At 69.0% G+C, this 115,343-nt stretch carries 93 protein-coding genes, 2 tRNA genes, 1 other RNA gene, 4 pseudogenes, 1 riboswitch and 1 other annotated feature (2 of these 102 only partly in view); of the genes and pseudogenes, 67 read left to right on the top strand and 33 right to left on the bottom strand.

Annotated features, from left to right (window positions below; genetic code table 11):
- A protein-coding gene (locus BN1187_RS13570; RefSeq protein ID WP_040162475.1) for an IS30 family transposase crosses the window boundary here: on the bottom strand, positions 1-321 show its start. 1,077 nt of this gene lie to the left of the window's left edge; 321 of the gene's 1,398 nt are visible here — the first part of the coding sequence; it begins with the start codon at positions 319-321; its stop codon lies beyond the left edge, outside the window.
- 303 nt (positions 322-624) lie between these two features.
- Here BN1187_RS13570 and dcuC point away from each other — a divergent pair, with 303 nt between their 5' ends.
- Together dcuC and BN1187_RS13560 are read left to right on the top strand one after the other, a co-directional pair.
- A complete protein-coding gene (dcuC, locus tag BN1187_RS13565; RefSeq protein WP_040162473.1) occupies positions 625-1,992 on the top strand; it encodes a C4-dicarboxylate transporter DcuC in 1,368 nt (455 codons plus the stop codon).
- Between the two features lie 56 nt (positions 1,993-2,048).
- Positions 2,049-3,368, top strand: a complete 1,320-nt coding sequence (locus BN1187_RS13560; protein ID WP_235750679.1) for a lyase family protein — start codon at positions 2,049-2,051, stop codon at positions 3,366-3,368.
- A gap of 80 nt (positions 3,369-3,448) precedes the next feature.
- Here the strand turns inward: BN1187_RS13560 and BN1187_RS13555 are convergent, their stop codons facing one another.
- The 4 genes from BN1187_RS13555 to BN1187_RS13540 form a co-directional block, all read right to left on the bottom strand.
- Positions 3,449-4,306 (bottom strand): MurR/RpiR family transcriptional regulator, encoded by an 858-nt coding sequence (locus tag BN1187_RS13555; protein ID WP_040162470.1) that lies wholly within the window; start codon positions 4,304-4,306, stop codon positions 3,449-3,451.
- Between the two features lie 1,660 nt (positions 4,307-5,966).
- Positions 5,967-6,728, bottom strand: coding sequence for a polyphosphate--glucose phosphotransferase (ppgK, locus tag BN1187_RS13550; RefSeq protein WP_040162468.1), 762 nt, complete (start codon positions 6,726-6,728; stop codon positions 5,967-5,969).
- Positions 6,725-8,110 carry an MFS transporter gene (locus tag BN1187_RS13545; protein WP_040162466.1) on the bottom strand — a complete coding sequence of 462 codons (1,386 nt, stop codon included), beginning with the start codon at positions 8,108-8,110 and terminating at the stop codon, positions 6,725-6,727. The genes ppgK and BN1187_RS13545 overlap by 4 nt, the downstream gene beginning before the upstream one ends.
- A gap of 32 nt (positions 8,111-8,142) precedes the next feature.
- Positions 8,143-11,217: a glycoside hydrolase family 2 TIM barrel-domain containing protein gene (locus BN1187_RS13540; protein WP_040162465.1), complete on the bottom strand. Its 3,075-nt coding sequence runs from the start codon at positions 11,215-11,217 to the stop codon at positions 8,143-8,145.
- A 193-nt stretch (positions 11,218-11,410) separates the two neighbouring features.
- On the opposite strand from BN1187_RS13540, the gene galK reads away from it, so the two are divergent.
- The 3 genes from galK to BN1187_RS13525 are packed head-to-tail and all read left to right on the top strand — an operon-like array spanning position 11,411 to position 15,074.
- Positions 11,411-12,631: a galactokinase gene (gene galK / locus BN1187_RS13535; RefSeq protein WP_040162464.1), complete on the top strand. Its 1,221-nt coding sequence runs from the start codon at positions 11,411-11,413 to the stop codon at positions 12,629-12,631.
- Positions 12,628-13,704: a LacI family DNA-binding transcriptional regulator gene (locus BN1187_RS13530; protein WP_082034714.1), complete on the top strand. Its 1,077-nt coding sequence runs from the start codon at positions 12,628-12,630 to the stop codon at positions 13,702-13,704. Before galK ends, BN1187_RS13530 begins: the two co-directional genes overlap by 4 nt.
- Positions 13,701-15,074 (top strand): UTP--glucose-1-phosphate uridylyltransferase, encoded by a 1,374-nt coding sequence (locus BN1187_RS13525; RefSeq protein ID WP_040162463.1) that lies wholly within the window; start codon positions 13,701-13,703, stop codon positions 15,072-15,074. Before BN1187_RS13530 ends, BN1187_RS13525 begins: the two co-directional genes overlap by 4 nt.
- Before the next feature lie 82 nt (positions 15,075-15,156).
- Here BN1187_RS13525 and BN1187_RS13520 read toward each other — a convergent pair whose 3' ends face one another.
- Positions 15,157-16,248: a LacI family DNA-binding transcriptional regulator gene (locus tag BN1187_RS13520; protein ID WP_052462803.1), complete on the bottom strand. Its 1,092-nt coding sequence runs from the start codon at positions 16,246-16,248 to the stop codon at positions 15,157-15,159.
- Between the two features lie 166 nt (positions 16,249-16,414).
- On the opposite strand from BN1187_RS13520, the gene BN1187_RS13515 reads away from it, so the two are divergent.
- Both BN1187_RS13515 and BN1187_RS13505 read left to right on the top strand, forming a co-directional pair.
- A complete protein-coding gene (locus BN1187_RS13515; protein WP_052462729.1) occupies positions 16,415-17,353 on the top strand; it encodes an aldose 1-epimerase family protein in 939 nt (312 codons plus the stop codon).
- Between the two features lie 370 nt (positions 17,354-17,723).
- A pseudogene (locus BN1187_RS13505) lies at positions 17,724-18,927 on the top strand (IS3 family transposase).
- 155 nt (positions 18,928-19,082) lie between these two features.
- Here the strand turns inward: BN1187_RS13505 and BN1187_RS13500 are convergent.
- A pseudogene (locus BN1187_RS13500) lies at positions 19,083-19,388 on the bottom strand (transposase); the annotation flags it as partial.
- Positions 19,389-19,798: 410 nt separating this feature from the next.
- Here BN1187_RS13500 and BN1187_RS13495 point away from each other — a divergent pair.
- Positions 19,799-20,929 (top strand): glycoside hydrolase 5 family protein, encoded by a 1,131-nt coding sequence (locus BN1187_RS13495; protein WP_040162461.1) that lies wholly within the window; start codon positions 19,799-19,801, stop codon positions 20,927-20,929.
- Positions 20,930-21,638: 709 nt separating this feature from the next.
- Positions 21,639-22,526, top strand: coding sequence for an alpha/beta fold hydrolase (locus BN1187_RS13490; protein WP_040162459.1), 888 nt, complete (start codon positions 21,639-21,641; stop codon positions 22,524-22,526).
- A gap of 494 nt (positions 22,527-23,020) precedes the next feature.
- Here BN1187_RS13490 and BN1187_RS13485 read toward each other — a convergent pair whose 3' ends face one another.
- The gene (locus BN1187_RS13485) at positions 23,021-24,133 is read right to left on the bottom strand and encodes a LacI family DNA-binding transcriptional regulator (RefSeq protein WP_052462726.1); all 1,113 of its coding nucleotides are present in this window, start codon (positions 24,131-24,133) and stop codon (positions 23,021-23,023) included.
- 173 nt (positions 24,134-24,306) lie between these two features.
- Here BN1187_RS13485 and BN1187_RS13480 point away from each other — a divergent pair, with 173 nt between their 5' ends.
- The 13 genes and pseudogenes from BN1187_RS13480 to BN1187_RS13410 all read left to right on the top strand — a co-directional run bounded on the left by BN1187_RS13480 (position 24,307) and on the right by BN1187_RS13410 (position 38,709).
- Positions 24,307-25,461 (top strand): substrate-binding domain-containing protein, encoded by a 1,155-nt coding sequence (locus tag BN1187_RS13480; RefSeq protein ID WP_040162457.1) that lies wholly within the window; start codon positions 24,307-24,309, stop codon positions 25,459-25,461.
- A gap of 83 nt (positions 25,462-25,544) precedes the next feature.
- Positions 25,545-26,993 (top strand): sugar ABC transporter ATP-binding protein, encoded by a 1,449-nt coding sequence (locus tag BN1187_RS13475; protein ID WP_235750678.1) that lies wholly within the window; start codon positions 25,545-25,547, stop codon positions 26,991-26,993.
- On the top strand, positions 26,986-27,948 hold the full coding sequence (locus BN1187_RS13470) for an ABC transporter permease (protein ID WP_040162455.1): 963 nt from the start codon (positions 26,986-26,988) through the stop codon (positions 27,946-27,948). Before BN1187_RS13475 ends, BN1187_RS13470 begins: the two co-directional genes overlap by 8 nt.
- Positions 27,949-28,004: 56 nt before the next feature.
- Positions 28,005-30,056, top strand: coding sequence for a beta-galactosidase (locus BN1187_RS13465; protein ID WP_040162453.1), 2,052 nt, complete (start codon positions 28,005-28,007; stop codon positions 30,054-30,056).
- A gap of 32 nt (positions 30,057-30,088) precedes the next feature.
- Positions 30,089-30,847, top strand: coding sequence for a hypothetical protein (locus BN1187_RS13460; RefSeq protein WP_235750677.1), 759 nt, complete (start codon positions 30,089-30,091; stop codon positions 30,845-30,847).
- A 1,790-nt stretch (positions 30,848-32,637) separates the two neighbouring features.
- Entirely contained in the window at positions 32,638-33,564 is a 927-nt protein-coding gene (locus BN1187_RS13450; RefSeq protein ID WP_040162447.1) for an alpha/beta fold hydrolase, read from the top strand.
- 472 nt (positions 33,565-34,036) lie between these two features.
- Entirely contained in the window at positions 34,037-34,351 is a 315-nt protein-coding gene (locus BN1187_RS13445; RefSeq protein WP_040162445.1) for a transposase, read from the top strand.
- Positions 34,309-34,405, top strand: a sequence feature (AL1L pseudoknot). It overlaps the preceding gene by 43 nt.
- Positions 34,348-34,968 carry an IS3 family transposase gene (locus BN1187_RS13440; RefSeq protein ID WP_040163475.1) on the top strand — a complete coding sequence of 207 codons (621 nt, stop codon included), beginning with the start codon at positions 34,348-34,350 and terminating at the stop codon, positions 34,966-34,968. (Overlaps the previous feature by 58 nt.) The genes BN1187_RS13445 and BN1187_RS13440 overlap by 4 nt, the downstream gene beginning before the upstream one ends.
- A 68-nt stretch (positions 34,969-35,036) precedes the next feature.
- A pseudogene (locus BN1187_RS13435) lies at positions 35,037-35,455 on the top strand (transposase); the annotation flags it as partial.
- 114 nt (positions 35,456-35,569) lie between these two features.
- Positions 35,570-35,962, top strand: a complete 393-nt coding sequence (locus BN1187_RS15260) for a DDE-type integrase/transposase/recombinase (protein WP_407667739.1) — start codon at positions 35,570-35,572, stop codon at positions 35,960-35,962.
- A gap of 64 nt (positions 35,963-36,026) precedes the next feature.
- Positions 36,027-37,288 (top strand): IS3 family transposase gene (locus tag BN1187_RS13420; RefSeq protein ID WP_097677344.1). Its coding sequence is split into 2 segments (ribosomal slippage): positions 36,027-36,369 and positions 36,369-37,288, totalling 1,263 coding nucleotides; the frame shifts between segments, so codons are not numbered across the junction.
- A 26-nt stretch (positions 37,289-37,314) separates the two neighbouring features.
- Positions 37,315-37,626, top strand: a pseudogene (locus BN1187_RS13415) (IS3 family transposase); the annotation flags it as partial.
- A 627-nt stretch (positions 37,627-38,253) separates the two neighbouring features.
- Positions 38,254-38,709, top strand: coding sequence for a hypothetical protein (locus tag BN1187_RS13410; protein ID WP_040162439.1), 456 nt, complete (start codon positions 38,254-38,256; stop codon positions 38,707-38,709).
- A gap of 180 nt (positions 38,710-38,889) precedes the next feature.
- Here BN1187_RS13410 and BN1187_RS13960 read toward each other — a convergent pair whose 3' ends face one another.
- Positions 38,890-40,776 carry a DEAD/DEAH box helicase gene (locus BN1187_RS13960; RefSeq protein WP_173424979.1) on the bottom strand — a complete coding sequence of 629 codons (1,887 nt, stop codon included), beginning with the start codon at positions 40,774-40,776 and terminating at the stop codon, positions 38,890-38,892.
- A 152-nt stretch (positions 40,777-40,928) separates the two neighbouring features.
- Complete coding sequence (locus BN1187_RS14955; protein ID WP_040162437.1) at positions 40,929-41,525, bottom strand: PepSY domain-containing protein; 597 nt, start codon at positions 41,523-41,525, stop codon at positions 40,929-40,931.
- Between the two features lie 296 nt (positions 41,526-41,821).
- On the opposite strand from BN1187_RS14955, the gene BN1187_RS13395 reads away from it, so the two are divergent.
- The gene (locus BN1187_RS13395; RefSeq protein WP_261795323.1) at positions 41,822-43,339 is read left to right on the top strand and encodes a potassium/proton antiporter; all 1,518 of its coding nucleotides are present in this window, start codon (positions 41,822-41,824) and stop codon (positions 43,337-43,339) included.
- 42 nt (positions 43,340-43,381) lie between these two features.
- On the opposite strand, the gene BN1187_RS13390 is transcribed toward BN1187_RS13395, so the two are convergent.
- On the bottom strand, positions 43,382-43,909 hold the full coding sequence (locus BN1187_RS13390) for a LytR C-terminal domain-containing protein (RefSeq protein WP_052462723.1): 528 nt from the start codon (positions 43,907-43,909) through the stop codon (positions 43,382-43,384).
- 41 nt (positions 43,910-43,950) lie between these two features.
- Positions 43,951-44,259 carry a type II toxin-antitoxin system VapB family antitoxin gene (locus tag BN1187_RS13385; protein ID WP_040162435.1) on the bottom strand — a complete coding sequence of 103 codons (309 nt, stop codon included), beginning with the start codon at positions 44,257-44,259 and terminating at the stop codon, positions 43,951-43,953.
- Between the two features lie 127 nt (positions 44,260-44,386).
- On the opposite strand from BN1187_RS13385, the gene BN1187_RS13380 reads away from it, so the two are divergent.
- The 5 genes from BN1187_RS13380 (at position 44,387) to BN1187_RS13360 (ending at position 51,786) form a co-directional block, all read left to right on the top strand.
- Positions 44,387-46,000 (top strand): helicase HerA-like domain-containing protein, encoded by a 1,614-nt coding sequence (locus BN1187_RS13380; RefSeq protein ID WP_040162433.1) that lies wholly within the window; start codon positions 44,387-44,389, stop codon positions 45,998-46,000.
- Positions 46,001-46,050: 50 nt separating this feature from the next.
- Positions 46,051-47,940 carry an ABC transporter transmembrane domain-containing protein gene (locus BN1187_RS13375; protein WP_040162432.1) on the top strand — a complete coding sequence of 630 codons (1,890 nt, stop codon included), beginning with the start codon at positions 46,051-46,053 and terminating at the stop codon, positions 47,938-47,940.
- A complete protein-coding gene (locus tag BN1187_RS13370) occupies positions 47,933-49,858 on the top strand; it encodes an ABC transporter ATP-binding protein (protein ID WP_040162430.1) in 1,926 nt (641 codons plus the stop codon). The genes BN1187_RS13375 and BN1187_RS13370 overlap by 8 nt, the downstream gene beginning before the upstream one ends.
- Positions 49,859-49,973: 115 nt before the next feature.
- On the top strand, positions 49,974-50,243 hold the full coding sequence (locus BN1187_RS13365; protein ID WP_052462722.1) for a CsbD family protein: 270 nt from the start codon (positions 49,974-49,976) through the stop codon (positions 50,241-50,243).
- Positions 50,244-50,400: 157 nt separating this feature from the next.
- Positions 50,401-51,786: an O-antigen ligase family protein gene (locus BN1187_RS13360; RefSeq protein WP_040162428.1), complete on the top strand. Its 1,386-nt coding sequence runs from the start codon at positions 50,401-50,403 to the stop codon at positions 51,784-51,786.
- Between the two features lie 26 nt (positions 51,787-51,812).
- Here BN1187_RS13360 and BN1187_RS13355 read toward each other — a convergent pair whose 3' ends face one another.
- Together BN1187_RS13355 and BN1187_RS13350 are read right to left on the bottom strand one after the other, a co-directional pair.
- On the bottom strand, positions 51,813-53,552 hold the full coding sequence (locus tag BN1187_RS13355) for an outer membrane protein assembly factor BamB family protein (protein WP_052462721.1): 1,740 nt from the start codon (positions 53,550-53,552) through the stop codon (positions 51,813-51,815).
- Positions 53,553-53,817: 265 nt separating this feature from the next.
- Entirely contained in the window at positions 53,818-54,576 is a 759-nt protein-coding gene (locus BN1187_RS13350; RefSeq protein ID WP_040162426.1) for a 2,3-bisphosphoglycerate-dependent phosphoglycerate mutase, read from the bottom strand.
- A gap of 170 nt (positions 54,577-54,746) precedes the next feature.
- On the opposite strand from BN1187_RS13350, the gene BN1187_RS13345 reads away from it, so the two are divergent.
- Both BN1187_RS13345 and BN1187_RS13340 read left to right on the top strand, forming a co-directional pair.
- On the top strand, positions 54,747-55,454 hold the full coding sequence (locus BN1187_RS13345; RefSeq protein WP_235750676.1) for an AzlC family ABC transporter permease: 708 nt from the start codon (positions 54,747-54,749) through the stop codon (positions 55,452-55,454).
- 70 nt (positions 55,455-55,524) lie between these two features.
- Positions 55,525-55,836: an AzlD domain-containing protein gene (locus tag BN1187_RS13340; RefSeq protein WP_040162424.1), complete on the top strand. Its 312-nt coding sequence runs from the start codon at positions 55,525-55,527 to the stop codon at positions 55,834-55,836.
- Between the two features lie 19 nt (positions 55,837-55,855).
- Here BN1187_RS13340 and BN1187_RS13335 read toward each other — a convergent pair whose 3' ends face one another.
- A complete protein-coding gene (locus BN1187_RS13335; RefSeq protein ID WP_147675127.1) occupies positions 55,856-58,093 on the bottom strand; it encodes a DUF4185 domain-containing protein in 2,238 nt (745 codons plus the stop codon).
- Positions 58,094-58,156: 63 nt separating this feature from the next.
- On the opposite strand from BN1187_RS13335, the gene BN1187_RS13330 reads away from it, so the two are divergent.
- Entirely contained in the window at positions 58,157-59,188 is a 1,032-nt protein-coding gene (locus BN1187_RS13330; RefSeq protein WP_235750675.1) for an LLM class flavin-dependent oxidoreductase, read from the top strand.
- A 131-nt stretch (positions 59,189-59,319) separates the two neighbouring features.
- On the opposite strand, the gene BN1187_RS14110 is transcribed toward BN1187_RS13330, so the two are convergent.
- Together BN1187_RS14110 and BN1187_RS13320 are read right to left on the bottom strand one after the other, a co-directional pair.
- A complete protein-coding gene (locus BN1187_RS14110) occupies positions 59,320-59,652 on the bottom strand; it encodes a hypothetical protein (protein WP_157754784.1) in 333 nt (110 codons plus the stop codon).
- Positions 59,653-59,820: 168 nt separating this feature from the next.
- Positions 59,821-63,195, bottom strand: a complete 3,375-nt coding sequence (locus BN1187_RS13320) for a PPi-type phosphoenolpyruvate carboxykinase family protein (protein WP_040162419.1) — start codon at positions 63,193-63,195, stop codon at positions 59,821-59,823.
- A 1,093-nt stretch (positions 63,196-64,288) separates the two neighbouring features.
- Between BN1187_RS13320 and BN1187_RS14435 the strand changes: the two genes are divergently transcribed.
- From BN1187_RS14435 to BN1187_RS13295, 5 genes are all read left to right on the top strand, one after another.
- Positions 64,289-64,651, top strand: a complete 363-nt coding sequence (locus BN1187_RS14435) for an endonuclease domain-containing protein (protein ID WP_072042079.1) — start codon at positions 64,289-64,291, stop codon at positions 64,649-64,651.
- Positions 64,652-64,660: 9 nt separating this feature from the next.
- Complete coding sequence (locus BN1187_RS13310; protein ID WP_082034711.1) at positions 64,661-64,960, top strand: cell division protein SepF; 300 nt, start codon at positions 64,661-64,663, stop codon at positions 64,958-64,960.
- A gap of 356 nt (positions 64,961-65,316) precedes the next feature.
- Complete coding sequence (locus BN1187_RS13305; protein ID WP_218184663.1) at positions 65,317-65,814, top strand: DUF4870 domain-containing protein; 498 nt, start codon at positions 65,317-65,319, stop codon at positions 65,812-65,814.
- A 269-nt stretch (positions 65,815-66,083) separates the two neighbouring features.
- Complete coding sequence (locus BN1187_RS13300; protein WP_082034709.1) at positions 66,084-67,481, top strand: ammonium transporter; 1,398 nt, start codon at positions 66,084-66,086, stop codon at positions 67,479-67,481.
- Positions 67,478-67,816, top strand: coding sequence for a P-II family nitrogen regulator (locus BN1187_RS13295; RefSeq protein WP_040162413.1), 339 nt, complete (start codon positions 67,478-67,480; stop codon positions 67,814-67,816). The genes BN1187_RS13300 and BN1187_RS13295 overlap by 4 nt, the downstream gene beginning before the upstream one ends.
- Before the next feature lie 70 nt (positions 67,817-67,886).
- Here the strand turns inward: BN1187_RS13295 and BN1187_RS13290 are convergent.
- Together BN1187_RS13290 and BN1187_RS13285 are read right to left on the bottom strand one after the other, a co-directional pair.
- Positions 67,887-67,974: transfer RNA gene (locus tag BN1187_RS13290), tRNA-Ser, on the bottom strand.
- An 88-nt stretch (positions 67,975-68,062) separates the two neighbouring features.
- Positions 68,063-68,497 (bottom strand): VOC family protein, encoded by a 435-nt coding sequence (locus BN1187_RS13285; RefSeq protein ID WP_040162411.1) that lies wholly within the window; start codon positions 68,495-68,497, stop codon positions 68,063-68,065.
- Positions 68,498-68,587: 90 nt separating this feature from the next.
- Here BN1187_RS13285 and BN1187_RS13280 point away from each other — a divergent pair, with 90 nt between their 5' ends.
- Together BN1187_RS13280 and fumC are read left to right on the top strand one after the other, a co-directional pair.
- On the top strand, positions 68,588-69,424 hold the full coding sequence (locus tag BN1187_RS13280) for a carbon-nitrogen hydrolase family protein (protein WP_052462719.1): 837 nt from the start codon (positions 68,588-68,590) through the stop codon (positions 69,422-69,424).
- A 108-nt stretch (positions 69,425-69,532) separates the two neighbouring features.
- Positions 69,533-70,933: a class II fumarate hydratase gene (fumC, locus tag BN1187_RS13275; RefSeq protein WP_040162409.1), complete on the top strand. Its 1,401-nt coding sequence runs from the start codon at positions 69,533-69,535 to the stop codon at positions 70,931-70,933.
- Positions 70,934-71,149: 216 nt separating this feature from the next.
- Here fumC and BN1187_RS13270 read toward each other — a convergent pair whose 3' ends face one another.
- Both BN1187_RS13270 and BN1187_RS13265 read right to left on the bottom strand, forming a co-directional pair.
- The gene (locus BN1187_RS13270; RefSeq protein WP_052462718.1) at positions 71,150-71,821 is read right to left on the bottom strand and encodes a DedA family protein; all 672 of its coding nucleotides are present in this window, start codon (positions 71,819-71,821) and stop codon (positions 71,150-71,152) included.
- A gap of 27 nt (positions 71,822-71,848) precedes the next feature.
- Positions 71,849-73,222, bottom strand: coding sequence for a hemolysin family protein (locus BN1187_RS13265; RefSeq protein ID WP_052462717.1), 1,374 nt, complete (start codon positions 73,220-73,222; stop codon positions 71,849-71,851).
- 178 nt (positions 73,223-73,400) lie between these two features.
- On the opposite strand from BN1187_RS13265, the gene ffs reads away from it, so the two are divergent.
- From ffs to BN1187_RS13240, 5 genes are all read left to right on the top strand, one after another.
- An RNA gene (ffs, locus tag BN1187_RS13260) (signal recognition particle sRNA small type) lies at positions 73,401-73,497 on the top strand.
- 32 nt (positions 73,498-73,529) lie between these two features.
- Entirely contained in the window at positions 73,530-76,295 is a 2,766-nt protein-coding gene (locus tag BN1187_RS13255; protein WP_052462716.1) for a DNA polymerase III subunit gamma and tau, read from the top strand.
- Between the two features lie 53 nt (positions 76,296-76,348).
- Entirely contained in the window at positions 76,349-76,669 is a 321-nt protein-coding gene (locus BN1187_RS13250; RefSeq protein WP_040162407.1) for a YbaB/EbfC family nucleoid-associated protein, read from the top strand.
- A gap of 64 nt (positions 76,670-76,733) precedes the next feature.
- Entirely contained in the window at positions 76,734-77,339 is a 606-nt protein-coding gene (gene recR / locus BN1187_RS13245) for a recombination mediator RecR (RefSeq protein WP_040162405.1), read from the top strand.
- A 1-nt stretch (position 77,340) separates the two neighbouring features.
- A complete protein-coding gene (locus BN1187_RS13240) occupies positions 77,341-78,162 on the top strand; it encodes an HAD hydrolase family protein (RefSeq protein ID WP_040162404.1) in 822 nt (273 codons plus the stop codon).
- Positions 78,163-78,202: 40 nt separating this feature from the next.
- On the opposite strand, the gene BN1187_RS13235 is transcribed toward BN1187_RS13240, so the two are convergent.
- Entirely contained in the window at positions 78,203-79,222 is a 1,020-nt protein-coding gene (locus tag BN1187_RS13235) for a zinc-binding dehydrogenase (RefSeq protein ID WP_052462800.1), read from the bottom strand.
- Positions 79,223-79,596: 374 nt separating this feature from the next.
- On the opposite strand from BN1187_RS13235, the gene BN1187_RS13230 reads away from it, so the two are divergent.
- From BN1187_RS13230 to BN1187_RS13210, 5 genes are all read left to right on the top strand, one after another.
- On the top strand, positions 79,597-80,562 hold the full coding sequence (locus BN1187_RS13230; protein ID WP_040162401.1) for a zinc-binding dehydrogenase: 966 nt from the start codon (positions 79,597-79,599) through the stop codon (positions 80,560-80,562).
- A 98-nt stretch (positions 80,563-80,660) separates the two neighbouring features.
- On the top strand, positions 80,661-81,887 hold the full coding sequence (locus BN1187_RS13225) for a metal-dependent hydrolase family protein (protein WP_040162400.1): 1,227 nt from the start codon (positions 80,661-80,663) through the stop codon (positions 81,885-81,887).
- A gap of 136 nt (positions 81,888-82,023) precedes the next feature.
- Complete coding sequence (locus tag BN1187_RS13220; protein ID WP_147675126.1) at positions 82,024-82,932, top strand: LCP family protein; 909 nt, start codon at positions 82,024-82,026, stop codon at positions 82,930-82,932.
- A 232-nt stretch (positions 82,933-83,164) separates the two neighbouring features.
- Positions 83,165-86,326, top strand: a complete 3,162-nt coding sequence (gene ileS / locus BN1187_RS13215) for an isoleucine--tRNA ligase (RefSeq protein ID WP_040162399.1) — start codon at positions 83,165-83,167, stop codon at positions 86,324-86,326.
- Between the two features lie 328 nt (positions 86,327-86,654).
- Positions 86,655-87,581 carry a PRC and DUF2382 domain-containing protein gene (locus BN1187_RS13210; protein WP_052462714.1) on the top strand — a complete coding sequence of 309 codons (927 nt, stop codon included), beginning with the start codon at positions 86,655-86,657 and terminating at the stop codon, positions 87,579-87,581.
- 168 nt (positions 87,582-87,749) lie between these two features.
- On the opposite strand, the gene BN1187_RS13205 is transcribed toward BN1187_RS13210, so the two are convergent.
- Complete coding sequence (locus BN1187_RS13205) at positions 87,750-88,214, bottom strand: DUF1707 SHOCT-like domain-containing protein (RefSeq protein ID WP_052462713.1); 465 nt, start codon at positions 88,212-88,214, stop codon at positions 87,750-87,752.
- A 91-nt stretch (positions 88,215-88,305) separates the two neighbouring features.
- On the opposite strand from BN1187_RS13205, the gene BN1187_RS13200 reads away from it, so the two are divergent.
- The 4 genes from BN1187_RS13200 to BN1187_RS13185 all read left to right on the top strand — a co-directional run bounded on the left by BN1187_RS13200 (position 88,306) and on the right by BN1187_RS13185 (position 93,600).
- Positions 88,306-89,577, top strand: a complete 1,272-nt coding sequence (locus BN1187_RS13200; protein WP_040162398.1) for an aspartate kinase — start codon at positions 88,306-88,308, stop codon at positions 89,575-89,577.
- Between the two features lie 53 nt (positions 89,578-89,630).
- Positions 89,631-89,735: riboswitch (TPP riboswitch) on the top strand.
- A 41-nt stretch (positions 89,736-89,776) separates the two neighbouring features.
- The gene (locus BN1187_RS13195) at positions 89,777-90,856 is read left to right on the top strand and encodes a thiamine ABC transporter substrate-binding protein (protein ID WP_040162397.1); all 1,080 of its coding nucleotides are present in this window, start codon (positions 89,777-89,779) and stop codon (positions 90,854-90,856) included.
- 17 nt (positions 90,857-90,873) lie between these two features.
- Positions 90,874-92,562 carry an ABC transporter permease gene (locus BN1187_RS13190; protein ID WP_052462712.1) on the top strand — a complete coding sequence of 563 codons (1,689 nt, stop codon included), beginning with the start codon at positions 90,874-90,876 and terminating at the stop codon, positions 92,560-92,562.
- Between the two features lie 27 nt (positions 92,563-92,589).
- On the top strand, positions 92,590-93,600 hold the full coding sequence (locus BN1187_RS13185) for an ABC transporter ATP-binding protein (RefSeq protein ID WP_040162395.1): 1,011 nt from the start codon (positions 92,590-92,592) through the stop codon (positions 93,598-93,600).
- 50 nt (positions 93,601-93,650) lie between these two features.
- Here the strand turns inward: BN1187_RS13185 and BN1187_RS13180 are convergent, their stop codons facing one another.
- The 4 genes from BN1187_RS13180 to BN1187_RS13165 all read right to left on the bottom strand — a co-directional run bounded on the left by BN1187_RS13180 (position 93,651) and on the right by BN1187_RS13165 (position 97,545).
- Positions 93,651-93,992: a hypothetical protein gene (locus BN1187_RS13180; protein ID WP_040162394.1), complete on the bottom strand. Its 342-nt coding sequence runs from the start codon at positions 93,990-93,992 to the stop codon at positions 93,651-93,653.
- A gap of 143 nt (positions 93,993-94,135) precedes the next feature.
- Positions 94,136-94,209: transfer RNA gene (locus tag BN1187_RS13175), tRNA-Pro, on the bottom strand.
- Positions 94,210-94,255: 46 nt separating this feature from the next.
- Positions 94,256-95,215 carry a metallophosphoesterase gene (locus tag BN1187_RS13170; RefSeq protein WP_082034708.1) on the bottom strand — a complete coding sequence of 320 codons (960 nt, stop codon included), beginning with the start codon at positions 95,213-95,215 and terminating at the stop codon, positions 94,256-94,258.
- Positions 95,212-97,545: a penicillin-binding protein gene (locus tag BN1187_RS13165; RefSeq protein ID WP_082034707.1), complete on the bottom strand. Its 2,334-nt coding sequence runs from the start codon at positions 97,543-97,545 to the stop codon at positions 95,212-95,214. Before BN1187_RS13165 ends, BN1187_RS13170 begins: the two co-directional genes overlap by 4 nt.
- Positions 97,546-97,675: 130 nt before the next feature.
- On the opposite strand from BN1187_RS13165, the gene BN1187_RS13160 reads away from it, so the two are divergent.
- The 7 genes from BN1187_RS13160 to BN1187_RS13130 are packed head-to-tail and all read left to right on the top strand — an operon-like array spanning position 97,676 to position 102,485.
- Positions 97,676-97,951, top strand: a complete 276-nt coding sequence (locus BN1187_RS13160; RefSeq protein ID WP_040162393.1) for a WhiB family transcriptional regulator — start codon at positions 97,676-97,678, stop codon at positions 97,949-97,951.
- Between the two features lie 59 nt (positions 97,952-98,010).
- Positions 98,011-98,175 carry a Sp36 family protein gene (locus BN1187_RS14105; protein ID WP_072042078.1) on the top strand — a complete coding sequence of 55 codons (165 nt, stop codon included), beginning with the start codon at positions 98,011-98,013 and terminating at the stop codon, positions 98,173-98,175.
- Between the two features lie 5 nt (positions 98,176-98,180).
- Complete coding sequence (locus BN1187_RS13150; RefSeq protein ID WP_097677358.1) at positions 98,181-98,642, top strand: RidA family protein; 462 nt, start codon at positions 98,181-98,183, stop codon at positions 98,640-98,642.
- Positions 98,642-99,364, top strand: coding sequence for an endonuclease III (gene nth, locus BN1187_RS13145; RefSeq protein WP_040162391.1), 723 nt, complete (start codon positions 98,642-98,644; stop codon positions 99,362-99,364). The genes BN1187_RS13150 and nth overlap by 1 nt, the downstream gene beginning before the upstream one ends.
- Positions 99,361-100,014 carry a TlpA family protein disulfide reductase gene (locus BN1187_RS13140; RefSeq protein ID WP_052462710.1) on the top strand — a complete coding sequence of 218 codons (654 nt, stop codon included), beginning with the start codon at positions 99,361-99,363 and terminating at the stop codon, positions 100,012-100,014. The genes nth and BN1187_RS13140 overlap by 4 nt, the downstream gene beginning before the upstream one ends.
- Positions 100,011-100,721 carry an NUDIX hydrolase gene (locus BN1187_RS13135; RefSeq protein WP_052462709.1) on the top strand — a complete coding sequence of 237 codons (711 nt, stop codon included), beginning with the start codon at positions 100,011-100,013 and terminating at the stop codon, positions 100,719-100,721. Before BN1187_RS13140 ends, BN1187_RS13135 begins: the two co-directional genes overlap by 4 nt.
- A gap of 57 nt (positions 100,722-100,778) precedes the next feature.
- Positions 100,779-102,485 carry an alpha-glucosidase gene (locus tag BN1187_RS13130; protein ID WP_040162390.1) on the top strand — a complete coding sequence of 569 codons (1,707 nt, stop codon included), beginning with the start codon at positions 100,779-100,781 and terminating at the stop codon, positions 102,483-102,485.
- 118 nt (positions 102,486-102,603) lie between these two features.
- Here the strand turns inward: BN1187_RS13130 and BN1187_RS13125 are convergent, their stop codons facing one another.
- The 3 genes from BN1187_RS13125 to BN1187_RS13115 all read right to left on the bottom strand — a co-directional run bounded on the left by BN1187_RS13125 (position 102,604) and on the right by BN1187_RS13115 (position 104,499).
- Complete coding sequence (locus tag BN1187_RS13125) at positions 102,604-102,903, bottom strand: mycothiol-dependent nitroreductase Rv2466c family protein (protein WP_390620222.1); 300 nt, start codon at positions 102,901-102,903, stop codon at positions 102,604-102,606.
- A 77-nt stretch (positions 102,904-102,980) separates the two neighbouring features.
- A complete protein-coding gene (locus tag BN1187_RS14505) occupies positions 102,981-103,664 on the bottom strand; it encodes a phage holin family protein (protein ID WP_052462708.1) in 684 nt (227 codons plus the stop codon).
- A gap of 82 nt (positions 103,665-103,746) precedes the next feature.
- On the bottom strand, positions 103,747-104,499 hold the full coding sequence (locus BN1187_RS13115) for a class I SAM-dependent methyltransferase (RefSeq protein WP_082034706.1): 753 nt from the start codon (positions 104,497-104,499) through the stop codon (positions 103,747-103,749).
- A 115-nt stretch (positions 104,500-104,614) separates the two neighbouring features.
- Here BN1187_RS13115 and ssd point away from each other — a divergent pair, with 115 nt between their 5' ends.
- From ssd to BN1187_RS13080, 7 genes are all read left to right on the top strand, one after another.
- Complete coding sequence (ssd, locus tag BN1187_RS13110; RefSeq protein ID WP_040162388.1) at positions 104,615-105,676, top strand: septum site-determining protein Ssd; 1,062 nt, start codon at positions 104,615-104,617, stop codon at positions 105,674-105,676.
- Positions 105,666-106,799 carry a TadA family conjugal transfer-associated ATPase gene (locus BN1187_RS13105; protein ID WP_040162387.1) on the top strand — a complete coding sequence of 378 codons (1,134 nt, stop codon included), beginning with the start codon at positions 105,666-105,668 and terminating at the stop codon, positions 106,797-106,799. Before ssd ends, BN1187_RS13105 begins: the two co-directional genes overlap by 11 nt.
- A 10-nt stretch (positions 106,800-106,809) precedes the next feature.
- Positions 106,810-107,643, top strand: coding sequence for a type II secretion system F family protein (locus tag BN1187_RS14100; protein WP_052462707.1), 834 nt, complete (start codon positions 106,810-106,812; stop codon positions 107,641-107,643).
- Positions 107,644-107,816: 173 nt separating this feature from the next.
- Entirely contained in the window at positions 107,817-108,263 is a 447-nt protein-coding gene (locus tag BN1187_RS14425) for a type II secretion system F family protein (protein WP_072042112.1), read from the top strand.
- Between the two features lie 110 nt (positions 108,264-108,373).
- Entirely contained in the window at positions 108,374-108,622 is a 249-nt protein-coding gene (locus tag BN1187_RS13090; RefSeq protein ID WP_040162386.1) for a DUF4244 domain-containing protein, read from the top strand.
- A gap of 62 nt (positions 108,623-108,684) precedes the next feature.
- Positions 108,685-109,032 (top strand): TadE family type IV pilus minor pilin, encoded by a 348-nt coding sequence (locus BN1187_RS13085; RefSeq protein ID WP_218184662.1) that lies wholly within the window; start codon positions 108,685-108,687, stop codon positions 109,030-109,032.
- On the top strand, positions 109,029-109,397 hold the full coding sequence (locus BN1187_RS13080; protein WP_040162384.1) for an Rv3654c family TadE-like protein: 369 nt from the start codon (positions 109,029-109,031) through the stop codon (positions 109,395-109,397). The genes BN1187_RS13085 and BN1187_RS13080 overlap by 4 nt, the downstream gene beginning before the upstream one ends.
- A gap of 23 nt (positions 109,398-109,420) precedes the next feature.
- On the opposite strand, the gene BN1187_RS13075 is transcribed toward BN1187_RS13080, so the two are convergent.
- Positions 109,421-111,700 (bottom strand): DEAD/DEAH box helicase, encoded by a 2,280-nt coding sequence (locus BN1187_RS13075; protein WP_040162382.1) that lies wholly within the window; start codon positions 111,698-111,700, stop codon positions 109,421-109,423.
- The gene (locus BN1187_RS13070) at positions 111,697-113,289 is read right to left on the bottom strand and encodes an amidohydrolase (protein WP_052462704.1); all 1,593 of its coding nucleotides are present in this window, start codon (positions 113,287-113,289) and stop codon (positions 111,697-111,699) included. The genes BN1187_RS13075 and BN1187_RS13070 overlap by 4 nt, the downstream gene beginning before the upstream one ends.
- Positions 113,290-113,356: 67 nt before the next feature.
- Between BN1187_RS13070 and BN1187_RS13065 the strand changes: the two genes are divergently transcribed.
- Entirely contained in the window at positions 113,357-114,859 is a 1,503-nt protein-coding gene (locus BN1187_RS13065) for a DUF7059 domain-containing protein (RefSeq protein ID WP_040162380.1), read from the top strand.
- A gap of 188 nt (positions 114,860-115,047) precedes the next feature.
- Here BN1187_RS13065 and BN1187_RS13060 read toward each other — a convergent pair whose 3' ends face one another.
- Positions 115,048-115,343: the end of a S1C family serine protease gene (locus BN1187_RS13060; protein WP_052462703.1), read on the bottom strand. It continues 868 nt past the right edge of the window; only the last 296 of its 1,164 coding nucleotides appear in the window; its start codon lies beyond the right edge, outside the window — the gene reads right to left on this strand; it ends in the stop codon at positions 115,048-115,050.

The raw sequence follows: 115,343 nt of genomic DNA, 5'->3' as shown, positions 1-115,343 counted from the left end.
CCGACCGATCTCTCGAGCGATCTGACGGACACCCTTGCCCTGTGCTTTCGCAATGGCGATCTCCTCACGTTCAGCCAAAGACAGGTAGCGCCCGCTGGGCTTGTGCTTGATGTCGAACGGCGGCATCCCCCCAGCGTTGCGGAACCACCGAGCGCCCACAGCTGGAGCCACCCCGGCGACCGCACTGGCCTGCTCCGGCAACAGCCCCGCGGCGATCCGCTCCCAGAACACCACCTCGACATGACGCTGAAACTTCGGATGCCCCGGCGAACGAAGCTTCGGCCGAACCGCCCGATCGGCAGCCTGGTGACGACGAACCATGCAACACCTCCCAGACCACGAGGTGTTGCGACGACCACTTGAATCCGCCTTGGCTGCCTCGGCCCGAATGATCCATCGCCCCGATCAGGTCGGGACCTTCGCGTTGATGAGTCCAGATCGCCTGCCCCAGTACGTCCAGAACGAGCGGCGGCTCGTGTTGCTTTGCATGACTCCAACCTTCCCAAGGTTCGGAGTCTCCGGGCATCCCGGAACGATTCACTGTGTTAGCCTAGCAACACTCGACCACCCATAGGGTTAGTTTACTGTCAAGGGCGACGTGGTCGGGCTAGAAAGTGGGTCTCCATGTCCATCGTGCTAGCCGGTGTGGCCGCGGCTGCCACCGTTGCGGCCGGGTATTTCTTGATCAAGGGCTACAAGCCCGCCATTGTGCTGCTCCTCGTGGGTCTCTTGCTCGCGCTCACCTCGACCGCGCTGCGGCCTGGGTTCGACATCTTGGGCAAGAAGGAGACGTCCGGCTCCAGGTGGCTTGACGTGATCACCATGTTTGAGAGCGTGGCTGGGTCCCAACTCACGGGCGTCGGGCTCATCATCATGGCCGCCGGCGGTTTCTCCGCCTATATGAATAAGATCGGGGCGTCACGAGCGCTGGTGGAGATGGTCGCAACGCCAATTGCGAAGATTAAATATCCCTACGTCCTTCTCGTCGCGACCTACCTGCTCGGTGCCGTCCTCTTCATGTTCATTCCTAGCGCGGCAGGCCTGGCCATTCTGCTCCTGGTGCTGGTGGTTCCCGTGCTCACGGCGGCTCGAGTGACCCCGGCAGCCGCTGGCGCGGTAATCGTGACCGCGTCAGCGCTTCCCATGGGACCGGCGTCAGGCACATCTGTCCTAGCCGCAAAGACGGTCGGGCTCTCTCCCGTGGTGTACTTCGTGCATAACCAGCTCATCGTTGCCATCCCGACCGCCATTGCCATCGCGCTGACACACCTTTTCGTTCAACGGCATTACGATCGCCGGAGTCTGGAAACCTACGGGCAGATCGAGGTTGCAGCAGATACAGCGACGACCCCCGGCCCACGGCTGTATGGCTTATTCCTAATCCTGCCCATTGCTCTGCTGATCACTTTCAGCCCGCTTGTCAACAAACAGATCGAGCTGTCGACCGTCGGCGCCTTCGTCGCCGTATGGCTCCTCGCGATGCTCTGCGAGGTGGTGCGGCACCGATCACTTCGCCAGGCGACGGATGCGGCCGCCACTCTTTTCACGGGCATGGGCAAGATGTTCGGAAGCGTCGTCGCGCTCGTCATTGCGGCACAGATCTTTGCGCAGGGACTTACCTCCACGGGAGTCATCGACCTGCTCGTGGATGCGGGCAAGCGGGTCGGTGCGGGGGCAGTGATCATGACGGTGCTCTTTACGGCGATCGTCGGGCTGGTGACCTTCCTCACCGGTTCTGGCGTCGGTGCTTTCTCTGCTTTCGCGGGGCTTGTGCCGGACCTGGCCAAGGGGCTCGGCGCATCAGCACCCGCGATCATCACGCCCATGGAATTCGCTAGCGGGTTACTGCGCTCCATGTCGCCGGTGAGTGGCGCTGTGATCGCGGTAGCCGCCGGAGTCGGGATTAATCCGCTCGATATTGTACGGCGGACAGCCCTACCGATGCTTGTTGGAGCTGTCGTCATGACCATTAGCAGCTTGGTCCTGCTGTAAAAGCGCAAACGAGAGACGAGATAAAGACAACCATGCCGGTTGGTAGCTTGAATTCAATGATCTACAAACGGGCCTACACCACGCCCACCATGGAAGCGCTGTGGGATGAGCGGGCGCTTCTCGAAGCTATCGTGGAGGTGGAACGCGCCCTTGCCGGGGTGGAAGCGGAGCTCGGACTTATCCCTCACAAGGCTGCAGATGAAATCGGCGCGGCCGCCTTGTCGGACGCTTTTATGCAACGGCTGGCACAGGGGCAGGTAGGAAATCCTCTTGTCGGAGTGCTCGACGCGCTGCGTGCTGAGGTCTCAGAAGGAGGCCGGGCATGGATTCACTACGGAGCGACGACCCAGGACATTTTAGACACCGCCCGCGCGCTCCAAATCCGGGGCGGAACAGAATTGCTCATCGCCGAAGCGGATGCCTTGGCAGATGCTGTCGCTGACCTTGCCGAGCGTTATGCGACCACCCCCGCCGTCGCCCGCACGAACGGGCAGCATGCCTTGCCCACGACCCTGGGGACACGCTTTGCCCGATGGCTGGCGGAAATTGAGCGCAACCGGGAACGCCTCGCCGGAATGCGCTTACGGACAGAACGGATCCAGTTCTCAGGTGCGGCAGGAACCTACGCGTCACTCGGTGAGGCGGGTCCGCGCGTCGCCGACCACCTCGCCGCTGCGTTAGGCCTTCGTTACGAATACCAGCCCTGGCATGCGTCCAACGACACTATGAGCGAGTTGGCGTGCACGGTGGCGATCTGGGGTCAGTCTCTGGCCAAACTTGCTGAGGACCTCTTTGACATGCAGCGTACGGACTTCGGCGAGGCCCGGGAGGATACGGACCGCCACAGCTCCGGGTCGTCGACGATGCCACAAAAGGTCAACCCGTTCGCCACGATGAAGATTGAGGTTGGGGGGCGTCTGGCTGCGGGAATGGCGGCCACGATTTTGATGCAGCCACCTGCCTCTCTCGAGCGAGACCACCGGCTCTCCGAGGTACAACGCGACCTGATTCCCCAACTCTTCGTGGCCGTGGAAGGGTCCTGCGCCCACATGCTCGAGTTGCTGCCCCGGGTCCGCTTCGACGAAGCCGCGCTTCAGCGGAATCTCAATGCGGAGGGGGTGCTCCTCCTCACGGAGAGCATCATGATGGAGCTTGCCCCCATCATCGGGCGCGATGTAGCGCATGACTTGCTCCAAGAATTCGCCCAGGTCCATCGGGAATCCGGTGTCACTTTGGAGGACTTTATCGCCACACGGCCCGAGGCAGCCCCCCTAAGCGGGGTAGATTTTCATGCTTTATCCGAGCCATCCTCGGCCTCCGGGCTTTCGGCAAAGCTTGCGCGCGACGCCGCACAGCACCAGAGGAACCAGTCATGACGCCAGGCGCATTCCGGATAGCAGTCACGACCCAATAGTCCTGCTCGGGGCGCGCTCCTGGGTGGTCGCCCTGCGCGGTGCTACTTCCGTGGCAGATTGAGGAGCCCCAGTTCCTGCACGATCTGTTCCAGTCGCTCTGTTCGTTCCAGCGTCCGCGCGGGAGCCTGCCTCTCCATGGCGATAAGGAGGGACTCGAGGACCAGCAGCATGGTGGCGCGGCTTTTGAACAGCGGGGTTGGGTCGGCATAGACCATCAGGACGTAGTCGCAGTAACGCCGGAGCGGACTGGCGGAGCGATTGGTGAGCAATATCGTGGTGGCGCCGATGGAGTGTGCGAGACGGAGGCTCGTATCAAGCGCCTTGGGGTGCCGGTCGAAGGCCGTGGCAAAAAGGACAGACTCCGAGGAAAGATCGACGAGCTCGTGCGCCATCATATCCGCCCCCGGCAGGAGGTGTACCCCAGTGCGCACGTAGCAAGAGAGCAGGTAAAAGTATTGAACCAGGCTCCGTCCCGTGGCAGTCGAGCCCAGAAAGAGCGGCCTGCTCTCGTCACCAAGCAGCGCGGCGACATCGGCGAACTGGTCTAAGGAAATCGTGCTCAACGTCCGCTCAATATCGTCAATGCTGCGACGCAGATGTCGGGTAACCTCGCCCCCAGCCTGCTGCGGGATGGGCTCAATCCCCCGCTGCAACGGTCGATCATAATTTGCGGCGACCTCTCGCCTCACAGCTGCGGAAAAGTCCTTGAAATCGGTATAGCCAAGCTTGCGCACGAACCGGGTGACGGAAGCGGCACTGAGTTGATTCGCCTCCGCAATGGTGGCCAGATTCTCGAGCGCGACGTCAGGAAACGACCCCTCCATATACGCAGCAAGTTTGCGATCGGCAGGGGTTTGCTCGGCCAGGGAGGAGATCCGTCCGAACAAGCTGTCGTCCATCCGTGGCCTCCCTCGGTTCGCCGCTCGAGTCGGACATCGTCGCTGTCTCGCCGCTAGCCCTGGAACCTTAGCGTCTGATCCGGGAGATGTCTCATCGATCTCGGCCTGACGGCCCCACCGGCGCACAGTCTCTGGGGTCGAAACCCCGACCAGCTCAGCAACCTTGACCACAGCCGGCCAGCCACCCCCATGGGCCGGGCGAGTCTCGTGAAACATCCGCGCCGCCCGTGTTCTCAACTCAGCCGGGTAGCGCCTACTCACGCTGCCCGGCATAACCCCAGCCGTCCCAAAGTTCGGAGCCTCCGGACATCCCGTGGCGATTCAACCAGTATCAGGCCCAAGGCTTTGCTCAGACGTTCCACGCTGATATCGCTCGCGTCGCGCGGTAGCGTGAGCCGGCTGCCAGTACTGGGCAGGGGCTGCGGCTTTCGGGGTCTCGGCGTCGTGTTCGCAGGCGGTGGCTGACCGCAGAGGCAAACAGCCCTCTTCCGCGGATCACGCGCGCACCCCGGGCTGGCCGCCGCCGGCATTCCCGCCGCAATGAAACCTCTAGCCCTGAAACTGGTCCGGGTTCAGCACTGATCACGTCACGCAGACGAACCGGCCCCGGACTGGCACAGTCTGGGGCCGTCGCTCATCCCTACGGGCTAGTGACACTCAGTCGCTTGGCTACTGCCGTACTTGCAGCGATCACCCGAGCCGGGCACGGTCGTCCAGTGCGATCCAGGAACGGCCGGGACCGGTGCGGGCGCCTGCACGGGCTGCGTGTACTGCGGCTGCGGCGCCGGCTGAACGGGCTGCTGAACCGGCGCCTGATGCTGCGACTGGGGTGCCGGCTGAACGGGTGCCTGATGTTGAGGCTGCTGCGGCACCGGCGCCTGATACTGCGGCGCTGCCGGCTGCTGCGCTGCCGGGGCAGCATCCTGCGGCTGCTCAACCGTGACGGCCGGCTGCCCAACCCGAGCTGCGGACTGCTCTACCGCCGCGGCTTGCGTTTCAGGGGCGGTGCGGGCCCGCTCGACGCCTCAACCGGGGCCGGGTTTCGCTCACGGTCGGCGTCGCAGCAGGGGTGGAGGTGGGCGTCTCAGACGGTGTCACGTCAGCGCTCACCTGCTGCGCCACCGGAGCCGGCGACGCCTCATTGCTGGCGCTACACCCGGCAAAACCGAACCTTCAGCAGTCCCTGGGCGCGGTTGGAGGAGCGAGGCGGGCGCTCGCCTGGTCTTGTCACTCGACCGTAGAATCCGGAGTGACGCTGGCGAGCCATTCGGGTAGTCCTGTGGTGACTACCTCTTCTCACGTGGTGGCGAAGGGACTACTCCTACGGCAGAGGACGAGGGTGCCAGGCAGTCTGCGTGGCGATCGGTCCGTTCTGAAGGAGAATGACCACGAAGGAGTTCATGGCCGACCGGTTGGAAACGACTGTCGGGCACGTGTCGGGTAAGGACTTCGCTGCGCAGTTGACTCCCTCGTGGTGGGGCTCTGAATGAGGCCTTCATACAGCTTGCCGGAACAGCAGGACGCAACTCCGGAGCCTTGGCGTACGCCGGAGCCAGCTCCCCGTCATGAGGCCGTTTGCTCTCAGAAACAGGTTCCGGCTACGCAGAGGGGCTGGCGCCTCCCAAAGGATGGCGCCAGCCCCTCCGTGCGCTTGCAGCGGTCAGCTGCTGACGACGGGAGCAGCCGTAACGGCAAAGGCGGCAGCACCGACGATTCCCGCCTTGTTGTGCAAGGTCGCGGGGACGATCGGGGCGTCGAGCCTCAGTAGAGGCAGAAAGTGGTCGGCGTTCGCGCTTACACCGCCACCGACGACGATGAGGTCCGGGTTGAACAACTTCTCGATCTCCGTGAGGAAGCGCTGGAGCCGCTCGGCGTACTGCACCCAGCCCAATTGCTCGCGGTCGCGCACAGACGCGGCGGCTCGGGTCTCTGCGTCGTGTCCGTCGATCTCCATGTGCCCGAACTCGATGTTCGGCACGAGCACACCGTCGACGAGCAGTGCCGTTCCGATGCCGGTTCCGAGAGTGACCACGAGGACCGTGCCGCCGACCCCGCGCGCCGCGCCGTACCGTTCCTCGCCGATGCCGGCGGCGTCTGCGTCGTTGAGCACCGTGACAGGACGTCCCACGCGGTCCTCCACGAGGGCGTGGATGTCGCATCCGACGAAGGATTCGTCGAGGTTGGCGGCCGTGCGCATGACACCGGCGCGGATGACACCGGGGAGGGTGACGCCGACGGGTGCGTCGCCGTGGCTGTCAGCGAACCCGTCGACGATCTTGACGACCGCCTCGGTGACGGCCTCGGGAGTGGCGGGTCGCGGGGTCGGGAACAGCAGGGTGGGGGAAGTCAACTCTCCGGTGGACAGGTCGACCGGAGCGCCCTTGACGCCGCTGCCGCCGACGTCGATGCCGAGGGTGATCATGCCGCGATGAGCTGCGCGCGGAGCTTGCGGTTCGCCTGCTCGACGTTCAACCGAGTGAGGATGAGCCAGATGAGAGCACTCGCGACCGCGGGGATCCACAGGTACATCAGGTACAGCATGGTGATCGCCGCAGGCGACTGCGTCGCGGCGCTGCCGTCGTAACCGCCGGCCGCGAGGAGCCATCCGGCGAGGGCCGTGCCGATGCCGCCACCGATCTTCACGCCGAGAGTGGTGCAGGAGAACATCATCCCGTCGATGCGCTTTCCGCTGCGGAGGAACGAGTAGTCCGAGGCCTCGGCGATGAGGGCGTTGAGCGTGCCCTGCAGGGGGCTCATACCCAGGGAGGCGAGGGCTGAGAAGGCCAGCATGAGCGGGATGCTGTGCATGTAGGCCGCGGCCACGACACCGAGGCGACCGATCGTCGCGATGACATATCCGACGGAGTTGATCTTGTACATCCCCGCGAATCGGGAAACGAGGATCGGGGTGAAGAGCAGACCGATGATCATCGGGATGTTGATCGCCCACGAGAACACGCCCAGCAGGTTCGCGTCGAGCAACACCCACGTCATGAAGTAGATGCCCATGTTGATGGTGGCCGTGTAGATCTGCTGGATCAGGTAGATGAGCAGGATCTCCATGTAGTACTTGTTGCCCAGCAGGATGCGGGCGCCTTCCTTGAAGGTGTAGTTGGCTGCAGCCGCAGCCTTCTCGTCGATGCCTTCGGCGAGCTCCTCCGCGGAGAGCTCCTTGACGGAGAAGACCGAGATCGTGTTTACGACGAGGCCGATGATCGCGTAGATGATCGCGATCCAGCGCCACCCTTCGGCGCCACCACCGAGGGCTTGGACGCCCCTCACTGTGAAGGTCTGGATGAGCATGCTCGTGGTGAAGGCGAACATGAACCGGATCGAGCCCATCTGAACGCGCTCGGCGGCGTTCTTCGTGATGAGCGCGGTGAGCGCGCCGTAGGCGATGTTGTTGGCCGTGAAGAACACCGAGTTGAGCAGCGAATAGGCGATGAAGAACCAGACGTACTGCATCGTCTCGGAGAGGGACGCGGGGATGGCGAAGCTCGCCACGAGGGTGACGGCGCAGCCGACGTAACCCCACAGCATCCACGGGCGTGCCTTGCCCATCCGGCTGCGCGTGCGGTCCAGCAGGGCGCCGAACGCGATGTCGGTGACGCCGTTGAACATCTGGGCGATCATCATCAGCGTGCCGATGACGCCCGCGTTGAGCCCCATCTGATCCGTCAGATAGATCATCAGGAAGGCAGACAGGAACGCGTAGACGACGTTTCCTGCGACGTCGCCCGATCCGTAGCCGATCTTGTTTCCCCAGTTCAGGTAGGTCTTCTGGGGTGCCGCTGTCACGGTCATGACGCTTGCCTCTCGGGGTGCCGCTGTCGCGGTCAGTGGGTGGTGGGGATGAAGGTGAAGTCCAGGAGGTAGGACTCGGCGTCGACGCGGTGGGCCGGGTCGAGGACGGGGCCGCAGCTGTTCGAGCCGACGCCGGCGTGGGCGTGGTCGATGCACAGGACGACGTCGTCGCTCTCAGCCAGGTCCACGTCGTGCGTGGTGGCGGTGAGCTCCTCCTGCGTGTAGCGGGAGGCGTTGAACGAGAACGGCGTGGCCGCCACGACGTTGAGCTCGGTGTGGCCATCGGAGAGGGTCACGAGGTCGCAGTCGTGACGGCTGCCGTTCTCCTGCGGCCGGATGTAGTCGGTGAAGAGACCGCGCACGTCGTCGACGAACCGTCCGTGCCAGGCAGATTGGTGCTTGTCGGAGTAGTTCTCGTGGGGGCCCATGCCGGTGTAGGTGACCTGGTCGAACGCCGCGTCGAGGAAGAGACGCAGGCCGAGCCGCGGCAGCGCCGGGAAGCCGGGGGTGCGCCGGGCGTCCATGGACATGTGCAGCCGCCCGAGCGCGTCGACGGACCACCGGGTCCGCATCCGCAGGATGGGCTGCACAGTGGGGGCGACGACCGCCATGTCGAAGGTCAGATCGACGCGAGCGGTTCCGTCGTTCGGCGGGATCTCGTGCGAGTAGGCGCGGGCGGCCGCTGCGTCGTAGTGCGCGCGGCGCCACGCGGGGGCGACGTACATGTCGTTGTCCGTGGGGGCTCGCCACACGTTGACCTCGGTGGGACGGGACAGCAGGTCTCGCCCGCCGACCTCCAGCGACTCCGGCAGGCCAGTGTCGACCGAGAACGCGTATCGGAATCCGTCGCCGGTGACGACAATCCGACGGTCGTCCTCGGATGCGGAGGGGGCGGCACCGGTGGCGGAAGCACCGACGAGGGCGACCGCCTCGCCGTTGCGCGGGTCGGGGGTCTCGAGTGAGATCTCGTCGAAGCCCAGGTCGTGCCCGGCCTCGAGCAGCCCGTCGCCGGCGTGGAGCCCGTACTGGAGACGCAGGTGGCAGCGTCCGTTCTCGGGCACGTCGACGTCCAGGGTGAGGTCGGCCACCTCGTGCGGGGCGACGGACCCGGGCAGGTCCAGCATGCCCGAGTCGACGACGACGCCGTCACGGGCGAGCTCCCACGTGACGTCGAGGTGACCGGCGAGGTCGGTGAAGTCGAGGTCGTTGCGCAGCCGCAGGGCGCCGGTGTCCTGGTCGTAGGAGACGACGCGGGCGGGACGCTGGACGTTCTTGAGCTCCAGCAGCCCGACGTGGGGGCGACGGTCGGGCGTGAGGAGACCGTCGACGCAGAAGTTGCCGTCGTGGATGCTCTCGCCGAAGTCGCCGCCGTAGAGGAACCGCGGGCGTCCGTCGGGGCCGGTGCCGGCCTGGACCGCGTGGTCCGCCCACTCCCACACGAACCCGCCGCACATGCGCGGATCGGCGTGGATGAGCTGCCAGTACGCCTCGAAGTCGCCGGGGCCGTTGCCCATCGCGTGGCAGTACTCGACGAGCAGGAACGGCTTGTCCGGGTTCTTGTCGAGGTAGGCGTGGATCTCGTCCAGGGCCGGGTACATGCGGCTGTAGAGGTCGATGTGCGAGTAGTCGTACGTGCGGTCCGAGCTGCGGTAGTAGGCGCTCTCGTACTGGCTCACGCGGCTGGGGTCGTAGCTCTTCATCCAGGCCAGGGCCGTCTCGAACGTGCACCCGTAGGCGCCCTCGTTGCCGGCCGACCAGGAGATGATCGACGGCCGGTTCTTCTCGCGACGCACGCAGAGTTCGACGCGGTCGACGATGGACTCCGTCCAGTCGGGGTTCTCCGCGATGGGCTTGTTCCAGTGCTCGACGACGTTGTCCCAGGACTCGTCCGCGAGCTGCTGGAGCTGGGTGCCGTGGCTCTCGTTGTCGGCCTCGGACATGACGAACAGGCCGTACCGGTCGCAGAGCTGGTAGAAGCGCGGGTCGTTGGGGTAGTGGGCGCTGCGGACCGCGTTGATGTTGTGCTGCTTCATGAGCATCAGGTCACGGCGCATGTGGTCGAGGTCGACCACGGGGCCGGTGACCGGGTCGGTGTCGTGACGGTTGACGCCGCGCAGGGTGACCGGCCGACCGTTGACCTTGAGCACGACGTCCTCGATCGTCACCTCACGGAGGCCGACCTCGTCGGTGACGACCTCGCCCGGGGTCTCGATGACGAGTCGGTAGAGGGTGGGCGTCTCGGCGGTCCACAGCAGCGGTTCCGCGACGGTGAGCGTGGCGCGGTGCGTGAACTCGCCCAGACCGTCGACGGGCTCCATCGCGGCGGTGGCGACATCCGTGCCGTCGGGGGCGGTGAGCGTGAGGGTGGTGGGCACCTCGCCACCGCGGAAGGCGCCTCGGACCTCGACCCGGGCCGAGCCGTCGGCCTCCAGGTGGGTGGTCGTGAAGTAGTCGTAGAGCACCGCGGCGGGACGGGAGAGCAGGTAGACGTCCCGGATGATGCCGCTGGTGCGGAACTTGTCCTGGTCCTCCAGGTACGTGCCGTCGCACCACTTGAAGACGAGGACGGCCAGGTGGTTGCGTCCACTGCGCAGGTGCGGCGTGACGTCGAACTCGCTCGTGGCGTGCGTCACCTGGCTGTAGCCGACGTACGCGCCGTTGAGCCACACGTAGAAGCAGGAGTCGACGCCGTCGAACGACAGGGTGTGGCTCGGCAGGCTCTCGTCCGCGCTGTGGTCGAAGTCGAGGGTGTACGCGGCGCACGGGTTCTCGGCGGGGATGTGCGGCGGGTCCAGCGGGATGGGGTAGCGGATGTTCGTGTACTGGTGGGCGTCGTGGCCGGCGGCCTGCCAGATGCCGGGGACCGGCGTGTCCTCGAAGCCGTCCAGCTCGCCGGCCTCGGTGACGAACGTCTCGTCGAGGTCGCGCACGTCGGCGGCGTAGCGCATGCGCCACGTCCCGGACAGCAGCTGCACGCGGTCGGACTCCTCGCGAGCGGTGACGACGTCGACCACCGGGGCACCGGCGGGGATGTAGTAGGACCGCGCCGGGAGCGTGTTCTCGTGGAGGACGGACAGGGTCCGGTGATGGCTCGGAAGCAGCGTCATTGGCGTTCCTTTATGGCTCGAATGTTTGCGTAACTATTTGGCGATGAGCCCGATCATGCTGGCGACCTTTACGCCTGTCAAGGGGTTGCGTCACATCAGTGTTAGCGCAATCATGGACGTGAGATGTTCGCGCTAACGCGTCGTCGCTCGGGGTCGGTCGACCCCGGGGCGTGCCCAGAGAGAGGAACGGTCAGTGACGACCACGAGTCAGCGGGTCACGGCTTGGACACCGCAGGAGGGGATCAGCTCCGCGGTGGAGCTGTTCACGCGCACGTTCGGAACGGACCCCGCGGGGGTGTGGGCGTCGCCCGGTCGCGTCAACCTCATCGGCGACCACGTCGACTACAACGGCGGGCTGTGCCTGCCCATCGCGCTGCCCCACCAGACGTACGTGGCGCTGAGCCCGGCCGAGGACGGCCGCATCCGGATCGTCTCGGACTTCGAGGGTGTCGAGGTCTGGGAGGGGCGGATCGAGGACATCGCCCCCGGCGGTGTCGAGGGGTGGGTCGCCTACGCCGCCGGTCCGGCGTGGGTGCTGCGGGAGGACGGCCTCGACGTCGGTGGTTTCGATGCCGCGATCACCTCGTGCGTCCCGGTCGGAGCAGGGTTGTCCTCCTCCGCGGCGGTGGAGTGCTCGATGGCGCTGGGGTTGGCCGAACTCGCGGGCCGACCGTTCTCGGGGGACGACGCCGACCGTGCCCGCCTCGCGGCGCTCTGCACGCGCGCGGAGAACCTCGTCGCCGGCGCCCCGACGGGCGGTCTCGACCAGGCCGCCTCCCTGCGGGCCGGTGACGCCCACGCCCTGCTCCTCGACTGTGCGGACGGTGCAGCGCACCAGGTGAAGCTCCCCTTCGACGAGCAGGGCCACGCGATCCTCGCGATCGACACCCACGCCTCCCACCAGTTGGGGGACGGGCAGTACGCCGACCGTCGTGCCTCGTGCGAGGAGGCGGCGTCGCTCCTCGGTGTGGGGTCCCTGCGAGAGGTGGCCGACACGACGTCGGTCGTCGACCTCGACGCGGTCCTCGACGGTCTCCCGGAGGGGACCCTCCGGTCCCGCACGCGGCACGTGCTCACGGAGATCTGGCGGGTGCAGGAGTTCGTCACGGCCCTGGAGGCCGGGGACATCGCCACGGCCGGGCGTCTGATGGTCGAGTCGCACGCGTCGCTCCGCGACGACTTCGAGGTGTCCGTCGCCGAGCTGGACACGGTCGTCGAGGCGGCCATGGCCGCCGGCGCGTCCGGCGCCCGGATGACCGGCGGCGGGTTCGGTGGCAGCGTCGTCGTGGTGGCGCCGGAGCGCCAGGTGGCCGCGATCGCCGAAGGCGTCCGTGAGCTCGCCCGGCGTCGCGGGCTGCCGGAACCCCAGGTCCACCAGGTGCGGGCGTCAGCTGCGGGGGGGCGTCTCCGGTGAGCGAGGTGTCCACCTCGGCTCCACGCGGCGACCTCGGGTGGGGACGACGCGCCACGGCCAAGGAGGTGGCCGCTCTGGCCGGGGTCTCCCCGCAGACGGTCTCACGCGTGGCCAACGGACTCGACAACGTGCTGCCCGAGACGCGCGAACGGGTCCTCGACGCCATGGCGCGGCTCGGCTACGCACCCAACGCCGCAGCCCGGGCCCTGCGGACCGGTCGGTCGACGAACCTGGGACTCATCGCTTTTCAGCTCTCCCGCACCGGTGAGGCGCACATCATCGACGCGATCTGCTCGACGGCTCGGGCACGCGGCTACGACGTGGTGCTCACGACCGCGGCCGACGGATCCGCGGAGAGCCTCAACCGGGCCATGGTCGGAGCCCGTGCCGGTGTCGCCGGGCTGGTGGTGCTCGGCCTGGAGACGGTCGCGGTCAACCACCTGCGGCTGCCCGCCAACCTGCCCGTCGTCATCGCCGACTCGCGAGGGCTGTCCGTCCCGACCGTCGGGTGCGATCAGGCCGAGGGGGCTCGCCTCGCCGTGGAGCACCTCCTCGCGGGAGGCGCCCGCACGGTGCACCTGGTCGCGGGACCCGAGACGTCGCTGCAGTCGCGTCAACGCCTCGACTCCTGGTGTCAGGTGCTGCTCGCGGCGGGTCGCGAGATCCCCACGCCGCTGCACGGGGACTGGAGCGCCGAGTCCGGGTACCTCGCCGGTCGGCAGCTGGCGGCCGACGCGGGCGTGGAGGCGATCTTCGTCGCCAACGACGAGATGGCCGGTGGCGTCCTGCGGGCGCTGCACGAGGCCGGCCGACGTATCCCCGAGGACGTGGCCGTCGTGGGGTTCGACGACGTCGACGCCGAGTACCTCTGGCCGCCTCTGACCAGCCTGCGGCAGGACTTCCGTGCCATCGGGGAGGGCCTCGTCGCCGCACTCCTCGAACAGGTGGCGACACCCGACGACCGCGTCGTCGGGCTTCGTGAACCTCGCCTCATCGCGCCCACGCTCGTCGTGCGCGCCAGCAGCACCCCCACCGTCGTGCCGGTGACGGCACGGGAAGGACGGAAGTCATGACGCAGCACGGACTGCAGGCAGCCCGACGCAAGATGCTCGACGCCGACGTGGGTCCGGGTGCCATCCGGGTGTTCGAGAGCAACTACGCTCAGCTCGAATCCGGTGCCGAGTGCTTCATCCGCGAGGCCGACATCGCCCCGCTCGAGGAGGTCGACCTGCTCGCGGAGCTCCCCGCCGACCCGGCGGCCGAGGAGGAGGCGATCCGGCACACCGCGATCCTCAAGCTCAACGGCGGACTCGGGACCTCGATGGGCCTGTCGGCCGCCAAGACCCTGCTGACGGTGCGCGACGGCCTGACCTTTCTCGACATCATCGTCCGGCAGGTGCTCGCCGCGCGGCGACGCCACGACGCCCGCCTGCCGCTCCTGCTCATGACGTCCTTCCGCACGCACGACGACACCGTCGCCTTCCTCGAGCGGTACCCGGAGGTCGCGGTCGGTGACCTGCCGATCTGCTTCGTGCAGAACCTCGAACCGAAGCTGCTGGTGGAGGACCTGACGCCTGCGACCTGGCCGGCCGACCCTTCGCTGGAGTGGTGCCCGCCGGGGCACGGCGACGTCTACACCGCGCTGACCGACAGCGGCCTCGTGGCCCGACTGCTCGCGGAGGGGTTCGAGTACCTGGCTCTCGGCAACGGCGACAACCTCGGCGGCGCCCCGGACGCGCGCATCGCGGGCTGGTTCGCTGCCTCGGGCGCGCCGTACGCCGCGGAGCTGTGCCGCCGTACCGTCAACGACCGCAAGGGCGGGCACCTCGCGATCCGCCGCCGTGACGGCCGCCTCATCCTGCGCGACACGGCGCAGACCACCGCCGATGAGATGCACTTCTTCACCGACACCGACCATCACCCGTACTTCCACACGAACAACCTGTGGGTGCGGCTGTCGTCACTGCAGTCGCTCATGGAGGAGCGTGACGGCGTGCTCGGTCTGCCGCTGATCCGCAACGAGAAGACGCTCGACCCCACCTGCAAGGACACTCCCCGTGTGGTCCAGATGGAGACCGCGATGGGTGCGGCGGTCGAGGCCTTCGAGGGGGCGACGGCGATCGGCGTCGGTCGAGAGCGGTTCGTGCCGGTCAAGACGACGGCCGACCTGCTGCTCCTGCGGTCGGACCTGTTCGAGCTCGACGAGGACTACCGGCTCAGGGCGCAGGGGGCCATGCCGTCGATCCAGCTCGGGGACGCCTTCAGGCTCATCGAGGACTTCGACCGGCGCGTCCCTGCACCGGTGTCGTTGCGCGACGCCCGTTCCCTGCGCGTCGACGGCGACGTCACCTTCGGGCGGGGCGTGCGCGTGGCCGGTGACGCCGTCATCGAGACGTCGACGCCCCTGCGCATCCCGGACGGGGCCGAGTTGGGTGGCGACTGACCTTCTCCGCGCCGACGCTCGGGTGGTACTCGTTCACCGCGTCACGGGCCGGCCCGGGGGCGGGGAGTCGAGCGCACTCGACTCAGCCTCGGCGCCCACCCACCGGAGCGGGGCCCGTGCTCGCGCGGACCATGAGCGTCGAGGGGAGGACCCGCTGACCGGTCAGGCGCGGACCCCTGCGGGGAGAGGCGATCTGCTCCATGAGCAACTCGATGAGGCTCTCGCCGAGGTGGGAGAAGTCCTGCTGCACGCTGGTCAGCGAGGGCCACAGGAACCGGCCGAGCAGGTCGTCGAACCCCACGACGGACACGTCGTCGGGGACGCGCAGTCCCGCCTCGAAGAGGGCACGGTACAGGCCCGCCGCCATCTCGTCGTTCGCGGCGAAGACGGCGGTCACACCGGGGTCGGCGGCGAGTTGCTGCCCGAGCCGGTAGCCCGACTCCGGCGACCAGTCGCCGTGCAGGATCTCCGGGGCCGGTCGTCCTGCACGGTCGAGGGCTGCCCGCCACCCGCTCGCTCGCAGCTGCGCCGAGGACGAGTCGGCGGGTCCACCGATGTGGTGCACCACCTCGTGCCCGAGCGACAGGAGATGCTCCGTCGCCGCGAGGCCACCGCTGAACTGGTCGTGGCCGGCCGCGGGGATCGCCAGCGGCCGCGAGTCGGCGAGCACGGTGGGCAGGCGGGGCGGGAGGCGCAGGTCGTCGACGTCGGTGGCGTCGATGCCGACCACGATGATGCCCGCGACGACCTGCTGCAGACGCGCGATCGCCTCGTTGAGGTCGGCCGCGGCGCCGCTGGCCGCGAGGGCGAGGGAGACGGAGTAGCCGCGCGCGTGGGCGGTCGCCGTCACGCCCTCGACCACGTGCGCCTCACCGGTGCGCGTGAGGTGGTGGACGACCAGACCGATGAGGTCCGAGCGTCCCGCACGGAGGTTGCGGGCCGCTGCGTTCGGGGCGTACCCCACCTTCTCCATCGCCGCCAGGACCCGTTCGCGCGTCTCGGGCCGAACGTTGGTGGCGCCGTTCGCGACGCGGGACACGGTCTGAGGCGAGACGCCGGCCAGAGCGGCCACGTCCTGCCCGGTCGCGCGGCTGCTCCAGCCGATACCGCCACGGCGGGGGGCGCGTCCGGCGGGGCGCGAGTCCTCCGAGGGGTCGGTGCGTGGGGTGTCCATGGTCACGTTGACATCATCGCAGCTCGTCATGCGCCGTCCCGACCAGGGGATGAGCATGTCGTCGTGTCTGGTACGAGGATCAGGGCTGTACTCATCCGAACGTGATTTCGCTATCACGACAACCGATGTCGTCGTTCCTGGCGACGCCCATCCATGAAGGAGAGTCATGACACGCCTAATCCCCGCCGAGGCCCAGCTGCCGGATTCCGTCGTGTCGGGACGGCAGGTTCGTCTTTCCCTCGGTGATGCCGTGGCGGTCGTCACCGAGGTCGGCGCGACCCTGCGTACCTACAGCGTCGGGGACCGTGACGTGATCGTGCCATTCGGCGCCGACGAACTCGCTCCCGGCTGCCATGGAGCCGTCCTCGCGCCGTGGCCCAACCGCCTCGGCGATGGTGTCTACGACTTCGACGGTGAACATCACCGCCTGCCGTTGTCGGAGCCCGAACGGGACAACGCGATCCACGGACTCGTCCGGCACGAGCGGTGGACGATCGTATTCGCCTCACCGACCGCCGCGGAGTTCCTCCTGGACCTCGTGCCTCGGCCGGGCTATCCGTTCCCCCTGCGGATGCGGATGCGCTACGAACTGACCGCCAACGCCCTCACGGTCACCCTGACCACGACGAACACCGGACGCACGCGCGCACCCTTCGGAGCCGGGTTCCACCCGTGGCTGTCCCCGGGCGGATTCGCCCTCGACGACTGCGAACTCGAGATCGACGCCGCCGGGTGGCTCCGCACGGACGCGCGACTCCTTCCGATCGCATACGAGGCCGTGCCCACAGTGAAGGACTTCAGCAGCGCGCGCCGCGTCGGCTACGCCCGGCTCGACGACGGCTTCACCGCTCCCGAGGGAGCGTCACGTATCCGGCTCATCGCGCCTGACGGGTCCGTCGCCGAGGTCCGGGCGCTGCAGGGCTTCGGCTACTGGCAGGTCTTCACCGGCGACGGACTCCCCGGGCGATGGCTGCGCAGCGGCCTCGCCGCCGAGCCCATGACCTGCCCGGCCGACGCCTTCCGCAGCGGCGACGGACTAGTCGTGCTCGAACCCGGCACGTTCCACACGTGCAGTTTCGCTCTGGCATTGGGGCGTCCGAACTGACCGCATGGAGACGGGGATTCATCAGCAAGACTCTGCCCAAGGGGAGTGAAAGACCATGAGGAGGAGTGAGTGGCAATCTCGGAGCATCAGGGGGCGGAACTCAAGCGGGGTGGGATGGCTGGCGTGACGAGCCGATCACATCGTCATCCCAGGACAGTCTCGGCCGTGCGCCTTTAGCCAGGCGGGCAGCGGAACTCGTCGATTGGAACCACAGCTCAGAAGCAAGCGTCGTCTGTGCCCTCGTGGGCACGTGGGGCCGTGGGGCCGTGGGGAAGTAGGAAGTCCTCCGCACTCGCGCTCCTGACCTGCTCCACCGTTTGGGTTCCAGTTTCTCTGGCTAACAGTGGTCTTCACAGGAAGGCTGTCTGTCATGCCTCGTCCCTACCCGGCTGAGTTCCGGGCCCGCGCGATCGCGCTCGTCCGCGCCGGCAAACCCGCGAAGGATGTCGCCTTCGAGCTGCGCCGCAGTGCCTCCGAGAACGGCGGTGAGGGCCCCGGCTCGGCATCCACCCCGTGACCCTCTCGAAGTGGATGCGTCAGGCCGCCATCGACTCCGGCGAACGTCCGGGCGTCCCGTCGCAGGAGTCTGTGGAACTGCGCCTGGCGCGTCGCCGGATCCGTGAACTCGAGCAGGAGCTCACGATCGTGCGCACGGCGGCGAAGTTCCTCAACGGTGAGGAACCGCCGGCCCCAAAAGGATCTACCCGGTGATCGATGCGTTGGCGGCCACCGGGATCCCCATCCGACGCGCCTGCAACGTCCTCGGGGTCAGCTCCCAGTGCTACTACAAGCGCAAACGCACCCCCACCACGGCCACGCAGCTACGCCGACAGTGGCTCACCGGGTTGATCCGTGAAGTCCATACCGCCTCCCGCGGTACCTACGGCTACCGGCGTGTTCACGCCGAACTCACCCTCGGCATGGGCGTCACCGTCTGCTCCCGCACCATCTACTCCCTCATGAGCGGCGCCGGGATGTACGGGCTACCAGGACCGACGCGGATCAAGAGACTTCGGGGCGTGGCGACCGCCGATGACCTGGTGAACCGTAAGTTCCACCGGCTCCGGCCCAACGAACTGTGGGTCACCGACATCACACAACACCGAACGCGTGAAGGGTGGCTGTACTGCGTGGCGGTCCTGGACGCCTACAGCCGCAAGATCGTCGGATGGTCCATCGACTCCCGCGCTGATGCGACCCTGGTCGTGAACGCTCTGGACATGGCGATCCAGAACCGTCGCCCCGCACCGGACGGGATCGTGCACGCCGACCACGGAGCCCAGTTCACCCCGTGGGTCTTCGGACAAGGCATCCGAGAAGCTGGCCTGCAGCCCTCGTTCGGCAGCGTCGGCGACGGGCTGGACAACGCGATGATGGAATCGTTCTGGTCCTCAATGCAGATCGAGCTACTGAACCGCAAGACCTGGAAGACGCGTGTCGAGCTGGCGAACGCGATCTTCGAGTACATCGAGATCTTCCACAACCGCCGCCGACGCCACTCCGCCCTGGGGTACCTCAGCCCCATCGAGTTCGAACTACGCTCGGAAAACCACCCCATCCCGACCGCGAGTTAGCCACCAAGAGCGGAACCCAAACGGTGGGGCAGGTCATCTGGCCGCGCTGGCCTCAGGGGCTGGCTGGGAGGGTTGTCGGCGGTAGGTGGCAGGCTGAAGCCATGGTTCCTGCTGAAAAAGGGGTTGGCCCCACTTCAGAGGTTGCAGCCGCCCGGGCGCTTGGTGACCAACTGTGGCTCGAACGTGCCATTGCGATCCCGCGGCACCCGGATGTTGACGGCACAGACGTTGTCGGTGATCACTGTCTTCGAGCGGGTGCCGTTGCGGGAGTTGCCCGACCCGCGACCGACGGGATCATGCTTGTCATAGCCCAGGTGCTCGTTGAGTTCTTCGTCGAGGGCTGCTTCGACGATCTGCGCCGTGAGGGTCTTGAGGAGGCCGTCGGGGCCGGTCAGGGCGATACCGGCGTCCTTGGCCTGGCGCACCATCTGCGCGACGGCTTCACGCTGAGCCTTGTCCAGCTCGGCCGGCTCATCCTGCGGTGGTGGTGGGTTTGGGGTCACAGTCTCCAGTCTGGCCGACTCCACGGCCTCCGCACTGCTGCTGGTGGTGGTTGTCTCGGGTCATCATGACTCCTCCTGCCCTTGCGGGCGATGGAGCCACTTACACCGTTTCTCGGATACTCCCGTCCCGGGCATCGGCAGCGCTCTCGGGGTCGATGGCATCCCGAGAGAGATGCTCCACCGAGTCAAATTTTTCAGTGGAGGGGTTTCATAATCGGAGTTCTGGTGAGACAGTTGATCATCGGTATGATGAGGACCAGGGTCGTCCGGATGGGCGTCAGCGTCGACGTCACGTGTCATGAGGGGCGTCGTGACCGGGGCGATGTCGAGCAGCAAGAAATTATGGAATTTTCAAAGGAGAAAACACCATGATCCCCACTGAATCTAGCACAACCGACTTTTTCACCGTTCGGCAAAATGATTCCGGTGCTTGGAGTTTCGTCGACCCGCAGGGTGAACCCTTCGTGTCGCTGGCTCTGAATCATCTCGATGACAGTGACCTGCGTTATCCACACAATGTGGAGGTCTTTGAGAAGAAGTACGGATCGCGCAAGCGTTGGACTGAAGGCGTAGTTCGCGACCTCCGGGACCTCGAATTCAACACTATCGGCTGGACCTGCCAATACATCAGCGGTGGTTGGGGAGAGGCACTGGACTGGTTTGGTGACCCCGTCGATTTGGGTCACTCCGCCCCGTGGCCCGACGACTACCTACTCGATGCTGGCCTGCCCTACGTTGTGCAGTTACGAGTGCAGGAGATCGAGGACTGGAACGGGCATCCCGCGTTCCGTGACGTCTATGGCGAGGACTTCCAAAAATATGCAGACTGGGTCGCCCGAAGGATGGTCTCCGATCATAAGAACAGCCAGAACCTAATCGGGTACTTCCTGGTCGACATCCCCGCGTGGCTTCCCCATGCTTCTGGCCGGTTTTGGCCCGGATTCGATGGCCTTTCTGCCGAAGAGCACGAGACCAAGTTGTTCGAGATCGCCACACAGTATTATAAGACCGTCACCGAAGCGATTCGCCGCTACGATCCGAACCACCTCATCCTTGGGGACCGATACAACGGCAATAAGGGCATCCCAGAGGCGGTGCTGCGAGCGATGGTACCGTTCGTCGACGTGCTGTCTGTGCAATACTTCACCGGAAAGACAGACGCTGAGTACGTCACGATGATCTCCGACTTGCGCCACTGGCACGAATTGACAGGCAAGCCTGTCGTTATCGCCGACATCGGTAACTGGGTTCCCACTGAGTTGAACCCCCACCGCACAAGCGATATGCAGACCCAGGCGGAGCGTGGCGAGGATTACAAGAACGGACTCGCCACCGTCATGGCCGAACCGTGGATTATCGGCTGGCACTGGTGCGGCTACATCGAGAACCTCGGGCGCGGCTGGGGAATCAAGGATCCTCAGGATGAGTTTTACGCCGAGATGACCGACCGTATTCGGGAGGCCAACAAGGCTGCCAAGGAGACCGTCGCTGAACGTTGATCGAGACTCTGAAAAGAAATGGCGGGATCGACTTTGGTTTGGTGAGGCTCCGATTGTATATGTGGGATGGTTTGGCGTAACGGAAGCTAGGGATTGGCCAGAGGTGATCCAGGAAGAAGTCAAGAACGGCTATTTGGGATCGGTATGGGTGGCACGCGCGTGCGAATGCGTTTCGTCTCAAGTTCCGCGAGTTCGGTATTCATTCGGAGACGTTGTCGAGCTAAGCTCGGCCAGCCGAGCTAGTGGGCTGCGCAGCACTGCTCCGGGTAACGGTCTCGCCCCCGTCGCAACCTCGTCAAACGGGACTTCATGGCAACCGCTTCGACTGGTTGAACCACGACGGCTCCCCGGTGAGATCGTTGTGATGTGACCCCCGTCGATTTTGAGATCATTTGCCATGGCACCGAAATCGCGCCGTCTGCTGCCGACGTGGCACTTGCAGTCCGTTGACCAGTAGAGGTTATTCTGGGCGTCCAGTGATTCGCAGAGGCTGGCGCGGCCGTCAAGGTACGGCTTGGCGTCCAATCGTGACTGATTCGACTTTGCGATCTTGTCAGTGGCGGGGAAGGTCTTGCTAAAGGTGTGCTAGCAGCTCTATCATTAGAGAGTCTCAAGGCGTCTGGTTAAAATTTGCGTATCCAAAGATGGTGGCAAATGATCAGCTGACAGCTTGAGACCAGTAACCACTGGGATCGAAGGAGATGTCAACGTGGAAATAATCGCTGATCACAACGGAGTGCCCGCCAAGCATGGACGGGCCCTCGTTAATGGAGTTCGGCTCCACTACTCGATTGCAGGCGAGGGGGAGCCGCTCTTCCTGCTGCACGGTGTGCCGAAGACCTCGTATCATTGGCGTCGAGTCATTCCCCTGCTCACCCCGTTTTACACCGTCATCGCTCCCGACTTGCGCGGCCTCGGAGACTCTGAGCGTCCAGCGAGTGGATTCGACACCAAGAACATGGCCGAGGATATCGCCCAGTTGGCTACCCATTTGGGTTACGAGCAGTTCTATCTCGCTGGTGAAGATTGGGGAGCCGCGACCGCTTATCAGGTAACGGCGCAGTACCCCGAGCGAGTCAAGAAGCTAATCTACCAAGAGATGATCCTTCCAGGCTTCGGCCTCGAAGACTACTCGTTCCTTACCCGTGAGAACGTGAGCACCTACGTGTGGCTCTGGCACATCAACTTCTACAGCGTTCCCAACTTCCCAGAAATGCTGATCACGGGCCGAGAGAAGGAGTACTTCAACTACTTCATGAAGCATGAGACCCACAACCCCCAGGCGATCACTCCGGATGCGCTGGACGAGTATGTGCGCTGCTACTCCGCGCCGGGCGGGCTGCGCAGCATGTTCGAGATCTACCGAGCCACCCTCGATGACGCTGACCAGAACAAGGAGTCGGCGAAGACGAAGCTGACGATGCCGGTGCTCGCCGTTGGCAGCGAGTATTTCATTGGCGACGACAACGAGCGCCAGATGCGCGAAGTTGCTGAAGACGTGCGCGCCGTGATCCTACCCTGGGGACACCAGCTGGCCGAAGAAGACCCAGAGGCGCTGGCGTCCGCCTACCTTGACTTCCTTGGCCGGCGAGAATGAGCGGACAAAGGAACGTAGCCACGAGGCTGGGGAGGCCCGCCGATCGGTGCGGGAATTACTTGCCTCAAGGATATCTTCCTAGAGCCAGACGGTAGTGTGATCCCAATCTGGGACGAAGCTCTGGCAGCCCGGGGCCTCACCGCGCAACCATTCGTGAGAGGTCAGACAAACAGAGACTTTCTGGCTTCTCCGCGATATGCGGGAGGCCCCGGTCGTTTGCAGAACCTACGAGTGTTGGCGTGAACGTGCATATCCGTAGTGCCGCGATACATGCATGAATATGCATGGAGTCGCCCCGGGTGATCAGACCCTTCACTATTCCCGGGGCGACTGAATACGTCCTCAGGCTCGATGGCGAGCGGGTGTTTAGCAGTCTGCGCACCGACCTCGCCTTCGATGCACTGGAACAGGCGATCTCGTCCCGTCGTCAGCATGACCTCGCCGGCTTGGCGCATCACAGCGGCCAAGTTCCGTTCCTGCGCGATTGTCTACACCTATCGACTCGCCGAGGTTGGGATCGTAGCCCCAGTTGTGTCCGTGGACGGATCACGTGCTTGATCATCGTTATGGGATCCCGAAGGTGGGGGTGGCGCAGTGCTTTCCCGGATGATGAGGTCGGGTGAGATGGTTCGTAGAGAATCCCGCTCAGGATCTTGAAGGCCGAGCAAGCACTGGCGCCCGATCTGCACGAAGTCCTGTCGCACTGTGGTGAGGGGGGGGTTGAACTGGGATGCGAACTCGTGGTCGTCGAAACCGATGACACTGATGTCTTGTGGGATGCGTAGGCGGCGCTCTCTAAGCGCACGCATCACCCCGAGGGCCATGAGGTCGGAAGCTACGAAGACGGCCGTAGGGCGTGGCCTCAAGTCTGCGATATGGCGTCCAGCTTGGTAGCCACTCTCCCCGGACCAGTCACCGGTAATGATTTCTGGTACGGGTAGATGATGGGCCTGCAGAGCGTCTCGCCAGCCTTTGAGTCGAACTTGGCCCTCCAGCCACTCTTGGTTGCCTGCCACATGGGCGATGTTCTTGTGGCCGAGGCTGATCAGATGCTCCACGGCTCGTAGGGAGCCCTCGTACTGGTCCTCGGAGACGACTACGACGTGAGGGAGAGGAGCGAGGTCGGCGGCGAGGACAACGATGGGTAGTCCGCCAGCCCATCCGGTGCTTTCGATGGAGGCCAAGGCGAGTTCGGCCTCTCGTGCGAAGGGGGCAATGATGACCAGGCCGTCGACGTAGGCGTCACGGAAGGTGTCGAGGGCGGATTGGAGCGAGCCGAAGGAGTGGCGGTCGTGGACGGACAACATGACGTGCTTGCCTGCTTCCCGGGCTGCTGTCTCGACGCCGTGGAGGGCTCCCATGGGGCCGTAGCGCCATGATGAGTCAGTCACCACGCCGATGGCTCCGGCTCGCGCTGTCTTGAGCGCCACGGCAGCGCCGTTGCGGCGGTAGCCGAGCTCCGTGATGGCGGCCATCACGCGCTGGCGTGTGGTTTCGCTGACGGCGCCCTTGTTGTTCACCACTCGGGAGACGGTTTGGTAGGAGCAGCCGGCCAGCCTGGCGACGTCCTGCAGGCCCGGGCGGCGGGGCTGGGGCGTGGGTTCCATAAGGGCGACTCTAGGGCCCGGAACCGCGACGATCCGTATTTCGTTGCCTCCCAGAGAAAAGTGTGAACGTTCGCCCAACCTCTTGACGCGCTGATGGTGAACGTTCACACTGGCTGCAACGGACCCCCCCCGACACACCGCGGGGGATCGACACAGCTCAAAGGAGAGCCACCATGGAAAGAAGGACCTTTCTCTTCGTCGCCGGTATGGGTGTGCTGTGCACCGCGAGTGCGTGCACGGTGGAATCGAGCAGCGGTGGCACCACGGACAGCGGTCTTGGCAGCAAGGCGGATGCAGCCCTCAAGGAACTCCAGGGCAAGGTGCTGAGCAAGGGGCCGAATGGTGAGGCGCCGGCGCATGCCTCCGACGTGGAACTGACAGATGCTGAGATTGCACAGGTCAAGGCCAAGGGCGCGACCGCCGCGCTCGTGATGCACTACGCCGGCAATGACTGGGCCACCGCCCAGATTGCGGGGCTCAAGGCAGAGTTCGCGCGGCTTGGTATCAAGGTCATCGCGGTCACGGACGCCAACTTCAATCCAGGTCAGCAGGTGTCCAACATCGAGACGGTGCTGGCCAGACGTCCCGACATCGTCGTGTCCATTCCCACCGACCCGGTGGCCACGGCCAGCGCGTACCGCAAGGTCACTGCCAGTGGAGCGAAGCTCGTCTTCATGGACAACGTCCCCAAGGGATTCAAGGGCGGCGTGGACTACGAGTCGGTCGTGAGCGCGGACAACTTCGGCAATGGTGCTGTTTCGGCCCATCTGCTGGCCAAGGCCCTCGACGGCAAGGGTGACATCGGCGTCATCTACCACTCGGCGGACTTCTTCGTCACCCGGCAGCGGTACGACGGCTTCCGCCAGGTGGTCGAGGAGCAGTACCCGGAGATGAAGATCGTCAAGTCCCAGGGGATTGCCGGCCCAGACTTCGCCGGTGATGCGCAGAAGGTGGCTGACGCGATGATCAGCCAGAACCCCAAGCTGGCTGGAATCTGGGCGGTGTGGGACGTGCCCGCCGAGGGTGTGATGGCAGCGGCCCGCTCGGCCGGCCGCAATGACCTCAAGATTTCCACCGAGGACCTGGGTACCAATGTCGCCATTGCCCTTGCTCAGGATCAGCTGGTCGTCGGTCTTGGCGCCCAGCAGCCCTACCAGCAGGGTGTGACCGAAGCGCGTATCGGGGCTGGGGCGCTGATTGGCAAGAAGGCGCCGGTCTATGTCGCGCTCAATGCCCTGCCCGTCACCCACGACAACGTTCTGGAGTCGTGGAAGCAGGTCTACAACTCCGAGCCGCCGGCCGATCTGCAGAAGGCGATGAAGAAGTGACCGCCGCGTCCCAGGCCGTGCGGGGAGGGCCCAGCGCGGCACCCTTGGTGAGCATGAGGGGGATTACGAAGTCCTTCTCTGGCGTGAAGGTCCTCGACGGGGTGGATTTCGAGGTCGTGGCGGGGGAGGTTCATGCCCTGGCCGGTGGCAATGGTGCTGGCAAGTCGACGTTGATGAAGATCCTTCAGGGGGTCTACCAGCTCGATGGAGGCACTGTCGAGGTGTCCGGCAAGCCGCGCCGCTTTGGCAGTATCCACGACGCGAAGCGTGCCGGGCTGGGCATGGTTTTCCAGGAGTTCAGCCTCGTGCCCACGCTGACCGTCGCCCAGAACATCTTCCTCAACGACGAGCCGCGCACCGGGCGCATGATCGACGACCGCCAGATGGTGCGGCGGGCGCGGGAGATCTTCGAGCGGATGCAGGTCAGCGTGGACCCCACCGCGCCGATGGCCTCGCTGCCCACCGCCTACTGGCAGCTCACCGAGATCGCAAAGGCGCTCGCCGAGGATGCCCGCGTGCTGATCATGGATGAGCCAACCGCAGCTCTCGCGCAGCAGGAGGTCAGGGCGCTGTTTGACTTGGTCGAGCGGCTCACTGATGACGGTATCGCCGTGGTCTACATCTCCCACCGGATGGAGGAGGTCTACGAGATCGCGGACCGGATCACTATCCTGCGCAACGGCAAGCACCTGCTCACCTCGGCGCTAGCCGACATCACGCCCGAGCAGATCGTGGAGGGCATCGTGGGGCGGACCGTTGCGATGGCAGCGCCGCCGCGACGGGACTGCACTGATCGCCCCGTGGTGCTTTCGCTGGCGGGGCTGGCCGCTGGCAACGGGTTGCATGACGTGTCCTTGGAGGTCCGTGAGGGTGAGGTCGTGGGCCTGGCCGGTCTGATGGGTTCTGGCCGCACCGAACTGGCGCGTGCGCTGTTCGGCATCGACGCGATCACTGCTGGGACGGTGCGGATCGACGGACGTGAGGTGAAGATCGGCAAGCCCGGGGATGCCTTGGCGCACCGCTTGGTGTTGGTTCCCGAGGACCGTCGCCTCCAAGGGCTGGTGCTGAGCCATTCGGTCAACAGCAACCTGCAGTTGCCCCATCTGGGGGACCACAGTCGCGGTGGCTGGGTGGATGACCGTGCTCTCGGCTCCCTGGCCCGTCGGCTGGTGGACGAGTTCCGCATCAAGGTGGCCCGTCCTGAGGCGCCCGCATCACTGCTGTCCGGCGGCAACCAGCAGAAGATCGTCCTCGCCAAGTGGATCAGCCGCGACCCGCGGGTCCTGGTGATGGACGAGCCAACAGCTGGCGTCGACATCGGCACCAAGGCGGAGATCATCGAAGCCATTCGCGCCTTCGCCGCTGAAGGCCACGCGGTGGTTGTCATCTCCTCCGAGTACCCAGAACTGCTCGCCATGAGCGATCGCCTGCTGCTGATGCGCGAGTCCACCGTCGAGCGTGAGCTGGACCCGACCGAGACCACCGACGAGCAGGCACTCGAACTGGCAGTCCAAGGAGTGAACCATGAGTGAGTCAACCGCCACTGCTACTGCGTCACGCAGGCGCTTCAGCTTCGACTGGCGACGGGACATCATCTACGTAGGATTCGTGGCGGTCCTGGCCATCTTCTCGGTGCTGCTTCGTGACGAGGGATTCCTGTCCACCGCCAGCTTCTGGAACATCCTGCGCCAGGCAGCCATCGTCTCGGTGATCGCCGTAGGGATGACTCTGGTGATCGCAGCGGCGGAGATCGACCTGTCGGTCGGCTCGGTCGCCGGGCTCGCGAGTGTCGTGACCGCCATGGCGCTGTCCCACTACGGGCTGGTACCTGGCATCTTGGCAGGTTTGGCCCTCGGAGCAGTGATCGGCAGCATCAACGGCGCCTTGGTGGCCTTTGCCCGGATCCCGTCCTTCTTGGTCACGCTGGCCATGATGGGCATCGCCTTTGGTATCGCCCAGTGGGTGACGAAGTCGGCGCCGGTGCCGATCCTGGACCTCACCTACGTCGCCAACTTCGGTGGCGGAAACATCGGCCCCATCCCCGGGCTGATCATCTGGATGGTGCTGTTCGTCGCCGTCGGCACCGTGGTGCTCAAGAAGATGCGGTTCGGCCGCCAGATCCTGGCCACCGGCGCCAATCCGGTCGCGGCCGAATATTCGGGAATCCGGACCTCCTGGGTGCGTTTTCGTGTGATGTTGATCTGCTCCATGGGCGCGGCCATCGCAGGCATGCTCTACGCCGGTCGTCTCCAGTCCGGCCGGTTCCAGTGGGGTGCCGGCGACGAGATGAATGCCATCGCCGCGGTGATCCTGGGCGGCACCGCGCTGGCCGGAGGGCGCGGGTCGGTGATTGGCACCTTCTTCGGTGCGCTGCTCATGGCGACCATCAACTATGGGCTGATCCTCGCCGGACTGGACACCTCCCAGCAGCAGATCATCCGCGGCGTGATCATCATCCTCGCCGTCGCCCTGGCCCGCAAGAACTGACCATCCAACCAGCAGTAACCACAGACCTGTCCGCAGTAACGGAGAGAGGAAGAATGATGGAGAAGCAGACGGACAACCGGCCCGTGTCGGTTGGCGAGAGCGCCTTCAGTGTCAATGGCGAAACGGTCTCGCTCTACGGCGGTGCCGTGCACTACTGGAGGCTCGACCGAGACAAGTGGGACTCGATCCTTGAATCCGTCAAGGGCATGGGTTTCAACATGATCTCGATCTACATCCCGTGGGAGATCCACGAGGTGGAGCGGGGAGTCTTCGACTTCTCGGGCAACAAGGACATCGACGCCTTCCTGACCCTGTGCGAGGAGAAGGACTTCCGGGTCATCGTCCGCCCCGGCCCGCAGATCAACTCCGAGCTGACCTGGTTCGGATACCCCAAGCGAATCCTGGAGAACGAGAAGCTCCAGATGCGCAACGCCAAGGGTGGGCGCACGGTTCTCACCCAGGTGCCCAAGCCGATCCCGGCGGTCAACTACGCCGCGGACGAGTTCTTCGAGGAGACCGCGCTGTGGTATGACGCGATCTGCGAGATCCTGGCGCGTCATTGCTACCCCAAGGGCGGCATCGTTGCAGCGCAGGTCGACAACGAGATGGCCTACTTCTTCTGCATCAATGCCTATGCAGCCGACTACAGCGACGATTCGCTGGCCCTCTACCGCTCCTTCCTTCAGGACAAGCACGGTGGTCTGGACGGCATCAACAAGGCCTACGGAACCTCCTACGGCAGCGAGGGCGAGATCGAGCCTCCGCGTCGCTTCGAGGCCAAGGCGAAGAAGGACATCCCCCGTCTGGCTGACTGGGTGGAGTACCGCGAGGAATACCTGATCACGTCGATGGACCGGCTGGCGGGGATGATGCGCGAGCGTGGTCTGGACCAGATCGCCCTGTTCCACAACTACCCCCACCCGCTCGGCCCCGGTGGCGCTGCCTCTGGCTTCACCACGCCGTTCAACATCGCCAAGCTGGAGGAGAAGCTCGACTTCGTCGGCTTCGACATCTACTCCCGCAAGGAGCTCTACAGCCACGTCAAGACGGTCGGCTCCTACGTGGTGGGCACCAGCCGTTTCCCCTACATCCCTGAGTTCATCGCGGGTGTGTGGCCCTGGTACCTCAACCCGGGCGAGCTCTACGACGAGGAATTCGTCACCAAGGCCGCGCTGATGCAGGGCATCAAGGGATTCAGCCGCTACATGCTGGTGGAGCGTGACCGGTGGCTCGACTCCCCGATCCGTCGCGACGGCCGGGTTCGCGAGGACCACGCCGAGATGTTCGGCAATGCCAACCGGATGCAGTCCGAGGGCGGCTTCACGGGCCTGCGTCGTGACGCGCAGGTGCTCCTGCTGGCCAACCGCGAGTACGACCGGCTCGAGGCCGCCTCGGTGCTGGTCTCCTTCCCGGGCGACTTCCTGGAGACACCCTCGGGCTTCAGCGAGTACGCGAACCCGCTGACCATCAGCGAGGAGAAGCTGGGCTTCGACGCTCCTGTGCAGCTGGAGAAGAGCAAGGCCTTCGGCGCCTACTTCGAGGCACTTTCCGCCGGTGGTCACGACTTCGTGATCTCCGACACGGACCTGGCACCCGCCCGCTGGGGACAGCGACGCATCATCGTGCTGCCGACGCTGGACTACCTCGACGAGAAGACCCAGCAGGCGCTGGTGGACTTCGTCGCCGGTGGTGGCTGCGCCGTGATCGGCCCGAAGCTGCCCGAGCTCGATTCCCAGATGAACCCCTGCACCATCCTCAAGGACGCTGTCGAGTCCGGCCAGGGCAAGTGGTTCGTCGTCAAGGACGGCGAAGATGCCGGGGTAGTCCTCCAGCAGGCCTGCGCCGCGGCCGAAGTGCCGACCGTCGGCAAGAGCGATCCCCGCCTTGACGTGGTCGTCCACGTGGACCTGAACGACGAGAAGCGTCGAGTGGTCTTCATCGCCAATCCGACCGCCGAAGCCATCGAAGCCAGTGTCGAACTGCCCTTCGAGGCCGACAAGGGCACCGAGCTGTGGTCCGGCCAGCCGGGCACCGTCCAGGGCAGCCAGCTGCAGGCCTCCATGCCCGCTTACTCGATCAACGTCTACGACTGCTCGCTGAAGAGCTGAAAGGAACTCCAATGCTTCACGGTGATGTTTTGATGGCCGATCTGGACGTGGACCAGTGGCGCAATGCGCAGCACCTGCTGCTGCGTTCCGCCAAGGGCGCCCGCCGGGTCGTGTGCCTGCTCGAGAAGGGTGAGGTGGTCAAGTGCCGCCACACCCACGGCGCCGAGGTGGCTCAGGCCCCGGCGAAGGTCGACGACCTGCAGGCCGCGGCCGATGCCCTCTACGAAGCCAACCGCGAGACCGCGGACTTCGTGCTGGTCGCCGAGCGCGACGCGATGGACGAGTACTTCGCCGAGTACCAGAACGCCTGGCAGGCCGACGAAGACCTCGACGTCTTCGTCTCCCGCTCCTGGAGCCTGCTGCGCGACCGCTACTCGTCGTCGATCGTGACGGCCCCGGAACCGGCCGACCAGACCCTGGGCCTGCAGTGGAAGCTGGGCGCATCGCATGACGACGTGGTTGCGGCTGCGGAGGCATTCGTGGCGCCGGACAGCACAGCCGTGCTGGCCGTGCACGACGAGGGCGCCCTGTGGACGAGTCTCATCCTGCGTTTCGACGGTGACCGCAAGGTCATCTCGATCGGAACCGCGGACCCGAGCCTGGTCGACATCCATGGCGACCGTGCTGAGGTCACCCAGCGTCTGGTGACCTTCGCCAACGGACGCGAGGGCAAGGTTGGGCTCGTGGTGAGTGCCACCCGTGACGCAGCCGAGCGATTCCTGGCTGCTGACGACAAGGCCGCAGTCCTGGCCGAGCTCGGCGACGACTTCAAGGTCGAGCGCGTGGGCTGACCCACTCAGAGGCGACGTGGCCGGGACACCTTAGGGCGTCCCGGCCACGTCGCATCGCGGTTGGTGGCTGACAGGTTCTTGACGCTCTGGTGATAGAGATATCCCACACACTGCTGACCACATCCGTGCCTGCTCCGCGCACACGATATCGCAGGCAGACCCGGTTTTGGTGGGGCTCCCGGAGGTGCCGCGTGCGGTCCCCGGAGGGCAGATGACCTGGTTCGAGGGTAAGGGCCGCTTGCCGCCCGCACCCCTGTGGTGTCGTGGGGTAAGTGGGCTTAGGTTGGGCGTCGCCCCCGAGTGCGGGCCCATCCCCCAGATGGCCCCGGACTTGCTGCGGGAGTTCGACGCGTCAGCAAGAGCGTTCGTCGATCGCTTGGTCCCCACGGCCAGGGCACTGGCCCGGCTCCAGGACGAAGCGGCCGCCCGGCTCTACCTGCGGCCAACGCTGCTGGCCGACCACGGACTGTGCCTGGGGATCCAGCTCATGGCCCGCCTCCTCGACGAATCGCCCACGACCCTTGAGAGGGACAAGATTGAGATCCCCTCGGGCATGGCAACCACCAGCCCGATCACCGGCCGCAGCGGCGACCTCGTCCACGTGGAAGCGCGCGTGCCGCTCGGCATTGAACTCCCTGAGGCCACCGTGGACCTTGGAGTAATGACCGTGGCATTCGATGGTGAGCTCGTCGCCGAAGGATACCCCCGCGGGGCTGGCAGGGACCTCTGGGTCGTCCCGAGCGGACAGGTCACCGCACGACTCCACCAAGGCACCACCGAGTCGACGATGCGGACCTCGAGATCGGCGTCGGGCTCCTTGATCAGGAGGTTGCGGACCTTGGTCTGCAGACTGGCGGGGTCTTTGGCGCGGTGGGTGACCAAGGCCGGGATGCCCGCTGCGCGGAGTTGGTCGCGGATCTGGCTGGCCGCCAGCTCGGCCAGCGCCGCCCAGAAGTCATACTATTTGGGCTCGGTATGGTGGGCGCGTGCGTGCGGATGCTTTTCGTCTCGAGCTCGGTCAGCTCGGTCTTCATCCGGAGTCGTTGTCGAGCTAAGCTTGGCCAGCCGAACTGGTGGGCTGCGCAGGACTGCCGCGGGTAACGGTCATGGTACCCGTCGCAACCTCGCCAAACGGCGACTTCATGACAACTGCTTCGACTGGTTCAACCCTGACGGCTCCACGGCGAGAGTCGGTATTGAGCCCGAAACCCTGCCAATCACTTGACGCGGGACAGCATCACCCGCGGGTTCCGAGCTTCGAGCACTACCGCCTCCGAAAGCTCCTCATCACCGGAGGCCTCGACGGGTTACCCCACACTCAACTCTGAAGAGCCCATTGACTTTGGCCCGTCAGAAGCCCTACGCTATTTTACACGTCTCACCGAGGAGGCGAGCAGACGATGAGCTCGCGTATGGAGCGAACGCCAGGGGTGGAGCTCTGCGGGTGCAGGGCGCGGCGACCGGCATTTCGTTCGGTTTCTACCTCACCCCGGGAAGTCGACCCCACGCTTGAGGTGATCGCAGCCAGCGGTTTTATGAGGATGGAGCTATTCGCCGGCAATCTGCTACCCATGGGAAGTGAACTCTCGGTGTTCCAGTGGGCACTCGACGACCATGGGATCGAGTTGACCGGCATCCACCTGGCGGCACTTCATCGCGATGTACAGCTCACTCGAGGAGCATGTGCTCTTGAGGAGGAGGTGTACTTGGTTGGCTTAGAAAAGCAGCATTCTTGATACTCAGCAGGCGCCAACCCCACATCGTTCTACAGCCAATAGGAGTTGGATTTCATGTCAGATACCAGTTCGATTACCCTAGAATCAGGCACCGCCCTACTCAGCACCGGCGTCCGCATGCATTACTTCCACGCCGGCGAGGGCACAAACACGCTCGTTCTGCTTCACGGCTGGCCGGAGACGGCCTGGCAGTGGCGACACGTCATTCCGATGTTCGCCGAGGCGGGTTACCGTGTCATCGCCCCTGACTACCGCGGCGCGGGGAATACTTCCAGGCCGCGCCAGGACTACGGTTTGACCAGCGACCCGCGGGTTTCCGAGCTGCCCCGCGGTGGTTACGACAAGCGGTCGATGGCGGAGGACATCCATTGCCTCCTCTTCGACCACCTGGGGTTGACTGAGCCAGCCTTTGTGATGGGGCACGACCTCGGCGGCCAACTCGCCACCGCGTACGCGCTCCGCTATCGCGACGACACACGAGCTATGGGCTACGGCGAGGCGCCGCTTCCTGGGACGACGATCCACGAGAAGATGAAGAACGACCCCACGCTATTCCATTTCTCGTTTCACCGGATCTTCGACCTTCCGGAGGCGCTCACGGCCGGGCGCGAGCGCTGGTACCTGCAGCACTTCTACGACAAGCTCGGCTTCAAGCCGACCGCGGTAGACACGGAGTACTTCGCTCGGCAGTTCAACGAACCGGGCGCCATGCGCGCCGGCTTCGACCTCTACCGTGCGTTCGACCAGGATGCGCTCGACACTCAGGCCGCAATTGAGGAAGGCGGAAAGCTCACGGTCCCCACCCTCGGACTCTGCGGAGAAATGAGCCTGTTCAGCGAGGTGACGGAAGCTATGGGTCTCGAGGTGGCTGAAAACGTTCACTTCGAGGCGGTCCCGGCGTCGGGACACTGGATCGCCGAGGAGAATCCGGACGCGCTTGTCGAGATCGTGACGCGTTTCGACAAGTCGACGAGAGTTTAACCTACGTCTTCCCCGCTGCCCCGGGCGGGGCTGGGGCAGCGGGGGCGGACTGATTCGAGGGCCGGGTACGGGGCCAGGCATGCTGAAGGGCTGGCTTGTAGGGCCGTGGGCCGGCCCGCAATCGTTGACGGTTTATTCAAGTTGCTTGGGCCTGATCAGCGTGTTCTCCGGTCTCGCCCTCGACGGTCTCGATGGCTTTCTCGAACGCGACCGGGCTGGTGCTGTCGAGGCCCGAGTGCACGCGGCAACGGTTGTAGACGATCCCGATTCAGTAAGCGACCTCGCGGCGGGCTTTGGCCCGAACCGGTCATGGCCGGCAGCCGTAGAGCTCGGGCTTAAGGGCTTTTAGTGCCCTGAGATCTTCTCGATGACGTTGGCGGCTTCGGCGTCGATTTTTGGGTGGGCGGTGATGGTCTGTCCGGCGTGAAGCGCCCTGGGTTTCGTTCCGAGTCTCAGCAAGGAGAATCGGAGTATGCCCAAGAAGTTCAGTCCCGAGCTGCGTGACCGCGCCGTGCGGATGGTCTACGACCGCCAGGCGCGCGAGGGCGGCCCACGTGCAGAGTCGATACGTGCCATCGCCCCGCAGCTCGGTGTCGGCACGGAGACGCTGAGGATCTGGTGCAACCGCTACGGCCCCACCGAACCGTCCGCTGGCAGCAGCGAGTCGCTCGAGGAGGAGAACCGGCGTTTGCGCCGTGAACTGGCTGAAGCTCGCCGTGCCAACGAGATCCTCAAAGCGGCCTCGGCTTTTTTCGCCGCGGAACTCGACCGCCCCACGACGAGATGATCCGGTTCATCGACGAGCACCGTGATCGGTTCGGGGTCGAGGCCATCTGCCGCGTGCTTAGCGCGACAGAGTGTGGGTTCATCACCTCCCGCGGCTACCGGGCCGCCAAGGCACGCCCAACCTCGGCCAGAGCTCTGCGGGATGAGGTTCTCCTGCCGGAGCTCCGGCGCATCCACGCCGAGAACTACAGCGTCTACGGGGTGCGGAAGATGCACCATGCGATGCGGCGCGCTGGCTGGGATATGGGCCGTGACCAGGTCGCCCGCCTTATGCGAGGAGCTGGCCTTCAGGGGGTACGGCGTGGCCGGAAGCCGGTCACCACATACCCCACTCACGTGCCCGATGCCCGCCCGGATCTGGTCGAGCGGCGCTTTACTGCAGAGCAGCCGAACCGCCTGTGGGTCGCTGACATGACCTACGTGCGGATCCTCGCCGGATTCTGCTACGTCGCGTTCATCACCGACGTATGCACTCGCAAGATCGTCGGATGGGCGGTCGCTGCGACCCTCCATACCGACGGCCTGCCCCTGCTGGCGCTGGAGCACGCACTGCTGACCAGTGGCGCCGTGCGCTGCCAAAGCGGACTGATCCATCACAGCGACCGCGGGGCCCAATAGGGACTGCTGCACGGATAGGTGACATCTGATCTGGCTTGCCTGGCAGGGCGGCCTGGAAGGATGCTGTGATGCCCAAGCCCTATCCGAAAGAGTTCCGCGACGACGTGGTGCGCGTCGCGCGCGCCCGCGAAGCGGGCGTCACGTTGGCACAGGTCGCCAAGGACTTCGGGATCCACGAGATGACGTTGAACAAGTGGCTGCGCAAGGCCGACGTCGACGACGGGAACAAGCCCGGCACGACCGCGACGGATAATGCGGAGCTGCGCGAGCTGAAACGGCGAAACCGCCTGTTGGAGCAGGAGAACGAGGTGCTGCGTCGCGCCGCGGCCTATCTGTCGCAGGCGAATCTGCCCCCAAAATGATGTTCCCGCTCGTCCGCGAGTTGGCCGCGCATGAGCACCCGGTCCGGGTGCCTGTGACGGTGACGTGCCGGGTCCTGAGATTGTGTCGCCAGCAGTACTACCGGTGGCTGGCGTGCCCGGTCAGTGACGCCGAGTTGGCGTGGGCGTACCGGGCGAACGCGTTGTTCGACGCCCACCGTGACGACCCGGCGTTCGGATACCGGTACTGCCGCGACGAGGCCGGCGACGAGGGCCAGCAGATGAGCCCGCGAACGGCGTGGGCGATCTGCTCGGCCAATTCGTGGTGGTCGGTGTTCGCCAAGAAACGGGCTGGTCGACCGCGGCCCGGACCGCCGGTGCATGACGATCTGCTCGCGTTCGAGGATGACAAGGGCCGCACCCGGCACGACTTCACCGCCGCCGAACAGGTGAACACGGTGTGGTTGACCGACATCACCGAACACAAGACCAACGAAGGGAAGCTGTACTTGTGTGCGATCAAGGACGCCTGCTCCGGAAGGATCGTCGGATACTCAATCGATTCCCGGATGAAGTCCAAACTCGCTGTGGCAGCGTTGAATTCGGCCGTCTCACGCCGGACAGCCGATGATGTGGGCGTGGCCGGGTGCATCGTGCACAGCGATGGGGCCTGACCCCGGTTCTTGGACACGCTGAATCCAGCACGTGGTGCTGGGGAAGCGAGATGATCCGAGAACCATGGCCAGGAAGAACTACTCCGAGGAGTTTCGTCGTCAGGCCGTCGACTTGTACGAGTCCACCCCGGGCGCCACGGTCCGCGGCATCGCCGAGGACCTCGGCATCGTGCGCGGCACGCTGCGGGGCTGGCTCGAGGTCTACGGGACGGGCAAGAAGACCGCCGCCGACGGAACGCTGACCTCCAGCCCGTTGCAGTCCAAGCCTCCAGGGCCGAGCCCCGCGGTACCCGAGGGTGAGGCGCCCGAGCAGAGGATCGCCCGACTCGAGGCCGAGAACGCGGCGCTACGTGCCGAGACGACCAAGCTCACCACCGAGCGGGAGATTCTCCAGCGGGCGGCCAAGTGTTTCGCCGGGGAGACGCGCTGGTGAGTCGCTTCCAGTTCGTCGCCGACAACTCCGCCACCTTCGAGGTGAAGCGACTGTGCGCGCTCGTCGAGATCGAGCGCTCGTCCTGCTACGCCTGGCTCAACGCCGCCCCCGCTCGCGCAGAGCGCGCCCGGGCAGATGCTGAGCTCGCGACGCGGATCAGGGCCGTTCATGCCGAGGACGACACCCAGGGGGCGCCGCGGATCACCGCCGAGCTCAACGACAACGCCCCTGCCGGTGAGCGCGTGAACCACAAGCGCGTGGCCAGGGTGATGCGGCTCGAGGGCATCCGTGGCTACGCGAAGAAGCGGCGGGTGCGGACCACGATCCCCGAGCCGTCGGGGCAGAAGTATTTGGATCTGCTCAAGCGGGACTTCACCGCCGAGCGCCCGAACCGGCGCTACGTCGGGGACATCACCTACCTGCCGTTGGCCGACGGGACGAACCTGTACCTGGCGACCGTGATCGACTGCTACTCACGCCGGCTCGCCGGCTGGGCGATCGCCGACCACATGCGCACCGAGCTCGTGGAGGACGCCCTCAACGCAGCGGCCGCGACCCGGGGCAGCCTCAAGGGCGCGATCTTCCACAGCGACCACGGGTCGGTCTACTGCTCCAAGGCCTACGCCAAGCTGTGCAGGAAGCTCGGTGTCACCCAATCCATGGGCGGCATCGGATCGTCCGCCGACAACACGCTCGCGGAGTCGTTCAACGCCACGATGAAGCGCGAGGTCCTTCAGGACGCCGCCTGCTGGACAGACGAGCTGACCTGCCGCCGGCAGGTCTTCAGGTGGCTCGTCCGCTACAACACCCGCCGCCGTCACACCTGGTGCGGCTACCTGTCCCCGTCCACCTACGAGGCCCGCCGGGCCGCTACGCTGCCGACCGCCGCGTAATCACACCCTGTGTCCAAGTTCCGGGGGTAGGGCCCGATCGCGGATCTCAATTCCGCAGCCGTAAATTCGTCACACGACTCAAGGACCACCAGCTCGTCGGGTCGATGGGCAGAGTCGGTGCCTGTGGCGACAACGCAGCCATGGAGAGCTTCTTCGCCCTACTGCAAAAGAACGTCCTGAACACCCGCCGCTGGGCCACCCGCGAACAGTTGCGGATCGCGATCGTGACCTGGATCGAACGCACCTACCACCGACGCCGTCGACAAGACCGCCTCGGCAGATTGACGCCCATCGAGTACGAGACCACCATGACTCGCACAGCCGATCAGGCTGCGTGACTACAAACTGTCACCAATCGTGCAGCAGTCCCGAGCCCGGAATCAAGTGCGACTACCTGTATGAGGATGACGACGGACAGACGGGCGGCTCCACTGAGATGGTGTCGGGCGCCCGCGGCGTCTTGAACTGGCTCAAGGGACAGCGGTAGTTCGGCCGAGGACGGCGGCGCCATCTACAGAGCTGCCGGTCCCGCGCGATGCCGGAGCTTGCGCTCCGAAGATGGGCACGGGAAATCCGAGCTCAACTGCCGGGAAACGTAGACCGAGGCGAGCCGCGTCATGCCAGGTGGCTGGCTTTCTGTCGCCAGCCCGCCAGATCGAGGCCCCGTTTCGCGCAGTACAAGCGCCAAACGGGGCCTTTTCGTTTCCGTGGACGCCCGCCCTCACCGAAGCCGATCCCCACCGCTGGCGGGTTCTCGATCCTTACCGTGCCCTTACCTACGGAACGCAGACTGGTGACATCGGCTGACCTGGCCTCGCGCCGAGTCACCGAGTTCGTTGTCAGGACTGAGTTGCGCCACATCACGCACGCCGCTCAGCCGGGGACCCCCGCCGACGGCCGGGAAACGAGCGCGCTGACCGGGCAGCAGCCAGCACAGAAGCACATCGAGAATCGGAGGCCCCGCCATGGCTGAAACCACCGCGACCGACCCCCGCACGGGAGATCCCGTCTCCCGTCCCGAAAACCCCCGCGCTACCGACGCCGCCGCCCGCAGGGTCTTCGGCGTCCTGTCGGGGCTAACCGCGCTCGGCATCATGCTCCAGGGCCTCTGGGCCGGGATGTTCCTCGCCGAGGACCCGCGGCCTGAGTACTGGGTGCAGGTGCACGACACCGGCGCGAAGGCCGTGATCGCGCTCGCCGTCATCACGACCGTGTGGGCGTTGTGGAAGCTGCGGGCCCAGCGGGGGCTGTGGATCGGCGCCCTCCTGCTGACCGTCCTCCTCGCGGGGGTGGGCCACCTCGGTGGCCTCATCACGGACGACGGCGCCGATCAGCTCGCGGCCGTGCACGTCCCGCTCGCGATGGTCGTCATGGCGCTGAGCGTCTGGCTCCCGATGCACGCGCGCCGCGGCCGCGCCTGAGCAGGCCAGCCGCTCCGACGAGGATGCCGTCGCGCCTCAGGCGTCGAACCCGACATCGTCAGCCGCTCGGCTGTCGGTCACTTCTGCGATGTCGGTTCGAACCACGCGCGAGACGCGACGTTGCGTCCTCGCCCTGGCTTGCCGTCCCGAGCCGTGCGCCGTCCCCGGACGGACGCCGCCCTAGAACTTCTTCTTGAACTTCCTGTCCTTCTTGCCGTACCCCTTCGGTCCGTCGAAGCGGCCGCCCTTGTCGAACCGACCGCCCCTGTCCGAATCGAAGCGTCCGCCCTTGTCCGGCCGCAGCTCGATCAACTTGCCCGAGATGCGGGTGGAGCGCAGCGCGTCCCAGACCTGCTGGGGGAGCGAGGCGGGCAGCTCCACCAGCGAGAAGTCCCCGCGGATGTCGATGTGCCCGAAGTCCTCGCGGGCGAGGCCACCCTCGTTCGCCAGCGCGCCGACGATCTGCCGGGGCTGCACCTTGTGGCGACGGCCGACCGCGATGCGGTAGGTCGCCATCGGGCCACCGGTGCGGCGATTGCGCGGTTCGCGTCCGCTCTCGCCGCGAGCGCGGTCGGAGTCCTTGAAGCGGTCCCGGCTGCGCGGCTCGGGGTCGGGCTCCAGCAGCATGGGGGCGTCGCCCTGCAGCACCGTCGCCAGCGCGCCGGCGACGTCCAGTTCGGGGACGTTGAACTCGTTGACGTAGTGCTCCACGACGTCGCGGAAGAAGCCGAGCCGGTCGTCGGCCAGCGCCGCGGTGATCGCGTCGTCGAAGCGGTTGAGACGGGTCGCGTTGACGTCCTCGACGGTCGGCAGGGGCATCTGCTCCAGCGTCTGTCGGGTCGCCTTCTCGATCGAGCGCAGCAGGTGCCGCTCGCGCGGGGTGACGAACGAGATCGCCTCGCCGCTGCGTCCGGCGCGGCCGGTGCGCCCGATGCGGTGCACGTACGACTCGGTGTCGGTGGGGATGTCGTAGTTGACGACGTGGCTGATGCGGTCGACGTCCAGGCCGCGGGCGGCGACGTCCGTGGCGACGAGGATGTCGAGCTTGGCCGACTTCAGCTGCCCGATCGTCCTCTCGCGCTGGGCCTGGTTGACGTCGCCGTTGATCGCCGCGGCGGAGAATCCGCGCGCCCGCAGCTTCTCGGCGAGGGTCTCCGTCTCGGTCTTCGTGCGGACGAACACGATCATCCCCTCGAAGTTCTCCACCTCGAGGATGCGGGTCAGGGCGTCCACCTTCTGCGGGTAGGACACGATCAGGTAGCGGTGCCGCACGTTCGGCGCCGTCGCGGTCTTGCCCTTGACGTTCACCTCGACCGGATCGGTGAGGTAGCTCTCCGCGAGCCGGCGGATCTGGCGAGGCATCGTCGCCGAGAACAGCGCGGCCTGCTTCTCGGCGGGGGTATCGGCCAGGATCGTCTCGACGTCCTCGGCGAAGCCCATGTTGAGCATCTCGTCGGCCTCGTCGAGCACCAGCATGCGCAGCCCGGTCAGGTCGAGGGTGCCGCGCTCCAGGTGGTCCATGATGCGTCCGGGCGTGCCGACGACCACGTGGACGCCGCGGCGCAGCGCGCTGAGCTGAACGCCGTAGCCCTGGCCGCCGTAGACCGGCAGCACGTGGATGCCGGGCAGTCGCGCGGAGTACTTCTCCAGCGCCTCGCAGACCTGCAGAGCGAGCTCGCGGGTCGGCTCGAGGATGAGCGCCTGCGGAGTCTTCTGTTTGGGGTCGAGCCGCTGCAGCAGGGGCAGCGCGAACGCGGCTGTCTTGCCGGTGCCGGTCTGGGCGAGCCCGACGACGTCGCGGCCCTCCAGCAGCGCGGGGATGGTCGCGGCCTGGATCGGGCTCGGCTTCTCATAGCCGACGTCGCGGACGGCCTTGAGCAGCCGCTCGTCGGAGATGAGGTCGGCGAAGGACGGGCCGTCGTCCTCCGACTCCGATGCCTGGCCAGCGGGCGGTTCAGTCGCCGTGGAGGCGGGGGATTCGGGCGTCGCGTCGGCCGTCGGCACCGCCTCAGCGGGGGCAACCTCGTCGATCGGGGCGTCCTCGGGGGCGGGGTTCTCGTTGTTCACCCCGTAGACGTTACTGGCTCGCCCCTCATCGGGCCTCACCCGAGCCCGCGCCGCGCGGGGTGTTGCCGCGGGGCGCGACGCCGGCGGGACGCATCCGGCGACGTGAGCGAGGCTTGTGCATCGCCGGGAGGGCACAGGCGCCGGACGCGGACCTAGGCCGTCTCCATGAACGACCCGTTGACGGCGTTGACGTACACGTGGCGCTGGTCGGTACCCCCGCCGGCGAACATCGTCACATCGTAGGCGGGGGCGTTCTTGTGGCTGGTCAGCGTGACGCTGTCGACCCCACCGGGCACCTCCTGGATCGCCGCGGCCACGGCGTCCGAGACGTTGGCGCGCGCCTGGGTGAACTGAGTGAGGGTGTCGCCGCTGAGGTCGGGGGCCTTGGCGGCCCCGGTCACCTGCGCGCCGTCGCCGCTCACCTTGACCGAGTCGACCGCGTTGCTTCCGGACTTCACCACGTCGATCGTCCAGGTTCCATCGTCGTTGTGCTGGAGCTTGACCGCGCGACCGGATTGCTTCTTCTCGGAGAGGGCGGCGCCGTCGCGGGCGCCCTGCGGGGCGCCGCCGTGGGCGGGGGCCGGGGCGGCGCTCGGCGTCGGGGACGCGCTGGCGGCCGGTTCGGAGGCGGCCGCGGGCGTGCTCGGCGCCGTCGACGGTCCCGAGGTCTGCGCCGTGCAGGCGGCGAGGGCGCCGGTCAGCAGCAGCGAGGCGCCGGCGACGATGATGCGATGGGTCGTGCCTGTCATACGGGGCAGTCTGCCCGAAGGGCGCGTCCCGGGTGCGCGGTGGGCGGAAGTCGGTAGAAAAGACATCCGCGACGGCCTGAAGATCCCTCCCACTCCAGGCCATCGCGGACGCGCCGCGCGGTGTAGACCAGCGGGCAGGACCAATGTTCCCTGGCCGGCGGGCCAGTGTGCAACTTTTGCGATACAAGTGTCTCAAACTTGGCGGCGGTGTCACCCGGACGGGACGCGCGTCCCGCAAACAGCCTGCCGCCCCGGGGCGCTCCCCATAGGATGTGACGCACCGGAAGGAGCCGCCCGTGTCGCTGGACCTCGTGATGCTGATCGGTGCCGCGGTGCTGTTGGTGGCGGTCATGTCGTCGCGGGTGGGGTCCAGGCTGGGACTTCCGTCGCTGCTCCTCTTCCTCGGCGTGGGCATGGCGCTCGACCCGTTCGGGCTGCACTTCAGCGACCCCGATCTCGCGCACGCGTTGGGGTTCGCGGCGCTGGTGTTCATCCTGGGCGAGGGGGGCCTCGCGACCCGCTGGGAGGACATCCGCGGTTCGCTGCGCCTCGCCGGGCTGCTCGCCACCCTCGGCGTGGTGGTCTCCGTCGGGCTCGTCGCCGCCTTCGCCCACTACGTGTTCAGCCTGTCCTGGGCTCAGGCCGTGCTGCTCGGCGCCGTCACCGCGCCGACCGACTCGGCCGCCATCTTCGCCGTGATGCGGTCGGTGCCGTTGCCTGCGCACATCCGCTCCACGCTGGAGGGGGAGTCCGGCCTCAACGACGCCCCCATCGTGCTGCTGGTGGGGATGGCGACGGCGTGGGCCGCCGGTTCGCTGCCCGAGGGTGGCCCGGTCGCCATCGCCGCGCTCGTCCTGGTCGAGCTCGCGGGCGGCATCGTGCTGGGCCTGGGGATCGGCTTCGCCGCCGCCTGGCTGCTCAAGCGCGTCGCCTTCCCGGCGTCCGGGTTGTTCGTGCTGGCCGTCATGGGCTTCATCGTGCTGTCCTACGGGCTCGGCGTCCTCGTGCACGTCTCCGGGTTCGCCGCGGTCTACGTCTGCGCGGTGGTCCTGGGCAACTCCGGGCTGGCGCATCGGCAGGCGACCAAGTCGTTCGCCGAGGGCATCGGCTGGATCGCGCAGATCGGCCTGTTCGTGATGCTCGGCATGCTGTCCAACCCGTTCCGCATCACCACGCCGTTCCTCGTCGAGGGCCTCGTCGTCGGCGCCTTCCTGACGCTGGTCGCTCGGCCGGTGTCGGTGTTCGTGTGCGCGGTGTGGTTCCGGCTGCCGTTGCGCGAGATGGCGTTCATCTCGTGGGCCGGCCTGCGCGGCGCGGTGCCGATCATCATGGCGACCGTCCCGTTGGCGGCGGGGATCCCGGAATCGGCCGGGCTGTTCGACGCCGTCCTCGTGCTGGTCATCGTCTACACGGTCGTGCAGGCTCCGTCGCTTCAGTTCGTGGCGCGGCTGCTGGGCGTCTCCTCGGGGGACGACCCGGTCGACATCGAGGTCGAGGTCGCGCCCCTGGACAAGATCCAGGCCGACTTCATGCAGATCCGGGTGCCGAAGGAATCGAAGCTGCAGGGCGTCACGGTGCAGGAGTTGCGCCTGCCGCCGCTCACGATGGTGGCCGTCCTCATCCGCAACGGCCAGCCCCGCAGCGTCGAGAGCCACGACCGCATCCTGGTCGGCGACGAGCTGATGATCGTGGTGCCGTCGAGGCTGCGTACGGCCGTGGAGGAACGGTTCAAGCAGGTCAGCGAGCACGGACGCCTCGCGTCCTGGCTGCCGACGAAGAGTCCGCAGCGGCGGGACGCCGACCCAGGGAGGTGACCGTCGGGCGACTGTCCCGGCCGCCGGGCAGCGAGCGTCCTCTTACGCCTCGGCTTCTTGGCCGGCCTGGATACGCGGGATGCAGGCCTTGCCGCCCTTCACGGGGACGGACGTCAGGGGATCGGGCGCGACGCTCTTGAAGCCGTTGCCGACGGTGATGTCGACGGTGTGGTCGGCCTTGTTCGGGTCGGCGGTGAACTTCGCGCCCGGGAAGTACGAGCGGACGAGGACGACCTCGGGGGAGTTCGCGGCGACGCCGACGATCTGGACGCCCTGGGTCACCGGCTGGGTGTTGGCGATACGGATCACGCGGAAGCCGTCCGCGCGCAGGATCGTCGCCACCCGCTTGGCCAGGCCGTTCTGCTGGGTGCTGTTGTAGACCCGCAGGACGGCGTGGTCGGGCTTGAAGCGCGGCCCGATGCTCTGGACGACGCACGGCTCCGGTGGACGCGGCGGGGTCGGGGTGTTGGCGGCCTTCCACCCCCACATCGCGGCGAACACGACGAAGGCGAGAAGCAGCAGCATGGTCAGCGGCGTCTTCACCGCCACCCAGACCTTGCGTGCGCTCATGCGGCCCCGCCTTCCCTCGCCCGCTTCATCGTCGTGCCCGGTCAGCTCTGCTGCTCATCGGGGAGCTCGAGGACGCGGGCGTGGACCGTCTGGCGCTGCTGCAGCGCGGCGCGCAGGGCGCGGTGCAGGCCGTCCTCGAGGTAGAGGTCCCCGCGCCACGAGACGACGTGCGCGAACAGGTCGCCGAAGAACGTGGAGTCCTCTTCGAGGAGGGCGTCGAGGTCGAGCGTGCGCTTGGTGGTGACGAGTTGGTCGAGCTGCACCTGCTGCGGGGCGATCGCCGCCCACTGCTTCTGCACGTAGCCATGCTCCGGATACGGTCGTCCCTCGCCCACACGCTTGAAGATCACCCGCACAGTGTAAACAGGGCGCCGCCGAAACGTCGTGATCGCGGTCCAGGGGCGCGCGGCGGGCCGCCCGGTCGCGCCACGGACCGGGCGCGCGAAAACCGTCCGGAGGGTGTGCCACTGTAGGGGCATGACGCAGAACGAGGAGGCCGTCGAGGCCATCCGCCAGGGGTACACGTTCGACAGCGACGCCGTGCAGCTCGGTGTCCTGGTGGCCGACGGCGAACCGCGCCCCGACGTGCCCATCGGGGTCACGCTCTCGATGCTCAACCGGCACGGCCTCGTCGCCGGCGCGACCGGCACGGGCAAGACGAAGACGCTGCAGCTGATGGCCGAGCAGATCTCGCGGGCGGGCGTCCCGGTGTTCGCGGCCGACATCAAGGGCGACCTGTCGGGCATCGCGGTGCCGGGCCAGCCCTCCGACAAGCTCACCGAGCGCACCGAGAAGATCGGCCAGAAGTGGACGCCGGCCGGCTGCCCCACGGAGTTCTACGCGCTCGGCGGCGCCGGCACGGGGATCCCGCTGCGCGCCACGGTCACCTCGTTCGGACCGCTCCTGCTGTCGAAGGTGCTCGGCCTCAACGAGACCCAGGAGTCCTCGCTGTCGCTGGTCTTCCACTACGCCGACACCGCCGGGTTGCTGCTGCTCGACCTGAAAGACCTCACCGAGTTGTTGAAGTATCTGACCTCGGCCGAGGGCAAGGGGGTGCTCGCCGACATCGGCGGCCTGTCGAAGGCGACCGCGGGCGTCATCCTGCGCGAGCTCGCCCAACTGCAGGCCCAGGGCGCCGACGCGTTCTTCGGCGAGCCGGAGTTCGAGACGTCCGATCTGCTGAAGACCGACGCCAACGGACAGGGCGTCGTCTCGATGCTGGAGTTGCCGAACCTGCAAGACCGGCCACAGCTGTTCTCGACGTTCCTGATGTGGCTGCTGGCCGACCTCTACCACGACCTCCCCGAGGCCGGCGATCTCGACCGCCCGAAGCTGGTGTTCTTCTTCGACGAGGCGCACCTGCTGTTCGACGGGGCGTCCAAGGCGTTCAACGACTCGATCGAGCAGACCGTCCGGCTGATCCGCTCCAAGGGCGTCGGCGTCTTCTTCGTCACCCAGACGCCGAAGGACGTCCCCGAGGACGTGCTGGCGCAGCTCGGCTCGCGCGTCCAGCACCAGTTGCGCGCGCACACGCCCAACGACGCGAAGGCGCTGAAGCAGACGGTGGCCACGTACCCGTCCTCCGACTACGACCTCGCCCAGGTGCTGACCACGCTCGGCATCGGCGAGGCGATCGTGACGGTGCTCAACCCCGACGGAGCGCCCACCCCGGTCGCCTGGACGCGGATGCTCGCGCCGACGTCGCTGATGAGTCCCATGGACGCCGCGGCGATGACCGCGCAGATCGCCGCCTCCGCCGGCACCGCGAAGTACGGCCAGCCGGTCGACCGCGAGTCGGCCTACGAACAGTTGACGGCGAAGATGCAGGCCGGCGCGGAAGCAGCGCAGCGGGAGGCCGAGGCGTCCGAGGCCGCCAAGCAGCAGGCCCAGGCCGACAAGGAGGCGGCGCGGCAGGCGGCCGCCGACGAGCGGGCCCGTCAGGCGCAGGAACGCGAGGAGGCGCGTCCGGCCGGCCGGCAGCCGAAGTCGCTCTTCGACCAGATCACGAGCAACACGATGGTCCGCCAGATGGCCCGCACCGCCGCGCGCGAGATCACCCGGGGACTCTTCGGGGCCGCGCGCAGGCGGTAGCTTCCGGCGGAGTTGACCAGGCGGCGGGGTGCCCGTAGCTTTGGGCGGCTATGCATGATTTCCCGCCCCAGGTCGACACCTTTGCCCCCGGAGCGCGCGACGCCCCCGACACCAGGAGCCCGAACCGGTTCCTGCTCTGGATGATGCGCGTCCAGGGCGACGTCGTGCTCGCCATGGTGCTGCTGCAGTCGATCTGGCAGCTCCCGGGCGCGCTGAGCCCGCTGCTGGTGGGGCGGGCGATCGACGCGGGCGTCCTGCGCAACGACATGCTGGCCACGCTCGGCTGGGCCGGCCTTCTGCTGCTCGTCATCGTCGTGGCCGCCGGGGCGGGCATTCTGAGCCACACGCTGATCGTCCGATCGTGGCTGATCGCGGGATACGGCACGCAGCAGCGCGCGGAGCGCAAAGCGGGGCGGCTCGGCCACGTGCTGTCGCGACGCGTCCCGACCGGCGAGGTGCTGAGCATCGCCTCCTCCGACGCCGACGCCTTCGGCGCCACGCTGGAGGTGTTCGCCCGCGCCGTCAGCTCGGTGGTCACGTTCGCGGTCATCTGCGCGATCATGCTCACCACGTCGCCGATGCTGGGAATCGTCGTGCTCGTGGCCTCCCCGCTGATCGTCGCCGCCGGTGCGCCCGTGCTGCGCCCCCTCAGCCGCGCCCAGCGCGACGAACGCACCCAGAACTCCGAACTCACCTCACGGGCGACCGACATCGTCGCCGGCCTGCGCATCCTGCGCGGCATCGGCGGTGAGCACACCTTCGGCGAGAACTATCGGCGCCAGTCGCAGCGCGTCCGCGGGCTCGGCGTGCGCGTCGGCACCTGGCAGGGCGTCGTCGACACCGTCAGCGTGCTGCTCTCGGGGCTGTTGCTGGTCGGCATCGTCTACCTCGGCACCCACGAGATGGCCGCGGGTCGGCTGACCGTCGGCGCGCTGATCAGCTTCGTCGGCTACGCCATCTACCTGGTGTGGCCGCTGCAGACGATGTTCGAGTTCGCGCAGAAGTGGATCGCCGGGCAGGTCGCGGCGCAGAAGACCACCGCGTACCTGGACGCCGACGAGCCCTGGCTGCCCGCTGAGGGCGCCGTCGGGCCCGCGCCGCGACTGGTGGACGAGGCGTCCGGGGTCGTCGTCGAACCGGGGCTGTTCACCGCCGTCGTCAGCGCCGATCCCGACTCCACGGCGGCGCTGGCCGACCGACTCGGCCGCTACCTGCCGGGTCTGGCGCCGTCGGCGGGCGCCGAGGAGGCTCCCGATGAGGACGAGCTCGCCGCCAGCGTGCCCTTCTACCGCCGCGGCCGCGTGCTGCGCGACGCGCGGGCCGCGAGGCAGGCCCGCCGCGCCGAGGTCGCCCGGGCGGACGCCGAACGCGCCGCACGGCCGTGGGGCGTCACCGCGGACGGCATCGACTACGGCGCCCTCGCGCTCGGCGAACTGCGGCGCCGGGTGGTGGTCTCCGACACCCAATCGATGCTGTTCGCCGGCACGCTGCAGGAGGCCGTCGACCCGTGGGGTGCCCACAGCCGCGCGGACGCCGAGAGTGCGCTGACCACCGCCTGCGCCGAGGACGTCTTCGAGGCGCTCCCCGGCGGCTGGCAAGGTCGCATCGACGAGAAGGGACGCGGCCTGTCCGGCGGCCAACGGCAGCGGGTGGTGCTCGCGCGGGCGCTGCTGCTCGATCCGCCCGTGCTGGTGCTGGTCGAGCCGACCTCCGCCGTCGACGCCCACACCGAGGCCCGCATCGCGGAGCGCCTCGTCGCGCACCGCCGTGGGCGCACCACGGTGGTGACGACGGCGTCCCCGCTGCTGCTGCATCGCGCCGACGTCGTGAGCCTCGTCGTGGACGGCCGCGAGGTCGCCCGGGGCCGTCACGACGACCTGCTCGCGCTCCCCGCCTACCGTCGGGTCGTGGCGCGCGGGATGGAGGACGAGGATGAATGAGTTTCTCGCGTCCTCGCGCGACACCTGGCGCGAGGGCGCGGCGCCGGCGCGCCTGCCCCGCGAGCTGGAGTCGATCGACCGTTCCGCCGGTCCGCGCGAGCGCCTGGACGCCTGGCGCGAGCGGCACCGGCTGCGCGGCGAGCGCGCCCGCACGTTCTTCCGGGAGTCCCGCAACCCCGAGCGCGGTCTGCCCGTCGCGCACACCCGACCGGCGCTTCGCTTCGTCGGTCGGCTGATGCGACGGCGCCCGGGCCTCTTCGCCGGCGTGCTGGTGTTCAACGCGCTGGCTGCGATCGCCGGGCTCGTCGTCCCGCGGCTGCTCGGTGACCTCGTGGACGACGCCACCACCGGCCGGGCGACCCTCGACGCGGTCGACAGGATCCTGCTCGGGGTGGCCGTCCTGGTCGTCGCGCAGGCGGCGTTGACCTTCTGCGCCCGGCGCAGCGCGGCGCTGTTCGGCTACGACATGCTCGCCCACGCCCGGGAGGAGGTCGTCGACACCGTGCTGCGGCTCCCGCTCAGCCGCGTCGAGTCCGCGAGCTCGGGCGATCTGCTCACCCGCATCACGTCCGACGTCAACAAGATGAGCGTGGGCGTGCGGTGGGCGATGCCGCACCTGCTGACGTCCGGCGTCCTGGTGGTGCTGACGCTGGTGGCGCTGTTCTGGAACTCGTGGTTCCTGGCGCTTCCCATCCTGCTGTCGATCGCAGTGCTGACCTTCGCCGTGCGCGGCTACCTCCGCGACGCCGGCCCCGGCTACATCACCGAGTCGGGAAGTTACTCCACGATCAACTCGACCTTGACCGAGACGTTCGAGGGTGCCCGCACCGTCGAGGCCCTCGGGCTCGGCGAGCGGCGCCGCCAGCAGCTCGCCGACGACATCGCCGTGTCCGCCCAGGCGGAGCGGTACACGCTGAGCCTGCGCAACATCCTGTTCTCGTTCCTCGACATCGCCTACCAGGCGCCGCAGGTGGGCGTCGTCCTGCTCGGCACCTGGGGGTACTCCCAGGGGTGGGTGACGATCGGCCAGATCACCACCGCGTCCATCTACCTGCAGCAGCTCGTCGGCCCCATGGACCGGCTGATCGCGGTGTTCGACCAGCTCCAGGTGACGCTGGCCGCCACCACCCGCCTGCTGGGCATCGCCGAGGTGCCTGACGACCGCGAGCCCGGCGGGGCGATGCCCGCCGGCACCCAGCTCGTGGGCCGCGACCTGCGCTTCGCCTACCGCGAGGGGCACGACGTGCTGCACGGCGTCGACCTCGCGCTGCGGCCGGGGGAGCGGCTGGCGGTGGTGGGGCCGTCCGGCTCGGGGAAGTCGACGCTCGGACGCCTCCTGGCCGGCATCAACCGGCCGCGCACGGGCGAGGTGACCGTCGGCGGCGCCGACGTCATGGATCTCCCGCTCGACGTGCTGCGCACCGAGGTGTGCCTCGTCACGCAGGAACACCACGTGTTCGTCGGCACCGTCCGCGACAACGTGGTCCTGGCGCGCGAACAGGACGCCGACGCCGCCGCGGTGCGCGAGGCTCTGGACGCGGTGGGCGCGCTCGACTGGGTCGATCGGTTGCCGTCCGGGCTCGACACGATGCTGGGCCGCGGACGCACCGAGCTGACGCCCGCGCAGGCGCAGCAGATCGCGCTGGCGCGGCTGATGGTCGCCGACCCGCACACGCTGGTGCTGGACGAGGCGACCTCCCTGATCGACCCGCGCACCGCCCGGCACCTCGAGGGCTCCATGGACGCCCTGCTCACCGACCGCACCGTCGTCGCCATCGCGCACCGGCTGCACACCGCCCACGACGCCGACCGCATCGCCGTGGTCATCGACGGACGCATCGCCGAGATCGGCTCGCACACAGAGTTGCTCGTCGCCGACGGCGAGTACGCGCGGCTGTGGCACACCTGGCGCAGCTGAGCGCGCGTGCGGGATCCGGCAGGGCCTCGGGACGCGTGACCCGCGCGGCGTCGGGCACTAGCCTGAGGCTTCACCCGACGCGTCCCGCACAGAGCCGGGACCGAGAGGAGTCCCCATGGGATTCGACGAGAAGCTGCAGAACAAGGCACAGGACGCCGCCGGCCGCGCGAAGGAGTTCATCGGCGACAAGACCGGCGATCGCGACCTGCAGGCCGAAGGCACCGCTGACCGCACCGAGGCCGGCGCGCGCGACCTGGGCGAGAAGGTGAAGGACGCGGGCGAGGACCTGCAGGCCAAGGCCCGGGGCGTCGCCGACGCCGCGAAGGACATGATCGACGACACCCAGGCCAAGAAGGCCGCCGAGGACGAGGGCCCCGCCGTCTGATCCCGCGCGCCGACCGGACCTGTCGCGGCGCACGTCGGCCGACGGGTCCGGTTGCGGCGTCCCGAACCCGAGTCCCGGGGAGGATCTTCACCCCGGCTGCGCGCCCTGTTCACCCTCGCGTGGAGGCGATGTTGCCGGCGTATGAGATGCATGGGGTATGTCCGTCCTTCCCTCCCGGTCATCGATCGCCGCCGCCCCGTCGCGGTGGTGGTCTCAGCGATCGCAGATCCTGACCTCCGTCGCCGTCGTCTGCTTCGTCGTGCTGTTCTTCGAGGCGTCCGCCGACGTCCTGCCCGACGGCACGCTGTTCTGGCTGATCACCCCGAGCCGGCTCGTGCTGATCATCGGCCTCGCCGCCCTGCTTCTCGCGGGCGGTCGCGTCACGGACTGGTCGACCTGGCTGGACGTCCCCCTCATCGCCCTGATCGCGCTGTCGGCGTGGGCGTCGCGGGGCTCCGAGGCGGCGATGGCGCAGTTCCGTTGGTTCCTCACCGGCGTGGGGATGTTCCTGCTCACGGTTTGCCTCCTGCGCCGCAACGCCGACAACCGGCGGCTGGTGCTGTGGTCGGCGTTCGTGGGCGCCGCCGTCGCTGGGCTCGCCGGGGTGCGGCAGTGGGCCGCTGAGCAGTCGACCGGGTTCTGCCGCGCGCCCGGCGCGAGCATGGCGGACGGCTGCGAGCGGCCCGGCGCGATGATCCGCGTCGCGGGCAGCTTCTTCAACCCGAACCTGCTGGCCGCGTTCCTGGTGCTGGTGCTTCCGCTCGCCTGGGTGGCCGCGGTCAAGGTGCAGGACCGGCTCCTGCGGCTCGCCTCGCTGACCGTCGCCGCCATGACGACGCTGGCGCTGGTGCTCACCTGGTCGCGGGGTGCGTTCGTCGCGTTCGCCGCGGGGGCGCTGGTGTTCTTCCTCGCCAGCAGGCCCACCCGCAACCGCCTGATCGCCACCGGGGCGGTGCTTCTCGTCGGTGCGTTGGCGCTGCCCGAGGCGATCGCCTCGACGAGAGGACCGGGCGTCCGAGTCGACCTGTGGGGGGCTGCACTGTCCATCGCCGGGCGGCATCCGTTCGGTATCGGGCTGGGCAACGCCGGCCCGGCGATCACCGCCCAGGTGGTCGACGGCCGCGACTACCAGCACGCGCACAACCTGTGGTTGAACTGGTTCGTGGAGGCCGGCTGGCTCGGCGGGTTGGCGGTCGTGGCGCTGACGGTGGTCCTGCTGCTGAAGCTCATCGACGCCGGACGCCGAGGGTCGCTCTACAGCGGCGCGCTCGGCGCCGGCATGACGGGGTTCTTGATCCTGTCCCTGGCCGACCACCCGGCGAACCTCACGCGCATCGCGATGACGGCCTGGGTGCTGGTCGCCGCGATCATGACGCTTCCCGGCACGCAACTGCCGACCTGGTCGCAGCTGCTGGGCTGGTCCGGACGGGACCGCCAGAAAGCCACCGAGGATCAGCCGGAATCCGAGCCTGGCCTCTCCGACGTCGGCCTCGCGGACGACGAGGCGTCCGAAGCCAAGCGCGATCAGGCCGTCCACGTCTGAGCGAAGGGTGACCGCGCGTCGGCGTCCTACTTGATCTTGATGCCGAAGATCTTCTTGTCGTAGGACGCCACCACGATCATGTTGTTGTAGATCGAGGGGGATGCCTCGGTGTTCTTGCCCAGACTGATGGTCGAGAGGTCCTCGCCCGTCTGCGGGTCGAACAGGTGCATGATCCCGTCAGAATCCGTGACGATGCCGTACTGGTTGCCGTCCGTCGCCTGGAAGATCGTCGGCGAGCTCCACGAGTAGTTCGTCATGTGCCGGCGCCAGATGACCTGGCCCGTCTTCTTGTCGAGCGCGAGCATGTCGCCCTCGCGCGGCGCGGTGGTGCGGGCGACGTTGAAGATCACCATGTCCGACAGGGAACCCTGCCCGATCGCGGGAGTGCCCAGCACGCCGCCGTTGACCGCCGGGTCGTAGTAGGCCGGGATGTCGTGCTGCCAGACCTGGCGTCCGGTGAGCGCATCGATCTTGCGGATGTTGGAGATGCGTTCGCCGCCGGTGGCACCGCGGTTGTCGACCTCGTTGCCGGTGTAGAGGAAGACGCCGTCGGGGGTCTCCTCGAGCACCATGGTCGAGTCGACGTCGTCGCCGGTGTTGCGCATCCACAGGATCTGCATCGTGGTGGCGTCCCAGCAGAACAAATTGCCGTCGTTGTCGTCGGCGAACATGAGGTTGCGGTAGGCGACCGCCGAGTTCTCGATGCCGTGCTTCTCGCTCTGGGGGCCCGCGTAGGCCAGCTTCACCAACTCCGGGTTGATGCTGACCTTCTTGGCCGCTGGGTCGAAACGGCTGTTGAGCTTCACCTTGTAGATGAGGCCGTTCTCGGCCGGCTCGATCAGGGTGTCGGTCTGCCGGTTGACCAAGGCGGACGAATCGAACGCCCCCCACTCGTGGCGCAGCGAGCTCGCATCCAGGCCGGGGATGCCCCAGACCTCCTTGTTCTGGATGAGGTCGAAGAACCGGTAGCGCCACGGGCCGATCGTGCCGTTGCGGTCGTTGAGGCCCTGGCCGGAGTAGAGCAGCGGGTAGCCGCGCGGGTCGATGGAGCCGGTGCCCTTGAACCCGAACTTCACGTCGATCGGGTCCTTGGTGCTCTCCCCGGTGGCCAGGTCGAGGCGGTACACCTTTCCCTCGAAGACCGGGTAGATCACCTCGGTGAAGTTCGGGTCGTTCGCGAACTTGGCCGGTAGCCCCATCGCCTGCCGCGTCGCCTCCGGCCAATGCACGAGGAGCGGCTGGCCGGTCCAGCCGGCGCCGGGCCAGTACGATCCCTCGCCGCGGATCTCGCCGATCGGCTTCTCCCAGGCGATCTCGAGCTTCTTCTCCTTGACGTCGGCCTTCCCGTAGGCGCCGCCGTTGCGGTAGTTGTTCCCGCGGAACGTGAGGACGCCCGGAACGTCGGTGTAGGTCGACGGGTCGCCGAACGCCACCTTCTCCTTCGGCTGGTACTGCTCGATGACCTTGTCGTCCTGGTTGAACACCTGCCACCAGAAGTTGCCCGGCTCATCGGTCATCGGGCGTTCGTAGCGCCCGTTCCCCTTGACGGTCGCCGGGACGAAGCCGGGCATCGAGGACAGGTCGATCGAGAGCTTCGCCGGGTCGGTCTCCTGGGAGGCCGGCGGCGTCTGCGAGGACGTGGGCTTGTTGGGGCGCTCACCCGGCGCGACGGTGTCGGTCGAGCAGGCCGCGACCGAGAGCAGCATGCCGCCGCACACCAGCGCCGCGAGGGCTCCGCGACGGCGGGTCGGCCGTGATTGCCTCATGCAGGCTCCTCCTGAGGGATCGGAACATCGCTGAGTGTAGGCGCTGCCCTGGGACGCATTCGTCCCGACGCCCCGGTCTGTTCCGCCTCGTCACAAATGTCACACTCACGGCGGCCCGGTCGAGAACCCGGCCGCGTTCCCGCTTGTCGGCGTCCCGACGTCGGTGGGGTCCTGTGGTGAGTGTGACGTTTGTGACAACGCGGGACGGCCTCGCGACCGGACGCCCCCGGGCGGGTCATGGGGTAGGGAGCCGGCGCTCAGCGGATCAGGTGCCGCCCTCCGCGGCCACGGCGGCCGCCGCGGCGTGGGCGATGGCGGCGTCCAGATAGACGCCCGAGCGAGGTTGCACCGCGCCGTCGACGACGTCGAACACGAGCGGGTGCCCGGCGGGAATGTTCAGTTCCTCGGTCTCGGTCTCGGACAGCCCCGAGATGATCGCGCACAGGGCCCGCAGCGAGTTTCCGTGGGCGACGACGGCGATGCTGGCGGGCCGGACGCGGAACTGCGGGGCGAGCACGTCCTCCCACAGCGGGCGGACCCGCTCGACCACGTCCGCCAGCGACTCGCCCTGGCCGGGGGTCAACGGACCGTGGTCGGCGACGGGCGGCGGGTTCGTCCACGACTGGCGCTGCTCCTCGGACGCCGCGGGCGGGCGACCGTGCAGGGTGCGGCGCCAGGTGAAGAAGGCGTCCTCGCCGTAGCGCCGGCGCGCCTCGGCCTTCGGGACGCCCGTGAGGCAGCCGTAGTCGCGTTCGGACAGCCGCCAGGTCACGGCGGCGCGGGCGGGGGCGAGACCGAGGGCGTCCATGAAGAGGGTGGTGGTGCGCAGCGCGCGACGCATGGGGCTCGTCGCGAGGATCGACGGGGTCAGCCCGGCCTCGGCCACGAGCCGCGCGGCCTCCCCGACCTGCGCGGCGCCGGCGGGCGTGAGGTCGGCATCGAGCAGCCCGGTGAACGTCTTCGTCGCGTTGAAGGTGCTCTCCCCATGACGCAGCAGGATGAGCGTGCCCCGTGCGGTCTCCACGCAGCGAGGGTATTGCACCGGGGCAGCGCCGTCGGACGGACGCTCAGATCGGGTCGGTTGTCTTGGCCCGCCCGAGGGTGCCTCGGCCGCGCAGCGCAGCTCATCGGGGTCCAGGAGGCCACCATGCGGCCCTGGCGCTCGCCGCCGAAGGGTCCGGTTAGCATCGCCGGGTGTCCCGTCGTGCTGCCTCACCAACGTCGCCCGGCCGCGCGTGGCTGACGCCCGCCCAGCGTTCGGGCCTGTCGATCGGGGTGGCCGTGGGGCTGTACGGGCTGTCGTTCGGCGCCCTTTCGGTGGCCGCCGGGCTCGACCTGCTCAGCACGATGGCGCTGTCGGCGCTCATGTTCACCGGCGGCTCCCAGTTCGCCTACATCGGCGTCATCAGCGGCGGCGGCGCCCCCGCGGCGGCGGTCGGGGCGGCATCGCTGCTGGGCATCCGCAATTGCCTCTACGGCGTCCAGCTCAACGCGATGCTGCAGCCGCGCGGGTTGATGCGGCCCGTGATGGCGCACTTCACGATCGACGAGTCGATGGCCAACGCCACCGCGCAGGAGGATCCCGGCGAACAGCGCCGCGGGTTCTGGGCGGCCGGCGTCGCCGTGTTCGTCTTCTGGAACCTGGCCACGCTCGTCGGGGCGCTGGCCGGGGAGCGCATCGGAGATCCCAAGATCTACGGCCTGGACGGCGCCGCGCTCGCCGCGTTCCTCGGGCTGCTGTGGCCGCGGCTACGCGGGCGGGAACCGATCGCCGTCGCCGTCGCGTGTGGTGCCGCGACCGCGCTTGTCACGCCGGTTCTGCCTCCGGGCCTGCCGATCATCGTGTCGGCGGTCGTCGCCGCCGGCATGGTGCTGATCCGACGGCGAGGAGGGCGGGGATGACCGAATTCTTCCTGCGCGGACGAGGAGCGCCGCCGGTGACCGCGTCGTCTCGGCTTCGAGGAGGGCGCCCATGACCCCGCTGGGCTGGGTGCTCGTGGCGGCAGCGATCGCGTTCGTCACGAAGCTGGTCGGCTACCTGCTGCCGGGGTCGTGGCTCGACTCCCCGACCGCACGCGCGATGAGCGGCGCCGTGACCGTGGGGCTGCTGGCGTCCCTTGTGGTGACGAACACGTTCGTCGCCGGGACGTCGGTGCAGCTGGACGCCCGCGTCGCGGCCTTCGTCGCCGCGATCGTCGCGCTGATCCTGCGTGCCCCGTTCATCGTGGTGGTGATCGTCGGCGCTCTGGCCGCCGCGGCCGCCCGCGCGATGGGAGCCGCCTGAGCGCGGGCCGGCCGTCCGATCAGGGAAGCGCGGCCAGGCGATGCTCCATCAGGACGATCTGGTAGGGGTTCCACGTCGAGAGCGTGTACCGCAGGACGAGGTCGTCCCCGTCCATCCGGGTGTCGAAGAGGTAGGGCGCGTATGCCCCGCCGGTCGCGTCCCGTTGGCCGCGGAAGATGCGGTCGCCGACGGGCTCGGACGCCTCGAGGCTCGCCCGGATGAAACGCGACGACGGGTCGTCGAACGACATCCCGTGGCGCACCCAGTCGAGCAGGACGACGCGATCCGACCACGGTCCCCACGGGGTCCGCGACGTGCGCAGGGTGACGCAGGGGCCGATCGGGTCCTCCGGGCCGGACATGGCCAGCAGCACGTAGGCGCCGATCTGCGGCACGTGGCGCACCGAGATCTCCCCGAAGGACCCGCTGACAAGCGGCATCGCTTCCGATTCACGGTCGCTCCAGCGGGGGACACCCTCGCTCGTCCCCGCGAAGAACCGCAGGCCCAAGGCGTCCGGCGGGAAGGGGCGCCGTCCCGCCAGCCGCGAGGACAACGGCTCCGGATCGAGGATCGCCAGCCGCAGGTCGTCCGCGCGGTAGGCGCCCGAACCCCACAGCGCGACGACGTCGTGGTCGACGCCGAGTCCGGGCAACGTGCGGCCCGGCAGCGTCGCGCAGGAGATGTTCACGAAGTACCGGCTGGAGACGGTCGTCAGCGTCCGGAACCGCAGCGGCCGTCGGGCGCCCTGGTCGATCGCGGCGGGGTCAAAGAGCGCGCGGGCGAGGACGGAGCGTCCCATCACCTGGTGGTTCAGGAAGTGGTTGGACGTCGCGAACAGGAACCACCCGCCGCGATGGCTGAAGGTGTCGAGCGGGACGTCGTACTCGCGCATCGTCGTGCGGCCGCCCATCAGCCGGATCGGCGCACCGTGGAACGTGAACGCCGGCAGGCCGGGCAAGGGGCCGTCCGGGCCGATCGCCGCGATCGAGTCGCGGGTGGTGCGCAGCGGGCGCGTCCAATGCGTGTCTCCGCATAAAAGGTAGTCGCGACCGGAGTGGGTTACCCGCACGCCGAGGTCGGTTCCGCGCACGCCGCTGCGGGTCAGCGACCGGCTCAGCGTGACGCGCGGGTTCCCGTCGGCCGAGGGCTGCGTGTCGACGTCCCCGCTGATCTGGGCGCGCTTGATCGAGGGCGCCGGGTCGATCGTGGCGGGGGAGCGGTCGTCCAGCCGCAGGCACGCGGAGCGCGTCCAGCGGACGCCGCCGTCGCGTTCCTGCCGGTGCCACTGGAACAGCGACGTGCCTTCCTGCGTCAGGGCCTGGAACCAGCCGTCCAGACCGGACGCGAGGAGGCTCACCGCTGCGACGTCCCGAAGGCCGCACCGGACGTGGCCGTCGGGACGCCACGGCCCCGCGGTCGGGTCGGTCCCGGGGCGCGCGGTGGCCGGACCGGCGTGGCCGTCGCCCCCACCAGGAGGGCGCCCGGCGTGGGGGGACATCGGGGTGAGCGCTGCGACGGAGACCGCGCCCGCGCTCGCGAGGCGCGCGTGGACGTCGAAACCGGTCCCGTTCGGGAGGGCGAGCAGCGCGACATCCCCGCGTTGCGCCAGTCCCGGCGTTCCGGTCGCGGGTGGGAGCGACGCCTCGGTCGACCAGCGCGGGGCAGCGCTCCTCCGTGAGGTGACGAGGACGGACGTCCGGTCGCTGAGCGCGATCGCTGCGGTCAGCGTGTGTCCCGGGCCTGCGGTCAGCGCGGGGGCCGCGACGGCGTCCGTGGCGAGGGTCGCCTGGGGCGTCCAGCGCCAGGACCCGTCGCCGGAACGCTCGCCCCGGTGGTGGACGACCGCCCCGCCGCTCAGCACCAGGGCGTCGAGGCCGCCGGCGCGGGCGACGAGCGCGACGGCGTCCGCGGGGGGTGAGACGATCCCCAGCGGACGCCAGCCGGACGGCCCGTGCACGTGGTGGCGCAGGCCGTCCCGCTCGGGGACCAGCGCGTGCAGCGCGGCCGAACGCCCGATCCTGGTCAGCGCCGCCGGTCCGGTGGCGTCGGCGGTCACGACGCCCTGACGTTCCCACGTGCGGTCGGGGCGGTACTGCTCGCGCCGGTAGTGGATCAGGTCGGAGCCGTGTCCCGCGGAGCGCGCGACGGCGTCCAGTGCGGGTGGGGCGAACAGGCGCCTGCGGGACGTGCCCTGCACCAGCGCGGACGACCCAATCACCGCGGCGTTCGGCGACGGGGGAGGCGGCGAGATGGGCACCGGCCCACGGTAGCCGAACGGGGCCCACGGCCCACGCCGTGCGGGAGCACCTAGGGTGGGGACATGAGCCTGAAACTGTCCGTCCTTGACCTCATCCCCGTCCGCACCGGTCAGACCACCGGGCAGGCGCTCGCCGCGGCGGTGCGGTTCGCGCAGACGGCCGACGAGGCCGGCTACCACCGCCTGTGGGTGGCGGAGCATCACAACGCCGCCGCGATCGCGTCGACCTCGCCGCCGGTCATCATCGCGATGCTCGCGTCGGCGACGGGGCGCATCCGGGTGGGCTCGGGCGGCGTCATGCTCCCCAACCACGCGCCTCTCGCCGTCGCGGAGCAGTTCGCGCTGCTCGAGGCGGCCTACCCCGACCGCATCGACCTGGGCATCGGCCGCGCCCCCGGCACCGACCCTGTCACGTCGTGGGCGCTGCGCTCGGCCGCGGGGCCCGAGGGCGACCCGGTCGAGCATTTCCCGGAGTACGTCCAACAGGTCGAGACGCTGCTCTCCCCGGAGGGCGCCACCTTCCGCATCGGGCTGCGCAACTTCGACATCAAGGCGACGGCCAAGGCCGTCGACGTCCCGGACATCTGGCTGCTTGGCTCGTCCGACTATTCCGCCCGGCTCGCCGCCGAGAAGGGGCTGCCGTACGTGTTCGCCCACCACTTCGCTGGCCGCGGCACCGCCGAGGCGCTGGCGCTGTACCGCGAGGGCTTCCGCGGTGAGGGGCAGCCGCGGACGTTCCTGACCGCCAACGTCGTGGTCGGGCAGACGGCCGAGGACGCCGCCCGGCTCGCCAAGCCGTACCAGATGCAGATGGCGGCGCTACGGACGGGCCAGCCGATGCGTCCGATGCTGACGGTGGAACAAGCGGAGACGGCGGCTCCGGTCGCGTCCGACGAACTGCTGCGCGACCTGAGCGCGAGTTGGTACGTCGGCACGGCCGAGCAGGTCGCCGACGGACTGCGTGCCTTGGCGGCCGAGTTCGACGTCGACGAGGTGATGGTGCATCCGGTGACCGCGGCCTCGGACGCCGACCCACTCGATCAGTCGCCCGCTCGCGAGCGCGGCCTCACCGCGCTCGCCGACGCCTTGCGCTGACCCACGACCTCGGGGCGACACCTCGTCATCCTCGGCGGTGTCGGCTGGGTGGGCGCCGAGCTGCGCCCCTCGGGCCCCTGTCGCGCGTGTTCTTCGGCGACCACGGCGGGCCCGGACGGTCGCGCCCGGGCTCAGGCCTCGCGGTCGGACAGCACGTGCGCGGCGCCGGAGGACAGCGCCGTCACCGCCAGCACGGCCGGCCACGCACCGATCTTCTTGGCCAGCATGTGCGACCCGACGAAGCCGCCGATGTACAGCGCCGACAGCGCGGCGGTGACGCCGGCGCCGTCGCGGGTGAGCCACGTGCGTCCGGCGTAAACGCCCGCGGCACCCAGGATGACCCCGCCGATCGGACGGATCCCGGTCTCGCGGGCGGTGAGCCAGCCTCCCAGGAGCCCGACCGCGGTGACGGCGGCGGTGTTGACCTTCTCGGCGGGACGCAGCTGTCCCATGGCCTTCGACATCGACTTCATGCTGCGATCCTAGGCGCTGCCACCGACAACCGAACCGTGGAGCTCCCTCCGCCCGGTCCTTCCCTGTTCCTGCTCCGCCCGGTCCTTCTCTTTTCCCGGGAGGTGAGCAGCGCGCCCGCGCCCGCAGGCCTCCTGCCTGCGGGTGCGGGCGCGCTCAACTCACAGCGACTGGCGCCCCACGGTGCCCTTCAGGCCCTTGAGGTAGTCGGCCGACTGCAGGCGCTTGAGCTCGGCGCGGGCGCTCGCGATGCGCTCACCGAGATTCAACCGTCCGGCCGCCTCGAGGTTCTCGGGCGAGCGGGTGAAGGCGTCCATCCTCATCAGGCCCGTCCGGACCTGCTGAACGTCCTCGGCCTGCTTGGCCGCCAGCCGCGCGGCATACCAGTCGGACGCCAGCACGGACTCCCGGGTGAACATGGTCCGGAACTCCTCATCGTCCAGCGTCAGCCCATCCTCGGTCTTGCCGTTGGCCATGACCTCGAGCAGCGCCCGCAGCGGCGGGATGGCCAGCTCCACGGTCCCGTCGTCGAAGTACGCCTTCGCGACCCGCTGGTGCGTCTTCACGATGGTCGCCATCGACTCGGCGAACGTGTCGACGTCCTGGATCTCCGGGCGCAGCATCTCGTCGGTGAACACCATGTCCGGGTGCAGGAAGATGCGCCCGAAGTACGTGGTGGCGAACTGCTCGTTGATGCGGTAGCCGAGCCGGCTTGCCAGCACCTGCTCGCCGTTGTGCTCGAAGTCCTGCATCCGCTCAAGGTAGCCGTCCCTGATCAGCGTCTCGGCGGAGCGCTCGTCCTCGCTCATCCGGCAGAAGAGCTCCGGCACCAGCAGGCTGATGTCGTGGTTGACCCGCACGTTCGGCCCGATGTAGCCCGCCGAACTCAGCCAGCCGTCGTAGCCGGTCAGCGCGAACGACAGGAACGCCGAGTTGAGGTCGATCGTCGCGGGCAGCGCGTTGAACGGGCCCTTCGTCATCGCTCCCTCGGAGCCCGCGCCAGTCGTCGACGGGGACTTACCCGTCATGGAGCTGATGAACTCCATGAACAGCTCGGGCAGCTCCATGTAATGCAGCGGGTTGTACGAGCACAGCGGCGGGACGCCCTCGTCGGCCGGATTGTTCCGGCGTCCCGCGGCGACCACGTCCACCGGCAGCCGGTTGGGCTGGTCGGCGCCGATCTTCAAGAACAGGTGGGACGCGAGGTCCGCCCGAGCGGTCGCGGCCGGGTTCGACAGGTCGGGACGCACCTGCAGGTACCGGGGGTTCTTCGACGGCTTGCCGTTGACCAGGCGCGGGTTGGCCGAGCACACGAAGTACCGCGGCGTACTGTCGCCGGAGGTCGTCTCCGCGGCGCGCTGGATCAGCTCCGCCATCGGCTCGGTGAACTCCGAATACGCCTGGACGTCCTCGAGCATCTCGCGGGCGTCCGCATGCGTCAGCGGCTGGAAGTTCGAGATGAACGTGTCGGGGCGCGCCATGTCCTTCTCGGTCTGCTTGTCGTAGCCGCGGTAGATCGCGTCGTCCGGGCGCTGGAACAGCAGCTGCTCGCAGTTCTGCACGTACTTGCGCGAGACGCCGCCGCCCTCGCTCGGCGCGACGGTGGACGCCGTGATGTCGTCCTCGGTCTGCACCTTCGACGCCGGGCTGAAATCCGGGCGCAGGCTGAACAGTCGCCAGCTGCCGTCCGTCTCGAACCCGACGCGCAAAAAGTTCGCGATGATGCGCTCCCCGTGCAGGCGCAGCGAGTTGCCCTGGCGGCCGTTCATGATGCCGACCGAGAACTTGTCGCGCCAGTCCTCGCCCCACTCGGGCTGGTAGTAGCGCTTGATGGTGAAGACGAGTTCCTTGATGTGCGGCGGGATCGACCGCAGGAAGTCGTTGTGCTCCGCGGTGAACCGGCTGGACGGCGTCAGCAGCTTGATGACCGAGCCGAGGCTGCGCTCGGCGCTCAGCACCGGCCGGTGATCGGTGCCGTTGCGCGAGGCGTCCGCGAACCGGTTGCTGTAGTCGCCGTTGATGATCGACTCGACGTGGGCCATGTCCTCGTCGAAGTCGCCGATGAAGGCGGTGCCGAAGACGAAGGCGTCCAGGAGTGACTTGCTGATCTCGCTCTTGCCGCCGCCGGAGACCGTGGCTGGCTTGTGGCAGTGGGTGGCGTTCGGGGCGACGCCCACGAGGTGCCACTGGGTGCGGTCCTCCTCGCGGTGCTTGGCGAAGACCCGGTAGCCGTTGGGGAGGAAGTACGTCTTGTTGGCGAGCAGCTTGATCGTGCGCTGGCTACCGTTGTCGTCCCAGGTGATCGTCTGGGTGCGCATGCTGAACGTCGCGCCGCCGGGGACGATGACGACGGCGTCGTCCAACTTGTCGCTGACCGAGCCGTCCTGGTTGAGGGTGAAGCGGTGCGGATCGCGTTCGACGACGCTGGCCAGCGTGTACCCGTCGGGCGTGCGGTTGTCGGTGAACTCGGCGCCCAGGTTGTACGCCGGGTAGACGACAGCACCACCGGCGTGCTCTTCTTCGGCGCAGCCGAGCAGGTTCGCCGAGTAGCTGATCTGGGTCTTGACTTCCTTCTTGCAATAGCCGAAGTAGTTGTCCGCGATGATCGTGACGATGACGCCGCGTTCGTCGCGGGCGCACAGCTTGAACGCTTGACCGTTGTTGTAGCGCTCGTCCGGGTCGCTCCAGCACTGGCCGTCGCGGCGCTGCCGGTCGGTCGCATCGTCGACGTGCGGGAGCCCGAGTTCCTTCTTCGTCATCTTCGTCAGGTGCGGCGCGAGGATGACGCATCCGGTGTGACCGGTCCATTCACTGGGTTCGAGGGAGGCGTCGTTCTCCGGCAGGTAGGGATCGCCGCCGTTCCCGAAGATGCTCTCGACGAAGTCGAGGTTGGCGACCATGCCACCGGGCACGATGAACCGGATCTCCATGGTGCGCTGGTTCGTGATGCCGGGGACCTCGGGCACGACGACCGGGCGCAGCAGCAACGAGACGAAGCAGGCAGCCGGGGTCGGGGTGTTCGCCGTGAACGGGAGGCGGAGGGCTTCCTCGGGGGCCTCGAACGCGTGCCGCAGGAGGCGGGCGAACACGTCGCGCTCGACGGCGATCTTGTCGTCGGGGATCGGCAGGCCACCCTCGGCGATGTGGAAGACGCCGGCCGTGGTGCGGCGGTCGTTGGCCGGGTTGTGCAGCACGCCATTCATCAGCCGGTAGGAGCTGAGCAAGTCCGAGGAGAACTCGTCGCCGTCCTGGGGGAGGGAGAGTCCGCGGGCCAGCCCCGCCTGGTCGAGCACGAGGGTGCGGCGAGGCAGCTGCGGCGTCGACTCCGCCTCGCCCAGGTAGGAATCGAGGAAGCTCTGGATGCGCTGGTCCACCGGGGAGAGCCGATCAGCGAGCCGCCGGTTCTGTTCCCGCTGCCGAGCGAGAATCGGGGCCACGAGCTGGGCACTGGGAGAGTTCTCGACGTCCGCCGGCAGCGGCTGTCCGAGTAAAGCCAGACGAAGGTTGATCGCGGAGTTGACGTTCGTTGCTGACATAGCCCCATCCTTCCAATCGCGAGCGTCGCGTGGGCCTGGATTGGGCGTTGTTGCACAAGTCGCCGTCTGGTCTTGACGGATTCGCCCTCTGCCCCTGCGTGATGGTCTGACCCCACCTTGCCAAACTCCTCGACCTGTGGGGAGGGCTCATCCCGTTCTGGTCGCCGTCGTGCTTGGGGGATCCCGTGGTTGCATCGGGTCGCATCCAGCGTGTCCGACTCCTGCGGCGCGGCGCCTCAGAGCCGCGTCACCCCAGGTCGTGTGCACCGCCGCGGTGGTGGGGCCATCAGCCGACGTCGATCTCGCTCGGTGATCGACGAGTCGCCGGGTCCCCAGCGGTTCGCGGTCGGCGAGCCCCGAGCGGGGCGATCGCAGTCTCGAGCAGATTTGTCACAGACGTCACGGTCATCGCGGCGCGGGCGGCGCGCTCCGCCGGGCGTCGGCCGGCAGTGAAAAGTGAGCGGGACATTCGTGACACAAATCGATCCCGGATTCCCATCGTGGTGGGCATGAGCACCCGAGTCCGAGACCGATCGTTCGCCGCGCTGAGCGCCGGCATGACCAGTGAGGGCATCCTCGATGCCCGAGGGGCGCATCCGGCGCTGCGCCAGGCGATCTCGCGGGCGGCGCGGAACGGACGGCTGACTCGGGTGCTGCCCGGCATCTGGGTGGCGTCACAGATAGCCGGGGCGGCGGAGCGACGCCCCGTTGACCGAGGAACGCGGGTGGCGGCGCTGATGGTCGCTGACCCCGATGCCGTCGTGACCGGTCGCACTGCCGCGGCCTTGACCTGGTGGCCCGAGCTCGCCTCCACTCGGGTCAATGCGGCTCGCAGGCAGTCACGTCCCGCCGTGGGCTACCGGTTTCACCGTCGCCGGATACCGCCCGACAGGGTCGTGCGCATCGCGGGGCTCCAGGCGACAGACGTGGCGTTGACGGTGCTCGATCTCGTCGACGAGCTGGGCGGACAGGCGATCGATGAGGCGCTACGCCGGCGCGTGGTCACCCTGCCGCAACTGTGGTCGGCGATGAATGAGACCCCTCACCGGCGGGGAATGCTCGCCGGCGCTGGCTGCTCGACGACTCCCGCGATGTGCCCTGGTCGGAGGCCGAACGCCTTCTCCACCGCCTGCTGCGCCGCCTCGACCTCCCGTGCGACTGGGCAGCCAACCAGCGTGTCACCACGCATGCGGGGGCTGCCTATCTCGACGCGGCTCTCCCCGACCTGATGCTCGCTTTCGAGGTCGACGGGTTCGAGTTCCACACCACCCGCGCCGCCTTCCTTCGAGACCGTGATCGCGACACCGCACTCGCCTCACTCGGCTGGCAGGTGGTGCGGATCGCGGCCGCTCAGGTCATCAACGAACCCGATCGCGTCGTTCGTCGCTTGCGCGAGGTCGTCGCCGCCAGGCTGGCACTGATAGGTCGCGGAAGTCCGCCGCGCGCCCGTCGCTAGACTGCCCGTGTGACCACGAGACAACAGACCGGGGGTGGACGGGGTCTGGTGGTGCTTCGGCCCACCACCTACCACGATGCGCGAACGATCGGCGAAGCGCTTCGGTCGCACTATCTCGTCGTGCTCGATATCTCCGCGATGGACGCCGACGACTCCTACCGCCTTGTGGATTTCGTCTCCGGCCTCGTCTTCGGGCTCGGCGGCAACATCGACATCGTCACGAGCGTGGTGCTGCTCCTGGTCCCGGCGGGGGTCACCGCCATGGACGACGCTGAGCAACTCACCGGCTCGTTCTTCAACCAGAGCTGACGCCCCAGCCGCGGCCCCTGCGATAGGGGTGCTGGCGCGATGGCGCGCAGAGAGCGGGCGCGGGTGGGATCGCTCGGCCGCCGACGGGATGCCGCCAACAAGGGGCCGCAGGGCAAGGGACCACAGGACTCGGCCGCACAGCCGCTGATCGTGGGTGCGGTGTGTAAGGGCACCCAGAGCTCAGCGCCGGATCGTTCGGGGTCCAAATGTGCCGAGCGTGGCGTCCGGTTGCTGCACCCGACCTTGGGGAGACGCCGCTCAGCCCCAGTTCGGGAGATCCGGGAAGATCCGTAGCGCGCCCCGGCTCGCCCCCGAACGACATGTTGCCTGCCCTGTCGTCACGCGACACTGGATCCATGAGTAACATGCCCGGCCCACAGTGGGACCAGAACAACGCCAACACCCCTTACAGCAACCCCGGACCGCAGAACTCGCAGTCATCCTGGACGCCTCCGTCGTCGCGCCAGAACCCGTCCGACCCGTGGCAGACCGCGGTTCCCACCGGCGACGAGCGCACGTGGGCCATGCTCGCCCATCTCTCCGCCCCGATCGCCGCGATCGTGTCCGCCGGCTGGCTGACGTTCGTGGGCCCGCTGATCATCTGGTTCCTGCAGAAGGATCGCTCGCGGTTCGTCCGCCAGGCGTCCGCGGGGGCCTTCAACTTCAGCTTCACGATGTGGGTGGTCTCGCTGATCGGCTGGATTCTGACGGTCACGCTCATCGGCGCCGTGATCGGGATCCCGATGATCATCATCGGCGCGCTCGGCTCGATCATTCTGGGCTGCATCGGTGCCTTCAAGACCTACTACGGCGAGCTGTACATCTACCCCTGGCAGCTGCGCATCCTCAGCTGAACCGCCGGTCCGGCGTCGCCACGCCGACCGATCGATCCGGCCGCGTCCCTCCGTGCAGGAGACGCGGCCGGTCTCGTCGTGGGACGTTGGCCGCCACCATGAAACGCGGCGGAGCACGCCGTCCCTCCGTCCCTCGGACCGGAAACGCCGCCCGGCAACCGCCCTCGTGGCGATGCCGCCGAGTGGTGCAACGGCGCTGTAACACGGCGTAACGCCAGCGCCACATGGCCACAACGGCGCCGAAACACGCGGACGTCAGGCTGACGTCCATGATCCTTGAACTCAATACGGGCGACACGGCCTGGGTGCTCATCAGCGCGGCGCTCGTGCTGTTGATGACGCCCGGACTGGCCTTTTTCTACGGCGGCATGGTGCGCGCCAAGGGCGTCCTGAACATGGTGATGATGTCGTTCATCACCATGGGCACCGTCGGCGTGCTGTGGGTGCTCGTCGGATTCTCGATGGCGTTCGGTGACTCGTTCGGCGGCGTCATCGGCAACCCGCTGCAGTACGCCGGGCTCGGCGGCCTGATGAGCGCGGACGCCCTGTTCGGCACCATCCCCGCCCTCGTCTTCGTCGGCTTCCAGGCGGCGTTCGCGATCATCGCGGTGGCCCTCGTCTCCGGTGCCATCGCCGATCGGGCGTCCTTCGCGGGCTGGACCGCGTTCACCATCGTCTGGGCCTTGCTGGTCTACTTCCCGGCCGCGCACTGGGTCTTCGCGTTCGATGGCTTCGCGGCCGAACGCGGCGGCTGGATCGCGAACACCGTCAAGGCGATCGACTTCGCCGGCGGCACCGCGATCCACATCAACGCCGGCGCAGCTGCTCTGGCCCTGGCCATCGTCGTGGGCAAGCGCATCGACTTCGGGCGCAAGCCCATGCGTCCGCACAACATGACGCTCGTCATGCTCGGCGCTGCCCTCCTGTGGTTCGGCTGGTTCGGCTTCAACGCCGGCTCCGCTCTGGGTGCCAATGCGACGGCGGGCCTGGCCTGGGTGAACACCCTCGCGGCCCCGGCGGCGGCGCTTCTCGCGTGGCTGGTCGTGGAGCGCGTCCGGGACGGCCACCCCACCTCGCTGGGCGCCGCGTCCGGTCTGGTGGCCGGCCTCGTCGGGATCACGCCGGCGGCCGCGTCCGTGAGCCCGCTGGGGGCGGTGGGCATCGGCGTCCTGGCCGGCGCGGGCTGCGCGTTCGCGGTCTCGTGGAAGAACCACCTCGGCTACGACGACTCCCTGGACGTCGTGGGTGTCCACCTGGTCGGCGGCCTCATCGGGACGCTGGCGATCGGGCTGCTCGCCGACCCGTCCTCGCCGGCCGGGGTCGCGGGCCTCTTCTACGGCGGCGGACTCGATCAGCTGTGGCGGCAGGCGGTGGGCGCGTTCGCGGTGCTGGCCTACTCGTTCGTGGTGAGCTTCGCCATCGGCAAGGTGATCGACAAGACCATCGGCTTCCGCATCTCCGCGGCGGCGGAGAACGGCGGCATCGACCTCGCCGAGCACTCCGAGATCGGCTACGACCTCAGCCCGGTCTACTACTCCTCGTTCGGTGGGATCCGGCAGACGCTGCGCATCGACCCGAAGGACCTGCCCGACTGGGAGCCCGCCGCGGTCACGCCGTCCGAGCCCGCGACCACCAAGGCCGGGGACGCCGAGGGGGCGCGCTCATGAAGCTCGTCACCGCCATCGTGAAACCCAACGTCCTCGATCAGGTGCAGACCGCACTCATCCGGCACGGCGTCGGGGGGATGACCGTCAGCGAAGTGTCCGGGTTCGCCCGTCAGCAGGGCCACAAGGAGGTCTACCGCGGCGAGACGCTGACGATCGACTTCATCCTGAAGGTCCGGCTGGAGATCCTCACCTCCGACGAGGACGCCGAGGGCATCGTCGAGATCATCGCGCAGTCCGCCCGCACCGGAGAGGTCGGCGACGGCAAGGTGTGGGTGACGCCGGTCGAGTCGGCCGTCCGCGTCCGCACCGGGGAGAGGGGGGACGAAGCGCTCTGACCGGGCCGAACAAGGACCACGCGAAAAGCACGACCGCCGCCGGTGATGCATCCCGGCGGCGGTCTCGTGGTGGCGGAGGATACGAGATTCGAACTCGTGAGGGCGTGAACCCAACCCGCTTTCCAAGCGAGCGCCATAGGCCTCTAGGCGAATCCTCCGTGGGGCAGCTTACCTGAGCCCGGCTGGGGCTCGCCAATCGGGTGCGGGGGAGTGCCCTTCTGCCGGGCGGAAGGCGCGCCGGGGCGCTCAGTCGGTGAAGCGCAGGACGTAGCCGTCGGGGTCCTGGATGGCGAACTCCGAGCGGGTGTACGCCTGGTCTCCCTCGTCGTACTCCGCAACCTGCATGGGAACGAGGATCGGGTGGTGCTGGGCGCGCAGCGTCTCGTAGATCTTCTGCGGCTCGGCGACGCGGACGCTCAGGGTGAGGCCGCGGCCGAACGGGGCGGCGAGTTCGGCGCTGCTGGGCGGATCGTTCGGGTCGAGTTGCTCGAGCACGAACTGGATCGGGGTGTCCTCGTGGGACAGCACCACCAGCCCGGGACGGACCGTCTCGGACTGGAACCCGAGCATCTGTGTGTAGAAGGCGACGCTGGCGTCAAGATCGGTCACGGCCAGCTCGGGCACGATCGAACCCCAGCGGTCAGCCTTGATGAGCTCGTCGCCGTCCTGGAGATACTTCACGGAGGAACCCTAGTCAACCCGGGGGTCGCACCGACAACCTCCCTTCGGGGCCCCTTGACGGGCGACCGTCCGGTGCCGTCGGATGGAGGCATGCGCATCGCCTGTGCCCAGCTCCTCAGCGGCCCCGATCCGGACGCCAACCTGCGCCTCGTCCGAGACTACGCCGAGCGTGCGGCAGCAGAGGGGGCCAACCTCGTCGTGTTCCCGGAGGCGACGATGGCCTCGTTCGCGACCCGCTCGGCGTCGGTGGCACAACCGCTGGACGGGCCGTTCGCCACGGCCGTCCGGGAGATCGCCGGCGAGCTGGGCCTGGTGCTCGCCGTCGGCATGTTCACCCCGGGTGCGGACGCCGATCGTCCGCACAACACGCTCTTGGTGACGGGACGGGGCGTGGAGGCGTCCTACGACAAGATCCACTTGTTCGACGTGAACGACTTCGCCGAGTCCGACCACGTCACGCCCGGCTATGAGCCGGTGCTGGTCGAGGTGGGGGGTCTCAGGCTTGGTCTGGCGATCTGTTACGACGTCCGCTTCCCCGAGCTGTTCAAGCACTACGCGAACCACGGGGCGGACGCGGTGCTGGTTCCGGCGTCCTGGCGCTCCGGCGAGGGACGCGGCGAACAGTGGCGCGCCATCGTGATCGCCCGCGCGACCGACGCGACCAGCTACGTCGTCGCCTGCGACCAGGCGGACGCCCGGGCCCACGCGGAGTTGGCACGGTCGAAGGCTCCGCTCGGAGCGGGGCGCAGCTGCATCGTCGGGCCGCTGGGGGACGTGCTCGCGGAGGCGGGCGGTGAGCCCGACCTCATCGTGGCCGACCTCGACGCCGACACCGTCGCCAGGGCCCGCCGCGCGATGCCGGTGCTGGCGAACACCCGTTTCCACACGGTGCCGCCCCGCGACCCGGACGCCGTGGTCCTGCTCTAGGGGGCGGCCCAACCGGGCTTCCCGCACCGAGCGGGACGCCCGCGTGCGCGTCCCTGTCAGCTCCTCGAAAGCCTGGCCGGGCGGGTGGGTGCCCGCTACCTTGAGGGCATGACGACTCGCATCGAGAAGGACAGCATGGGCACCATCGAGGTGCCCTCCGACAAGTACTGGGGCGCGCAGACGCAGCGCAGCATCGAGAACTTCGACATCGGCCGCGACACCTTCGTGTGGGGGCCGGCGATGATCTCCGCGCTGGGCGTGCTCAAGAAGGCGGCCGCGCAGGCGAACGCCGAGCTCGGCGAACTCCCGCAGGACAAGGCCGAGTTGATCGTGCAGGCCGCCGACGAGGTCATCGCGGGAAACCTGAACGATCACTTCCCGCTGGTGGTGTTCCAGACCGGCTCCGGCACCCAGTCGAACATGAACGCCAACGAGGTCATCAGCAACCGCGCGATCGAGATCGCCGGAGGCGAGATGGGCTCGAAGGACCCGGTTCACCCGAACGATCACGTCAACCGCGGCCAGTCGTCCAACGACACCTTCCCGACGGCCATGCACATCGCCGTGGTGGTCGAGCTGAACAACCGTCTGTACGAGCCCGTTCAGCGCTTGCGTGACGTGCTCGCCGAGAAGGCGGAGAAGTTCGCCGACGTCGTGATGGTCGGGCGCACCCATCTGCAGGACGCCACCCCCGTCCTGCTGGGCCAGGTGATCTCGGGCTGGGTCGCGCAGATCGACTTCGCGCTCGACGGCATCAAGTACGCCGACGGCCGCGCCCGCGACCTCGCGATCGGCGGCACCGCGGTGGGCACCGGCCTGAACAGCCACCCCGACTTCGGTCCGCTGGCCGCCAAGAAGATCTCCGAGGAGACCGGGCTCGAGTTCCGCCAGGCGGGGAACCTGTTCGCCGCCCTCTCCGCGCACGACTCCCTGGTCGAGGTCAGCGGCGAGCTGCGGGTGCTCGGCGACGCGCTCATGAAGATCGCCAACGACGTGCGCTGGTACGCGTCCGGACCCCGCAACGGCATCGGCGAGCTGACCATCCCCGAGAACGAGCCGGGCAGCTCGATCATGCCGGGCAAGGTCAACCCGACGCAGTGCGAGGCCCTCACCATGGTCGCCACCCGCGTGTTCGGCAACGACGCGACCGTCGGCTTCGCGGGCAGCCAGGGCAACTTCCAGCTCAACGTGTTCAAGCCGGTCATGGCGCACGCGGTGCTCGAGTCGATCCGGCTGCTCGCGGACGCGTGTCGGTCGTTCACCGACCACTGCGCGGTCGGCATCGAGCCGAACCAGGAGCGGATCGACGCGAACCTGGCGTCCAACCTGATGCAGGTCACCGCGCTGAACCGCCACATCGGCTACGACAAGGCCGCCGCCATCGCCAAGAAGGCGCACAAGGAGGGGACGTCGCTGAAGGAGGCGGCGCTGGCCTCCGGCGACCTCACCGAGGAGGAGTTCGACGCCTGGGTCGTCCCGGCCGACATGACGCACCCGTCGGCTGGCTGACGAGGCTGACAAACGCGAGACGCGGCCGGGGCGCTTCGAGTGTCCCGGCCGCGACGCATTGTGGGTGGGTAGACGGCCGCCGAGGCGGACGTGGTCGGGTCCCACCGGACCACGTCTGTCCCCCCTTTCCCGGGCCGGTCAAGTCCCGGGTCAGATGGGTCCGGTGGGATCCGGGAAGGAGCCTAGAAAGCGCCGGCGGCCTTGCGAAAGGGGGAGTCAGTCCCGGGGAGGCGTCCCCGGGCGCTCGTGATCGTCCTCGACCCCTTCTTGGATGGCCTCGGCGACGTCGGCCACCTGCCGCTTCTGCCGGGCCTGGATGATGCGGTCGACGATGACGCCGATCGTGACGCCGAGCACGACGCCGATGGTCGCTCCCAGCAGCGGATTGCTCTCGATCCAGTGCCCGGCGAGGACGCCGATGACGACGGCGTAGCTGCCCCAGATCGTGCCGGACAAGGCAGTGACGAGGACGAAGCGGTGGTGCGGGTAGTCGGCCAGGCCGGCGCCCATGTTGATCGCCACGCGACCGACCGGGATGAAGCGCCCCGTGATGATGAGGACGGCGCCGCGCCTGGCGATGCGCCCGCTCGCGTCGTGGACGCTGCGCTCGAGCTTGGGGAAGCGTGCGAGGACGCCGTGCAGCTTGGAGCCGATGAGGTAGGCGATGTTGTCGCCCACGAAGGCCCCGAACGCCGCCAGCGCGGTCAGGGGGATGAGGCGCAGGGGATCCTTCGCGACGAGGACCGCCCCCAGCGCTGTGACCACCGACTCGCTCGGGATCGGGGGGAAGAAGCCGTCGATCAGACAGCACGCGAAGACGACGAGCAGCGCCCACGGGGACATCGCCTGGGCCAGGACCCAGTCGTAGATCCATTGGAACTGGTGCATCGGCCGCCTCTCGTCGGGCTCGTCCGGTCAGTCCCTCGCGGCTGCGGGCGACGACTCGGCCGCAGCAGCCTGGCTGGCGGCGGTCGCGCCCGCGTTCGTGGGATCGAGGGCGTCCTTGGCGCGGGTGACGAGGACGCGGGAGATGCGGCGTCCGTCCATGGAACTCACGGTGAGGACGAAGCCGTTCATGCTGACGGGGTCGCCCACCTCGGCGACGCGTCCGAGGCGGGCCATGATGAACCCGCCGACGGTCTGATAGGTGCCGTTGTCGGGCAACTCCAGGCCGGTCTGGTCGCGGAACTCCTGCAGGATCAGGCCGCCTTCCACCTCGAAGTGGTGGGCCTCGTGCAGCACGGAGTCCTCAGGGTCCATCGGCCCGCGGTCGTACTCGTCGTAGATGTCGCCGACGACCTCCTCCAGCAGGTCCTCCATGGTGACCAGGCCCGCCGTGCCGCCGTACTCGTCGACGACGATCGCGATCTGGTCGTTGCGGCCGCGCATCTCGTTGAGTGCCTGGAGCACCTGCACGGTGCCGGGATACATCGTGATGTCGCGGACGATGGAGGACACGGTCAGGTCGCGGTGGTCGCGCACCGAGATGAGGTCGCGCAGGTGCACGAAGCCGATGATGTCGTCGACGTCCTCGCCGAAGACGGGGTACCGGGAGTGCGGCAGGTCGCGGACGACGTCGAGAGCCTCGGCGATCGTGGCCTCGCCCTCGAGGAAGTCGGTCTCGGTGCGGGGCTTCATCACCTCGACGACGGTCCGTTCGGCGGCGTCGAACACGTCAGTGAGGATCGCGCGGTGGCTCGCCTCGATCTGGTCGCTGCTCTTGACCATGGAACGGATCTCCTCGACCGAGACCGCCTCGTCGTTGGCGTTCGGGTCGCCGCCGAGCAGGCGGACGACCGCGTTGGTCGACTTCGACAGCAGCCAGATCACCGGGCGCATCAGGTTGCTGAACGCGCCGAGCGGGGGAGCGACGACGCGGGTCATCGACACCGAGTTCTGCATGCCCATCCGCTTGGGCACGAGCTCGCCGAAGACCAGCGACAGGTAGGCGATGAAGATCGTCATGAGAATGAACGCGGTGGTGTCCGCGGGCTCCGCCGGCATGCCGATCGACACCAACACGGGCGCGAGCGCGGGAGCGAGGGTCTGTGCGCCGTAGGCCGAGCTGAAGAACCCGGCCAGCGTCACGCCGATCTGGACGGCGGACAGGAACATGTTGGGGTTGCGGACCAGGCGCCCGATCTTCTCGCCCTTCTCGCCCTCGGTCTCGATCTGCTCGATCTGGCTCTCCCGCAGCGAGACGATGGCCATCTCGGTGCCCGAGAAGACGCCGCCGATGAGCACGAAGAGCATCACGAGGGCGAAATTGACGAGGACGTCCATGGTCATGGCACTGAGCGTAGCCAACGGGCCGGACAAACCCGCGAGTGCTGGGGCGACGCCATGCCCGGTCCAGCGCGACGGCCGCCACCAACAAGGGGCACGGAGGGCAGGCACGTCTCACGTCGTCACGATGGCGGAGGCGAGCGGATTTCCCCCGGCTTGGCCCGGTGTCCTAAACTTGTCGCCAAGGTCCCCGCGCGGTGGTACCTCGCCCAACTCCCCCAGGGCCGGAAGGCAGCAAGGGTAAGTGAGCTCTTCCAGGTGCGCGGGGGCCCCTTCATTTTTTGTCGGTCGCGCCAAGTATGGTTTGGCCGTGGACGCGCAGCAGACCGATGACCTCTTCGACGACGAGGACGACCTCACCTCGCCCGAGGCGTTCGAGCAAGAGGGCCCCGACCTGTTCGGCACCGAGCCCGACGACCTGCTGCTGCCCCCCGAACCCGTCGTGACGGACGATCCCGAGACGGACATTGAGCAGGACAGCCCCGATGAGATCCCGATCGACCCCGATGACAGCGACGAGACCCCGGCGGTGACGGGCCCCGACGATCCCGAGCCCGAGGAGCCGGACGCCCATGACGTGGAGGCCGCCGTTGAGGACGAGGAGCGGCGCGACACAGACCCCGACGAGTTGGCCGAACTCGCTTCGGAAGAGCTGGCCGCCGGCGTGATCCGCGCGGACGAGTCCGCGGGGAAGAAGCGCTCCGAGCCGGAGCAGGGGGCGCCGCACCAACCGGAGCAGCACGGGCCGCAGGGGAGTGCGGCGCGGACGGAGTCCGAGGCGCCGCTCGCGCTGTACCGACGCTATCGGCCCGACACGTTCGCCGAGGTGATCGGCCAGGAGCACGTCACCGAGCCGCTGCAGCGGGCACTGGCGAACAACCGCGTCAACCACGCCTACCTCTTTTCGGGGCCGCGCGGCTGCGGCAAGACGACGTCGGCGCGCATCCTGGCGCGCTGCCTCAACTGCGAGCAGGGCCCCACCCCGACGCCGTGCGGGCAGTGCCAGAGCTGCCGCGACCTGGCGCGCGGGGGCAGCGGAAGCATCGATGTGATCGAGATCGACGCGGCGTCCCACGGCGGCGTCGACGAGGCGCGCGACCTGCGCGAGCGGGCGTTCTTCGCGCCGGTGCACAGCCGCTACAAGGTCTACATCATCGACGAGGCGCACATGGTGACCACGCAGGGCTTCAACGCGCTGCTGAAGGTCGTCGAGGAGCCGCCGCCCCACGTCAAGTTCATCTTCGCCACCACCGAGCCCGAGAAGGTCATCGGGACCATCCGGTCCCGCACGCACCACTATCCGTTCCGCCTGGTGCCGCCGAAGACGCTGGCCTCCTACCTCACCGAGCTGTGCTCGCGCGAGGGCGTCGACGTCGATCCGAGCGTGATGCCGCTGGTCGTGCGCGCCGGAGCGGGTTCGGTGCGCGATTCGCTGTCGGTGCTCGATCAGTTGCTGGGCGGATCGTCCGCCGAGGGTGTCACCTATCAGCAGGCGACAGCACTGCTGGGCTACACCCCCGACAGCCTGCTCGACGAGATCGTGGACGCCTTCGCCGCAGACGATGCCGAGGGGGTGTTCGCCAGCATCGACAAGGTGATCGAGGCCGGGCAAGACCCGCGCCGCTTCGCCGAAGACCTGCTGCGGCGGCTGCGCGACCTCATCATCGTCGCCGCGGTCCCGGACGCGCTGACCTCCGGCCTGGTCGACGTCGCGGCAGACCAGGCGGAGCGGCTGACGACGCAGGCTGCCGGCATGGGGGCGGGGGAGCTGACGCGCGCGGCCGAGGTCATCGCGCACGGCCTCACCGAGATGCGCGGCACGACGGCGCCACGACTGCACCTCGAACTCATGTGCGCACGGGTGCTGCTGCCCGGGGCCGATGTGGACGACCGTGGCATCCACGCGCGCCTCGACCGGCTGGAGCGCCGCCTCGAGATCCCCGGCCAGCAGGCGCCCTTCGCGCCCGCCGGCGCGGGGCAGTCCGCCGGGGGCAGGCCCGGAGCCGACTCCTCGGCGCCCGCGGGGCGGGGGACGCAGGCGGGGACCCCCGCCGCCGGTCACTCCTCCGGCGGCACTCAGGGCGATGCCAACGCCGGGCGCTCGGCGGGGCAGACCACCGCGGACCAGCAGGGCCCGCGCGCCCCGGAACGTCCGGTCGGGTCGAGCCAGGACGACCGTCAGAGTGGGCAGCCCCAGGAAGCCCGGCAGAGTGGGCGGCCGGAGGAGGGTCGCCAGAGCGGCCAGTCCCAGTCCGTCGACCACGGCCAGCAGGGGCGAGCCCCCCAGCCGGGTGGACAGAGCCAGCCGTCTCCCCAGAGCCAACCGCCGGGACGGGTCGGCATGGGCACCGCGGACGTCCGGCGACTGTGGCCCCAGGTGCTTGAGGCAGTAAAGAACCGGCGCCGCGTCACGTGGATCGTCCTGAGCCAGAACGCGCAGGTCCATTCGTTCGAGGACGGCACCCTGACGCTCAGCGTCGACAACCCCGGCGCGCGGGACAGCTTGTCGCGCGGCGGCCACGAGGACGTCCTGCGCGAGGCCGTGATCGAGGTCCTCGGCGTGGCCCCCAAGCTTCACGTCGTGGAGGAGCAGGGCGCACCGACGCCGCCGCCCCCGGGAGGCGGAGGGCAGCTGCGCACCGGCGCCGGCGACTCGGGCGGCTGGAGAGCGGGGAAGCCCGGTCCCTCCGGCGCCGGTGGCCAGGGCGACGGACGGCCGCCCGCCGGGTCGGACGCCCCTACCCGGGGGCAGGCAGCGGCGCCGTCCGGGCAGGGGGGACAGGCGCCGTCCGCCCAGGCCCAGCGCCCCCAGGCGGCCGACCCGCGTGCCCGGCGCGACTATCCGGCGACGCCGCCGTCCCCTCCGCCGGAGGAGGACGACCTGCCGTCCGTCGACTACGCGGCCCAGGCTCGCCAGAACATCCGCGGCACGCACCGCGGCCCCCTGGAGACCCAGGAGGCCGCCGAACCCGACCGCGACGATGTCGACCTCGACGCGCCGAACGTCGACGTGGACGACCTCCTGAAGAGCCAGTTGGGGGCCGAGCTGATCGCCCAGGACGACCAGACCCCCTGACGTAGCATGGCTGCCACCCCGGCGGCCACGCGCCCCACGAGCAAGGAGAGATCATGATCGGTGACGACAACGGCGGCGGCTTCGACCTCAACGCCCTGATGCAGCAGGCCCAGGCGATGCAGGAGCAGCTCTCCCGCGCGCAGGAGGAACTCGCGGAGAAGAAGGTCGACGGCTCGGCGGGGGGCGACCTCGTGACCGTCACCATGACGGGGTCGGGCGAACTGCTCACCGTGAACATCAAGCCCGAGGCCTGCGACCCCGACGACACCGAATCGCTCGGCGACCTCGTCGTCGCGGCCGTCCGCGACGCGAGCCACAAGGCGACCGCGCTCGCCCAGTCGGCGATGCCGCAGATGCCGCAGATGCCGTTCTGACCGGCGCGCACCGCGTCCCCCTCCACCCCACCACCGCGACCACGAGAAGCAGGCGAACAAGACCGTGTACGAAGGGCCCATCCAGGAGCTGATCGACGAGCTGGGCCGGCTGCCCGGCGTCGGTCCGAAGAGCGCCCAGCGCATCGCGTTCCACATCCTGCAGACCGACAAGGCCGACGTGGTGAAGCTGGCCGAGGCACTCACGACCGTCGCTGAGAAGGTGCGGTTCTGCGATATCTGCTTCAACATCGCCGAGGAGGCGACCTGCCGGGTCTGCCGCGACCCCCGGCGCGACCACACGACGATCTGCGTGGTCGAGGAACCCAAGGATGTGGGCGCGATCGAGCGCACCCGCGAGTTCCGTGGGCTCTATCACGTGCTCGGCGGCGCCATCAGCCCCATCGACCACGTCGGCCCAGGCGACCTGCACATCCGGGAGCTGCTTACCCGGCTCGCGGACGGCACCGTGACCGAGATCATCCTCGCCACCGACCCGAACCTCGAAGGCGAGGCCACGGCGACGTTCATCACGCGCCTGCTCGCCGACACCGACGTGACCGTGTCGCGGCTGGCGTCCGGGCTGCCGGTGGGCGGCGACCTGGAGTACGCGGACGAGGTCACGCTCGGCAGGGCATTTTCAGGACGCCGTCGCGTGAGCCAGGGGGCCTGACATGACGCTTCGCCTGATCGCCACCGATGTGGACGGCACCCTGATCACCAGCGAGCGGGTGATCTCGCCGCGCACGCTGGCCGCCTTCGAGGCCGCCCACGCGGCTGGCATCATCCTGCTCCCGATCTCGGGCCGCCAGCCCTTCTACATCAATGACGCCGTCGGGGGCACCGTCCTCGAGGGCCCGGTGGTCGGCGCGAACGGCGCCGTCGGCATGGATTTGCGCACCGACGAGATCTACTTCGAGGACCTGCTGCCGGTCGACGAGCAGACCCGGCTCGTGACGCAGATGCAGCGGCGCATCCCGGGAACGCGCGCGGTGTCGGTGCGGGACGCGGGCAAGACGTTCGTCCCCGAGCGGGGCTACGTCGGGCTGATGGATCCGGGCGACCACGGCAAGTCCGATCTGGCCCTGCCCGAATACGATCTCGACGAGGTGCTCGGGACGCCGTCGCTGAAGCTGATCCTGCGGCACCCCGAGATCCACGAGGACGTCCTGCTGGCCGCCGCCCTCGAACTCGACGTCCCGGGCTGTCACGTGACCACCTCCGGCGCCCCGTTCATCGAGGTATCCGCCGAAGGCGTCACGAAGGAGTCCGGGCTGCAGCAGATGTGCGCCCGGTTCGGCGTCCGGCCAGAAGAGGTGCTGGCCTTCGGCGACAACCGCAACGACGTCGAGATGCTGCGTTGGTCGGGGTGGGGCGTCGCGGTCGCCAACGCGTTGCCCGAGACGCTTGCCGCGGCCGACGAGGTGACCGCCTCCCACGACGAGGACGGTCTCGCGATCGTCATCGAGCGGTTCCTGCAGCAGCGCGAGGTGTGAGGAGGACCCGCCATTCGTCGTACGGCGGCGCCTGAGCAGTTCAGACCTCGAGGAGAACCTTGATCTCGCGGCGTTCGTCCATCGCCTTGTAGGCCTCGGCGGCCTCCTCCAAGGGCAGGCGCTTGGTGAAGACCTTGCCGGGGTGGATTTCCCCGGTCTGGATGCGCTTGATCAGGTCGGGTAGGAAGCGACGCACGGGCGCCGGGCCGCCCTCGAGGTGGACCTCGCGGCGGAACAGGTCCGACCCGTCGAGCGTCTGGTCGTGGGAGACGCCGACGAAGCCGACGTACCCGCCGGGGCGCACCGATGCGAGGGCCTGGTCCATCGACCCCTGGGTGCCGACGGCCTCGCACACGCCGTGTGCTCCGTAGCCGTTCGTCAGCTCCTTCACCTTGGCGGCCCCTTCCTCGCCACGCTCGGCGATGACGACGTCGGCGCCGAACTCGCGCGCCAGCGCGGCGCGGTCCTCGTGGCGGGAGAACGCGATCACTTTCTCGGCGCCCAGCGCTTTCGCGGCCAGCACGGCGCACAGGCCGACGGCTCCGTCACCGACGACCGCGATGGTCTTGCCGGGGCCGGCTTGGGCGGCGACGGCTGCATACCACCCGGTGCCGAGCACGTCGGAGGCGGCCAGGTAGTCGGCCAACTTGTCCGGATCGTCCGGCTCGCCGCCCGGAACCTTCACCAGGGAGCCGTCGGCCAGCTCGACGCGCATGTACTGCGCCTGGCTACCAGTGAACGTGCCGGCGTTGACGCAACGCGAGGGATAGCCGGCCTGGCAGATCTCGCAGGTGCCGTCGGACAGCATGAACGAGCCGACGACGAAGTCGCCGACCTCGAGGGTGCTGACCTCGTCGCCCTTCTCCACGATGGTCCCGACGTACTCATGGCCCATGTACTGGTGATCGACCTGTTGAAGGCCGCGGTAGGGCCACAGGTCGGAGCCGCAGACGCAGGCGGCGGCGAGCTTGAGGACCACGTCGCCGGGCTTGGCGACGCGCGGGACGTCGATGGTCTCGACGGACACGTCGCCGGGCGCGTTCATCACGACGGCCCTCATCGTGGCCGGGATGGTGGGGTTGGTGCTCATGGGGGTTTCCTCTCGTGGGCAGGGATGAGGTTGCTGGTCACGATCTTCGGTCCAGCGATCAAGTGCCGATGGCCAGCTCGCGCAGGACCTCGGGGCCACCTGGGGATTGCCGAGGCGATTCGGCCGTGGGTCGGGCGCGCGCCGTGCGACATCTACGCTAGTTCGCTGCCGTCGACGATGGGAGTCCCTGTTGGAACCCCCCCAGTTCTGGAGCGAACTGCCGCTTCGCTGGTTGGACCGGCGCAAGCATAAGCCGCCGGCGCAAGAGATTGGGAGCCGAGGGGTCGGAGCGGTCTCGGAGACACCGGCGCGAACCGATCCGGCGGCGGGGTTAGGCTTGCGTCATGCGAGCCGTCTACGTCACCGAAGCCAACCCCGAACAGCCGTTGGACGCCCTGCAGGTCGGCGATCGTCCCGAACCTGAGCCGGCCGAGGGCTGGGAGCGCGTCCACGTGCGCGCCGCGGCGCTGAACCACCACGACGTCTGGAGCCTGCGCGGCGTCGGCCTGCCGCCCGAGCGGATGCCCATGATTCTCGGGACGGACGCCGCCGGTGTCACCGACGATGGGCGCGAGGTCGTCGTCCACGCCGTGATCCCGACCGACGGCTGGCAGGGCGACGAGACCCTCGACCCGAAGCGGACGCTCCTGTCGGAACTCCACCAGGGCACCTTGGCCGAGCAGGTGATCGTCCCCAGGCGCAACCTCGTCGACAAGCCGCACGAACTGTCCTTCGAAGAGGCCGCTTGCCTGCCCACGGCGTTCCTGACCGCCTACCGCATGCTCACCCACGACTCGGGGCTGTCCGCCGGCGACACCGTCCTCATCCAGGGCGCGTCCGGAGGGGTCGTCAGCGCGGCGACCGTGCTGGGGAAGGCGCTCGGGCTGCGGGTCTGGGTCACCGGGAGCACCGAGGCCAAGCGGGACGCCGCGCTGGCCCGCGGCGCCGACGCCGCGTTCGAGCCCGGCGACCGCCTGCCGGAGAAGGTGGACGCCGTCGTCGAGACGGTCGGGGAGGCCACCTGGAAGCACTCGCTGCGCGCGCTGCGGTCGGGCGGGACGATCGTCTGCTGCGGTGCGACGTCCGGCCCGAACCCGCCCGCGGAGTTGAACCGGGTGTTCTTCCAGCAACTCCGCATCGTCGGGTCGACGATGGGCACCCGCGACGAGCTGGACGCGATGCTCGCCCTGGTCGCCGAACACGGCGTGCATCCGCCGGTGGACCGGGTGCTCCCGCTCACGGACGCCCGCGAGGGCTTCGCCGCGATGATCGACGGCGAGCTCGACGGGAAGATCGTGTTCCGGCCCTGATTCCTCTCGGAGGGGAATCCTGATACGGGCGACAGCGCGAGAGCACCGTCGTCCGACGCGACGGAGATCGCGTGGCGAGGGGGTCTAGGGTTGAAGGCATGACTTCGACGATCGCCTTCACCAACGCGCACGTCTTCGACGGTGAAGACTTCCTCGACGGGACCGCGGACGTCGTGGTCACCGACGGCGTCGTGACGGCTATCGGCCCCGGTGTCGCCGCGCAGGCCGGTGAGGGCGAGACCGTCGACCTCGGCGGCCGGACGCTGCTGCCCGGCCTGATCGACCTGCACGTCCACCTGGCCACCGAGAACGCGGGCAGCCTCAGCCACATCAACGATCCCTACTCGCTGGCCTACTTCCAGTCGGTGCGCTACATGGAGCGCACCCTCCAGTGCGGCATCACGACCGTGCGGGACGCCGGTGGTGCGGATCTCGGCTACAAGCAGGCCGTCGAGCGCGGCATCGTCGACGGGCCCCGCCTGAACATCGCCATCAGCATCATGAGCGAAACCGGCGGTCACGGCGACGGGCGCCGGCCGTCCGGAATCGAGGTGCCGATCGTGCCGGCGACACCCGGGCGCCCCTCGGGCATCGCCGACGGCCCCGACGAGTGCCGCCGCGTCGCCCGCACGCTGTTCCGCGCCGGCGCCGACCACATCAAGATCTGCACCTCCGGCGGCGTCCTTTCCCCCTCGGACGACCCCCGCCACCCGCAGTTCACCGTCGATGAGATCAAGGCGATCGTCGAGGTCGCCGAGGCGCACGACTCCTACGTGATGGCGCACGCCCAGGGCGCCCCCGGCATTCGCAATGCGCTGCTCGGCGGCGTCAAAACGATCGAGCATGGCATCTACCTCGACAACGAGACGATCGAGCTCATGCTGGAGAAGGGGGCGTGGTTGGTCCCGACGCTGGTCGCACCGTTGAACGTGATCCGGGCCGCCGAGAACCCGAACTCCGGGCTGCCGCCGGCCGTCGTCGACAAGGCGCATCGGGTCGCGGACAGGCACAGCGAGGCCGTCCGCGCCGCCTACGAGGCGGGCGTGCCCATCGCGATGGGCACTGACACTGGGGTGGGTCCGCATGGCTCCAATCTCGAGGAACTCTGGCTGATGCACGACGTCGTCGGCATGACCCTGACCGAGGTGCTCCGGGCGACCACGAGCGACGCGGCCGCCTTCGTCCAGCAGGACGTCGGCCGCCTGCGTCCCGGCTCCCTCGGCGACGCCGTCGTGCTGAACGGAACCCTCACCGACGCCGCTCAGCTCGAGCACCTGCCGGCGATGATCGAGCAGGTCTATCTCGGCGGCCTCCCCGTGCTCTGATTCCGGCGGCGGGTCAAGACGACGGCGAGGGACGCTCCGACCTGCCACACGGGCCTTCACCTCCCGGACACCGCTCGTCGACGCCGGCAAGCGCGTCCGACGACAGAGAGGGCCAGCCTGCCGCTATTGTGACCATGTGTCGCAAAGAGACGCGTCGCCCACGCCGGCTCGCGAGCCCGGGACCCGGGATCTCGGCCTGGACATCTTCGAGCCTGCCGGCCCGGCCCCGTCCCCGCGGGAGGACAACCGGCGGCGACGCCGGCGCACGGCGACGGTGCTGGTGGGGTTCGTCGTCCTGATCGTGGCGGCCGTGGCCGCCGTCGCCGCGTTCTACGCGCTGACCGTGGGACACGCCCTCGACGGCGTGCGTCGCGATCAGCAGATGCCGGGCGCCTACCCGGGCAGGCCCCCGGCCCCGGCCGCCGCGTCCGGTCGGGCCGCGCCCCTCAACATTCTGCTGCTCGGCGTGGATACCCAGGGCCCCGACCGGGGCCGGACCGACGTCATGACGCTCGCGCACGTCCCGGCGAACCGGGAGAAGGTCTTCCTCCTCTCGATCCCGCGCACCGCGCTGGTGGCGGTGCCGGGCCATGGCCGGGACAGGGTCAACCGCGCCTACGAGTACGGAGGCAACGCGCTCGCGGTTCGCACGGTCGAGCAGCTGCTCGGCGTCCGGATCGACCACAGCGTCGTCGTCGACCTCGACGAGCTGATGGCCATGCCGGACGTGGGCGGCCCGAACGTGCTCAGGGAGCTCGTCACGCCCGCGATGCTCGCCAACCCGGCGCGATTCCAGCAGACCGTCGAGCGGATCGCTCCGCTCCTGCGTTCGGACGCCGGCCTGACCAGCGACCGGGCGCGCGCTCTAGCCGCCGAGGTGAAGCTGGGGCTCGGCGTCGGAGTCGAGCGCGGGCGTCTGCCGGTGGAGGGCGACGGCGTCCTGGCCGACACCCGGAGAGAGGTGCACCTCGACGAGCAGCGGTTGGCCGCCCTGCGGGGTGCCCTGCGGCGCGACGACCTGGCCGGCTACTGGGCGGGCAGGTAGGTCCCGGCGGTTTTCCTGACCGGTCGGAGCCCCTACACTTGAACGGTCGCACGGCACTGATGGGGCCATCACCCCGGAGCTGCCGGAAGAACGGCTCGTGGCGGGATCACCCGCGCGGGCTCACTAGAACCGGCCGCGGCGAGAAGTGAGTGGGCGACCATCGGTCGCCAAGGAGGGTGGTACCGCGGGGCGTTCGCCTCGTCCCTTCGTCCGACGACGACGAAGGAAGACCATGACCGCCCAGCCCGATAGCGCCGCGCCCCAGTACCGCGCCGTGCCCCCGCAGGTGAACCTGCCGGAGATGGAGCACGAGATCCTGACGTTCTGGGACGAGAACGATACGTTCGCCAAGTCTCTGCACGAGGAGAGCCCCCGCGGCCAGTGGACGTTCTACGAGGGCCCGCCCACCGCCAACGGCATGCCCGGGACGCACCACATCGAGGCCCGCGTCTTCAAGGACGTCTTCCCGCGCTACCGCACGATGCGCGGCTACCGCGTCCCCCGCAAGGCCGGCTGGGACTGCCACGGCCTCCCCGTCGAACTGGCCGTCGAGAAGGAGCTCGGCTTCAACGGCAAGCCCGACATCGAGAAGTACGGCATCGAGGCCTTCAACGAGCACTGCCGCGCCTCGGTGTCCCGGCACGTCGACGCCTTCAGCGAGCTGACCCGCCGCATGGGCTACTGGGTCAACATGGACGACGCCTACTGGACGATGAGCCCCGACTACGTCGAGAGCGTCTGGTGGAGCCTCAAGCAGATCTTCGAGCGCGGCCTCCTCAGCGAGGACTACCGCGTCGCCCCCTACTGCCCGCGCTGCGGCACGACGCTGTCCGACCATGAGCTCGCGCAGGGCTACCACGACGTGGTCGATCCGTCCGTCTTCGTCCGGTTCCCGCTGACCTCCGGCCCGCTCGCCGGCGAGGCCGCCCTGCTGGTCTGGACGACGACGCCCTGGACGCTGGTCTCGAACACCGCGGTCGCCGCGCACCCGGACGTCACCTACGTCGTGGCCGACAACGGCTCCGAGAAGCTCGTCATCGCCGAGCCGCTCGCCGAGAAGGTGCTCGGCGACGGTTGGACGTTCGGGCAGTCGTTCGCGGGCACCGAGCTCGCCGGCTGGCACTACCAGCGCCCGTTCGACTTCGTCGAGTTACCCGAGGCCGAGGGTGGCGCGCACTACGTCGTGAACGCCGACTACGTCACCACCGAGGACGGCACCGGCCTCGTCCATCAGGCCCCCGCCTTCGGCGAAGAGGACATGGAGGTCTGCCGCCGCTACGGCCTTCCGATGGTCAACCCGGTGCGCCCCGACGGCACGTTCGAGGAGTCGGTGCCCCTGGTCGGCGGGATGTTCTTCAAGTCCGCCGACAAGCCGCTGGTCGCCGACCTCGTCGAACGCGGGCTGATGTTCCGCGTCCTCGACTACGAGCACAGCTACCCGCACTGCTGGCGCTGCGACACCGCGCTGCTGTACTACGCGCAGCCGTCGTGGTACGTCCGCACCACCCAGGTCAAGGACGAGCTGCTCCGCGAGAACGAGCAGACGAACTGGTATCCCGAGCACATCAAGCACGGCCGCTACGGCGACTGGCTGAACAACAACATCGACTGGGCGCTGTCGCGCACCCGGTACTGGGGCACGCCGCTGCCGATCTGGCGCTGCGAGGACGACCACCGCGTCTGCGTCGGCTCGCGCGCCGAACTGACCGAGCTGACCGGGTCCGACCAGTCGCAGCTCGACCCGCACCGACCGTTCGTGGACGCGGTGACGTTCCCCTGCCCGACGTGCGGGAAGACCTCGACGCGCGTCTCAGAGGTCATCGACGCCTGGTACGACTCGGGCTCCATGCCGTTCGCGCAGTGGGGCTACCCCTACGCGGAAGGGTCGACGGAGCGGTTCGACAATGCCTTCCCGGCCGACTTCATCTGCGAGGCGATCGACCAGACCCGCGGCTGGTTCTATTCGCTGATGGCGGTCAGTACCACCGTGTTCGACCGGAACTCATACCGCAACGTGCTCTGCCTGGGCCACATCCTCGCCGAGGACGGTCGCAAGATGTCGAAGCACCTGGGAAACATCCTTGAGCCGATCCCTCTGATGGACACCCACGGCGCGGACGCGGTGCGTTGGTTCATGGCGGCCGGCGGCTCGCCCTGGGCGTCCCGCCGCGTCGGGCACACCACGATCCAGGAGACCGTCCGCAAGGTGATGTTGACGTTCTGGAACTCGGTGTCGTTCCAGGCGCTGTACGCCCGCACGAACGGCTGGACGCCCGCGTCCGGGCCCGCGCCGGCGGTGGACCGACGCCCGGTCATGGACCGCTGGCTCGTCTCGGCGCGCGAGGAACTCGTCGTCGAGACGACGAACGCCCTGGAGAACTTCGACACCCAGCGCTACGGGACGCTGATCGCCGACTTCATCGACGACCTGTCGAACTGGTACGTCCGCCGTTCGCGCCGCCGCTTCTGGGCCGGCGACCCCGCTGCGCTGTGGACGCTGCACGAGACGATCGACACGCTCGCCCGGCTGATGGCGCCGCTGGCGCCGTTCATCACCGAGCGCGTCTGGCAGGACCTGATCGTCGCCGCGGTGCCGGACGCCCCGAGCTCGGTGCACCTCGCCTCGTGGCCCGAGGCGGACGCCGCGCTGATCGACCGCGAGCTGAACGACGCGATGGGTCAGACGCGTCGCCTGGTGGAGCTCGGCCGCAGCGCCCGCTCGGAGGCGCACGTGAAGACGCGCCAGCCGCTGCGCCGCATCCTGGTGCCGTCGGCGTCCTACGCGCGGCTGACCGACGAGTTGGTGGCCGAGATCGCGGCCGAGCTGAACGTCGAGTCGGTCGAGTCCTTCGCGTCCGCCGGAGACCTGGTCGACTACAGCGCGAAGGGCAACTTCCGCGCGCTCGGCAAACGCTTCGGCAAGGCGACCCCGCAGGTCGCTCAGGCCATCGCGTCCGCGGACGCCGCAGAGCTGGCCGCCGCGCTGGGATCCACCGGTGAAGCGACGGTCGACTTCGACGGCGGCACCACGGTGACGGCCGACGAGGTGCTCATCTCCGAGCGACCGCGCGAGGGCTGGTCCGTGGTCAACGAGCAGGGTGAGACCGTCGCCCTCGATCTGGAGCTCACGCCCGAACTGGTCCGGGCCGGCCTGGTGCGCGAGCTCGTCCGCACGCTGCAGGAGGCCCGCAAGGCGTCCGGGCTGGAGGTGTCCGACCGCATCACGGTCGAGTGGTCCACCGGCGACAGCGCGCTGGCCGAGGCACTACGGGCCAACACCGAGCAGGTCGCGCACGAGGTGCTGGCCGTCTCCGTCGACGAGGGCGAGACGGCGGGTTCCGACTGGTCCACCGACGACGATCTCGGCCTGAGCTACCGGATCGCCAAGGCCTGAGTCGTGGTCGCTGTCACAATTGCGTCAACGCGCCGCCCACAGGGGACCACCCCTATGGGTGGCGTGTTGTCGATCCTTAATCGATGACAGCGTTTCTGAGGATCTGATCCGGGCGTTCGCACGCTCAGAACGGCCCGTTTTGTCACGGCGTCATCACAGTTCGGATCGTTATCGATCCGCCATCCCCAGCAGCCCTCTTCTGCGGTATAGCCCCTTGTCACGCAGATTCTCCCCGGTAGTCTGGACGGCGTTCCAATCGTCACCGTCGGCGGATCGGAACGTCTGGTCCCGAAGCGAGCCGACGAAACTTGAACGAAGGAGATCACTTATGTTCTCGGAGAACGACATCAAGAACCTGCAGGCCGCTACCGCTTACTGCAAGGACGGCAACAAGATCGGCAGCGTCGGCGAGGTGTACCTCGACGACCAGAGCGGCCAGCCGGAGTGGGTCACGGTGAACACCGGCCTGTTCGGCGCCAAGACCAACTTCGTTCCGCTTGAGGGTGCGACCCTCGAGGGCGACCGCCTGAACGTCGCCTACGGCAAGGACGTCGTCACGGACGCCCCGAAGGTGGACGAGGACGGCCACCTGAGCGAGGAAGAGGAAGCGGAGCTCTACCGCTACTACAACCGCGACTACAGCGCGACCGATCGCCGCGACGCCGTGAGCGACGTTGACCGCGACCGCAACGCCGCCGCTGGTACCGCCGGTGTCGGCGCCGCCGGCCTGGTGGGCGACCGCGATGCTGATCGCGACCGCGCGGACGTCGACCGCGACCTGGCCGTCGACCGCGACCGCGTCGAGAACGTGCGTGAGCGCGACGACCGCGATCGTGTGGGCGACGACGCCGACGTGACCCTGTCGGAGGAGCGCCTCAACGTGGGCACCGAGTCCCACGAGGCTGGCCGCGCCCGTCTGCGCAAGTACACGACCACCGAGGAGCAGACCGTCACCGTGCCGGTCCAGAAGGAGCGCCTCGTCGTGGAGCGTGAGCCCGTCAACGAGGTTTCCAACGGCCACATCGGCGATGGCGACACCGACGAGACGATCACGCTGCGCGAGGAGCGTCCGGTCGTCAACACCGAGACCGTCGACGTCGAGCGCGTCCACGTGGGCAAGGAGACCGTTACCGAGAACGAGACCGTCTCCGGCACCGTCCGCAAGGAGCACGTCGACATCGAGGGCGACGGCGTGGCCGACCAGGGCCGCGACGTGACCGACCGCCGCGACGACGATCGCGACCTTAACCGTTGATCGGTTGAGCACCGGGGCCACGGCCCATTGACACGGTGAGGGGAGGGACGCAACTGCGTCCCTCCCCTTCGTGATGCTCGCGTCGTCTTGGGTGACCGTCGTTCGGTGCCCCGCGTCCGGCCCGTCCCGTGGAGACAAGGCCGGGGGCCAGGTCGCCGGGCGAGGCGGTCAGTAGGGCGGGGGTTGGCGGCGGCTGCGCTCGCGGAGTTGGCCGAGGATGATGCTCACGACGATCGCGATGAAGATCCAGTACCAGCCGCCCCGGGTCAGGAACATCAGCCCGATGGCGACGGGCCAGATCAGCGCCTGCGCCATGCCGATCCATTCGGCGGGCTTGGCCACCGCGCCGTCGGGACGCGTCTGCGGCACCGGCGACGGGGCGGGCTGGGACGAGGCGGTCTGGTACGAGGGCGCCCCGGGAAACACGGACGCCGCGGGCTGCGGCCGGGGCTCGGGGAGATCGGCGAACAGCGGATCGAGGTCGCTCGCGATGCGTGCGGCGAGGGCGGTCGCCATGCGATCCTCGAACTCGGACTCGTCGAGCCGGCCCGCTTCGTAGTGCTCGCGGAGCATCTCCACGGCAGCGTCCCGATCCGCGTCGGAAATGCGCTGCGGCACCGGCTCGCTGGTCATGCGGTCATTCTAGACAGCCCACTGGCCGAAACGATCCGTGAACAGCGGCGGTCGTGGCAGAGTAGGCGCGGTTGACGTAGGGAGGATTCGAATGCGTGTCGTGCAGAAGTTCGGTGGCTCGTCGGTGGCTGACGCCGCGAGCATCAAGCGGGTCGCCGCGCGCATCGTCGACACGCACGAGCAGGGCCACGACGTCTGCGTCATCGTCTCCGCGATGGGCGACACCACGGACGACCTCCTCGACCTCGCCAGACAGGTATCGCCGCAGCCGCGTCCGCGCGAGCTCGACATGCTGCTGACGGCCGGTGAGCGCATGTCCGCGGCGCTGTTGGCCATGGCGATCAACGACCTGGGTTACACCGCCCGGTCGTTCACCGGGTCGCAGGCCGGCGTCATCACGACCGAGGCGCACGGCGACGCCCGCATCATCGACATCACGCCCGGGCGCATCGAGACGGCGCTCGAGGACGGCGACATCGTCATCGTGGCGGGCTTCCAGGGCGTCTCCCAGACCACCAAGGACGTCACCACGCTCGGCCGCGGGGCGTCCGACACGACGGCGGTCGCGCTTGCCGGCGCTTTGAAGGCCAGCTACTGCGAGATCTACTCCGATGTCGACGGCATCTTCAGCGCGGATCCGCGCATCGTCCCGGAAGCCCAGCGGATCCCGGAGATCAGCTACGACGAGATGCTGGAGATGGCCGCCAACGGCGCGAAGATCCTGCACCTGCGCTGCGTCGAGTACGCGCGTCGCGAGAACGTTCCCGTCCACGTCCGGTCGTCGTTCTCGAACAAGCCGGGCACCTGGGTCATCGACATGTCAAGCAAGGAAGGACAGGCCATGGAAGCCGAAGCCGCCCTCATCACCGGCGTCGCGCACGATCGCAGCGAGGCGAAGATCACGGTCGTCGGCGTGCCGGACGCGATCGGCAACGCCGCGAAGATCTTCCAGGCCGTCGCGGACGCGGGCATCAACATCGACATGATCGTCCAGAACGTCTCGGTGGAGGGCAACACCACCGCGATCTCCTTCACGCTCCCGCAGAACGACGGCCCCAAGGCCATGGCGGCGCTCGCAACGGTTCAGGACGAGATCGGCTTCGACGAGGCGCTGTTCAACGACCAGGTCGGCAAGGTATCGGTGATCGGCGTCGGGATGCGCTCGCATCCGGGCGTCTCCGCGCGGACGTTCACCGCGATCGCCGAGGCGGGCATCAACATCTCAATGATCTCCACCTCTGAGATCCGCATCTCCGTGGTGGTCCCCATCGACGATGTCGACCGGGCAGTCCGGGCGGCGCACTCGGCGTTCGGGCTGGACGGCAGCGGCGAGGCCGTCGTCTACGCGGGGACCGGGCGCTGAGACGACCGTCCTTCCTCAGGTCGGCTACGCGGCGCTGGAGCACGCGCTAGGCTGCTCGGCGACAGGGGAGCGCCGCAGGGGCGCTGAGAGTGCGCGTGGCGCAGACCCTCGAACCTGATCCGGTTCGCACCGGCGTAGGGAGTCGAGCATCCATCTCCTCGGCGACGGCCGAGCCCTCTCGAGATCGGGAGGCCCATCCATGAAGTCACAACGCGTCCTCGGCGCGGCGTTGTCCGCCGCGCTCGCCCTGACGCTCGCCGCGTGCAGCGGTTCCCCGGCGCCCAGCGCGGGGGGCGCGGGGACGCCGTCGGAGCCCACGCGGTCGTCCGAGCTCACCGTCGTGGTGCACGACTCGTTCAACCTCGACGCCAAGCTGCTCGACGAGTTCAAGCAGCAGACCGGCTACCGGGTCACGATCGCCAAGAGCGGCGACGCGGGCGCGATGACGAACAAGCTCGTGCTCACCAAGGGTTCGCCGCTGGGTGACGTCGTCTACGGCATCGACAACACCTTCGCCGGCCGGGCGGTCGACGAAGGCGTCCTGACGCCCTACGCCTCGTCCGCGCTGCCGGCCGGCTCGCGCGACCTGGCGGCCGACGATCGCGACCTGCTGACGCCGATCGATTTCGGCGACGTCTGCGTCAACGCCGACAAGCGCTGGTACGCGTCCCACAAGCTCGCGGTCCCGGCGTCCCTGGACGACCTGGCCAAGCCCGAGTACAAGGACCAGCTCGCCGTGGAGAACCCGGCGTCGTCGTCGCCCGGGCTGGCCTTCCTGGCCGCCACGGTCGCGGCGAAGGGTGAGGACGGCTACCTCGACTACTGGGGCAAGCTGAAGGACAACGGCGTCAAGGTCGCCAAGGACTGGGACACCGCCTACTCGGTGGAGTTCTCCGGGTCGTCCGGCAAGGGTTCGCGCCCGCTGGTGGTCAGCTACGCGACGTCCCCGGCGTTCGAGGTGCCGAAGTCTGGCGGCGAGCCGCCGACGACCGCGCTGCTGGACACCTGCTTCCGGCAGGTGGAGTACGCCGGCGTGATCGCGGGGGCCAAGAACGAGGTCGGCGCCCGCAAGTTCATCGACTTCCTGCTCAGCCCGAAGGTGCAGGCGGACATCCCCGACCAGATGTACATGTACCCGGCGGTGAAGGCGACGACGTTGCCCAGCGACTGGACGAGGTACGCCCCGCTGTCCGACAAGCCCTGGACCGTGCCGGCCGCCGACCTGTCCAGCAAGCGCGAAGGCTGGATCAGCGACTGGACGGCGAAGGTGATCGGCTGAGCCGCGCCGCCGCCGCCGTGAGAGCGATCCGACGCCGCCGCGTTCCGGCCGTCCAGGCGAGCCCCGGCTGGGTGCTGGCCTGGACGGCAGCGACGGTGCTGCCGCTGCTCTTCCTCGCGATCTTCTTCGTCTGGCCCGTGCTGGCGTTGGTCGTTCGCGGGTTCTTCCCCCACGGGCAGCCGTCGCTGGCCGGGTTCGAGCAGGTCTTCTCGAGCGCCCGGACGTGGCGGATCATCCGGACCACGCTGAGCCTGGCCGTGTTGGGCACCGTGGCGTCCGTGCTGCTGGGGGTGCCGGGGGCGTACGTGCTGTACCGCACCCGGTTCCCCGGCCGCGGGATCGTCCGCGCGTTCGTCACGATCCCGTTCGTGCTGCCCACGGTGGTGGTGGGCGTGGCGTTCCGGACGCTGCTGGGTTCGACCGGACCGCTGGGGTTCCTGCGACTGGAGGAAACCCTGACGGCGATCGTGGCCGCGCTGGTGTTCTTCAACTACTCGGTGATCGTGCGCACCGTCGGCGGGCTGTGGGGGCGGCTCGACCCGCGGATGGGGGAGGCGGCCCGGGTGCTGGGCGCGACCCCGGCGCGGGTGTTCTGCACGGTGACCCTGCCCGCGCTGGCGCCGGCGATCGCGTCCGGCGCGGCGATCGTGTTCCTGTTCTGCGCGTCCGCCTACGGCATCGTGATGGTGATGGGCGGCGTCCGGTGGGCGACGATCGAGACGGAGATCTGGTATCAAACGACGCAGCTGCTGAACCTGCCGGCCGCGTCCGTGCTGTCGGTGACGCAGCTGCTGGTGGTGACGCTCAGCCTGTGGGTGGCCAACCGGATGCAGGCGCGCCAGCAGGTCGCCCGCCGGCTCACGACCGACGACACGGGAGAGCGGTCCTGGTCGTGGCGCAGGGACGCCCCGGCGAGCATCCTGACCGCCGCGGTGGTGCTGGGGCTGCTGCTGACGCCGCTGGTCTACCTGGCCTACCGGTCGGTCGCGACGCCGACGGGGATCGGCCTGGACTACTACCGCGCCCTGGCCACGACCGGCGACGGGGCGCTGGCCATGCCGGTGTGGGCCTCGGCGGCACAGTCGCTGCGGATCGCCCTCGCCGCGACCGTGCTGTCCGTGACGCTGGGGCTGCTGGTGAGCTTCGTGTTGTCCCGGCGCCCCCGCTCGAGGCTGGGACGCGCCGCGCTGCGCGGCCTCGACTCGTTCTTCATGCTGCCGCTGGGCGTCTCGGCGGTGACGGTGGGCTTCGGCTTCCTCGTCACCTTGAACCGGCCGCCGCTCGACCTGCGCTCCTCGGCGGCGCTCGTGCCGATCGCCCAGGCCATCGTGGCGCTGCCCCTGGTGGTGCGCTCGCTGCTGCCGGTGCTGCGGGCGATCGACCCGCGGCAGCGGGAGGCCGCCGCCGCGCTGGGGGCGTCCCCGTGGCGAGTGCTGGGGACGATCGACGTCCCGCTGGCGTTGCGCGGGCTGGGGCTGGCCACGGGTTTCGCGCTGGCGACGAGCCTGGGGGAGTTCGGGGCGACCTCGTTCCTGGCGCGGCCCGATCAGGCGACGCTGCCGGTGGTGATCAGCGAGCTGATCGGGCGTCCGGGGGCGAGCAACTACGGGATGGCTATGGCAGCATCGGTGCTGTTGGCCCTCATGACGGGCACCGCCATGGCGCTGGCCGAGCGGTTCCGGCCGCGGGCGGCGACGGGATGGTGACGCGATGACGACGCGAGAGGACGGGCGATGCGTGGGCTGACGCTGCGGGACGCGGTCGTGGAGTACCAGGCGACCCCAATCGGCGGACGGCCGACCGTCGTGCGGGCCGTCGACGGGGTGAGCATCGAGGTGCAGCCGGGGGAGGTGCTGGCGATGCTGGGCCCGTCCGGATCGGGCAAGTCGTCGCTCCTGCGTTCGGTGGCCGGCCTGGAGCCGCTGGCGTCGGGTCAGGTGTGGTGGGACGACGACGAGGTGACGGCTACCCCGGTGCACAAGCGGAACTTCGGGATGATGTTCCAGGACGCGCAGTTGTTCCCCAGCATGAACGTCCGCAAGAACGTCGGCTACGGGCTGAACAAATGGAAGCGGGCCGACCGCACGGCACGGGTGGAGGAACTGCTCGAGCTGGTCGGCCTGGGCGGTTACGGGGACCGGAAGGTCACCGAGCTGTCGGGCGGCCAGGCGCAGCGGGTGGCGCTGGCCCGGGCGCTGGCGCCGTCGCCGAGGCTGCTGCTCCTGGACGAGCCGCTGTCCGCGCTCGACCGCGGCCTGCGCGAGCACATGGTCGGTGAGCTTTCGCACGGGTTGCGTGCGACCGGGACCACCGCGCTCTACGTCACCCACGACCAGGACGAAGCCGCGACGATCGCCGACCGCATCGCGGTGCTGGCCGACGGCCGGCTGTTGCAGGTGGCGACCCCCGGCGACCTGTGGGCCCGGCCGGCCAACCGCCGGGTTGCGGACTTCCTGGGCTACGGCCCCTTCCTGGAGGCCACGGCTGCGGCCGAACTTGGCTACCGCGGGACGCTGGCGCCGGGTGAGCTGCTGGCGCTGGGGCCGGACGCGCTGGTGCTCAGCGACGACGGCCTCCCGGTTCCGGTGCTGAACGAGACCCACCGGCGCGGGAGGGCGGAGCTGACCGTCGAACTGCCCGACGGCCAGCACGCGGCCGTGCCCTGCCCCGAGGGCGCCGGGGCGTCCCCGCACGTCCGGGTGATGTTGAACCCGGACGACGCGGTGTCCGTCCCCGCTGTCTGACCCGGCCCTAGCGTTCTCCCGGCCGGCAGTACGACGGTTGTGGGGCTTGACTAGGGGGCGGACGCCGACCCCGCCCCACCGTAGAACCCCGATGCGACGAGGGCTACGGTGACGGCGAGCCCGGCTGCGGTCGCGACGAGGGCGGATGCCGGCAGCGCGCGCGGGGAGTGCACCAGGCGAGAGGCGAAGAAGAGCGTGAAGAGCAGGCCCCACAGGCCCGCTACGAGCGCGGTGAGCCACAGCAGCTCGGTCAGCGGGGTGTCGACGGGGGTCAGCAGGTGAACGCCTGCGGCGGCGGCCGCCTGGAGCAGCCCCAGGACGAGGACGGCCCAGCCGGAGAACGCGAACAGCCAGCCGTCGGGCCGGTCGAGGTGAGCGGAGTCTTCCCTCATGACTCAAGCGTACGGTCGCGGCCGGCGACCGGCGCCGACGATTTCTCAGTTCCGCGCCGACCGTCCCCGGATGCCGGCCGACGCCGAGAAGCACAAAACCGGTCCGATCGCGTTTCCGCAGATCAGAACCGGTTTGGTCAGCGTCGGGGTGACAGGATTTGAACCTGCGACCTCTTCGTCCCGAACGAAGCGCGCTACCAAGCTGCGCCACACCCCGATGACCCGAAGGCCTTGTCGATCATAGCTCACTTCGGCGTGTTCACCTATTTGAGCCGTCCCGTCCGTCGGGCGGACGCCCCTTCCGCGCGAGGCACCAACGTGAGCAACGAGACCTCGGGCGGGCAGGCGAACCGGAACGGTGCGTACGGGGACATCCCGATGCCGGCGGACACGTTGACCCAACTGGTCTTGTCGCCCGTCGTGTGCCGGAACAAGCCCTTGGCGTGCTGCACCGGCAGGTCGCAGTTGGACGTCAGCGCGCCGCGTCCCGGGACGCACACCTGGCCGCCGTGGGTGTGGCCGGCGAAGATCATCTCCACGCCGTCGGCCGTCATCGCGTCCAGCATGCGCAGGTACGGTGCGTGCGTCACGCCGATGTTCACCGCGTCCGGATCGGCGGGCCCTGCGACGGCCGGGTAGTCGTCCCGGTGCTCGTGGGCGTCGTCGGTGCCGCGGAAGGCGAATCGTTGCCCGCGGATCGTCAGCTCGGCTCGGCGGTCGTTCAGGTCGAGCCAGCCGCGGGAGGTGAACGCCGCGCGCAGCTCTTCGGTGGGCAGGCTGGCTCGCTGCGGGGCAGGCTTGCCGGTGGCCCGCCACAGGTAGCGGACCGGGTTCTTCATGCGGGGCGCGACGTAGTCGTTGGAGCCGAAGACGAAGACGCCCGGGACGTCCAGCAGCCGACCGAGCGACTCGATGAGTGCGGGTAGCCCGTCCTCGCCCGCCAGACTGTCGCCCGTGCTCACGACGAGGTCGGGTTCGAGGCCCGCCAGCGACCGCAGGAACGCCCGCCGGCGGGCGTACATCGGCAGCAGGTGGGCGTCCGACAGGTGCAGCACGCGCAGGGGCTCGCTGCCCGGTTTCAGGACCGGAACGTCCACCCGCCGCACGCGGTAGGACGCTGACTCGATGAACGTGCCGTAGGCGACGCAGGCCGTCCCGACGAGCGCGACGCCGCCGACGGCGCGGCCCAGCCGTCCGAGGACCCCGGAAGGACGGCCGCTCACTTGCGGGGTCCCCGGGACACGAGCATCTCGACGGTGCTGAACTGCGGCGCCTGCCCCTCCGGGCGCGTCGAGATCACGGTGCCCTCGGGCACGTCGGAGGAGTAAATGCGGACGGCGTCCGCGGCGAACCCGGCCGATTCGAGCGCGTTGCGGCAATCCTGAGAGGTCATTCCCTGGCAGGAAGGGACGTTCACGTCCTTCGCGTCGACGGGCTGTTCGCCGGGCCGGACGAACCGCTCCTTGGGCATGTAGCTCAGCGCCTTGCGCATCGCCGGCCGCCACAGCAGGGCGCCGGCCTCCCTGCCGGACGAACCGCGCAGGACACCGTGCGCGATGCGGGTGCCCTGCAGTCGCTTGGTCGCGCGGCCCTTGAACCGCGGGCTGGTCTTGTCGACGGTGATGAGGGCGGCGCCCACCAGGTTGGGGGTGTAGCCCATCGTCCAGACGGACGGTGCGTTGTTGCCGTCGGTGCCGGTCTTGCCGGCCAGGTCGTAGCCGGGGATGTTCGCCGCGGCGGCGGTGCCGCCCGGCTGGAAGGCGCCGTGCAGGACGTCGTTGGCCCGGTCGGCGACCTCCGGCGAGATCACCTGCTGGCAGTTCGCGCTCGGAACGGCGAGCGACTTGCCGTCCTCGGTGGTCACGCTCTTGAGGATGATCGGGTCGCAACGCTTGCCGCGGGCGGCCAGCGTCGCGTACGCGGTCGCGAGGGAGATCGGCGTGATCTCGGCGGTGCCCAGCGTGAACGACGGGTTCACGCTGGAGCCGACCGCCGACATCTTGCCGTTCGGCAGCTTGCCGGTGATCAGGTCCGCGCCGTCCGCGCGCTTGAGGCCAAGCTTCTGGGCCATCGTGACCACCTGGCAGATGCCGGTCTCGCGCTCGAGCTCGACCATGAAGGTGTTGGACGAGAACTTCGCCCCGCCGTACATGTCGAGGTTGCCCTCGACGCCCGTGGTCACCGGGCCCTTCCAGCTGCCGCGGACGAAGCCGTTACACGTGGGGAACCACTTGTTGGAGAAGTTCATCGCCTTGGGGGCATAGATGCGCTGATACGGGGAGATGCCCTTCTGGAGCGCCGCGGCGACCGTGAACGCCTTGAACGTCGAGCCGCCCGAGTAACCCTCGGCGCCGCCCATGTCGCGACCGACGCCGTAGTTGTAGTACGTCTGACCCTTCTTCATGTCGTTGCCGATCTTCGGCCGCGACTGCGCCATCGACCGGATCAGCCCGGTGCCGGGCTCGATCATCGTCATCACGCCGATGACGGGGTCGCTGGGGGCGATGAAGTTCGAGACGGCGCTCTGGCCGGCGTCCTGGAACTTCGGGGTGATCTCGGTCTGGATGGTCAGGCCGCTGCGGTAGAGCGTGTTCTTCCGCTCATCGCGGTCCTTGCCGAGGCTGTCCATGGTGAGCAGCGTGTTCTCGACGAGCTGGCACAGGTGCGGGTAGCGGCTCGCGGTGCAGCCCCGGTGCGGGTGGGGGCTGATCTTGGAACGGTCGAAGCCCGTGGCCTTGGCGGCCTTGGCCTGCGCGTCCGTGACGACGTCGAGTTTGTTCATCTGGTCGATGACGCTGTTGCGGCGGTCGATCGCCAACTTCTCGTGCCGCACCGGATCGGTCGTCGCCGGGTTGCGGACCAGGCCGGCCAGCATCGCGGCCTGCGGGAGCGTCAGCTGGGCCGCGGTGGTGCTGAAGTAGTGCCGCGCCGCGGACTCGACGCCGTAGGCGCCGTCGCCGAAGTAGGCGATGTTGAGGTACCGCTCGAGGATCTCCTCCTTGGAGAGCTTCTGCTCCAGCGCGATCGCGTAGCGCAGCTCCAACACCTTGCGGGCGACGGTGCGGTTCTGCGCGGCGGCCATCGCCTCCTTGTCGTCGCTGGCGACGGCCTCGTTCAGGAGGACGAGCTTCACGTACTGCTGGGTCAGCGTCGAGCCGCCCTGGGTGTTGCCGGACGCGGTGCGCACGAGGCCGCGCAGCGTGCCGCGCAGGTCGAGCGCGCCGTGCTCGAAGAAGCGCTCGTCCTCGATGGCGACCTGCGCCTTGACCATGATCGGCGCGATCTTGGCATACGGCACGTAGACGCGATTCTGGTCATAGAAGCTGGTCAACTCGGATCCATCCGCCATCAACACGCGGGATCCCTGCGCCTGCGGCGGCGTCTCGAGTTCCTGTGGCAACGACTCCAGGGCGCCCGCGAGGGCCTTCGTGCCCTCCGCGGTCATGCCGGCCGTCGGAACGAACAGGCCCGCGGCGAGAATGCCGCCCAGGATGCTGACCAAGACGAACATCAGGGCCGAGTACAGCCGTCGGCCAAGTGTAGGAACCCGCATGACATCAGGTTACGCGACGCACAAGGTGATTCATGCTAGGGAGCGGGTGGGCGGAGTTGAGTTGTCGCGCGAGTTTGTTTAACATTTCGTTACCCGAGAGGCTACGAAAGCCTCAGAGAGGCGGACCGCGATGACGATTCTGGACACCGAAGACTGGACGCTGAGCGCGAAGTGCCGAGGAATGCAGGACCAACTGTTTCCGGACGGCGCCGATCAGAAGCGGGCCCGCACTGTCTGTCTGGGATGCTCCGTCCGCTCCGAATGCCTCGCCGAGGCCCTCGACAACCGCATCGAGTGGGGTGTGTGGGGAGGCATGACCGAGCGTGAACGCCGCCAGCTGCTGCGTCAGCGCACCGACATCGATTCGTGGCACCGCGTCCTGTGCGCCGACCAGGCCCGCCGTTGACCTGAGGTCGCGACCCCGGGCCCCTCGAGGGCCCGCCGCCAGGCGATAGGCTGCGGCACATGACCAAGTGGGAGTACGCGACGGCGCCCGTGTTGGTGCACGCGACGAAGCAGATTCTCGACAACTGGGGTGCGGACGGCTGGGAGCTCGTCTCCATCGTCCCCGGGCCCAACCCGCAGAACATGGTGGCCTACTTCAAGCGGCCGTTGCAGGACGCCCAGTGACCTCGCTGCGTCCCTCCGCCCGGCTCGAGGAACTGGGGCTGACCCTGCCGCCCGTGGCCGCGCCGCTCGCGGCCTACGTCCCCGCGACCGAGTCGTGCGGGCAGATCATCACGTCCGGCCAGTTGCCGTCCGTGGACGGGAAGCCCGTCGCCACCGGCAAGGTCGGCGCCGGGGTCGACCCCGACCAGGCCGCCGAGTGTGCGCGGGTGGCCGTGCTCAACGCGCTGGCCGCCGCGGCGTCCCTGGCGGGCGGGCTGGACGCCATCCGCCGGGTGGTCAAGGTCGTGGTGTACGTCGCCAGCGACCCGTCCTTCACCGGTCAGCCTGCCGTCGCCAACGGTGCCAGCGAGCTGCTCGGGCAGGTCTTCGCCGACGCGGGCGCGCACGTCCGCAGCGCCGTCGGGGTGACGGTGCTGCCACTGGACGTCCCCGTCGAGGTCGAGTTGACGGTCGAAGCCGGCGCGTGATGGCGGCGGTGCGGGGGAGCGACCAGGCCGAGCGAGCGGCGGCGATCAACCGCGAGTTGGGGCTGCTGTACCCGGACGCGCACTGCGAACTCGACTTCACGACGCCGCTGGAGCTGCTGGTGGCGACGGTGCTGTCCGCCCAGTCGACGGACCGCCGGGTGAACCTGACGACCCCGGCGCTGTTCGCGCGCTACCCGGACGCCGCGGCCTACGCGTCCGCCGATCGTGACGAGCTGCAGGAACTCATCAAACCGACCGGCTTCTTCCGCGCCAAGACCGAGCACCTGATCGGTATCGGCGCGGCGCTGGTGGAGCGGTTCGACGGCGAGGTGCCGGCCAACCTGGACGACCTCGTGTCGCTGCCCGGGGTCGGTCGCAAGACAGCCAACGTGGTGCTGGGCGACGCGTTCGGCGTCCCCGGCCTCACCACCGACACCCACTTCCTGCGGCTGTCGAAGCGCTTCGGGTGGACGTCCTCGGCCAAACCCTTGGTGGTCGAGGCCGAGGTGGGGGAGCTGTTCGACCCGTCCGAATGGGTGCGGCTCAGCCACCGGGTCATCTGGCACGGACGCCGCCGCTGCCACGCGCGCAAGCCCGCGTGCGGCGCCTGCCCGCTCGGCAACGTGTGGGGCGAGACCGGCGAGCCGCTGTGCCCCTCCTACGGGGAGGGGCCGACCGATCCGTCCGTCGCCGAGGGGCTCGTCCGGGAACCGCGCGGATGAGGCGGGCCGCGATCGCCGTCGCACTGGCCGCCGCGCTCGCGCTGTCCGGCTGCTCGGGTGCCGCAGGCCCCAACGCGAACCCCGCCACCAGCGGGGGAGGCGGCCTGCCCGCGCCGGTGACGTCGGCGTCCAAGAACCCCAATACGGAGACGCTCGTCGCCCAGCGCAAGGCGGCCGGGATCGCCGACTGCACCGCTCCGGCACCCGGGGCCCCGCACGTCGACTACGGGCTGCCGAACGTCAGCCTGCCCTGCCTCGGCAGCGACCGGTGGGTCAACCTCGCCGACCTGCGGGGCAAGCCGATGGTGGTGAACCTGTGGGCGCAGTGGTGCGAGCCGTGCCGGGCCGAGGCGCCCTACCTGCGCGCCCTCGCCGCGCGTTCGGCCGGCAAGCTGGACGTCCTCGGCGTCGACATCGTCGACCCCGAACCCGTGAAGGCGATCGCCTTCGCGAAGGCGTCCGGATGGACCTACCCGCACCTGGTCGACCCCGACGGCGTCCTCAGCCGCACCATGCAGGTGCCGGGCATCCCGGTGAGCCTGTTCGTGAACGCCGAGGGACGGGTCGTGTACCGGCACACCGGGGGGTTCACGTCCGCCGAACAGATGGAGCAACTCGTGCACGACCAGCTGGGGGTCACGCTGACGTGAGCGAGCCAACCCAAGGCGGGGCCTCCGGGATCCCGGAGCCCCCTGCCAGCCTCGACCGGCTGCGCGAACAGCTGGCCCTCCCCGGCGTCGGGGAGTCCCTCGTGAAGTCCCGGCCCGGACGCGGGGGTCGGCGTGCCGCGGTCTTGATCCTGCTGTCCCTGGACGAGAGCGCCGCGCGGGTCGAGACGTCCGAGACGGCGGGCCTGCGCATCGTCCTGATCGAGAAGGCCGCGCACCTGCGCCGGCACGCCGGGCAGATGGCGTTCCCGGGCGGTGCCGTCGAGCCGGGCGACCCCACCGGAGTGGCCGCGGCGCTGCGCGAGGCGGACGAGGAGGTCGGCGTCCGGCCCGAGGAGGTGCGGGTGCTGGGCACGCTGCCGCCCGCACACGTCGCCGCCAGCGGCTTCGACGCCATGTCGGTGGTGGGGTGGTGGCGCGGTGACCGCGTGCTCGCGCCCGGCGACGACGGCGAGGTGCAGGCCGTCCACACGCTGCCGGTCCCGGTGCTCGTCGACCCGCTGTCCCGATGGGTGGCGACGCATCAGTCCGGCTACACGGGCCCGGCGTTCGTCGTCGGCGACCTCTTCATCTGGGGCTTCACCGCGCACCTGCTCACCGGACTGATCCAGCTGGCGGGCTGGGAGGTGCCGTGGGACCAGGATCGTCGCGCGGAAATCCCGCCCCGCTTCCTGTACGGCCGCCGCTAGGATGAACCAGCACCGGGGCGCCTGACCGCAAGCCCCGGCTCCCCCCGGTTGCAAAGGATGGCCCTCGTGTCCGAGACAGACCCCTGGTGGAAGTCCGCCGTCGTGTACCAGATCTACCCGCGCTCGTTCGCGGACTCCGACGGGGACGGCGTCGGCGACCTCCGCGGCGCTATCGGCAAGCTCGACTACCTGAAGGGCCTGGGCGTCGACGTCGTGTGGCTGTCGCCGGTGTACCGCTCGCCGATGGACGACAACGGCTACGACATCGCCGACTACCGCGACGTGGACCCGCTGTTCGGCACCCTGGACGACCTCGACGAACTCATCGCCGGGCTGCACGCGCGCGGCATGAAGCTCGTCATGGACCTCGTCGTCAATCACACCAGCGACGAGCACGCCTGGTTCCAGGAGTCGCGCGACCCGTCGTCGGTCAAGCGCGACTGGTACTTCTGGCGTCCCGCCCGCGAGGGCTTCGAACCGGGCGCCCAGGGCGCCGAGCCGACCAACTGGGCGTCCTTCTTCGGTGGCCCGGCGTGGACGTACGACGAGGCGTCCGGGGAGTACTTCCTGCACCTGTTCAGCCCCAAACAGCCCGACCTCAACTGGGAGAACCCCGAGGTCCGCGCCGCCGTCTACGACATGATGCGCTGGTGGGTGGACCGGGGCGTCGACGGGTTCCGCATGGACGTCATCAACCTGATCTCCAAGCCGATCCCGCTGACGGACGGCGCGGTCGCGCCCGGACAGCCGCTGAGCTACGACGTGTCCCAGGTGGCCAACGGGCCGCGGATGATCGAGTTCCTCGAGGAGATGAACCGCGAGGTCGGCATCGGCGAGCGCCGGTTGTTCACCGTCGGCGAGATGATCGCCGTGGACGTCGACCGGGCCCGGGAGTACACGAGCCAGCACCACGACCGGCTCGGCATGGTGTTCACGTTCGAGCACGTCACCCTCGACCAAGAGCCCGGCGGGATGAAGTGGGACCTCAAGCCGCTGTCCCTGCCCGACCTGAAGCGCACGATGGCGCGCTGGCAGAAGGGCCTCGGCACCGAGGGGTGGAACTCGCTCTACTTCGAGAACCACGACCAGCCCCGCGTCGTCTCTCGCTACGGTGACGACTCGCCCGAGCACCGGGTGGCGTCGGCGAAGACCCTGGCGACGGTCCTGCACCTGCACCGGGGGACGCCCTACGTCTACGAGGGCCAGGAACTCGGCATGATCAACGCCGGGTTCACGACCGCCGGCGACTACCGCGACATCGAATCGCGCAACTTCTACACGATCGCGACGGGCCAAGGCGTCCCCGCCGAGCGGGCGCTGGCGGCCCTAGCGGCCAAAAGCCGCGACAACGCCCGCACCCCCATGCCGTGGACGCCCGAGGGCGGGTTCACCACGGGGACGCCGTGGCTGCCGTACAACGCGGCGGCGCCGGAGATCAACGTCGAGGCGGAGCTCGCCGATGAGGACTCCGTCTACCACCACTACCGCAGGCTGATCGCGCTGCGGCACGAGCTCGAGGTCGTCCGCGAAGGACGCTTCGAGCTGCTGCTGCCCGACGACGAGCGGATCTGGGCTTTCACCCGGACGCTGCGGGACGAGCAGCTGATGGTGATCGCGAACATGACCTCGCAGGTGGCCGGGGTGCCGATGGGCAGCATTCCGTCCCTGGAGCGGGCCGAGCTGGTGCTGACGTCCCTTCCCGCGGCGGCCGATGACGTCCAGACGCTGGAGCCGTGGGAGTCGCGCGTCTACCGGATCCGCTAGGCGTCCTGACCGACACGTCGACCGGCGGGCGCGACCGTCGGGGCCCGCCGTGATGACCACCCGCGTTCCGTGGCGTCGGACAGGGTCTCCATGTCTACGCGGTCCCCGTCGCGATTCCTTATCGGCCCGTGTGCAGCGTGTCTCTGCGATGGGTCGCGATGGACGCGAAGCCGGGAATGGTCTCGAGGGAGTTCAGCGCGTGCCAGAGGCGGACGGACTCGTCGACGTCGGGGACAGAGGTCAGCACGGGGCCGAAGTAGGCCGTCTGGCCGATTCGAGTGATGGGCGTGCCTCCCGGCGCGTCGACGCCCGCGACGGCCTCTGCGGTGCGAGCGCGGAGGTCCACGTCCCAGGAAGGGTCGTTCGCGGCGGGAGCGGGCGTAGAACAGGCTCTTCCTATGCCATCCCACCCCTGCACTCAGTTCAGCTGGGTCGCGGAACGACACGTGCCGCCACCCGTTCGGCGGGTGGCGGCACGTGTCTCGACTGGGGCGATTACCGTTGGACGGCCTGGGTTGCTCCGCCGGCGGTGCGGGTGGCCGGGGAGGTGGCGTCCGGGCCGGTGACGACGGGGTCGACGGTGTCGAGCGTCTCGGCGTGGTCGAAGTCGCTGTCGGTGCTGGCCGCCGTGGTGGAGACGGGCGGGAAGCTCTGGGGCAGCGGCTCCTTGGGCTTGGCCTGGCCCTTGTAGACGGTCTGGATGTAGCCCTGATCGTCGGTGGTGAACTGCTTGCTGCCGCGGTTGGCGATCAGCTTGACGTCCTGCATGCCGGACGACGCGGCGTACGACACGGCGCTCAACGACTTGCGACCCTCGTCGATGGTCTTCTCGGGAGCCTTGAACTTCAGCTTCTTGATGCCGATCAGCGCGAGGATGCCGGCGAGCACGAGGTAGACGCCCACGGCGCACAGGAAGCCCCACCCGAAGGCGCCGACCGGCGTCGCGGTATGGCCCCAGAACAGGTTGGTGAAGAGGAAGCCCAGGCAGACGAACAGCACGTTGAGCGCGATGACGCCGAGCACCGCGGCCCCGCCGAGCAGCCCGCCCCCGATGCCGAGTCCCTTGAGCTGAGGGATGATCTCCGACTTGGCCAGGGCGATCTCACCCTTGACGATCGTCTGGATATCGGTCGAGATGTCCTTGATGACGTCGCCGACGTCGGGCTGTTGCTCGGGCATGGGTACTCCTCGTTTGGCTGGCTACGCCCTCCGATGCTAGCCGCCAGATGCGGCGGCGGGGTACCTGTGCGGTGAGTGCGCCTCACAACGAAATGGACAAACCCCGGTCGGGGAGCCGGATCGGCGTCGAGAACTCGCTGTGATCGACGCGGGCGCGCCAGCAGGCCACTTGGTAGGGCAACAGCAGCGGCTCGGGCACCCGGGCGGACGCCTCGTAGAGCCGGCCGACGTCGGCGAGGAGGTCGGCGCGGCGGTCCTCGGCGAGGTCGGGGAAGCGTCGCGCGACCATCTCGAGGAGACCGACGCGGGCGATCGGCACCCACAGCCGGAAGTTCTTGCGCTCGAGGTCGGGGAAGAACGGCGAGCGGGCCAGTTCCGCGACCGAATCGCCGCCGTAGTCCCCGGTCATGGCCTCGCTGTCGATGCTTTGCATGAGCGCGGCGAGACGCTTCACCCACGGGACGGAGTCGTCCCGGACGGTGTAGGAGACCGCCAAGGTGCCACCGTCGATGAGGACGCGGGCGATCTCGGGCAGGGCCCGGGGCAGGTCGAGCGTGTGCAGCGACTGGTTGATCAAGACGGTGTCGAAAGCGCCCGGGACGAACGGCATGCGGATCGCCTCGGACACGGTGGGCAGCGCCGCCGGGGCGCGGCCGAGCATGGCCCGGACGCCTGCGGGGTCGGGATCGTTCGCCGTCAGATGGTGGCCCGTGGCGGCCAGGTGGGGAAGGAGCGGAGCGCAGTTGCGGCCCAGGGCGAGCACGTGTTCCCGGGATCCCGGGACCAGCCAATCGATGGCGGCGCTCGGAAAGGGGGACTGACTCGTCGGGCTCATGCCGACGATGGTAAGCGGTGCAGGTGGGCGCCGAGGCCACGGGCACGAGCGCGGACTTATCCACAGGGACGAGAATCGGTGACGCATTCGGGGGCCGAGGACTCACCGTGGGGACATGACGGACGAGATGAGCGGCGTCCTGTTGACGCACGACGAGCGAGTCACCGACGCCGTGCTCGCCACCGCCGCGGCGCTGGGCACCCTGGTCGAGACGGTGGACACGGCCGAGGAGGCGGTCCGGCGCTGGGGCACCGCCGAGGTGGTGTTGATCGGGGCCGATCAAGCCGCCGCTCTGGCGAGCGCCGCGCCCCCGCGCCGGAAACGGGTCTACCTCGTCGGCTTCGAGGCGGACGCCCTGAGTACCTGGTCGCTGCCGATCGGGGCCGAGGTGATCCCGTTACCGCACGGGCTGGCCTGGCTGTCGGCTGTGCTGTCGCAGGATCCCGACCGGGGGTCGCCGCTGATCGGAGTCGTCGGCGGCAGCGGTGGGATCGGCGCATCGACGCTGGCAGCCGGGCTCGCGTTCGCCGCGCGTCGCCGGGGCTGGCCGGCGGCGCTGGTCGACGTTGACCCCCTGGGCGGCGGCGTCGACCTGCTCCTGGGCGCGGAGCGCACCCCTGGGTGGCGCTGGCCGCGTCTGCTGGGTGCCCGGGGCGAGGTGAGCGATGTCCGCCGGTTTCTGCCGTGCGTCGACGGCGTGACGGTCGTGTCGATGGCTCGACCGGGGACGAGCGGCGAGTCGGGGGAGGTCGATCAGCCGCAGGCGGAGTCCCTGCAGGCGGTCCTGGGCTCGCTCAGCCGCCACCACAAGCTGGTCGTGCTCGACGCCGGACGGGCGCCGCTGCCATGCGTGCGGCAGCAGCTGCAGGGGGCCTCCGAGGTGGTGCTCCTGAGTGGGGATGACGTGCGGTCGGTGGCGGCCGCGGGACAGATGCTCCGGGCGCTGGAGCTCGCCGAGCCGCGGCTGATCGTGCGGGCCACCGGCGGACGCGTCGCGCCCGAGTTGGTCGGGCGAGCGCTGGGCGCGGACGTGCTGGGAACCCTGGCCACGGACGCCCGCGTCGCCCGGGCGGCCGAGGTGGGGGATCCGCCCGGAAGGTCTCGCCGCGGACGGTGGAGCAAGCAGGTGGACGTGGTACTGGAGCGGCTGATGGCAGGGGTGTCGGATGGCGATTGACCTGGACGAGGTGCGCGGACGCCTCAGCGCGCAGGGCCAACAGGCCACGCCGGTCGCGGTGGCGGACGCGCTGCGCTGGCTCGGCCACGTCGTGAGCGACGCGTCGGTGCTGGCGACCGTCGATCAGTTGCGTCGCGACAGCCGGGGCGCCGGCCCGCTGGAACCGCTGCTGCGCGACCCTGCGGTCACCGACGTGCTGGTGAACGGCCCGGACGCGGTCTATGTCGATCGCGGCGGCGGGCTGGAGAGAGCCCCGGTGACGTTCTCCTCCGAGGAGGAGGTGCGGCGACTGGGTGTGCGGTTGGCCGCAATGGTGGGCCGGCGTTTGGACGACGGGCAGCCGTTCGTCGACGCGCGACTGCCCGACGGAACCCGAGTGCACGCGGTGCTGGGCTCCGTGGCCCACCCGGGCACGTGCCTGTCGCTGCGCGTTCCGTCGCGCGTGCGGCTGACCCTGGACGACTGGCGGGGCTCCGGCCTGAGCGCGGCCGGGGTTGACGCGCTGCGTGACCTGGTGGCAGCGCGGCGGGCATTCCTGATCTCCGGAGGCACCGGCACGGGCAAGACCACGTTGCTGTCGTCGCTGCTGGGCGAGGTCCCCGGCAGAGAGCGGCTGGTGATCGTGGAGGACTCGCGGGAGCTGGACCCGCCGCATCCACATGTGGTGCGCCTGGAGGGCCGACCGCCGAACGCCGAGGGCGCCGGGGCCGTGACACTGACCCAACTGGTGCGGCAGGCGCTGCGGATGCGGCCCGACCGCCTGGTGGTGGGCGAGGTGCGTGGCGCCGAGCTCACCGATCTGCTGATCGCGCTGAACACCGGCCACGAGGGCGGCTGCGGGACCATCCACGCCAACTCGGCCGAGGCCGTCGTGGCGCGGCTCGAGGCGCTGGGGGCCCTCGGCGGCCTGGATCGCAGCGCTCTGCACGCGCAGGTGGCGGCGGCGCTCGAGGTGGTCGTGCAGCTGAGGCGCGACGGCGGCCGCCGATTCGTGGAGCAGATCGCCGTGTTCGAGCCGGGCCACGATGGGCTCGTCCGGTGCGTCCCGGCGCTCACGTTCGACGTCGACGGAGCCATGACGTGGGGTTCCGGACGCGGCCGGCTCCGTCGGGCGCTGGGCTGAGGTGAGCGGGGTGGGCGGATCATCGATCTGGGTCATCGGCGCTGTGCTCGCCGCGGTGGCGGCGGCGCTGCTGGCTGGGCCGGCTTCGCCGCGGCGGTGGCAGCGGCGGCTGCAGGGTGAGGCGCAACCGGAGCGTCCGGAGCCCGGCCACGCGTCGCGGCGACTCGGGGCCGCGCTCGCGGCCGCGGTGGTGGTGGTGGTGAGCGTGTTCGCCGGCGGTACGCGGGGCGGGGCACTGGCGCTGTGTGCGGTGATGGTCGTCGGCACGATCGGCGGCCTCGTGGCGCGCCATCGGGCCCGCTCTCTGGCTCAGCAACGCCGCGACGAGGTGGTCCGCGCCGGCGAAGTGCTGGTGGGGTTGTTGCGGGTCGGGCAGATCCCGGCGACCGCCATCAGCGTGGCGGCGGGCGAGAGCGGGGTCCTGGCCGAGGCGGCCGCGGTGCAGGCGGTGGGCGGTGACCCGACGGGGGCGCTGCGGCGGGTGGCGTCCGTGCCCGGACAGCAGGGGATGCTGCGGCTGGCCCGGGCGTGGGAGGTGTCCAGGGAGACCGGGGCGTCGATGAGCGAGTCGATCGAGGGGGCGTCCGAACGGCTGGCGGTCGATCACGAGATCGAGCGCACGGTAGCGGCCGAGCTGTCCGCGCCGCGCGCGTCCGGACGGCTCCTCGGGTCGCTGCCGATGGTGGGCCTGCTGCTCGGTTACGTGTTCGGGGGCGACCCGATCCGGTTCCTCACCCAGAGCCTGGTCGGGCAGGGATGCCTCGTCGCCGGTGTCGGCCTGGCCTGCCTGGGCGTGTGGTGGACCGACACCATCGCGACCGAACCCGCGGGAGGCCGGACATGACCGGCTGGGCGATAGCCGCCGCCCTGGCAGCTTCCCTCGCCTTGTGGCTGGCTTCGGGGTCGCACGCCGGTCGGGTGCGGGAGCTGACCAAGCCGCTTGACGAGGGCGGCGACGGACGCCGCCGGTGGCAGCAAGTGGGGTCCTGGTGGCGGACGGCGCGCGAGGCCCCGGCCGTGAGGCGGCGTGACAGGGCGCTGCGCGGGGACGTCGCCGAGGTGTGCGAGCTGCTGGCCGTGTGTCTGGAGGCGGGGCGTCCCACCAGGGGCGCGGCGCGCACCGTGGCCGAAGCGATGGAGGGGCCGACGCGCGACGTCCTGCTGGCGGTGCTGCACCAGGTGGACCTGGGGGTGGCCGAGCCGCAGGCGTGGGCGTCGCTCGGTGAAGCGGCGGGATACCGCACGATCGCGCGCGACATCAGCCGCTCCGTCGGCAGCGGCGTCGGGCTGTCGGTGCTGCTGCGCCAGCATGCCCGGGAGGCACGCCGCGGGGCGGAAGCTCTGGCTCTCGTCGAGGCGCGCAAGGCGGGGGTGCGGAGCATCGTTCCGCTGGTGGTCTGTTTCCTGCCCGCGTTCTTCCTCCTCGGAGTTGCGCCGATCTTCGGGGGTCTCGTGGGCCGGTGAGTCGAAAGCGCGAGTTATCCACAGGAGGGGATCGGGTGACGGGCGCCGGGTGGCGATTCCCATGGTGGGGGATGTACCGCGACGGGCGGTGCGGAACCCAAGGAGGAAACATGTCGCAGCAAGTCGAGGAGTTCGTGGAGGACGTCGACGGCCAAGAGCTCGTCGTGGACGAGCCCGCCGCGCCGAAGGAGTGGAGCCGTGAGCGCGGCATGACCACGGCCGAGTACGCCATCGGCGTCGTGCTCGTGGTGACGCTGGTCGGTCTCGTGATCACGGCGATGAAGTCGGGCGTGTTCACCCAGGCGCTCCAGCAGGCGGTCGTGCAGCTGCTCAAGGTCGTCACGGGGGCCATGGGCTGACCGTCCGGCGCAGGGCCGCCCCGGAGGAGGGCCGGGGCGGCCCCTCACGGAGAGGGTGGGAGATGACGCAGATGCCGAGCCGAGGAGAGCGGGGCATGGCCACCGCCGAGTTGGCGATGGTCAGCCTGGTGGTCGCGGCGGTCGCGATGATCGTCGCCTGGCTGATCTCGATGCTGATGGTGCTGAACCTGTGCCAGATCACCGCGAACGAGGTGGCCCGCCAGGACGCCCGTGGTGACCGCGCGGCGGCACGGGCGGCCGAGCGCGACGCCCCGCGCGGAGCTCAGGTGCTGCGACGACGCGAGGGCAAGGCCACGGTCGTGCAGGTGACGGCGCGGGCGGGCTTCGGAGAGCTGTTCACCGTCCCCGTGTCGGCACAGGCGCGCGTGCTGACGGAGGGCTCCCGATGAGGCGAGGCGAGCGCGGCAACGTGACCGGTCTCGTGGCGGTCGCGATGATGCTGTTGGCGGCGATCGTGGGCGTCGTCGTGATCGCCAGCGCGTACCGCGCTGTGACCCACCAGGCGCAGGGCGCCGCCGACCTGGCGGCCCTGGCAGGCGGCGAGGCGGCGGCGGGCGGCCACGACGCCTGCGCAGCGGCCGGCAGCACGGCCCAGGCGAACGGGGTACGCATCACCGCCTGCACGCTGGTGGGCGACGAGATCGACTTCGTCGTGTCGGTCACCGTCGTGCGGGAGCCGTCGTGGCGTCCGCTCGGGTTGTCGCTGAAGGCCGAGGCACAAGCCAACGCGGGCGTCCTTCAGGACGGGCCGTGACCGGCGGACGCGCCGCCCGCCGGTCAGCCGCGGGAGGCGTGACCGACCAGCGCGGACACGAGGATCCGGGCGCCCCGCTTGTCGAGCGGGTTGTTGCCGCTGCCGCACTTCGGGGAGACGACACAGGCGGGGCACCCGTCGCTGCAGGGGCAGCTGCGCAGTCGCTCCCAGGTGGCCTCCCACCACAGCTCGGCCTTGTCGTAGCCCAGTTCCGCGAAGCCCGAGCCCCCGGGGTTGCCGTCGTGGATGAAGACGGTGAGGCGTCCTGTGTCGGGGTGCAGCACGGTCGACAGCCCCCCGATGTCCCAGCGGTCGCACGGCACAAGCGCCGGCAGCAGGCCGATGGCTGTGTGCTCGGCTCCGTGCACCGCCCCCGGCAGCTCTTGGGGGTCGATGTCGAGGCCGGCGACGACGTCGTCGGGGAGCGTCCACCACACCGCCTTCGTGGTCATCCGACGCAGCGGCAGGTCGAGGGCTGTCTGGTCCCAGACGTCACCGGTCTCGGCATCCCGACGCAGGTACGAGGTGACCTGGCTGGTCAACTCCACGGTGCCGTAGCACAGCGTCCCGTCGCCCAACCGGCGGCGGCGCTGCTCGTCGAGTACCTGCACCCCGCCCGCCGACTGCGGCTGGGTGTAGTACGTGCCGTCCGCTCTATCGACGAGGGCCATGCGGTCGCGCTCGTCGAACTCGACAACGAGCCATTGCTCGCCCTGGTGCACGTACACGGCCTCGGGGTGCAGGGTGCGGTCGGCTGCGCCGGGGTCGACCTGCCCGATGACCCGGCCGGTGTTGACGTCGATGACCTCGCACGCTTTCCCGTGGAGCGACCGCAGGTCGATGGAGTCGACGGCGCGTTGGGGATGCGTCCAGAACCAGCCCGTGGCGCGCCGACGCAGCACCCCCTGGGCGGTGAGCCTTTCCGCGATCGGGACGGTCTGGGGGCCGAAGAACTCGGCGTCCGCCGGCGTCAGGGGCTGCTCCTGGGCGGCGGCGGCGAGATGCGGCCCGAGCACGTACGGGTTGTCGGGGTAGACGACGGTGCGCTCGATCGGCCGGTCGAAGATCAACTCGGGGTGCTCGGTCAGATAGGCGTCCAGGGGATCCTCCCGGGCGGCGAGAACGGCGAGCGCCTCCTGGCCGTGCCGGCCGGCCCGTCCGACCTGCTGCCACAGGGCAGCCAGCGTGCCGGGGAAACCGGCGGCGACGACGGCGTCCATGCCCGAGATGTCGACGCCCAGCTCGAGAGCGTTGGTGCAGGCCACGCCTCGCAGCCGGCCGTCCTGCAGAGCCGCCTCGATCGAACGCCGGTCGCTGGGCAGGTACCCGCCGCGGTAGGCGGCGATCGTGTCTGGCTCGGTCGCGAGTTCCCTGGCGCGCATCGCGACCAGCTCGGCCTGCACGCGGGACGTCGTGAACGCCAGCGCCTGACCGGTGGCGCACAGCCGCGCCAGCATGCGCGCGGTGTCCTCCGTGAGGGCGCGCGTGGGGCGCCGCAGGACGAAGTCGAGGGCCGGCGCCGGCGAGCAGTCCTCGTCGACGAGCTGCACCTCGTCCAGCCCGGCCAGCGACCGGCCGACCTCGTCGGCCTCGCTGATCGTCGCGGAGGCGAAGACGAACGTCGGGTCGGAGCCGTAGGTGCGGCACAACCTTCTCAGCCGGCGCAGCACCGCGGAGACGTGCGCCCCGAAGACGCCCTTGTAGCGGTGCGCCTCGTCCACGACGACGTAGCGCAGGTCGCCGAGAAAGCGCGACCAGCGCTGGTGGTTGGGCAGCACGGAGCGGTGCAGCATGTCGGGGTTGCTCAACACGTAGGTGGCGAACTCGCGTGCGTAGCGGCGCTCGTCGCGATCGGAGTCGCCGTCGAGGGCCGACGTCTTCCAACCCGACAGGCCCAGCTCGGTGCAGATGCGCAACTGGTCGTGCGCGAGGGCCTTGGTCGGGGCGAGGTAGAGCGCGGTGTGGCGGGGCGGAAGGTCCAGGCGCAAGGCGCTGCGCTGGGCCGAGCGGCCGGCGAGGCTGGTGCCGATCGTGCCGTGCAGGCCGGCGGCGAGGGCGGGAAGCAGGTAGGCCAGCGACTTGCCCGACGCAGTGCCGGTCGCGATCGCGACGTGCCGACCCTCGAAGGCGGCGTCCGCGGCCGTCGCCTGGTGCTGCCACAGCGCCTGGATGCCACGGCGGCCCAGGGCGTCTCGCACGTCCTGGCCGACCCAACCGGGCCAGGGCGCCGTGCGGCCTGGCCGGGCCGCCCGGTGATGGACGTGCGCGACCTGATCGTCCAGCAGCCACGCGGGCACGGTCATCGGCTCGGATGCTCCTCGCAGTACGTGACGCGGCCTGCACACACCGTCGCCGCCACGGACATCGTGCGCAGGATCTCCGCGGCCTCGCGGGGGCTGGACGCCGGCGCGAGCGGGTCGGCTCCCAGCAGGACTACGTCACCGCGGCAACCCGGCTCGAGCCGCTGGCCGTCGACCGAGCAGGCGAGGGCCTCGGCGGGGCTGAGGGACTGTTCCTCGTGCCAGCCCTCCCGCTCGTCGGCGCTGCGGTGGACGGCCGCAGCCATCTCCAGCCAGGGATCGACAGGCGAGACAGGACCGTCCGATCCGAAGACGACATCGACGCCGGCGGCCAGCAGGGAACGGAGCGGGAAGCAGCGCGCTGTGCGATCCGCCCAGCAACGCTCGGCGGTGTCGCGGTCGTCCAGCAGGTGCGCCGGTTGGACGCTCGCGGTGACACCGAGCTCGGCGAAGCGGCCGATGTCGTCGCAACGCAGAAGTTGGGCGTGTTCGATCCGGCCGCCGATCCCGGCGCGGGCGAAGGCATCGAGGACGCCCTCGTTCGCGCGGTCGCCGATGGCGTGGGCGGTGACGGCGAGACCGTGGGCGGTGGCCGTCGCGATGAGGTCGTCGAGCCGGTCCGCGGTGACATTGGGCGCTCCGGCCGCGTTGCGCGCACCCGCCGGCGCGTCCGTGTACGGCGCGCAGCACCAGGCCGTGCGGGTGCTCAGCGAGCCGTCGGTGATGATCTTCAAGGGGCCCATGGTAATGAGCCCATCGCCGCCGGGCAGGGCTCCGCCGGTCTCGACGCCGAGCGCGACCGCCTCGTCCAGCTGCTCGGGGTAGACCCCCGCGCTGACGCGGATCACGTTGAGGCCAGAGGCGACGCGGCGCGGCCACGCGGTGAAGGCGTCGCGGAAGTCGAGGTCGACGATGCCCGTCAGCCCCTGGGCTGCCATGGCGGAGACGGTCGCGACGAGGTCGGCCTGCTGCGGCTCGAAGCCGGGCAGCTCCGGCAGCCGGGCGTTGATCTCGAACCAGGCGTTCTCGCTGACGGCGGTCGTGAACGGTCCGACACCCAACATCCGCTGGGCGCGCGTGTTGAGCCAGCCGTTGTGCGCGTCCCCGGCGATGGCGATGACGGGCCGCCCGGCGCTGACGGCGTCCAGGTCGGGGACGGAGGCGGGGGCCGGCCACAATGCGGCGCGGTAGCCGAAGGCGATCAGCACCTGGTCGGGGTCGGTGGTCGACGTGGCAACGTGCGCGCGAACCGTGTCGACGACGTCGTCCTGGCTCGCCGAATCGGCGACATCGAGCCAGCCGCGGGCCCTGGCCCAGTGCAGGAAGTGCACGTGCTGGTCCCAGAGGCCGGGGATGGCCCAACGCCCGGCGGCGTCGAGTTCGTCCTCGCCGTGCGAGACCAGGCTGGGCCCAACCTCGGTGATGACGCCGGCCGCGATGCGGATGTCGACGGGCTTCTCGCCGGCATGCCGCTCCGCGGGCGAGTCGGCCAGGCCGGCACTCCCTCCGGGCAGGGGGACGACCAGGGCGTTGCGGATCAGCAGCGCGCGCTCGGCGAGCGGTGCGCGCTGCTCCTGGGTCGGTGTGGTCACGGTCCCTCCTCGCGGGCGTCGACGCGGCGGCGTTCGGTGATCCGTCGCGGCGTGACAGGCTGGAGCCATGCTGCCAGACCCGTCCATCGCCCGACTGCGCGAGCGGCTGCTCGCCGCCGACTACACCTACGAGCCGGTAACGCGTCGGCTGGGGGAGTCCGGCTCCGCTGGTCTCGCGCGCAACACGACGTTCGCGGCCAGGGACGCGCTGGGCGGTGATCGGGATCCGCAGGCCACGCTGATGCGGCTGTGGGTGGTGCAGGACGCGGTCAGCCGCGCCGACGCCGAGCGCGCTCTCGGCGCCGAGGTGGACGCCCTGCTCGACGCGGGGCTCCTCGCTGCGTCCGCAGGGTCGGAGGGTGACACCGTGCGCGCCCGCGTCGAAATCCGCCCCTACGCGGCGGAGGCCACCGCCACGACGGCGGCCGTCGACGGCTGGGTGTGCCACGACCCCCTGACCCACATGGACGAACGCACCGGTGACACGCCGGCCGACTTCGTGCTCGGGGTCTCGCCCGCGTCCACGACGCTGGCCCAGTTGACGATCCGGCGATCGGCCGCCCGCGCACTCGACCTCGGCACCGGCTGCGGCGTCCAGACGCTCCACCTGAGCCGGCACGTCGAGGACATCGTCGCCACCGACCTCAACCCGCGCGCCCTCGAGCTGGCCCGCGTCACGTGCGGCCTCAACCAGGTGGACGCCGACCTGCGGCTCGGCTCGCTGTACGAGCCGGTCGCCGGCGAGCGCTTCGACCTGATCGTCACCAACCCGCCGTTCGTCATGTCTCCGCCCTCGGACGTCCGCCTCACCTACCGGGAGGGCACCGAGGCCGGGGACGGGCTCGTGGAGCAGGTCGTCACCGGCGGGGGCGCGCGCCTGGCCGCGGACGGCACCATGCAGGTGCTGTGCAACTGGGCGATCCTCGGCGATCGCCCGTGGCAGGACCGCCTCGCCGACTGGATCCGGCCCACCGGGTGCGACGCGTTCGTCGTCCAGCGCGAGCGCCTCGACCCTTACGAGTACGCCGAGATCTGGTTGACCGACGCCGGCGCCAACAGCCGCCCCGACTACGCCGAGCGCTACCGGGAGTGGGTCGACTACTTCGCCGCCCTCGGGATCGTGGGCGTCGGCATGGGCTGGATCTCCCTGCGCCGGGCGGGCCGTGACGTCCCCGACCTGCGCTTCGAGGAGTGGCCGCACGGCGTCCATCAGCCCATCGGGGACGCCTTCGCCGCCCAGCACCGTGCCGTCGACCTGCTGCAACGCACCGACGCCGACCTGCTCGGCGCGCGCTGGTGCACGCTGGAGGGCGTCGTCCAAGAGACGCTCGGGCGCCCGGGCGCGGACAACCCCGAGCACCTCGTCCTGCGGCAGACCTATGGGCTCGGCCGGGCGCTGGAGGCCGACACCGGCCTCGCGGCCCTCGTCGGCGCTTGTGACGGCGACCTGACCGCCGCGCAGATCATCGACGCGATCGCGTCCATCTACGAGGTGGACGCCGGCGCCCTGCGCGCCGAACTCACGCCGCGACTGCGCGAGCTGGTCGCCGACGGCTACCTCGACGAGTGAGCGGCCCGGGATCCGAGGCTGCTGGTCAACCGGGGGAGTGGCGACCTCACGCGCGCACGTCAGTTCATCCAACGGCGAGGCATGGAAGCGCGCCAAGCAGGCGACCCCACCCCTCGCGCTCGTGTCAGTTCACCCAAGGGGAGGCATGGAAGCGCGCTAAGCGGGCGACCTGACCCCACGCGCGCGTGTCAGTTCAGCGAACTGGTGCCCAGCGTGATCTCGGCGGTGCGCCGTTCACCGCCGCGGGTGGTCCATTTCAACGTGACCTTGTCGCCGGGCTGCAGCGAGTCGAGGACGGCGGACAGCTCCGCGTGCGAGCGCACGGGACGGCCGTCCAGCTCGGTGATGTGCGCCCCGGTCTCGACGCCGGCCCCGGCCGCCGCGCTGCCGGACTCCACGCTGTTGACGGGCACGCCGGCGCTGCTTTCGGCGCGCTCGGCGATGATGCCGAGGTAGGGCTTCGGCCCGATCACGACGGTGCCGG

It is taken from the genome of Nigerium massiliense, assembly GCF_000826085.1.
In the GTDB taxonomy this organism is placed as follows: domain Bacteria; phylum Actinomycetota; class Actinomycetes; order Propionibacteriales; family Propionibacteriaceae; genus Propioniciclava; species Propioniciclava massiliense.
This window is presented reverse-complemented; position numbering and strand designations above follow the sequence as displayed.

Coding starts and splice junctions, on each gene's coding strand:
- dcuC (WP_040162473.1), top strand. CDS start 625: ATGTCCATCGTGCTAGCCGGTGTGGCCGCGGCTGCCACCGTTGCGGCC.
- BN1187_RS13560 (WP_235750679.1), top strand. CDS start 2,049: ATGATCTACAAACGGGCCTACACCACGCCCACCATGGAAGCGCTGTGG.
- BN1187_RS13555 (WP_040162470.1), bottom strand. CDS start 4,306: ATGGACGACAGCTTGTTCGGACGGATCTCCTCCCTGGCCGAGCAAACC.
- ppgK (WP_040162468.1), bottom strand. CDS start 6,728: ATGATCACCCTCGGCATCGACGTCGGCGGCAGCGGCGTCAAGGGCGCT.
- BN1187_RS13545 (WP_040162466.1), bottom strand. CDS start 8,110: ATGACCGTGACAGCGGCACCCCAGAAGACCTACCTGAACTGGGGAAAC.
- BN1187_RS13540 (WP_040162465.1), bottom strand. CDS start 11,217: ATGACGCTGCTTCCGAGCCATCACCGGACCCTGTCCGTCCTCCACGAG.
- BN1187_RS13525 (WP_040162463.1), top strand. CDS start 13,701: ATGACGCAGCACGGACTGCAGGCAGCCCGACGCAAGATGCTCGACGCC.
- BN1187_RS13520 (WP_052462803.1), bottom strand. CDS start 16,248: ATGGACACCCCACGCACCGACCCCTCGGAGGACTCGCGCCCCGCCGGA.
- BN1187_RS13515 (WP_052462729.1), top strand. CDS start 16,415: ATGACACGCCTAATCCCCGCCGAGGCCCAGCTGCCGGATTCCGTCGTG.
- BN1187_RS13495 (WP_040162461.1), top strand. CDS start 19,799: ATGATCCCCACTGAATCTAGCACAACCGACTTTTTCACCGTTCGGCAA.
- BN1187_RS13485 (WP_052462726.1), bottom strand. CDS start 24,133: ATGGAACCCACGCCCCAGCCCCGCCGCCCGGGCCTGCAGGACGTCGCC.
- BN1187_RS13480 (WP_040162457.1), top strand. CDS start 24,307: ATGGAAAGAAGGACCTTTCTCTTCGTCGCCGGTATGGGTGTGCTGTGC.
- BN1187_RS13470 (WP_040162455.1), top strand. CDS start 26,986: ATGAGTGAGTCAACCGCCACTGCTACTGCGTCACGCAGGCGCTTCAGC.
- BN1187_RS13465 (WP_040162453.1), top strand. CDS start 28,005: ATGGAGAAGCAGACGGACAACCGGCCCGTGTCGGTTGGCGAGAGCGCC.
- BN1187_RS13460 (WP_235750677.1), top strand. CDS start 30,089: ATGGCCGATCTGGACGTGGACCAGTGGCGCAATGCGCAGCACCTGCTG.
- BN1187_RS13450 (WP_040162447.1), top strand. CDS start 32,638: ATGTCAGATACCAGTTCGATTACCCTAGAATCAGGCACCGCCCTACTC.
- BN1187_RS13445 (WP_040162445.1), top strand. CDS start 34,037: ATGCCCAAGAAGTTCAGTCCCGAGCTGCGTGACCGCGCCGTGCGGATG.
- BN1187_RS13440 (WP_040163475.1), top strand. CDS start 34,348: ATGATCCGGTTCATCGACGAGCACCGTGATCGGTTCGGGGTCGAGGCC.
- BN1187_RS15260 (WP_407667739.1), top strand. CDS start 35,570: ATGAGCCCGCGAACGGCGTGGGCGATCTGCTCGGCCAATTCGTGGTGG.
- BN1187_RS13410 (WP_040162439.1), top strand. CDS start 38,254: ATGGCTGAAACCACCGCGACCGACCCCCGCACGGGAGATCCCGTCTCC.
- BN1187_RS14955 (WP_040162437.1), bottom strand. CDS start 41,525: ATGACAGGCACGACCCATCGCATCATCGTCGCCGGCGCCTCGCTGCTG.
- BN1187_RS13390 (WP_052462723.1), bottom strand. CDS start 43,909: ATGAGCGCACGCAAGGTCTGGGTGGCGGTGAAGACGCCGCTGACCATG.
- BN1187_RS13380 (WP_040162433.1), top strand. CDS start 44,387: ATGACGCAGAACGAGGAGGCCGTCGAGGCCATCCGCCAGGGGTACACG.
- BN1187_RS13375 (WP_040162432.1), top strand. CDS start 46,051: ATGCATGATTTCCCGCCCCAGGTCGACACCTTTGCCCCCGGAGCGCGC.
- BN1187_RS13370 (WP_040162430.1), top strand. CDS start 47,933: ATGAATGAGTTTCTCGCGTCCTCGCGCGACACCTGGCGCGAGGGCGCG.
- BN1187_RS13365 (WP_052462722.1), top strand. CDS start 49,974: ATGGGATTCGACGAGAAGCTGCAGAACAAGGCACAGGACGCCGCCGGC.
- BN1187_RS13360 (WP_040162428.1), top strand. CDS start 50,401: ATGTCCGTCCTTCCCTCCCGGTCATCGATCGCCGCCGCCCCGTCGCGG.
- BN1187_RS13355 (WP_052462721.1), bottom strand. CDS start 53,552: ATGAGGCAATCACGGCCGACCCGCCGTCGCGGAGCCCTCGCGGCGCTG.
- BN1187_RS13340 (WP_040162424.1), top strand. CDS start 55,525: ATGACCCCGCTGGGCTGGGTGCTCGTGGCGGCAGCGATCGCGTTCGTC.
- BN1187_RS13330 (WP_235750675.1), top strand. CDS start 58,157: ATGAGCCTGAAACTGTCCGTCCTTGACCTCATCCCCGTCCGCACCGGT.
- BN1187_RS14110 (WP_157754784.1), bottom strand. CDS start 59,652: ATGTCGAAGGCCATGGGACAGCTGCGTCCCGCCGAGAAGGTCAACACC.
- BN1187_RS13320 (WP_040162419.1), bottom strand. CDS start 63,195: ATGTCAGCAACGAACGTCAACTCCGCGATCAACCTTCGTCTGGCTTTA.
- BN1187_RS13305 (WP_218184663.1), top strand. CDS start 65,317: ATGAGTAACATGCCCGGCCCACAGTGGGACCAGAACAACGCCAACACC.
- BN1187_RS13300 (WP_082034709.1), top strand. CDS start 66,084: ATGATCCTTGAACTCAATACGGGCGACACGGCCTGGGTGCTCATCAGC.
- BN1187_RS13295 (WP_040162413.1), top strand. CDS start 67,478: ATGAAGCTCGTCACCGCCATCGTGAAACCCAACGTCCTCGATCAGGTG.
- BN1187_RS13280 (WP_052462719.1), top strand. CDS start 68,588: ATGCGCATCGCCTGTGCCCAGCTCCTCAGCGGCCCCGATCCGGACGCC.
- fumC (WP_040162409.1), top strand. CDS start 69,533: ATGACGACTCGCATCGAGAAGGACAGCATGGGCACCATCGAGGTGCCC.
- BN1187_RS13270 (WP_052462718.1), bottom strand. CDS start 71,821: ATGCACCAGTTCCAATGGATCTACGACTGGGTCCTGGCCCAGGCGATG.
- BN1187_RS13265 (WP_052462717.1), bottom strand. CDS start 73,222: ATGACCATGGACGTCCTCGTCAATTTCGCCCTCGTGATGCTCTTCGTG.
- BN1187_RS13250 (WP_040162407.1), top strand. CDS start 76,349: ATGATCGGTGACGACAACGGCGGCGGCTTCGACCTCAACGCCCTGATG.
- BN1187_RS13240 (WP_040162404.1), top strand. CDS start 77,341: ATGACGCTTCGCCTGATCGCCACCGATGTGGACGGCACCCTGATCACC.
- BN1187_RS13235 (WP_052462800.1), bottom strand. CDS start 79,222: ATGAGGGCCGTCGTGATGAACGCGCCCGGCGACGTGTCCGTCGAGACC.
- BN1187_RS13230 (WP_040162401.1), top strand. CDS start 79,597: ATGCGAGCCGTCTACGTCACCGAAGCCAACCCCGAACAGCCGTTGGAC.
- BN1187_RS13225 (WP_040162400.1), top strand. CDS start 80,661: ATGACTTCGACGATCGCCTTCACCAACGCGCACGTCTTCGACGGTGAA.
- ileS (WP_040162399.1), top strand. CDS start 83,165: ATGACCGCCCAGCCCGATAGCGCCGCGCCCCAGTACCGCGCCGTGCCC.
- BN1187_RS13210 (WP_052462714.1), top strand. CDS start 86,655: ATGTTCTCGGAGAACGACATCAAGAACCTGCAGGCCGCTACCGCTTAC.
- BN1187_RS13205 (WP_052462713.1), bottom strand. CDS start 88,214: ATGACCAGCGAGCCGGTGCCGCAGCGCATTTCCGACGCGGATCGGGAC.
- BN1187_RS13200 (WP_040162398.1), top strand. CDS start 88,306: ATGCGTGTCGTGCAGAAGTTCGGTGGCTCGTCGGTGGCTGACGCCGCG.
- BN1187_RS13195 (WP_040162397.1), top strand. CDS start 89,777: ATGAAGTCACAACGCGTCCTCGGCGCGGCGTTGTCCGCCGCGCTCGCC.
- BN1187_RS13185 (WP_040162395.1), top strand. CDS start 92,590: ATGCGTGGGCTGACGCTGCGGGACGCGGTCGTGGAGTACCAGGCGACC.
- BN1187_RS13180 (WP_040162394.1), bottom strand. CDS start 93,992: ATGAGGGAAGACTCCGCTCACCTCGACCGGCCCGACGGCTGGCTGTTC.
- BN1187_RS13165 (WP_082034707.1), bottom strand. CDS start 97,545: ATGCGGGTTCCTACACTTGGCCGACGGCTGTACTCGGCCCTGATGTTC.
- BN1187_RS13160 (WP_040162393.1), top strand. CDS start 97,676: ATGACGATTCTGGACACCGAAGACTGGACGCTGAGCGCGAAGTGCCGA.
- BN1187_RS14105 (WP_072042078.1), top strand. CDS start 98,011: ATGACCAAGTGGGAGTACGCGACGGCGCCCGTGTTGGTGCACGCGACG.
- nth (WP_040162391.1), top strand. CDS start 98,642: ATGGCGGCGGTGCGGGGGAGCGACCAGGCCGAGCGAGCGGCGGCGATC.
- BN1187_RS13140 (WP_052462710.1), top strand. CDS start 99,361: ATGAGGCGGGCCGCGATCGCCGTCGCACTGGCCGCCGCGCTCGCGCTG.
- BN1187_RS13130 (WP_040162390.1), top strand. CDS start 100,779: ATGGCCCTCGTGTCCGAGACAGACCCCTGGTGGAAGTCCGCCGTCGTG.
- BN1187_RS14505 (WP_052462708.1), bottom strand. CDS start 103,664: ATGCCCGAGCAACAGCCCGACGTCGGCGACGTCATCAAGGACATCTCG.
- BN1187_RS13115 (WP_082034706.1), bottom strand. CDS start 104,499: ATGAGCCCGACGAGTCAGTCCCCCTTTCCGAGCGCCGCCATCGATTGG.
- ssd (WP_040162388.1), top strand. CDS start 104,615: ATGACGGACGAGATGAGCGGCGTCCTGTTGACGCACGACGAGCGAGTC.
- BN1187_RS13105 (WP_040162387.1), top strand. CDS start 105,666: ATGGCGATTGACCTGGACGAGGTGCGCGGACGCCTCAGCGCGCAGGGC.
- BN1187_RS13090 (WP_040162386.1), top strand. CDS start 108,374: ATGTCGCAGCAAGTCGAGGAGTTCGTGGAGGACGTCGACGGCCAAGAG.
- BN1187_RS13085 (WP_218184662.1), top strand. CDS start 108,685: ATGACGCAGATGCCGAGCCGAGGAGAGCGGGGCATGGCCACCGCCGAG.
- BN1187_RS13080 (WP_040162384.1), top strand. CDS start 109,029: ATGAGGCGAGGCGAGCGCGGCAACGTGACCGGTCTCGTGGCGGTCGCG.
- BN1187_RS13075 (WP_040162382.1), bottom strand. CDS start 111,700: ATGACCGTGCCCGCGTGGCTGCTGGACGATCAGGTCGCGCACGTCCAT.
- BN1187_RS13065 (WP_040162380.1), top strand. CDS start 113,357: ATGCTGCCAGACCCGTCCATCGCCCGACTGCGCGAGCGGCTGCTCGCC.